Annotated in this window: 98 protein-coding genes, 1 tRNA gene and 1 riboswitch (1 of these 100 running past the window's edge); of the genes, 39 read left to right on the plus strand and 60 right to left on the minus strand. The window is 72.5% G+C overall.

Annotation, left to right across the window (positions count from 1 at the left end; all coding sequences use genetic code 11):
* Positions 1-201, plus strand: a 201-nt coding sequence (locus ACZ4VA_RS23095) for a hypothetical protein (RefSeq protein ID WP_355794799.1), incomplete at its 5' end; no start/stop codon positions are given.
* Between the two features lie 187 nt (positions 202-388).
* Here the strand turns inward: ACZ4VA_RS23095 and ACZ4VA_RS23100 are convergent.
* Positions 389-1396: a stage II sporulation protein M gene (locus ACZ4VA_RS23100; protein WP_355794797.1), complete on the minus strand. Its 1008-nt coding sequence runs from the start codon at positions 1394-1396 to the stop codon at positions 389-391.
* 119 nt (positions 1397-1515) lie between these two features.
* On the opposite strand from ACZ4VA_RS23100, the gene ACZ4VA_RS23105 reads away from it, so the two are divergent.
* Positions 1516-2574: an RDD family protein gene (locus ACZ4VA_RS23105; RefSeq protein WP_452923974.1), complete on the plus strand. Its 1059-nt coding sequence runs from the start codon at positions 1516-1518 to the stop codon at positions 2572-2574.
* 21 nt (positions 2575-2595) lie between these two features.
* Here the strand turns inward: ACZ4VA_RS23105 and ACZ4VA_RS23110 are convergent, their stop codons facing one another.
* A complete protein-coding gene (locus ACZ4VA_RS23110) occupies positions 2596-3210 on the minus strand; it encodes a hypothetical protein (RefSeq protein ID WP_452923976.1) in 615 nt (204 codons plus the stop codon).
* Positions 3211-3344: 134 nt separating this feature from the next.
* Positions 3345-4802: an adenosylhomocysteinase gene (ahcY, locus tag ACZ4VA_RS23115; RefSeq protein WP_355784279.1), complete on the minus strand. Its 1458-nt coding sequence runs from the start codon at positions 4800-4802 to the stop codon at positions 3345-3347.
* A gap of 348 nt (positions 4803-5150) precedes the next feature.
* On the opposite strand from ahcY, the gene ACZ4VA_RS23120 reads away from it, so the two are divergent.
* A complete protein-coding gene (locus ACZ4VA_RS23120) occupies positions 5151-5522 on the plus strand; it encodes a S26 family signal peptidase (protein WP_468082449.1) in 372 nt (123 codons plus the stop codon).
* A gap of 109 nt (positions 5523-5631) precedes the next feature.
* Here ACZ4VA_RS23120 and ACZ4VA_RS23125 read toward each other — a convergent pair whose 3' ends face one another.
* The 6 genes from ACZ4VA_RS23125 to ACZ4VA_RS23150 form a co-directional block, all read right to left on the minus strand.
* On the minus strand, positions 5632-6609 hold the full coding sequence (locus ACZ4VA_RS23125) for a cation diffusion facilitator family transporter (RefSeq protein WP_356239603.1): 978 nt from the start codon (positions 6607-6609) through the stop codon (positions 5632-5634).
* Positions 6610-6726: 117 nt separating this feature from the next.
* Positions 6727-7878, minus strand: coding sequence for a mannose-6-phosphate isomerase, class I (gene manA / locus ACZ4VA_RS23130; protein WP_389390752.1), 1152 nt, complete (start codon positions 7876-7878; stop codon positions 6727-6729).
* An 82-nt stretch (positions 7879-7960) separates the two neighbouring features.
* The gene (locus tag ACZ4VA_RS23135; RefSeq protein WP_355784288.1) at positions 7961-9088 is read right to left on the minus strand and encodes an SIS domain-containing protein; all 1128 of its coding nucleotides are present in this window, start codon (positions 9086-9088) and stop codon (positions 7961-7963) included.
* Between the two features lie 43 nt (positions 9089-9131).
* Positions 9132-9302, minus strand: coding sequence for a Trm112 family protein (locus ACZ4VA_RS23140; RefSeq protein ID WP_121402559.1), 171 nt, complete (start codon positions 9300-9302; stop codon positions 9132-9134).
* Positions 9303-9489: 187 nt separating this feature from the next.
* Positions 9490-10851, minus strand: a complete 1362-nt coding sequence (locus ACZ4VA_RS23145; RefSeq protein ID WP_468082450.1) for a phosphomannomutase/phosphoglucomutase — start codon at positions 10849-10851, stop codon at positions 9490-9492.
* 394 nt (positions 10852-11245) lie between these two features.
* Positions 11246-11620, minus strand: a complete 375-nt coding sequence (locus tag ACZ4VA_RS23150; protein ID WP_356173093.1) for a DUF3499 domain-containing protein — start codon at positions 11618-11620, stop codon at positions 11246-11248.
* A 329-nt stretch (positions 11621-11949) separates the two neighbouring features.
* Between ACZ4VA_RS23150 and ACZ4VA_RS23155 the strand changes: the two genes are divergently transcribed.
* Positions 11950-12399 (plus strand): metallopeptidase family protein, encoded by a 450-nt coding sequence (locus tag ACZ4VA_RS23155; protein ID WP_355790641.1) that lies wholly within the window; start codon positions 11950-11952, stop codon positions 12397-12399.
* 14 nt (positions 12400-12413) lie between these two features.
* Here ACZ4VA_RS23155 and ACZ4VA_RS23160 read toward each other — a convergent pair whose 3' ends face one another.
* From ACZ4VA_RS23160 to ACZ4VA_RS23170, 3 genes are all read right to left on the minus strand, one after another.
* Complete coding sequence (locus ACZ4VA_RS23160) at positions 12414-13916, minus strand: DUF5719 family protein (protein ID WP_356173091.1); 1503 nt, start codon at positions 13914-13916, stop codon at positions 12414-12416.
* Complete coding sequence (locus ACZ4VA_RS23165; RefSeq protein WP_468082451.1) at positions 13913-17596, minus strand: glycosyltransferase; 3684 nt, start codon at positions 17594-17596, stop codon at positions 13913-13915. The genes ACZ4VA_RS23160 and ACZ4VA_RS23165 overlap by 4 nt, the downstream gene beginning before the upstream one ends.
* A gap of 182 nt (positions 17597-17778) precedes the next feature.
* A complete protein-coding gene (locus ACZ4VA_RS23170; RefSeq protein WP_030377564.1) occupies positions 17779-18042 on the minus strand; it encodes a WhiB family transcriptional regulator in 264 nt (87 codons plus the stop codon).
* 682 nt (positions 18043-18724) lie between these two features.
* On the opposite strand from ACZ4VA_RS23170, the gene ACZ4VA_RS23175 reads away from it, so the two are divergent.
* From ACZ4VA_RS23175 to ACZ4VA_RS23190, 4 genes are all read left to right on the plus strand, one after another.
* Positions 18725-19237: a cysteine dioxygenase gene (locus tag ACZ4VA_RS23175; RefSeq protein ID WP_355787147.1), complete on the plus strand. Its 513-nt coding sequence runs from the start codon at positions 18725-18727 to the stop codon at positions 19235-19237.
* A 34-nt stretch (positions 19238-19271) separates the two neighbouring features.
* Positions 19272-20231, plus strand: a complete 960-nt coding sequence (cofD, locus tag ACZ4VA_RS23180) for a 2-phospho-L-lactate transferase (protein ID WP_355787144.1) — start codon at positions 19272-19274, stop codon at positions 20229-20231.
* Positions 20228-21562, plus strand: coding sequence for a coenzyme F420-0:L-glutamate ligase (locus tag ACZ4VA_RS23185; RefSeq protein ID WP_468082452.1), 1335 nt, complete (start codon positions 20228-20230; stop codon positions 21560-21562). Before cofD ends, ACZ4VA_RS23185 begins: the two co-directional genes overlap by 4 nt.
* A 155-nt stretch (positions 21563-21717) precedes the next feature.
* Positions 21718-22719: a DNA-3-methyladenine glycosylase family protein gene (locus tag ACZ4VA_RS23190; RefSeq protein ID WP_468082453.1), complete on the plus strand. Its 1002-nt coding sequence runs from the start codon at positions 21718-21720 to the stop codon at positions 22717-22719.
* Positions 22720-22723: 4 nt separating this feature from the next.
* On the opposite strand, the gene manB is transcribed toward ACZ4VA_RS23190, so the two are convergent.
* The gene (gene manB / locus ACZ4VA_RS23195; RefSeq protein ID WP_355786830.1) at positions 22724-23806 is read right to left on the minus strand and encodes a mannose-1-phosphate guanylyltransferase; all 1083 of its coding nucleotides are present in this window, start codon (positions 23804-23806) and stop codon (positions 22724-22726) included.
* A 118-nt stretch (positions 23807-23924) separates the two neighbouring features.
* Entirely contained in the window at positions 23925-25283 is a 1359-nt protein-coding gene (locus ACZ4VA_RS23200) for a peptidoglycan recognition protein family protein (RefSeq protein WP_468082454.1), read from the minus strand.
* Positions 25284-25411: 128 nt separating this feature from the next.
* On the opposite strand from ACZ4VA_RS23200, the gene ACZ4VA_RS23205 reads away from it, so the two are divergent.
* From ACZ4VA_RS23205 to ACZ4VA_RS23220, 4 genes are all read left to right on the plus strand, one after another.
* Positions 25412-26167 carry a TIGR03089 family protein gene (locus ACZ4VA_RS23205; protein WP_355786824.1) on the plus strand — a complete coding sequence of 252 codons (756 nt, stop codon included), beginning with the start codon at positions 25412-25414 and terminating at the stop codon, positions 26165-26167.
* 459 nt (positions 26168-26626) lie between these two features.
* On the plus strand, positions 26627-27943 hold the full coding sequence (locus ACZ4VA_RS23210; protein WP_468082545.1) for an LCP family protein: 1317 nt from the start codon (positions 26627-26629) through the stop codon (positions 27941-27943).
* Between the two features lie 237 nt (positions 27944-28180).
* Complete coding sequence (locus ACZ4VA_RS23215; RefSeq protein WP_468082455.1) at positions 28181-29923, plus strand: LCP family protein; 1743 nt, start codon at positions 28181-28183, stop codon at positions 29921-29923.
* Positions 29924-30028: 105 nt separating this feature from the next.
* Positions 30029-31765 carry an LCP family protein gene (locus tag ACZ4VA_RS23220; protein WP_388907189.1) on the plus strand — a complete coding sequence of 579 codons (1737 nt, stop codon included), beginning with the start codon at positions 30029-30031 and terminating at the stop codon, positions 31763-31765.
* Between the two features lie 63 nt (positions 31766-31828).
* On the opposite strand, the gene ACZ4VA_RS23225 is transcribed toward ACZ4VA_RS23220, so the two are convergent.
* Entirely contained in the window at positions 31829-32857 is a 1029-nt protein-coding gene (locus ACZ4VA_RS23225) for a glycosyltransferase family 2 protein (protein WP_355786415.1), read from the minus strand.
* Positions 32858-32982: 125 nt separating this feature from the next.
* Here ACZ4VA_RS23225 and ACZ4VA_RS23230 point away from each other — a divergent pair, with 125 nt between their 5' ends.
* Complete coding sequence (locus ACZ4VA_RS23230) at positions 32983-34455, plus strand: LCP family protein (protein ID WP_468082456.1); 1473 nt, start codon at positions 32983-32985, stop codon at positions 34453-34455.
* Positions 34456-34500: 45 nt separating this feature from the next.
* Here the strand turns inward: ACZ4VA_RS23230 and ACZ4VA_RS23235 are convergent, their stop codons facing one another.
* Positions 34501-35061, minus strand: a complete 561-nt coding sequence (locus tag ACZ4VA_RS23235) for an acyl-CoA thioesterase (protein ID WP_355783257.1) — start codon at positions 35059-35061, stop codon at positions 34501-34503.
* A gap of 108 nt (positions 35062-35169) precedes the next feature.
* Here ACZ4VA_RS23235 and ACZ4VA_RS23240 point away from each other — a divergent pair, with 108 nt between their 5' ends.
* A complete protein-coding gene (locus tag ACZ4VA_RS23240) occupies positions 35170-36447 on the plus strand; it encodes an LCP family protein (RefSeq protein WP_389390760.1) in 1278 nt (425 codons plus the stop codon).
* Positions 36448-36520: 73 nt separating this feature from the next.
* On the opposite strand, the gene ACZ4VA_RS23245 is transcribed toward ACZ4VA_RS23240, so the two are convergent.
* Entirely contained in the window at positions 36521-37678 is a 1158-nt protein-coding gene (locus ACZ4VA_RS23245) for an acyl-CoA dehydrogenase (RefSeq protein ID WP_355783263.1), read from the minus strand.
* 185 nt (positions 37679-37863) lie between these two features.
* Here ACZ4VA_RS23245 and ACZ4VA_RS23250 point away from each other — a divergent pair, with 185 nt between their 5' ends.
* Complete coding sequence (locus tag ACZ4VA_RS23250) at positions 37864-39207, plus strand: UDP-glucose dehydrogenase family protein (protein ID WP_355783267.1); 1344 nt, start codon at positions 37864-37866, stop codon at positions 39205-39207.
* 103 nt (positions 39208-39310) lie between these two features.
* Here the strand turns inward: ACZ4VA_RS23250 and ACZ4VA_RS23255 are convergent, their stop codons facing one another.
* Positions 39311-39808, minus strand: coding sequence for a CGNR zinc finger domain-containing protein (locus ACZ4VA_RS23255; RefSeq protein WP_355783266.1), 498 nt, complete (start codon positions 39806-39808; stop codon positions 39311-39313).
* 99 nt (positions 39809-39907) lie between these two features.
* On the opposite strand from ACZ4VA_RS23255, the gene ACZ4VA_RS23260 reads away from it, so the two are divergent.
* Positions 39908-40267, plus strand: a complete 360-nt coding sequence (locus ACZ4VA_RS23260; RefSeq protein WP_355780246.1) for a VOC family protein — start codon at positions 39908-39910, stop codon at positions 40265-40267.
* 33 nt (positions 40268-40300) lie between these two features.
* Here the strand turns inward: ACZ4VA_RS23260 and ACZ4VA_RS23265 are convergent, their stop codons facing one another.
* From ACZ4VA_RS23265 to ACZ4VA_RS23280, 4 genes are all read right to left on the minus strand, one after another.
* Positions 40301-41425: a dipeptidase gene (locus ACZ4VA_RS23265; RefSeq protein WP_356173061.1), complete on the minus strand. Its 1125-nt coding sequence runs from the start codon at positions 41423-41425 to the stop codon at positions 40301-40303.
* Between the two features lie 115 nt (positions 41426-41540).
* Positions 41541-42719: a dipeptidase gene (locus ACZ4VA_RS23270; protein ID WP_388907179.1), complete on the minus strand. Its 1179-nt coding sequence runs from the start codon at positions 42717-42719 to the stop codon at positions 41541-41543.
* Positions 42720-42724: 5 nt separating this feature from the next.
* On the minus strand, positions 42725-43264 hold the full coding sequence (gene purE / locus ACZ4VA_RS23275; RefSeq protein WP_355785588.1) for a 5-(carboxyamino)imidazole ribonucleotide mutase: 540 nt from the start codon (positions 43262-43264) through the stop codon (positions 42725-42727).
* Positions 43261-44400 carry a 5-(carboxyamino)imidazole ribonucleotide synthase gene (locus ACZ4VA_RS23280; protein ID WP_355785585.1) on the minus strand — a complete coding sequence of 380 codons (1140 nt, stop codon included), beginning with the start codon at positions 44398-44400 and terminating at the stop codon, positions 43261-43263. The genes purE and ACZ4VA_RS23280 overlap by 4 nt, the downstream gene beginning before the upstream one ends.
* Before the next feature lie 189 nt (positions 44401-44589).
* Here ACZ4VA_RS23280 and ACZ4VA_RS23285 point away from each other — a divergent pair, with 189 nt between their 5' ends.
* On the plus strand, positions 44590-45129 hold the full coding sequence (locus tag ACZ4VA_RS23285) for a GtrA family protein (RefSeq protein ID WP_355785582.1): 540 nt from the start codon (positions 44590-44592) through the stop codon (positions 45127-45129).
* Between the two features lie 37 nt (positions 45130-45166).
* On the opposite strand, the gene ACZ4VA_RS23290 is transcribed toward ACZ4VA_RS23285, so the two are convergent.
* Complete coding sequence (locus ACZ4VA_RS23290) at positions 45167-46441, minus strand: ATP-binding protein (RefSeq protein ID WP_355785579.1); 1275 nt, start codon at positions 46439-46441, stop codon at positions 45167-45169.
* A gap of 116 nt (positions 46442-46557) precedes the next feature.
* A complete protein-coding gene (locus ACZ4VA_RS23295) occupies positions 46558-47235 on the minus strand; it encodes a response regulator transcription factor (RefSeq protein WP_355785576.1) in 678 nt (225 codons plus the stop codon).
* 575 nt (positions 47236-47810) lie between these two features.
* On the opposite strand from ACZ4VA_RS23295, the gene ACZ4VA_RS23300 reads away from it, so the two are divergent.
* A complete protein-coding gene (locus tag ACZ4VA_RS23300) occupies positions 47811-49307 on the plus strand; it encodes an oligopeptide:H+ symporter (protein WP_355785574.1) in 1497 nt (498 codons plus the stop codon).
* Positions 49308-49471: 164 nt separating this feature from the next.
* On the opposite strand, the gene ACZ4VA_RS23305 is transcribed toward ACZ4VA_RS23300, so the two are convergent.
* The 6 genes from ACZ4VA_RS23305 to ACZ4VA_RS23330 all read right to left on the minus strand — a co-directional run bounded on the left by ACZ4VA_RS23305 (position 49472) and on the right by ACZ4VA_RS23330 (position 55169).
* A complete protein-coding gene (locus tag ACZ4VA_RS23305) occupies positions 49472-50755 on the minus strand; it encodes a hypothetical protein (RefSeq protein ID WP_468082546.1) in 1284 nt (427 codons plus the stop codon).
* Positions 50756-50793: 38 nt separating this feature from the next.
* On the minus strand, positions 50794-51909 hold the full coding sequence (locus ACZ4VA_RS23310; protein ID WP_468082457.1) for a hypothetical protein: 1116 nt from the start codon (positions 51907-51909) through the stop codon (positions 50794-50796).
* Positions 51906-52841: a COG1470 family protein gene (locus tag ACZ4VA_RS23315; RefSeq protein ID WP_468082458.1), complete on the minus strand. Its 936-nt coding sequence runs from the start codon at positions 52839-52841 to the stop codon at positions 51906-51908. The genes ACZ4VA_RS23310 and ACZ4VA_RS23315 overlap by 4 nt, the downstream gene beginning before the upstream one ends.
* Before the next feature lie 102 nt (positions 52842-52943).
* Complete coding sequence (locus ACZ4VA_RS23320; protein WP_388907169.1) at positions 52944-53681, minus strand: LPXTG cell wall anchor domain-containing protein; 738 nt, start codon at positions 53679-53681, stop codon at positions 52944-52946.
* A 349-nt stretch (positions 53682-54030) separates the two neighbouring features.
* Positions 54031-54567 (minus strand): ATP-binding protein, encoded by a 537-nt coding sequence (locus tag ACZ4VA_RS23325; protein WP_356173041.1) that lies wholly within the window; start codon positions 54565-54567, stop codon positions 54031-54033.
* A 233-nt stretch (positions 54568-54800) separates the two neighbouring features.
* Positions 54801-55169: an STAS domain-containing protein gene (locus ACZ4VA_RS23330; RefSeq protein ID WP_355792397.1), complete on the minus strand. Its 369-nt coding sequence runs from the start codon at positions 55167-55169 to the stop codon at positions 54801-54803.
* A 238-nt stretch (positions 55170-55407) separates the two neighbouring features.
* Between ACZ4VA_RS23330 and ACZ4VA_RS23335 the strand changes: the two genes are divergently transcribed.
* On the plus strand, positions 55408-56331 hold the full coding sequence (locus ACZ4VA_RS23335; protein WP_355792394.1) for an RNA polymerase sigma factor SigF: 924 nt from the start codon (positions 55408-55410) through the stop codon (positions 56329-56331).
* Between the two features lie 383 nt (positions 56332-56714).
* On the opposite strand, the gene hutI is transcribed toward ACZ4VA_RS23335, so the two are convergent.
* From hutI to hutU, 4 genes are read right to left on the minus strand one after another with little or no spacing between them, the layout of a single operon-like run.
* The gene (hutI, locus tag ACZ4VA_RS23340) at positions 56715-57890 is read right to left on the minus strand and encodes an imidazolonepropionase (RefSeq protein WP_356173037.1); all 1176 of its coding nucleotides are present in this window, start codon (positions 57888-57890) and stop codon (positions 56715-56717) included.
* A gap of 59 nt (positions 57891-57949) precedes the next feature.
* On the minus strand, positions 57950-59284 hold the full coding sequence (locus ACZ4VA_RS23345; protein ID WP_389390768.1) for a formimidoylglutamate deiminase: 1335 nt from the start codon (positions 59282-59284) through the stop codon (positions 57950-57952).
* Positions 59281-60504, minus strand: coding sequence for an allantoate amidohydrolase (locus ACZ4VA_RS23350; protein ID WP_468082459.1), 1224 nt, complete (start codon positions 60502-60504; stop codon positions 59281-59283). Before ACZ4VA_RS23350 ends, ACZ4VA_RS23345 begins: the two co-directional genes overlap by 4 nt.
* Positions 60501-62165, minus strand: a complete 1665-nt coding sequence (gene hutU, locus ACZ4VA_RS23355) for a urocanate hydratase (RefSeq protein WP_355784139.1) — start codon at positions 62163-62165, stop codon at positions 60501-60503. The genes ACZ4VA_RS23350 and hutU overlap by 4 nt, the downstream gene beginning before the upstream one ends.
* A gap of 146 nt (positions 62166-62311) precedes the next feature.
* On the opposite strand from hutU, the gene ACZ4VA_RS23360 reads away from it, so the two are divergent.
* From ACZ4VA_RS23360 to ACZ4VA_RS23380, 5 genes are all read left to right on the plus strand, one after another.
* Positions 62312-63727: a type III PLP-dependent enzyme domain-containing protein gene (locus ACZ4VA_RS23360; protein ID WP_355784135.1), complete on the plus strand. Its 1416-nt coding sequence runs from the start codon at positions 62312-62314 to the stop codon at positions 63725-63727.
* Between the two features lie 285 nt (positions 63728-64012).
* Positions 64013-64411 carry a hypothetical protein gene (locus ACZ4VA_RS23365; protein ID WP_121402515.1) on the plus strand — a complete coding sequence of 133 codons (399 nt, stop codon included), beginning with the start codon at positions 64013-64015 and terminating at the stop codon, positions 64409-64411.
* A gap of 104 nt (positions 64412-64515) precedes the next feature.
* Positions 64516-65253, plus strand: coding sequence for a transcriptional regulator (locus tag ACZ4VA_RS23370; RefSeq protein WP_355784150.1), 738 nt, complete (start codon positions 64516-64518; stop codon positions 65251-65253).
* Between the two features lie 38 nt (positions 65254-65291).
* Positions 65292-65843 (plus strand): roadblock/LC7 domain-containing protein, encoded by a 552-nt coding sequence (locus tag ACZ4VA_RS23375; protein ID WP_355784132.1) that lies wholly within the window; start codon positions 65292-65294, stop codon positions 65841-65843.
* 16 nt (positions 65844-65859) lie between these two features.
* A complete protein-coding gene (locus tag ACZ4VA_RS23380; protein ID WP_356173021.1) occupies positions 65860-66234 on the plus strand; it encodes a roadblock/LC7 domain-containing protein in 375 nt (124 codons plus the stop codon).
* A 72-nt stretch (positions 66235-66306) separates the two neighbouring features.
* Here the strand turns inward: ACZ4VA_RS23380 and ACZ4VA_RS23385 are convergent, their stop codons facing one another.
* The 3 genes from ACZ4VA_RS23385 to ACZ4VA_RS23395 form a co-directional block, all read right to left on the minus strand.
* Positions 66307-66891 (minus strand): hypothetical protein, encoded by a 585-nt coding sequence (locus ACZ4VA_RS23385; protein ID WP_356173018.1) that lies wholly within the window; start codon positions 66889-66891, stop codon positions 66307-66309.
* A gap of 81 nt (positions 66892-66972) precedes the next feature.
* Positions 66973-67815: a MurR/RpiR family transcriptional regulator gene (locus tag ACZ4VA_RS23390; RefSeq protein ID WP_355792421.1), complete on the minus strand. Its 843-nt coding sequence runs from the start codon at positions 67813-67815 to the stop codon at positions 66973-66975.
* Positions 67812-69341 (minus strand): aromatic amino acid ammonia-lyase, encoded by a 1530-nt coding sequence (locus ACZ4VA_RS23395; RefSeq protein ID WP_355792418.1) that lies wholly within the window; start codon positions 69339-69341, stop codon positions 67812-67814. Before ACZ4VA_RS23395 ends, ACZ4VA_RS23390 begins: the two co-directional genes overlap by 4 nt.
* A 142-nt stretch (positions 69342-69483) precedes the next feature.
* On the opposite strand from ACZ4VA_RS23395, the gene ACZ4VA_RS23400 reads away from it, so the two are divergent.
* The 5 genes from ACZ4VA_RS23400 (at position 69484) to ACZ4VA_RS23420 (ending at position 73396) form a co-directional block, all read left to right on the plus strand.
* Positions 69484-70584: an ABC transporter ATP-binding protein gene (locus ACZ4VA_RS23400; protein ID WP_356173108.1), complete on the plus strand. Its 1101-nt coding sequence runs from the start codon at positions 69484-69486 to the stop codon at positions 70582-70584.
* The gene (locus tag ACZ4VA_RS23405; protein WP_355779611.1) at positions 70581-71222 is read left to right on the plus strand and encodes an ABC transporter permease; all 642 of its coding nucleotides are present in this window, start codon (positions 70581-70583) and stop codon (positions 71220-71222) included. The genes ACZ4VA_RS23400 and ACZ4VA_RS23405 overlap by 4 nt, the downstream gene beginning before the upstream one ends.
* Complete coding sequence (locus tag ACZ4VA_RS23410) at positions 71222-71890, plus strand: ABC transporter permease (RefSeq protein ID WP_355779624.1); 669 nt, start codon at positions 71222-71224, stop codon at positions 71888-71890. The genes ACZ4VA_RS23405 and ACZ4VA_RS23410 overlap by 1 nt, the downstream gene beginning before the upstream one ends.
* 9 nt (positions 71891-71899) lie before the next feature.
* Positions 71900-72832, plus strand: coding sequence for an ABC transporter substrate-binding protein (locus ACZ4VA_RS23415; RefSeq protein ID WP_355779609.1), 933 nt, complete (start codon positions 71900-71902; stop codon positions 72830-72832).
* A 135-nt stretch (positions 72833-72967) separates the two neighbouring features.
* A complete protein-coding gene (locus ACZ4VA_RS23420) occupies positions 72968-73396 on the plus strand; it encodes a hypothetical protein (RefSeq protein ID WP_355779607.1) in 429 nt (142 codons plus the stop codon).
* A gap of 447 nt (positions 73397-73843) precedes the next feature.
* Here ACZ4VA_RS23420 and ACZ4VA_RS23425 read toward each other — a convergent pair whose 3' ends face one another.
* Positions 73844-75238, minus strand: coding sequence for a cystathionine beta-synthase (locus ACZ4VA_RS23425; protein ID WP_355779604.1), 1395 nt, complete (start codon positions 75236-75238; stop codon positions 73844-73846).
* 173 nt (positions 75239-75411) lie between these two features.
* Between ACZ4VA_RS23425 and ACZ4VA_RS23430 the strand changes: the two genes are divergently transcribed.
* The 3 genes from ACZ4VA_RS23430 (at position 75412) to ACZ4VA_RS23440 (ending at position 79442) form a co-directional block, all read left to right on the plus strand.
* Positions 75412-76437 (plus strand): SGNH/GDSL hydrolase family protein, encoded by a 1026-nt coding sequence (locus ACZ4VA_RS23430; RefSeq protein WP_355779601.1) that lies wholly within the window; start codon positions 75412-75414, stop codon positions 76435-76437.
* A 690-nt stretch (positions 76438-77127) separates the two neighbouring features.
* The gene (locus ACZ4VA_RS23435) at positions 77128-78348 is read left to right on the plus strand and encodes an acetyl-CoA C-acetyltransferase (RefSeq protein WP_468082460.1); all 1221 of its coding nucleotides are present in this window, start codon (positions 77128-77130) and stop codon (positions 78346-78348) included.
* 311 nt (positions 78349-78659) lie between these two features.
* Positions 78660-79442 carry a hypothetical protein gene (locus tag ACZ4VA_RS23440; RefSeq protein ID WP_452920832.1) on the plus strand — a complete coding sequence of 261 codons (783 nt, stop codon included), beginning with the start codon at positions 78660-78662 and terminating at the stop codon, positions 79440-79442.
* Positions 79443-79494: 52 nt separating this feature from the next.
* On the opposite strand, the gene ACZ4VA_RS23445 is transcribed toward ACZ4VA_RS23440, so the two are convergent.
* Entirely contained in the window at positions 79495-79806 is a 312-nt protein-coding gene (locus ACZ4VA_RS23445) for a hypothetical protein (protein WP_355779592.1), read from the minus strand.
* A 103-nt stretch (positions 79807-79909) separates the two neighbouring features.
* Here ACZ4VA_RS23445 and ACZ4VA_RS23450 point away from each other — a divergent pair, with 103 nt between their 5' ends.
* Positions 79910-80140 (plus strand): DUF4287 domain-containing protein, encoded by a 231-nt coding sequence (locus ACZ4VA_RS23450; protein WP_355779589.1) that lies wholly within the window; start codon positions 79910-79912, stop codon positions 80138-80140.
* A gap of 108 nt (positions 80141-80248) precedes the next feature.
* Here the strand turns inward: ACZ4VA_RS23450 and ACZ4VA_RS23455 are convergent, their stop codons facing one another.
* The 3 genes from ACZ4VA_RS23455 to ACZ4VA_RS23465 form a co-directional block, all read right to left on the minus strand.
* Positions 80249-81145: a Bax inhibitor-1/YccA family protein gene (locus ACZ4VA_RS23455; protein ID WP_355779586.1), complete on the minus strand. Its 897-nt coding sequence runs from the start codon at positions 81143-81145 to the stop codon at positions 80249-80251.
* A 148-nt stretch (positions 81146-81293) separates the two neighbouring features.
* Positions 81294-82469 (minus strand): 4-hydroxybenzoate 3-monooxygenase, encoded by a 1176-nt coding sequence (locus tag ACZ4VA_RS23460; RefSeq protein WP_356239564.1) that lies wholly within the window; start codon positions 82467-82469, stop codon positions 81294-81296.
* A 198-nt stretch (positions 82470-82667) separates the two neighbouring features.
* Positions 82668-82750: transfer RNA gene (locus ACZ4VA_RS23465), tRNA-Leu, on the minus strand.
* Positions 82751-83142: 392 nt separating this feature from the next.
* Here ACZ4VA_RS23465 and ACZ4VA_RS23470 point away from each other — a divergent pair.
* Both ACZ4VA_RS23470 and ACZ4VA_RS23475 read left to right on the plus strand, forming a co-directional pair.
* Positions 83143-83913 carry an ABC transporter ATP-binding protein gene (locus tag ACZ4VA_RS23470; RefSeq protein WP_468082461.1) on the plus strand — a complete coding sequence of 257 codons (771 nt, stop codon included), beginning with the start codon at positions 83143-83145 and terminating at the stop codon, positions 83911-83913.
* A gap of 113 nt (positions 83914-84026) precedes the next feature.
* Complete coding sequence (locus tag ACZ4VA_RS23475) at positions 84027-86555, plus strand: ABC transporter permease (RefSeq protein ID WP_452920825.1); 2529 nt, start codon at positions 84027-84029, stop codon at positions 86553-86555.
* A 62-nt stretch (positions 86556-86617) separates the two neighbouring features.
* Here the strand turns inward: ACZ4VA_RS23475 and ACZ4VA_RS23480 are convergent, their stop codons facing one another.
* From ACZ4VA_RS23480 to ACZ4VA_RS23520, 9 genes are all read right to left on the minus strand, one after another.
* A complete protein-coding gene (locus ACZ4VA_RS23480; protein ID WP_356164050.1) occupies positions 86618-87913 on the minus strand; it encodes a class I SAM-dependent methyltransferase in 1296 nt (431 codons plus the stop codon).
* Positions 87914-88161: 248 nt separating this feature from the next.
* On the minus strand, positions 88162-89568 hold the full coding sequence (locus ACZ4VA_RS23485) for an NAD(P)/FAD-dependent oxidoreductase (protein WP_356164048.1): 1407 nt from the start codon (positions 89566-89568) through the stop codon (positions 88162-88164).
* A 469-nt stretch (positions 89569-90037) separates the two neighbouring features.
* Positions 90038-90979, minus strand: coding sequence for a Ppx/GppA phosphatase family protein (locus ACZ4VA_RS23490; protein WP_468082462.1), 942 nt, complete (start codon positions 90977-90979; stop codon positions 90038-90040).
* Between the two features lie 413 nt (positions 90980-91392).
* Complete coding sequence (locus tag ACZ4VA_RS23495) at positions 91393-91932, minus strand: DUF501 domain-containing protein (RefSeq protein WP_356164044.1); 540 nt, start codon at positions 91930-91932, stop codon at positions 91393-91395.
* Between the two features lie 26 nt (positions 91933-91958).
* The gene (locus ACZ4VA_RS23500; RefSeq protein WP_355793911.1) at positions 91959-92435 is read right to left on the minus strand and encodes an FtsB family cell division protein; all 477 of its coding nucleotides are present in this window, start codon (positions 92433-92435) and stop codon (positions 91959-91961) included.
* Positions 92436-92532: 97 nt separating this feature from the next.
* Positions 92533-93819 carry a phosphopyruvate hydratase gene (gene eno / locus ACZ4VA_RS23505; protein WP_355793912.1) on the minus strand — a complete coding sequence of 429 codons (1287 nt, stop codon included), beginning with the start codon at positions 93817-93819 and terminating at the stop codon, positions 92533-92535.
* Between the two features lie 365 nt (positions 93820-94184).
* Entirely contained in the window at positions 94185-94874 is a 690-nt protein-coding gene (locus ACZ4VA_RS23510) for a transglycosylase family protein (protein WP_356164041.1), read from the minus strand.
* A gap of 4 nt (positions 94875-94878) precedes the next feature.
* A riboswitch (cyclic di-AMP (ydaO/yuaA leader) is annotated at positions 94879-95049 on the minus strand.
* A gap of 217 nt (positions 95050-95266) precedes the next feature.
* Positions 95267-96247, minus strand: coding sequence for a LysM peptidoglycan-binding domain-containing protein (locus ACZ4VA_RS23515; RefSeq protein WP_389390774.1), 981 nt, complete (start codon positions 96245-96247; stop codon positions 95267-95269).
* A 274-nt stretch (positions 96248-96521) separates the two neighbouring features.
* Complete coding sequence (locus ACZ4VA_RS23520) at positions 96522-97880, minus strand: cytochrome P450 family protein (RefSeq protein WP_356239547.1); 1359 nt, start codon at positions 97878-97880, stop codon at positions 96522-96524.
* Between the two features lie 529 nt (positions 97881-98409).
* On the opposite strand from ACZ4VA_RS23520, the gene ACZ4VA_RS23525 reads away from it, so the two are divergent.
* Positions 98410-99651: a globin domain-containing protein gene (locus tag ACZ4VA_RS23525; protein ID WP_356239545.1), complete on the plus strand. Its 1242-nt coding sequence runs from the start codon at positions 98410-98412 to the stop codon at positions 99649-99651.
* A gap of 61 nt (positions 99652-99712) precedes the next feature.
* On the opposite strand, the gene ACZ4VA_RS23530 is transcribed toward ACZ4VA_RS23525, so the two are convergent.
* From ACZ4VA_RS23530 to ACZ4VA_RS23555, 6 genes are all read right to left on the minus strand, one after another.
* Entirely contained in the window at positions 99713-100714 is a 1002-nt protein-coding gene (locus ACZ4VA_RS23530) for a nucleoside triphosphate pyrophosphohydrolase (RefSeq protein ID WP_356239619.1), read from the minus strand.
* Positions 100715-100895: 181 nt separating this feature from the next.
* On the minus strand, positions 100896-101549 hold the full coding sequence (locus ACZ4VA_RS23535; RefSeq protein WP_355788490.1) for a SurA N-terminal domain-containing protein: 654 nt from the start codon (positions 101547-101549) through the stop codon (positions 100896-100898).
* A 216-nt stretch (positions 101550-101765) separates the two neighbouring features.
* Positions 101766-102593: a glycoside hydrolase domain-containing protein gene (locus ACZ4VA_RS23540; protein ID WP_355788487.1), complete on the minus strand. Its 828-nt coding sequence runs from the start codon at positions 102591-102593 to the stop codon at positions 101766-101768.
* A 204-nt stretch (positions 102594-102797) separates the two neighbouring features.
* On the minus strand, positions 102798-104291 hold the full coding sequence (locus ACZ4VA_RS23545; protein WP_355788496.1) for a protein kinase domain-containing protein: 1494 nt from the start codon (positions 104289-104291) through the stop codon (positions 102798-102800).
* Between the two features lie 38 nt (positions 104292-104329).
* Positions 104330-104932: a hypothetical protein gene (locus ACZ4VA_RS23550; RefSeq protein ID WP_355788484.1), complete on the minus strand. Its 603-nt coding sequence runs from the start codon at positions 104930-104932 to the stop codon at positions 104330-104332.
* Between the two features lie 131 nt (positions 104933-105063).
* Positions 105064-107133 (minus strand): N-6 DNA methylase, encoded by a 2070-nt coding sequence (locus ACZ4VA_RS23555; RefSeq protein ID WP_468082463.1) that lies wholly within the window; start codon positions 107131-107133, stop codon positions 105064-105066.
* Between the two features lie 225 nt (positions 107134-107358).
* Between ACZ4VA_RS23555 and ACZ4VA_RS23560 the strand changes: the two genes are divergently transcribed.
* Positions 107359-108105, plus strand: a complete 747-nt coding sequence (locus ACZ4VA_RS23560; RefSeq protein ID WP_355794231.1) for a hypothetical protein — start codon at positions 107359-107361, stop codon at positions 108103-108105.
* A 481-nt stretch (positions 108106-108586) separates the two neighbouring features.
* Here ACZ4VA_RS23560 and ACZ4VA_RS23565 read toward each other — a convergent pair whose 3' ends face one another.
* Positions 108587-109300: an HNH endonuclease family protein gene (locus ACZ4VA_RS23565; protein WP_355794423.1), complete on the minus strand. Its 714-nt coding sequence runs from the start codon at positions 109298-109300 to the stop codon at positions 108587-108589.
* Between the two features lie 158 nt (positions 109301-109458).
* Here ACZ4VA_RS23565 and ACZ4VA_RS23570 point away from each other — a divergent pair, with 158 nt between their 5' ends.
* The gene (locus ACZ4VA_RS23570) at positions 109459-109638 is read left to right on the plus strand and encodes an antitoxin (RefSeq protein ID WP_355794424.1); all 180 of its coding nucleotides are present in this window, start codon (positions 109459-109461) and stop codon (positions 109636-109638) included.
* A 405-nt stretch (positions 109639-110043) separates the two neighbouring features.
* Here the strand turns inward: ACZ4VA_RS23570 and ACZ4VA_RS23575 are convergent, their stop codons facing one another.
* A complete protein-coding gene (locus ACZ4VA_RS23575; RefSeq protein WP_468082464.1) occupies positions 110044-110976 on the minus strand; it encodes an SCO6745 family protein in 933 nt (310 codons plus the stop codon).
* A 116-nt stretch (positions 110977-111092) separates the two neighbouring features.
* On the opposite strand from ACZ4VA_RS23575, the gene ACZ4VA_RS23580 reads away from it, so the two are divergent.
* Complete coding sequence (locus tag ACZ4VA_RS23580) at positions 111093-111674, plus strand: TetR/AcrR family transcriptional regulator (protein ID WP_355779148.1); 582 nt, start codon at positions 111093-111095, stop codon at positions 111672-111674.
* A 182-nt stretch (positions 111675-111856) separates the two neighbouring features.
* Here the strand turns inward: ACZ4VA_RS23580 and mfd are convergent, their stop codons facing one another.
* A protein-coding gene (gene mfd / locus ACZ4VA_RS23585; protein ID WP_355779145.1) for a transcription-repair coupling factor crosses the window boundary here: on the minus strand, positions 111857-112823 show its 3' end. The gene runs 2564 nt beyond the window's last position; only the last 967 of its 3531 coding nucleotides appear in the window; the start codon falls outside the window, past its right edge; the stop codon is at positions 111857-111859.

Genomic DNA, 112823 nt, shown 5'->3' on the forward strand with positions numbered 1-112823 from the left:
AACGGACGCTTCCTTTGTACTCACCCTCTCGGGCTTTCCTCCGGGCGCTTCCCTTCGGTCTTGCGTTTCCGACTCTATCAGACCGTTTCCGGTTCCGATTTCCTCGGTGCTTTCCAGGTTTCCGCTTTCGCGTTTCCCTTTCCGGCGACTCCGACTTTATCAGAAGTTTTCGGCCGGACTGACCGGCTGCAATTTCTCTGAATCGTCAGAAGTGGCTTCCCCGTAATCGAGTGAATCGATTGTCTCCGGAAGCAGCTAGAAACTAGCGGTTGCCACCGGACGTGTCCAGTTCTAGGCAACTGTTCGAATCTACCTCCCCGTAGGTCCCGTGTCAACAGGTCCCTTGGGGCGAAGAGGAGACTAGCAGCTCAGCGGGGCCGAACGCACATCAGGCGGCGGTCGGCACGGTCGCGCTGCGTTCGGCTTCCTCCACGTCACCCGTTTCGCCCGAGCGGGCCGCGCGTCCGCCCAGGACATAGACGTACGCGAGGAAGGCCAGTTCGGCGACGATGCCGATGCCTATTCGGGCCCAGGTGGGCAGGCCCGAGGGCGTGACGAAGCCTTCGATGGCGCCGGAGACGAACAGGACCAGGGCGAGGCCGATGGCCATGCCCAGGGCGGCGCGGCCCTCTTCGGCGAGGGCGATGCGACGGGACCGGGGGCCCGGGTCGATCAGGGTCCAACCGAGGCGCAGGCCGGTGCCGGCCGCGACGAAGACGGCGGTCAGCTCCAGCAGGCCGTGCGGAAGGATGAGGCCCAGGAAGGTGTCGAAGCGGCCGGCCGACGACATCAGGCCGATGCCGACACCCAGGTTGAGCATGTTCTGGAAGAGGATCCAGATGACGGGGAGCCCCAGGAACACCCCGAGGACCAGGCACATCGCGGCGGCCTGGGCGTTGTTCGTCCAGACCTGGGCGGCGAAGGACGCCGCCGGATGGCTGGAGTAGTAGGTCTCGTACTCTCCACCGGGACGGGTGAGCTGCCGCAGCTCGTCGGGGGCGGCGATCGAGGACTGGACCTCGGGGTGCGTGGCGATCCACCACCCCAGGAGGGCCGCGACCACCGTGGAGAGCAGGGCCGTGGGGACCCACCAGTGCCGGGAGCGGTAGACGGCGGCGGGGAACCCGTGCGTCAGGAAGCGGGTGACGTCGCGCCACGAGGCACGGCGGGTTCCCGTCACGGCACTGCGCGCGCGTGCGACGAGTTGGCTCAGGCGTCCGGTCAGCTGGGGGTCCGGGGCGCTGGACTGGATCAGGGAGAGGTGGGTGGCGGTGCGTTGGTAGAGAGTGACGAGCTCGTCGGCCTCGGCGCCGTTCAGGCGACGGCGGCGGCTCAGCAGGGCTTCGAGGCGGTCCCACTCGGCACGGTGGGTGGACACGAAGACGTCGAGGTCCATCGGTTCTGCTGCTCCTCGTCCTCTCGTACTGCGTGTCAGCTTGTCGTACCGCGGCGCGATGCGCCCTCAGCTTGGCAGACTGGCGGTTCTCGGGGCAGGTCAGGGGAAGGACGGCGCACGTGAGTGATCTGGTGACGGGCGAGGCGGTGGCGCTGGAGCTGCGCCCGGCGAAACTGCCGAGCCGGGCGCTGGCGGTGTTGCTCGACCTGATCGTGGCGATGGTCGTCTACATCCTGGTGTCCATCGTGCTGGTGATCTCCACCGCGAGCCTGGACGAGGCGGCGCAGGTCGCGGTGTCGATCGCGACGTTCCTGCTGGTGCTGGTGGGTGGGCCGATCGCCGTCGAGACGCTCAGCCACGGGCGCTCGCTCGGGAAGCTGGCCTGCGGGCTTCGGGTGGTGCGGGACGACGGCGGGCCGATCCGGTTCCGGCACGCGCTCGTGCGGGGCGCGGTGGGTGTCGTCGAGATCCTGATGACGTTGGGGGTCGTGGCGTGCATCGCGTCGCTCGTCTCGGCGCGGGGCCGGCGGGTCGGTGACGTGTTCGCGGGGACGCTGGTCGTACGGGAGCGGGTGCCCACGGGGCGCGCCTCCTTCGTGCCTCCGCCGCCGCCCTGGCTGGCGGGACGTTTCTCCGGGCTGGACCTGTCCGCCGTTCCGGACGGGCTGTGGCTCGCCGTGCGCCAGTACCTGACGCGGATGCAGCAGCTGGACCCGCAGGTCGGCTGGACCATGGCTCAGCGGCTCGCCGGGGACATCGCGGCGTGCACGGGCACTCCGGCGCCGCAGGGTGTTCCGCCGGCCGCCTATCTGGCGGCGGTGGTGCAGGAGCGGCAGGCCCGTGAGGTGCGCCGTACGTTCGGCCAGGGCGGCGGTCCCGTCGCGGCGGGTCCTGGTTTCGGTCCCGGTCCTGCCTGGCCCGGGGCGTACCCGGCGGCGGTCGGTCCGGCGCCGGTACCGGGCGGCGGTTTCGGCGCGGCCGGCCCGGCGGCGGCGAGCGCGGGACAGCCGTGGCGGCCGGGCCCCGCGCACGAGCAGCCACAGCAGGCCGTGCCCGATCACCGGCAGCCGCCGCAGTCCCCGCCGCGGCCGGTCTCGCCCGTGGCCGAGCAGCCGCGGGACGAGCGGCCCGGCGCGGAGTCCGGGCGGCCCTCGACCAACTTCGCGCCGCCGGCCTGACCAGCTCGTCCCAGGCCCGCGTCAGGAGAAGGACGACGGGGGCGTCTCCAGGTGTTCCAGCTCGATTCCGGGTGCCGCGAGGACCACGTCGCCCGCGATGTGGACGGTGTTCTGCTCGCCGGTGTCCAGGGCTGTGACCTGGTACGCGTCCACGATCAGGGGGCCGTTGTCAGTGGTGTGTGCTTCTCTCGAGATCAAGGCCCAGGACTGGTCGAGGGTGCGGGGGGCGAGGACCGGGTCGGTGAAGGCGACCAGGCGAACGCGGGTGGCGGCGGCATCGGGGGTGAGGCGCAGCAGACGTGCGGTGGCGACGAGGAACGCCGGTGAGGTGCCGGTGAAGGCGTGGGCGCGGACGTTGCCCTCGGTGGCCTCCGTGCCGGTGGGGTCGGTGCGGACCCAGGTGACGCCGTCGAGGGCCGCGCCGCGGACCTGCCAGCTCGCGGCGTGCAGTTCGAGGCGGATGGGCCGGCCCAGGTCGTCGAGGGCGAGGTCGACGGAGCCGGCGTGGTCGCCGGCGGGGGTGGTGAGCTGCGAGACGTAGCGCCAGCCGGAGGGGCCGGGCGCGCAGTGGAAGTGTTCTTCGGCGAGGGGGGTGTGATCGTGCGGATCGTGGAGCGAATAACGGCCGCGGGGCATGGGGGTCCTGGATTCTCCGGGTTCGGTCCGGCAACGGGCAGGCCCCCGGCACCGGGGTGCGGGGGCCTGCCTGGGACCTGCTGCCGGTGGGCGCGTCAGTGCACCACGCGCTCACCGTCTGCTGAGGTGTGCGCTCAGTAGCGGTAGTGGTCCGACTTGAAGGGGCCGTCGACCTCGACGCCGATGTACGCGGCCTGCTCGGGGCGGAGCTTGGTGAGCTTCACGCCGAGCGCGTCGAGGTGGAGGCGGGCGACCTTCTCGTCGAGGTGCTTCGGCAGCACGTAGACGTCGGTCGGGTACTCGTCGGGCTTGGTGAACAGCTCGATCTGGGCCAGCGTCTGGTCCGCGAACGAGTTGGACATGACGAACGACGGGTGGCCGGTCGCGTTGCCCAGGTTCAGCAGGCGGCCCTCGGAGAGGACGATGAGGACCTTGCCGTCGGGGAAGGTCCAGGTGTGGACCTGCGGCTTGACCTCGTCCTTGACGATGCCGGGGATCTGGGCGAGGCCGGCCATGTCGATCTCGTTGTCGAAGTGGCCGATGTTGCCCACGATCGCCTGGTGCTTCATCTTGGCCATGTCGGCGGCCATGATGATGTCCTTGTTGCCCGTGGTGGTGACGAAGATGTCGGCCTGCTCGACGACCTCGTCGAGGGTGGTGACCTGGTAGCCGTCCATCGCCGCCTGGAGAGCGCAGATGGGGTCGATCTCGGTGATGATCACGCGGGCGCCCTGGCCGCGCAGGGACTCCGCGCAGCCCTTGCCCACGTCGCCGTAGCCGCAGACGACGGCCGTCTTGCCGCCGATGAGGACGTCGGTGGCGCGGTTGATGCCGTCGATCAGGGAGTGGCGGCAGCCGTACTTGTTGTCGAACTTCGACTTGGTGACGGCGTCGTTCACGTTGATCGCCGGGAACAGCAGGGTGCCGTCGCGGTGCATCTCGTACAGGCGGTGGACGCCGGTCGTGGTCTCCTCGGTCACGCCGCGGATCTCCGAGGCGAGCTGGGTCCACTTCTGCGAGCCGTCGCTGATGGTGCGGTGCAGCAGTTCGAGGACGGCGCGGTGCTCCTCGGACTCGGCGGTGTCGACCGAGGGGACCTTGCCGTCCTTCTCGTACTCGACGCCCTTGTGGACGAGGAGGGTGGCGTCACCGCCGTCGTCCAGGATCATGTTCGGGCCGCCGCTGGGGGTGTTCGGCCAGGTCAGCGCCTGCTCCGTGCACCACCAGTACTCCTCCAGGGTCTCGCCCTTCCAGGCGAAGACCGGGACGCCCTGCGGGTTCTCGGGCGTGCCGTTCGGGCCGACCGCGATGGCGGCGGCGGCGTGGTCCTGGGTGGAGAAGATGTTGCAGGAGGCCCAGCGGACCTCGGCGCCCAGGGCGACCAGGGTCTCGATGAGGACGGCGGTCTGCACCGTCATGTGCAGGGAGCCGGTGACGCGGGCGCCCGCGAGGGGCTGCGTCTCGGCGTACTCCTTGCGGATGGACATGAGGCCGGGCATCTCGTGCTCGGCCAGGGTGATCTCCTTGCGGCCGAACGCGGCCAGGGAGAGATCGGCGACCTTGAAGTCCTGTCGGCTGTCGACAGTGGTCATAAGGAGCTGCTCCTCGGGATCGGGGCGAGGTGGGTAGGGCTGGTCTGCGCGGCGTCGGGCACACGCCTGCCCGAGCGGGTCACGGGCATGCCTCGGTGCGCGCAGCGCAGTCCGTCGGAGGCCCTCTCTCCCTCGGCCGGCCCTCGCGGGGCCGCCCGACCGCCATCAGCAGCGACGTCTGGCTCAGTCACCAAGCTACACCGGTGGGCCGGGCGACCCCAGTCCGCCTCCGATCACATCGGGCCGATCTCCCGGGGGCGTGGGCCTCTCGGTCGCGCCCGTCGGCGGGCGGTGCGGGCCCGCGGACGGCGTGTCCGGCGGGGATCGCCAGCCTCTGCGGGCGCGGGAGTGCCGTCCGAGGAGCGGATCACCGTCAACGGCGGGCCGCTGGAGGAGCCGTACGTGCGGGAGGGCGTCGCCGACGGGACGCATCGGCCGTACGAGGTGACGGTGCTGCCGGGGCGGTTGTTCCTGCTCGGGGACAACCGGATGAACGCCCGGGACTCGCGTTCCTTCCCGGAGGACCACGGGGGGGGGACGGTGCCCGCCGGTGCCGTACAGGCCCGGGTTCTCGACGGCCGTACGCCGCTCGTCGTGTCGGTGGTGGCGATGGTGGCGGGGCTGGTCCCGGCGCTCACCGGGCTGGGGTTCGGCATCGCCGCGCTCGTGGCCCGGCGGCGGGTGGTCCCGTCGGCGCCGCCGTGGGCCGTGCGGGTCTGAGGGGCCGGACAGGCCGGACAGGCCGGACAGGCCGGACACGGACGGGCCCGCCTGGGGTCAGGCGGGCCCGTCGTCGTGTGCGTGGCCGGGGCGTGTACCGGCCGCCGGGTCAGTGCTCGGTGACCTGCGCCGGTCCGCCGGGCGAGGCCTCGCGGTCCGGGCCCTTGGCGGCCTCGGTCTCGCTGTAGATGTCCGGCTCCAGGTAGATGACGCGGGCGATCGGGACCGCCTCGCGTACGCGGGCCTCGGCGGCGTTGATCGCGGAGGCCACCTCCGCGGCCGTCTCGTCGTGCCGGACCGCGATCTTGGCGGCGACCAGGAGCTCCTCGGGGCCGAGGTGGAGCGTGCGCATGTGGATGATGCCGGTGACGGTCTCGCCGTCGACGACGGACGCCTCGATCTTCTTGACGGCGTCCAGGCCGGCGGACTCGCCGAGCAGCAGGGACTTCGTCTCGACCGCCAGCACGAGCGCGATCAGGATGAGCAGGATGCCGATGCACAGGGTGCCGATGCCGTCCCAGACGCCGTCACCGGTGGCCAGGGCCAGGCCCACGCCGCCGAGCGCGAGGACCAGGCCGACCAGCGCGCCGAAGTCCTCCAGCAGGACGACCGGCAGCTCGGGGGCCTTGGCGTGGCGGATGAACGACTTCCAGGACTCCTTGCCGCGCAGCGGGTTGGACTCCTTGATGGCGGTGCGGAAGGAGAAGCTCTCGGCGATGATCGCGAAGACCAGCACGCCCACCGGCCAGTACCAGTGCTCCAGCTCGTGCGGGTGCTTGATCTTCTCGTAGCCCTCGTAGAGGGCGAACATGCCGCCGACCGAGAACAGGACGATCGAGACGAGGAAGGCGTAGATGTAGCGCTCGCGGCCGTAGCCGAACGGGTGCTGGGGGGTCGCCTCGCGCTGGGCCTTCTTGCCGCCGACCAGGAGCAGGGCCTGGTTGCCGGAGTCGGCGAGCGAGTGCACGGACTCGGCGAGCATCGAGGACGAGCCGCTGAAGAGGAACGCCACGAACTTCGATGCCGCGATCGCTAGGTTGGCGCCGAGTGCCGCCACGATCGCCTTGGTGCCGCCTGACGCGCTCATGTGTCCGGGGTGTCCCTTCGCCCTCTGCCAGTCACCGGGCCTTTGCCCGCCCTTTGCGATGGGCCATTGTTGCAGCCCGCCCGGACTAGTGCCCGTCAGCCCGTCGCACGAACTCGATCAGGCGATGACGGTGGCCCTGAAGACCGTTCCGGGTCCGGACACTTCGGCCTTTTCGCCCGCCGGTACGAACACGGACTCGCCCGGGGAGAGCGTGATCCCGTCCGCCCGTACCGAACCGGCCGTGCACAGCAGGATCTGCGGGGTGGGCCGGGTGAGGTCGTGTGGGGCCGTGCTCTCGGGCAGCACGTACCGGGAGAGGCGGAACTCGTCGATGGGGGTCTCGTAGACCTCCTCGCCGTCCGGGGCGGCCTCCGGGCGCAGCACGCCGGGGTCGCCCGCCTCGAAGCGGACCACGCGCAGGAGTTCGGGGACGTCGACGTGCTTGGGGGTGAGGCCGCAGCGCAGGACGTTGTCCGAGTTTGCCATGATCTCGACGCCGAGTCCTTCGAGGTAGGCGTGCGGGACGCCGGCGCCGAGGAACAGGGCCTCGCCGGGCTGCAGTCGGACGTGGTTGAGGAGCATCGCCGCGATGACGCCGGGGTCGCCCGGGTAGTGGTGGGCGATGGCCGCGTACGGGGCGTAGGAGCCGCCGAGGCGGTCGCAGGCGGCCGCGGCCTCGGTGACGGTGTGGGCCATCTCCTCGCGGTCCGCGGTGAGTACGGCCGTCAGCACCTCGCGCAGGGCGGCCTCTTCGGGGTGGGCGCGCAGCAGGTCGACGTACGGCTTGAGGGAGTCGACGTCCAGGCCGGCCAGCAGCTCGGCGGCCGCTTCGGGGGCGCGGAAGCCGCACAGGCCGTCGAACTCGGTGAGCGCGCAGATGAGTTCGGGCTTGTGGTTGGCGTCCTTGTAGTTGCGGTGGCCCGCGTCGACCGGGATGCCGCGGCTCTCCTCGTCCGCGAAGCCCGCTTTCGCCTGCGCGAGATCGGGGTGCACCTGGAGGGAGAGGGGGGCGCCGGCCGCGAGGAGCTTGAGCAGGAACGGCAGGCGGGGGCCGAACCGGGCGACGGCCGCCGGGCCGAGCTCCCTCTCGGGGTCCGCCTCGACGACCCGGTCGAGGGGGCCGCGTGGGGTGCGCGAGGGAGCGCCGGGGTGGGCGCCCATCCACATCTCCGCCTGCGGCTCCCCGGTCGGCTCGACGCCGAGCAGCCGCGGGATGGCGGTGGTCGAACCCCAGGCGTAGGGGCGGACGGTGTTGTCGAGGCGGTCCATGCTCTGTCTTCTTCTCCGTACGTACGCAGCCCGGCGGGCGCCGGCCGGGGCCTCCCCGGGCGGCGGGAGGCGTGGCTCAAGATCAGGCCCTCGAAGCGAGCGCCAGGTAAACGGCGGCGAAATCCGTGACGGCGATCAGTTCCGCGAGGGTCTCCAGTTCGCTGCCCTCCTCGGGTTCGAGTTCGCTGATGGCCGTGTCGTGGCCGAGGGCGAGTTCCCGGGCGGCGGGGGCGGCGGTGAGGCCGCCGATGGGGCGGTCCCGCAGCAGCACCACGCGTGCGTGCAGGGCCTGTTGCTCCTCGACCCGGTCGCGGAAGAAGTCGTCGGGGTCGGCGCCGGCGGCGAGTGCCCCGGCGAGCAGGACGCTGTGGGAGGCGAGGGCCTCGGGGAGTTCGGCGGTGAGGGCGGGGCGGCCCGCGAGCTCGGCGAGCGCTGCGGTGAAGCGGCGGCCGGCGGGGCCCGCCGAGACGCCTTCCGTCCAGACCACCGGGAGCGCGTCGGCCAGTTCGGCGGCGAGCGTCTTGGCGGGGTTGCCGTACGTGGCGACGGCCGGGCCGCAGCGTTCGGCGACCTGGTCGAGCCGGTCGGCGACCTTCTGGAGGGCCTCGGGCGGCGCGGAGAGCAGGCCGGTGCGGTCCAGGAGGGCGAGCAGCGGGGTGAGCAGCGCCCACAGGACTCCGGGCGCGGAGGCCGTCAGGGGCTCGGTCGGCTCGTAGGGGGCGGTGGCCATCGGGACGAACAGGCCGTGCGTGCCGTCGACCGACTCGGTCAGCGCGGAACGGGGCGGGGCGACGGCGGCGACGGTGCAGCCGCGCCGGTAGGCCTGTTCGGCGAGGAGCGAGAGGCCGGGCTCCGAGCCGTCGGGCGTGGCGATCAGGAGCAGGTCGACGGAGCCGGCCCAGCCGGGGAGTTCCCAGCGCAGCGCGCCCGCGGCGGGCGCGACGCCCACGGGGGTGAGCCGGGTGACGGGGCAGCTCGCTCCGGCGAGGGTGCCGAGGAATTCGGCGACCCCGGTGGCGGCCATGCCGGGTCCGGCGATCAGGACGCCGCGCGGGCGGCCCTCGGGCTTCAGGTCCGGGATGCCCGCCTCGGTGGCGTGCCGGACGGCGGTGCGCACCCGGGCTCCGGCCTCGGCGGCGCCGCGCAGCAGTTCGCGGCGGTCGGCGCGGGCGAGGGCTTCGGGGTCGTCGAGCAGCGTTTCGTCGAGCATGGGGCGACAGCTCCGATCACCGGTGTGGCACCGGTCCGTCGTTTTACGCGGGGCGGCGGGCCTCGTCGACGAGCAGTACGGGGATGCCGTCCCGGACGGGGTAGGCGAGGCCGCAGTCCTGGCCGGTGCAGACCAGTTCGCTCTCCTGCTCCGTGAGCGGGGCGTGGCAGGCCGGGCAGGCGAGGATCTCCAGGAGGCCGGCTTCGAGCGGCATGGGGTGTCCTTCCGAACAGGTGGATGCGGCCTGGTCAGGGTACCGCCGTGGGCAGGGGGGCGCGGGAGTGGGAGACATCTGCCCGGCGCGGGGGCGGCCCCGGCCGTCCGCCCCCGCCCGCCGCGGGTCCCGCGGGGCGGGTGACGCCCCTCCGGAGTGCCGCCCCGCGCCCTGCGGAGCCGGTGGGTCAGGCTCTGATGATCTCCAGGACCTCGTCGCGCACCTTCGCCATCGTCGCCTCGTCGCGGGCCTCCGCGTTCAGACGCAGCAGCGGTTCGGTGTTGGAGGGGCGGACGTTGAACCACCAGTCGCCGGCGGTGACGGTCAGGCCGTCCAGCTCGTCGAGGGTGACGCCCTCGCGGCCCTCGTACGCCGTCCGGATCGCGGTGAGGCGGGCCGTCTGGTCGTCCACCGTGGAGTTGATCTCGCCGGACCCGGCATAGCGGTCGTACTGGGCGACGAGGGCCGAGAGCGGGCCGTCCTGGCCGCCGAGCGCGGCGAGGACGTGCAGCGCGGCCAGCATGCCCGTGTCCGCGTTCCAGAAGTCGCGGAAGTAGTAGTGCGCGGAGTGCTCGCCGCCGAAGATCGCGCCGGTCCTGGCCATCTGCTCCTTGATGAAGGAGTGGCCGACGCGGGTGCGGACCGGCTCGCCGCCGTTCTCCCGGACGACCTCCGGCACCGACCAGGAGGTGATCAGGTTGTGGATGACCGTCCCGCCGGGGTGCTTGGCCAGCTCGCGGGAGGCGACGAGGGCGGTGATCGCGGACGGTGAGACGGGGTCGCCGTTCTCGTCCACCACGAAGCAGCGGTCGGCGTCGCCGTCGAAGGCGAGGCCGAGGTCGGCGCCCTCCTCGCGCACCCGCTTCTGCAGGTCGACGATGTTCTTCGGGTCGAGCGGGTTGGCCTCGTGGTTCGGGAACGTGCCGTCCAGCTCGAAGTACATCGGGACGAGGTCCAGGGGCAGTCCGGCGAAGACGGTGGGCACGGTGTGCCCGCCCATGCCGTTCCCCGCGTCGACGACGACCTTCAGGGGGCGGACGGAGGTCAGGTCGACCAGGCCGCGCAGGTACGCCGCGTAGTCCTCCAGTGTGTCGCGCCGGGTGATCGTCCCCGGAGCGGCCTCGGAGACGGGGGCACCCGAGTCGGCCCAGGACTCCACGAGTTCGCGGATGTCGCCGAGGCCGGTGTCCTGGCCGACGGGGGCCGCGCCCGCCCGGCACATCTTGATGCCGTTGTACCGGGCCGGGTTGTGCGACGCGGTGAACATGGCGCCGGGCAGGCCGAGGGCGCCCGAGGCGTAGTAGAGCTGGTCGGTGGAGCACAGGCCGATCTCGGTGACGTCGACGCCGAGCGCGGCGGCACCGCGGGCGAAGGCGCGCGCGAGACCGGGCGACGAGGGCCGCATGTCGTGGCCGGTCACGATCGCGTCCGCGCCGGTCACGTGCGCGAAGGCCGCCCCGAACAGCTCGGCCAGCGGCTCGTCCCACTGGTCCGGGACCACCCCGCGGACGTCGTACGCCTTCACGATCTGCGACAGATCAGCAGCCACGGCCAACCCTCCTGGATGCGAGCAGTGGCCCCCAAACTACCTGTACGGACCGGCCGTCCGGCGGGAAGGACCCGGCGGCGCGGGCACACTCGCCGGCCTGCGGTTCAGGGGGTAGCCGGCCGGGGGCCGCCGAGCCGTGCCGCACCACGGGCCGACGGTACGGAGGGGTTCATGACGTAGGCGTGCGCCGCCACGGACGTCGCGGCGAGGACGGCGAACCGCAACTCGTGGACGGTGGCGGCCCGTTCGGCGGCTTTCGCGCGCGTGCGCTCCGAGCACGGCCGCGGCGCACAGCCCGGCGAGCACGACGGATGCGTGCGGTCACGGAGGGTGACGAGTCGTGCCGAAGCTGTGAGAAACGGACTCAAGATCGTGAAGGGCGGGCGGCTCGGCCTCAGTTGTCGGGCGAGCGCAGCACCCGCAGATGGCCGCGGCGCGCGACCTCCATGGGGTCGGCCGTGCGGGCACCACCGCCGGCCTCCGCCGTGCGCTGCTGCGGACGGGCCGCCTCGCGCACCGCGTTGGCGAGCGCTTCGAGGTCGTCGCCGCTCGGACGGGAGGGGGCCGACCCGTCGGACAGCCGCACGACCTCCCAGCCGCGGGGCGCGGTGAGGCGGGCGGAGTGCTCGGCGCACAGGTCGTAGCAGTGGGGTTCGGCGTAGGTGGCGAGCGGGCCGAGGACCGCGGTCGAGTCGGCGTAGACGTACGTCAGCGTCGCGACGGCGGGACGGCCGCAAGCGGTGCGCGAACAGCGACGTACAGGGCTCACGACGTTGGACGGTACCGCACTCTTGAGCGGGCCGCGACGACTCTCCCCCAGGTCACCCCACCGTGTCGGGTTGTGAGACCGCTCACTTCGATCTCCGAACACCCCTGCCTGACCTGGGAGTACACCGTCCGGCAGCCAACGCGTCCGACGCGGAACCGGTCACCACCCGGTGCAAACCACGTCAATTGCCATGAGGCCGACGGTCGCGGAGAGATACGGAATCGAGCCCGATCTTGGCTGGAATGGTCATCCGGCGACATGCCGTGCCTTCCCCGGACAGCGCGTGGAGCCCGGCGCGCGGCTCCCGCGGGGACTACGCTTCGTCGGTGATGGACAACCCCGTACCGCCCCGCGCCGCCGCACCCGGGCCCCGCCGCCGCGACCGCCACGGCAGGGGCATGCGCGGCCCCGTCGCGCCCCCGCAGGTGCCGCTCGCCGCGAGCCGCGCCGAGGTGTTCGCGGACCTGGTGCAGGACTCCGTGGAGCGTCTGGAGCGGCGCTGGCCGCAGCTCGCCGAGATCGACTTCATGGTCCTGGAGGTGCCCCGCCTCGGGGCCGCCGGCGAGAGCTGGAACGACGAGGCGGTCCCCCTGGGCGGCACGATCCCGGCCCGGGAGGGCCACCACGCGCGTGTGGTCGTCTACCGGCGTCCGGTGGAGATCCGCACCAAGGGCCGCGACGAGCGCGCGGCCCTGGTCCACGAGGTGGTCGTGGAGCAGGTGGCGGAGATCCTCGGCCTGACCCCGGAGACGGTGGACCCCCGCTACGGCGAGGACTGAACCGGCCCCGCGGATCACCGCTTCTGCAGCACCGACAGGTCCTGCTCGGCGTGCGGCACGGCCACCGTCCCGCGGTCGTCCGGCAGGGTCTGCACGGTGAACGCCGGCACCCCCTCGACCGGGGAGGCCAGCATCCGGGAGGCGTAGACCGAGCCCCCGGAGAGCGGCTCCACCGTCAGCGCGTACGTGCCCTTGAGGCCGCTCGGGACGGGCGCGGCCACGTTCTGCGTGGTGCCGCCCTTGATCGTGAACGTCTTCGTCACCGCCTCGCCGCCCTCGCTGCCCGCCGACGCCGTGACCCTGACCTTGGCGGAACCGCCCGGGGCGGTCACGGCGAGCGTGCTGCCCTTGGCGCGGTTGTCGGCGACCGTCGCGCGGCTGCCGACCGGGGCGGTGGCCGGGATGAAGGCCGTCTCCCGCTTGTCGCCCTTGCCGCGCACCACGCGCAGGGCCGCGACCACCGGCACCGAGGAGTCGCTCGGCGACAGCACCAGGGAGCCGGCCTCCCCGCGGGTGAGGTCACCGAGGTCGACGGCGGCGGTCATGCCGGCCTTCACGTGCAGGGTCTCGTGCCCGGCCGGGGTGATCGGGCCGGACGGCGAGGCCAGCCGCACCTTGAGGTCGGCGTCGGTGTCACCGGGGGTGAAGGCGACCAGCCGCACCGACGTGGCGTCCTCGGGGATGCCGGGCAGGACGAGACCGGCCGCCGGGTCCGCGGCGGCGGGCAGCCAGTCGCCGCCGAGCTTGTCGTCGAGGGACTGGACGGCGGCGGCGACTCGGCCGCTGCGGACCGTCACGTGCACGGTCAGGTCGGTCTGCGGCTTGCCGGTGAGCGTGGACAGCAGGATCGGCTCGCTGGAGTGGGGCTGGACCGTGATGCCCTCGCCCACCGTGGACTTGAGGGCGCCGTCCTTGCCGTAGAGCTCGATGTCGGCGACCGCCGCCGAGTCGTCGGGGTTGGTCAGGTGCACGTAGTCGGTGCGGTCGTCGGCGGTGGAGGCGCCCGGGAACCAGAACTCGGTGTCCGGAGCCGTGCAGTTGGCGCCGAGCAGTCCGCGTCCGGTGCCCGCGGCCACCTCGGTGGTCTGCTGGACGGTCCACCCCGGGGCGAACCTGCCCCCGGCGGTGCCCATCAGGGCGGGCGCGTCGGCCCCGGACTCCTCGCCGGTGACCGGCTTGCCGGGCTCCTTCGGCGACAGGACCGGCTCGTCGTCCTGCTTCTTCTTCTCCTTGCCGCCCTTGGCGCCGTCCGCCGACTCCCCCGCCGCGGACCGCAGTTCGGCCCGGCCGCCGCTGCCGGTGCCCTTGGAGACGGGCGTGTAGGACGTGTACGCGGTCTCGGCGAGGTCGGAGGTGCTGGGCTGCGGGCAGAGCAGGCTGGTGCGCTCGACGGGCAGCCGGGCCGCCGACCGCGCGGTGTCGCCGCCCGCGGCGCCGGGCGCGGTGAGCGCGGCGAAGCCGGTGACGGCGGCGAGGGCGGTGGTCCCCGCGATCAGGGACACGGTGGTGCGCTTCACTGCTGGCTCCCGTCGGGGCGCTCACTGTCGGTGCCGTGCGGCGGCTGCGGCGGCCGCGGGGGCTGTGCCGGGTCGTACGCCGGGTCGTAGCCCTGGTGGTACGTCTGCTCGTAACCCGTCGTGCTCCCGTAGGCGTACGGGTCGTACTGGCCGCCCTGGTAGGGGTCGGCCTGGTACGGCTGCTCGTACGTGTCCGCCGGGTACTGCTGCGGGTTGCCCTGGTACTGCTCGGCGCCGTAGCTGCCGTAGTCGGCGCCCGCGTAGCTCGCCGCGTCCCACTCGTCGTACGGCTGCTGCTGCTGCGGGATGCCGGCCGGGACCTCCTGCGGCGCCCGGTCGGGGGCCGGGGCGGCGGGGTCGCCCTCGCCGGGGTGCTCCGCGTCGGCCTCGGCCTGCGCGCGCAGTCGGCGGGCGCGGCGGCCCTCGCCGGTCACCTCCTGGGCGGGGACGGCGAGTTCCTCCTCGGGGAGGTCGTCGTCGACGTCGCGGCGGCGGCCGGGCAGGGCCATCACCACGAGGACGACGGCGAGCGCGCCCTGCGTCCACAGCCACGCGGTGTGTCCCACGGGTGTGTCGAAGGTGACGTCGAGTCGGCCGCCGGAGGTGGGCAGTTGGAAGCCCTGGGCCCAGCCGTCGACCGTGGTGCGGGTGAGCGGCTTACCGTCCAGGGTGGCGGTCCAGCCCTCGTCGGCCGCGTCGGCGAGGCGCAGGACGCGGCCCGCCGGGCCGGCGGGCACGCTCGTGTGCACGTCGACGGGGCCGGCGGCGACGGCCTGCGGTTCACCGGACTTCGGCACCACGGCGACGCGCGAGACCTGACGGTCCACCCGCCACAGGGCGCCGCCGTCCTGCTGGCTGAGCCTGCTCAGGCCGGGCGTCGCGTCCAGGACGCGGCTGACCTCGCGGGGCGCGCCCTTGCGGACGAGGACGTAGCGCACGGCGAAGCCGCCGAGCTGGTCCGCCTGGTCGGCGCCGGAGCCGGCCACCAGGTTGGCGACGACCTTGCCGAGCTTCGCGTTCTCGCCGCCCGCGGCGGCCAGTTCGGCGTCGCCGAGGCGGGCACCGGAGCCGCGCACGAGCGTGTAGCCCACGCGCGCGGCGGTGTCGCTGTCGAGGACGAGGGTGCGGGCCTGGTCGCGGGTGCCGCTCTCCTCGGCGACGAACGCCGGCACCTGCACCGGGTCGCGCCGCTCCAGGGGCCCGTCGGCACCGCGGATCATCCAGCCGGCGCCGACGAGCAGCGGGCCGGCGGCGGCGGTGAACGCGATGAGCGCGGCCACCGGCTGACGCCAGCCGAAGCTCTGTTCGGCCACGCGGGCGCGTGCCCCGTCGGCGCCGACCACGGCGGCGCCGAGGAGGGCGATGCCGTAGACGAGGGTGGCGGGTCCGGCCCACGCCGAGCTGTTCGACAGCACGGCGAAGACGAGGGCGACCAGGGCGACGGCCCAGGCGGTGCGGGCGGCCCGCTGCCGCTCGGAGCGCATCAGGGCGGCCAGGGCGGCCAGCACGATGCCGATGAGGATCAGCCCGCCGACGGTGCCGGGGCCGCCCGGGCTAGCGCCGAGCAGGTCGAGCGCGGAGGCCGCGCCCTCGCCGTACTCCAGGCCCGCCTCCGTGAAGAAGCCGAACGGGAGCAGCGTCAGTGACCAGGGGGCGAGGACCAGCAGCGGCGTACCGAGCTGGGCCAGGAAGCGCGGACCGTAGGCGGTGATGTCCCGGCGGCGCACCGCGAGGAGGGCGAGGCCGAGGACCAGCGCGATGGGCCACACGATCGGGGTGAACGCGGTCGCGAGGGTGAGCAGCAGTGCGTACGCCCAGGTCGCCCGCCAGCTGCCGCGCGCGCCGGAGGCGTGGGCGAGGCCGGCGGCGGCGATGCCCGCCCGCGCGATGAGCGGCAGCAGCATCGCGAGGACCGCGGTGCCGATGCGGCCGCCGGCGAGCGCGCCGGTGGCGGCGGGCAGGAAGGCGTACGCGACGGAGGCCCAGGCGCGCAGCAGCCGTGACTCGACCAGGGGCCGCGAGGCGAAGTACGCGGCGAAGCCGGCCAGCGGCACGGAGCAGACGAGGAGCACGGTGACCGCGAGCCCGGTGGAACCGAGCAGCACGCTCGCGAGCATGGCGACGAGGGCCAGATAGGGCGGCGCGGACTGCGTGCCGCCGGTGCCCACCGCGTGCCAGGCGTCCAGATAGCGCGACCAGAGCCCGGAGGAGTCGGCGGGCGCGGGCAGCAGCGCGCCGCCCGCCAGCGCGCCCCCGCCGAACAGTTCGCGGCAGGCGATGAGCGAGACGAAGAGCAGGACGACGAAGAGCATCGGGCCGGGCTTGCGCGCGGCCCGCTTGAGCCGGGCGAACTGTTCGACCTCCAGGAACTCGGCGTCGTCGCCGCCGGGTCCGGACTCGACCGCGCCGCCGTGCCGTCCGGCGCCGGTGGTGACCTCGGGGTCGGAACGGCCGACGAGACTGCCCGCCGCCTGCTCGACGGTGGCCCGGACGGTGGCGCCGGGCGGCGGGAACAGCGCCCGCAGCTCGCCCTTGTCGACCTGCGGGGTGCCGCGTCTGCGGCGGCCGGCGATGATCCGCTCCGGGCGCAGCAGTGTGCCCAGGAGGCCGCGGATCTCGTCGACGGCCTGTCCGGGGGCCTTGCCGACCAGGTACGCGACCGTGCGCACCAGGGTGCCGAGGACCAGCCGGAAGAGGATCCAGGGCAGCTGCGCGGTGCGGGCGTTGACGAGGAGGGTGTAGGCGGCGCCGGCCTTGTCGACCTTGTGCGGGGAGGCGGAGGTGCGGCCCACGCAGTCGACGGTGCGGCGCTCGCGGGAGGCGGCCTCGGCGTGGCGGACGACCGCCTCGGGGGCGACGAGGACGCGGTGTCCGGCGGCCTGGGCGCGCCAGCACAGGTCGACGTCGTCCCGCATGAGGGGCAGCCGGCGGTCGAATCCGCCGAGCTCCTCGAAGACGTCACGCCGGATCAGCATGCCGGCGGTGGACACGGACAGGACGGGCCGTACGTGGTCGTGCTGGCCCTGGTCCTGCTCACGGCGGTCCAGGCCGGTCCAGCGGCGGCCGGAGTGGGCGATGGTGACGCCGACCTCCAGGAGCTGCCGCCGGTCGTACCAGCCGCGGAGCTTGGGGCCGACGACGGCCACGTCCCTGCCGAGCTCCAGCTCGTTCTCCACGACGCGCAGGAGGTGGGCCAGGGCGTCCGGCTCGGGGGCGCTGTCGTCGTGCAGCAGCCAGAGCCACTGCAGGGGTTCGCCGTGCGGCAGTTCGGGCAGGTCGTAGGCGTCGTCGCGCCAGGTGCGGGTGACGGGGTCCCAGCCGCTCGGGCGCTTCAGGTAGGGCAGGTCGTCCGGGGTGAGCACGCCGGCGGTCCGGGAGACCTCCTCGACGGCCTGGCCGAAGCCGGTGCGCCGGGCGAGGTGCAGGACCCGGTCGGCGCCGAGCGCGTCGGTGAGGAGCTGGGCGGAGTCGTCCGCGCTGCCGGTGTCGGCCGCCACCGCGCTCTGCACGGGGCGCTCCTGGCCGAGCAGCCCGGCGAGGGCCTCGGGCAGCCAGCGGGCGCCGTCGTGGGAGACGAGCACCGCGGTCACCACGTGACGCGGGAACTCGGGCGGGCGAGCCGCGTCGAACGGCGCGGCGGCAGTGTCGTAGTGGCCTGCCGTATGACTGTGCACGGACATCGAGGTACGGGCCCCGGTTCGGTGGACTGCGGTGGACGCCTGTGTCCGGCGGGGACAGCGGGACGTCTCGGACGAGGGCCCACACTAACGGCTGAGCAGCACAGCGGCCCGCCGCCTGTGGACAACCCACCTGCGACGGGCCGGACGTTACGTATCCGTACGGGAGACTCGGTGTCTTTCGGTCAGACCGCGGCCTTCTTCAGCCGCCGTCGCTCCCGTTCGGACAGGCCGCCCCAGATCCCGAATCTCTCATCGTTGGCCAGCGCGTACTCGAGGCATTCGGAGCGGACCTCACAGGCGAGGCAGACCTTCTTGGCCTCTCGGGTGGAGCCGCCCTTCTCGGGAAAGAAGGACTCGGGGTCGGTCTGGGCGCACAGCGCGCGCTCCTGCCAGCCGAGTTCCTCGTCCGCGTCGTCGACCAGCAGTTGCTCCACCAGCTCGGTCATGTGCGCCCCTCGTCCGTCTTCGCGTCCCCGTGATGCTGCCGTTACCGATTTCGGCTGAACGACACGAGTGAAATTACAAGTGTGCCGATCCGGGCCAGTCAAGCCGAGATCTGCTATTGGGCCCCTTATTCACTCTGCGGAACCAAGGCTATGCGGAAAGTGTTCAAATCGGCATAAACCCTGACACCGAGCGGGACCCGTACCGGACCTCGACCCCCGTGAAGGAGAGGACGTCCAGGAGTTCGATCTCGTTCCGGCACGAACACCGAAGCGAACATGATCACAGTTGGATCACGAGAACGCGGCGAGGTTTGTGCTCCCGGTTGTGCGCCATGTGTCCGGAGATCCGGGTGAACAAACCTTTCGCCTTTCGGTTGGACCGGATGAGGTGAAACATCTCCCACATGGCGGACACGAAGTTGACAGTCGAGGTGTGAGCCGATCTCCTAGTGGGCATGCTCGCGAACTTGGCACTCACCTCGACCCGGACCGCCGGGTCGCTCGGTGCTGCCCGCGCTCGTTGTAGCTGTTGCTGTCCCGGCTGTTGAGCCCACCGCGCTCCGGCCGCCTCGCCTCGTCGAGGTGACTGTCCGCCCCCACCCGGGCACCCCCGCCGTCCGCGATCCGGACGGAAACCGTCTGCGACACCCCAGCACTCTCCCGCCGAGGAACCACCGCACCCATGAACAGCGACAGCGACCTCCAGATCGCCGGCGACATCCTCGAAGTCCCGCACCTGCTCCAGCCGCCGCGCGAGCACCCCGTCACCGTGGCCGAGTTCGCCGGACTCGCCCGGACCATCGCCGGCGACCGCTCCCAGTGGGAGCACCTCGTCCGCTACGACGCCACCACCCGCTGGTACCACCGGCTGCGCACCGGCCCCGGGTACGAGGTGTGGCTCCTGTCCTGGGTGCCGGGCCAGGGCAGCGGACTGCACGACCACGGCCGCTCCTCCGGCGTACTCACGGTCCTGGAGGGCGCCCTCACCGAGCGCACCGAGCGCGGCACGCGCGCGTTGGGCGCGGGCGCGCAGCGGGTCTTCGCCCCCGGCTACGTCCACGAGGTGGTCAACGACACGCTGGAGCCGGCCATAAGCCTGCACATCTACTACCCGGGGCTCACCGAGATGCCGATGCACGGCGTCCAGTGCGCCGCGGGCGCCGCGCACGACGCGGAGGATGTGGTGACCGCCTGACGGATTGTCGGCCGCGCCTGCCAGACTGAACCCCATGCGCATTGTGGTTCTGGCAGGCGGCATCGGTGGTGCCCGGTTCCTGCGCGGTCTGAAGCGGGCCGCCCCGGACGCGGACATCACGGTCATCGGCAACACCGGGGACGACATCCACCTCTTCGGGCTGAAGGTCTGCCCGGACCTCGACACGGTGATGTACACGCTCGGCGGCGGCATCAACGAGGAGCAGGGCTGGGGGCGTGCCGACGAGACCTTCCACCTCAAGGAGGAGCTCGCCGCGTACGGGGTCGGTCCCGAGTGGTTCGGGCTCGGCGACCGCGACTTCGCGACGCACATCGTGCGGACCCAGATGATGGGCGCGGGCTACTCGCTCAGCGCCGTCACCGAGGCTCTGTGCGACCGCTGGCAGCCGGGCGTGCGCCTGATCCCCATGTCCGACGACCGCGTGGAGACCCACGTCGCCGTCGAGGTCGACGGCGAGCGCAAGGCCATCCACTTCCAGGAGTACTGGGTGCGGCTGCGGGCCTCCGTGGAGGCGCAGGCCGTGGTGCCGGTCGGCGCGGAGCAGGCGAAGCCCGCGCCCGGGGTGCTGGAGGCCATCGCCGAGGCCGACGTGGTGCTCTTCCCGCCGTCCAACCCCGTGGTGTCCATCGGCACGATCCTCGCCGTGCCCGGCATCCGCGAGGCGATCGCCGACGCGGGCGTGCCCGTGGTCGGCCTCTCCCCCATCGTCGGGGACGCGCCCGTGCGGGGCATGGCCGACAAGGTGCTCGCCGCGGTGGGCGTCGAGTCGACGGCCGCGGCGGTCGCCGAGCACTACGGGTCGGGCCTGCTCGACGGCTGGCTCGTCGACACGGTGGACGCCTCGGCCGTGGAGCGGGTGGAGTCGGCGGGCATCCGCTGCCGGGCCGTACCGCTGCTGATGTCCGACCTGGAGGCCACCGAGCAGATGGCCCGCGAGGCGCTGACGCTGGCGGAGGAGGTGCGGGGCGCTTGAGCGGCCTGTCCACGGGCGGTACGGCGGACGGCACGGCTCCCGGTTACCGGGTGTGGGCCGTGCCCGGGCTCCCGGAGATCCAGCGGGGCGACGACCTCGCCAAGCTCATCGCGGCGGCCGAGCCCTCGCTCGCCGACGGTGACGTGCTCCTCGTCACCTCGAAGATCGTCTCCAAGGCCGAGGGCAGGACGGTCGAGGCGGCCGACCGCGAGGCCGCCATCGACGCCGAGACGGTCCGCGTCGTGGCGCGCCGCGGCGCCCTGCGCATCGTCGAGAACCGGCAGGGGCTTGTGATGGCCGCCGCCGGGGTCGACGCCTCGAACACACCGTCCGGCACCGTGCTGCTGCTGCCCGAGGACGCCGACGCCTCCGCGCGCGCCCTGCGCGACGGACTGCGGGACGCCCTCGGGGTCGACGTCGGCGTCGTCGTCACCGACACCTTCGGGCGGCCCTGGCGCACCGGACTCACCGACGTCGCCATCGGAGCCGCGGGCGTCCGGGTGCTGGACGACCTGCGCGGGGGCACGGACGCGTACGGCAACCCGCTGAGCGCGACCGTCGTCGCCACCGCCGACGAGCTGGCCGCGGCCGGTGACCTGGTCAAGGGCAAGGCCGCCGGGCTCCCCGTCGCCGTGGTGCGCGGGCTGGCGCACGTGGTGGCGGAGGACGACGGCGCGGGGACCCGGGCCCTGGTGCGCGGCGCCCGCGACGACATGTTCCGGCTCGGCACCTCCGAGGCCGTACGGGAGGCGGTGACGCAGCGGCGGACCGTGCGGGCCTTCACCGACGAACCCGTGGACCCCGGTGCCGTCCGGCGCGCGGTGGCCGCGGCGGTGACCGCGCCCGCGCCGCACCACACCACCCCCTGGCGGTTCGTGCTGCTGGAGTCCGAGGAGTCCCGCACGCGCCTGCTGGACGCCATGCGGGACGCGTGGATCGCGGACCTGCGGCGGGACGGCAAGTCGGAGGAGTCCGTCGCCAAGCGGGTGCGGCGCGGCGACGTGCTGCGCCGGGCCCCGTACCTGGTCGTGCCGTGCCTGGTCATGGACGGCTCCCACACCTACGGCGATCCGCGGCGGGACGGCGCCGAGCGCGAGATGTTCGTCGTCGCGGCCGGCGCGGGCGTGCAGAACTTCCTCGTCGCGCTCGCCGGGGAGCGGCTGGGCTCCGCGTGGGTGTCCTCGACCATGTTCTGCCGCGATGTCGTCCGGGAGGTGCTGGAGCTGCCCGAGGGCTGGGACCCGATGGGCGCCGTGGCCGTCGGGCACCCGGCCGAGGAGCCGAAGCCGCGCCCCGCGCGGGACGCCGCCGCGTTCGTCGAGGTCCGCTGAGCCGGGCGCGGCAGGGGCGGCCCGGGGTGCGCCGGGCGGACGGGCCTGCGTGCGCCGCGAGCGCCCTACGGGGCGGGCCGGGCGGAGTCGTCCCGTCCGGGTCCGCGGAGCGCCTACCCTCGTAGGGCACACCGAGCACCCCTAGGACCTCACCCGTGGCCGGACGTTTCACCCCCGGACCGACGCGCACCACCGTGCGCGGCGGCCATGTCGCCGTGCCCGGCGGTGTACCGCACCCCGCGGCCGCGCCCGGCCGCCGCCGGACCTGGACACCGCCGGAACCAATCAACCTCGGGCTGGTGCTCGGCCCGCTGCGCCGGGGACCCGGCGACCCGACCTTCCGTACGACACCCGACGGCTCCGTGTGGCGGGCCACCCTGACGCCCGCCGGCCCCGGGACCCTGCGCGTGGCGCTGCGGGCCGGGGTCGCCGAGGCGGAGGCATGGGGGCCGGGAGCCGAGTGGCTGCTGGAGCAGCTCCCCGAGCTGCTCGGCGCGGCGGACGACCCGGCCGCCTTCCAACCGCGCCACCGGCTGGTCGCGCTGGCCCGGCACCGCCGCCCCGGACTGCGGCTGACCCGCACCGGCCTGGTGCTGGAGTCGCTGATCCCGTCGATCCTGGAGCAGAAGGTCACCACGGACGAGGCGTACCGGGCGTGGCGGCTGCTCGTCCGGAGGTTCGGCGAGCCGGCGCCGGGCCCCGCGGCCGGGCGGATGCACGTCATGCCGGCGCCGCGCACCTGGGCGCTGATCCCCTCCTGGGAGTGGCACCGGGCCGGCGTCGACGACAAGCGGGCGTCGACGATCCTGCGCGCGGTGTGGGTGGCGCGGCGGCTGGAGGAGGCCGTGGGCTTCGACCCGGTGAAGGCGCAGGCCAGGCTGGAGCTGATCCCCGGGATCGGGCCGTGGACCTCCGCGGAGGTGGTGCAGCGCAGCCACGGTGCGGCGGACTCGGTGACGGTCGGGGACCTGCACCTGCCCCGGATCGTGGGGTACGCGCTGGCCGGCGACCGGGACGCGGACGACGAGGTCATGCTGTCGCTGCTGGAGCCGTACGCGGGCCAGCGGCACCGTGCGGCCCGGTTCATCCTGCTGTCGGGCCGCACGCCGCCGCGAAGGGTGCCGAAGATGCCCGTGTGGGACATCGGCCGGCTGTAGGCGGCTACTGGTCCGAGGAGAAGCGGACCGCGCCCGCCGGGATGCGGGCGTCGCACCACACCCGGACGCCCTCGCGCAGTTCGTTGTCGGCGCCGATCGTCGCGCCGTCGCCGACGACCGTGCCGGTCAGGACGGAGCGCGTGCCGATGCGGGACCGCGCGCCGATCAGGGAGTCCGTGATGACCGCCCCCGGCTCGACCACTGCGCCCTCCAGGACCGTGCTGCCGGTGATGCGGGCGCCCTCACCGACGAACGCGCCCTCGCCGACCACCGTGCCGCCGGTCAGCTTGGCGTCCTCGGCGACGGACGCGGTGGGCAGGACCAGGCGGTCGCCGCAGCGGCCGGGCACCGCCGGGGAGGGGGCGCGGCCGAGGACGAGGTCCGCGGAGCCGCGCACGAACGCCTGCGGAGTACCCAGGTCCAGCCAGTAGGTCGAGTCCACCATGCCCTGGAGGTGGGCGCCGGTGGCCAGCAGCTCCGGGAAGGTCTCGCGCTCGACCGAGACCGGGCGGCCCGCCGGGATGGTGTCGATGACCGAGCGGCGGAAGACGTACGCCCCCGCGTTGATCTGGTCGGTGACGATCTCCTCGGGGGTCTGCGGCTTCTCCAGGAAGGCCGTCACCCGGCCGGTCGCGTCCGTGGGCACCAGGCCGTACGCCCGCGGGTCCTCCACCCGGGTCAGGTGCAGGGAGACGTCCGCGCCCGAGGTCTCGTGGGTGCGGACCAGGGCCGGGATGTCCAGGCCGGTAAGGATGTCGCCGTTGAAGATCAGGACCGGGTCGTCGGGGCCGGAGTGCAGGCGCGAGGCCACGTTGCGGATGGCTCCGCCGGTGCCGAGGGGCTCCTCCTCGGTGACGTACTCGAGGTGGAGGCCGAGCGCCGAGCCGTCGCCGAAGCAGGGCTCGAAGACCTCGGCCAGGTACGAGGTCGCCAGGACGACGTGCTCCACGCCCGCCGCCCTCGCCCGCGCCAGCTGGTGCGTCAGGAAGGGGACCCCGGCCGCCGGGACCATCGGCTTGGGGGTGTGCACCGTGAGCGGACGCAGCCGGGTGCCTCTGCCGCCGACCAGGAGGATCGCTTCTGTCACCTGTCGTCTCTGCTTCCTGCCGGGACCGGCCGAACTGTCTTTCGGCCGGCCAGTGTATGCAGACCGTCCGACGGCCCGTCCGACGGCCGCCGCCCTCGCCTTACGGGGTCTCCGCCCCTCATCGGCCCTGGTAGCGGGCCGCCGTGGAGCGGGCCGTGCCGAGCTTGGTGTAGAGACGGCGTCCCGGACATTCGGTGGCGAACCCGTCGCGATGGCCGGAGATCACGTTCAGTCGTACGTTCTTACCTTTTCGGTAGAGATTGCCACCGCCGGACTTCAGGTATGTCTTGCCGCGCGGATTGGCCCCGAACAGGCCCAGCTTCCAGGCCGTGAGCTTCGCGACGGCCTTCACCGCGGCGCCGGAGGGCTTCGCGGAGCCGAAGCTGCCGAGGACGGCGATCCCCATGCTGTTGCTGTTGAACCCGAGCGTGTGCGCGCCCATGACGGGCTTCGCCACGCCCCCGGCGCGGCCTTCGTAGATGTTTCCGCACTTGTCGACGAGGAAGTTGTAGCCGATGTCGCGCCAGCCACTGCTCCTGACGTGGTAGCGGTAGATGCTGCGGATGACCGAAGGGGCCTGTGAGCAGCTGTAGTTGTTGCCCGAGGCGGTGTGGTGCACGAAGGCCGCCTTGACCTTCTTCGTGTACACGAAGCCCCGCTCGCGCAGGTTCTCGTCGGCACCCCAGCCGCGGCGCGTGACGATGCGCGGGCGCGGGCCGATGTACGGCTGTACGCGCCGCTCGTCCCGCCCGTCGCCCAGGGCGCTCCGCTCACCGGTCCGTACGGCCCGGACCTCTCCGCGTCCGAGCCGCCCGTGGCCGACCTGCCCGGCCAGGAACTCGGCGACGGTCTGCCGCCTGGACAGCTCCGGGAACTGGGTGGCGGAGGCGCGGGGCGCGTCCACCGGTGCGCGCGTCGGGGGTGCCGCGCCGGGGTCGACCAGTTCGAGGTGCAGTCCCCGGGGGAACGGCGACTCGTCGGAGCCGGGGCTGCGGTCGTCGGCCTCGGCCTGCACCCGCACCTCGACGCCGTTCGAGTTGCCCACCCACAGTGGCGCCGTGGCCCCGCGCACCCGTCCCGAGGCGCGCTCCGCGGTGTCGGGGTCCGCCGCGTGCTCGTGGTTGTGCGTCTCGACGTCCTGCCAGCCGGACCAGCGGCCGCTGCCGGCGGCCCGGGTGCGGACCTGGACCCGGCCGAACAGCTCGGTGTCCGGGTCGTCCCAGATGACACCGACCAGCGAGAACGGCCGTACGTCCCGTCGCAGCAGCCCCTGTTGGGGCACGGCGGCCCCGGCCGCGCGGTCGGCGGGGAGCGGGGCGAGGGGGAGGGACTGGGTGCTGCCGGGCAGGGCCGCCCCCGCCGGGACGGCGGCCGGGGCCGCCGGTGGAGCGGACGAGGCCGAGGCGGGCAGGGCCCCCGGAAGGGCCAGGGCGGCCGCGCACGTGACACCGATCGAGGAAGCAAGAAATCCACGCATGCGAATGATCGTGGACATAGCCATACATATCTGTCCATCGGGGAATTGACGGGCCGTCGGGCCCACTCGTCCGATCCGGCGACCCGTCGGCCGCGACCCGCCCGCCGCCCCCGCGTACCCTGGCCCGCGTGACCGCCACCGACCGCACCCCTGCCGACCTGCTGCGATCCGCGCTCGCCGCGGACCCCGCGCGACCCCTGGTGACCTTCTACGACGACGCCACGGGTGAACGCGTCGAACTCTCCGTCGCCACCTTCGCCAATTGGGTGGCCAAGACCGCCAATCTGCTCCAGGGCGAGCTGTCCGCCGAGCCCGGTGAGCGGGTCGCGCTGCTGCTGCCCGCGCACTGGCAGACGGCGGTGTGGCTGCTCGCCTGCTCCTCGGTCGGCGTGATCGCGGACGTCGGCGGTGACGCGGGCGCGGCGGATCACGTCGTCGCCGGGCCGGGCCGGTTCGAGGAGGGGCTCGCCTGCTCCGGGGAGCGCGTCGCCCTCTCGCTCGCCCCGCTGGGCCGCCGCTTCCCGACCCCGCCGGCCGGGTACGCCGACTACGCCGTCGAGGTGCCGAGCCAGGGTGACCGGTTCCAGCCGTACGCCCCGGTGGACCCGGAGGAGGCCGCGCTGATCGTCGCCGGGGCCGAGTACACCGGGGCGGAGGTCGTCGAGCGGGCGCTCGGGGACGCTCCTGGGCTCGATCTCACGGGGCCGGGGTCCCGGATGCTGTCGGCGTTGCCGTACGACACCTGGGAGGGGCTGAGTGCCGGGTTGTACGCCCCCCTCGCGACCGGGGGGTCCGTGGTGCTGTGCCGGAATCTCGACCGGCTGGGGGCGGATGCGTTGGTGCGGCGGATCGAGAGTGAGCACGTGACGGCTACCGCGCGGTAGCCCTCCGGGCGGGGGCGAGGGGGTGGGTGGCCCTTGCCGGCGCCGGGTTGCTCGCGTTGTTCCTCGCGCCCCTGAGCGCCGCGGGGGCTTGGCTGGTCCGGCTGGCTTTCGCCGCGTTGTGGTTGCTCGCGCCGTTCCTCGCGCCCCTGAGCGCCGTGGGGGCTTGGCCGTTCGGCTTGCTCCCGGTCTCGTTGTGGTTGCTCGCGCCGTTCCCCGCGCCCCTCAGCCGCCGCGGGGGCTTGGCGGTCCGGCTGGCCTTCGCCGCGTTGTGGTTGCTCGCGCCGTTCCCCGCGCCCCTGCGGGGGCGTGGTCGCTCGTTCGGCTTAGTGTCCGTGGGCTTTTGGGGGTTGCTCGGGCCATGGTCGTAGGAGCACGGGACGCTCGTACGCCAGGCCAGGAGGGGTGGATCCAGACGTGACCGACACCGCGGGCCCGCCCTCCGGACGTCCGGGCGACGACGTGCCGGCGCCCGCGGTCGTGCTGGGGCCGGGTGCGGGGGCGTCGCCCACCGGGGCGGGAATCGCGCGTCGCCGCACGCGGTGGCTGCGCTACACCGCGATCGGTGTCGCCGTCGTGCTGGCGTGCGCGGCGGGGGCGGGCTGGGCCGTGTACGAGAAGCTGGACTCGAACATCACCGCGGACAACGACGCGGCCGCCGAACTCGCCCGGTACGAGAAGGAGCGGCCCACCTCGCTCGTGCGCGACGCGCAGAACATCCTGCTGATCGGATCGGACTCGCGCTCCGGCGACGGCAACCGCAAGTACGGGCGGGACTCGGGCACCGAGCGGTCCGACACGACGATCCTGCTGCACCTGGCGGCCGACCGGCACAACGCGACGGCCGTCTCGCTGCCCCGCGACCTGATGGTGGACGTGCCCGGCTGCCGCCGCCCGGACGGCAGCCGCACGGAACCGGTCTTCGCGATGTTCAACTACGCCTTCCAGACCGGCGGTTCGGCGTGCACGGTCCGCACAGTCGAGAAGCTGACCAACGTGCGGGTCGACCATCACGTGGTCGTCGACTTCAGCGGCTTCAAGGAGATGGTCGACGCGGTCGACGGCGTCCGGGTGTGTCTGAAGGAGCCGATCGACGACAAGGCCGCCAAGCTGCGGCTGCCCGCGGGCCGGGTGACGCTCAACGGCGAGCAGGCACTCGGCTACGTCCGCGCCCGCAAGAGCATCGGCGACGGCAGCGACACCGACCGGATGGACCGCCAGCAGCGCTTCCTCGGCGCGCTCGTCAACAAGGTGCAGAGCAACGACGTGCTGCTCAACCCGACGAAGCTGTACCCGCTGCTCGACGCGGCGACCTCGTCCCTGACCACGGACCCCGCCCTGGCGAGCCTGCGCGGGCTGTACCAGCTGGTGCGGGGCATGCGCGACATCCCCACCGAGCGGGTGCGGTTCCTGACGGTGCCCCGGACGTCGTACGCCTACAACGCCAACCGGGACCAGCTGGTCGAGCCCGCCGCGGACCGGCTCTTCGCGCGGCTGCGGTCGGACGCCCCGGTGGAGGTCTCGAAAGAACTTCCGGAGGACTCCGCCGCGGCCGGCCGCGGATCCGACCCGCGGCCCGAGGAGAACTCGTACGAGGGGGGTGACGAAGAGTCGTACGACTCCTCGCCCGATTCCGACGACAGACCCCCGCGCGACTACGCAGAGAAATCACGCGATGACGGCAAGTCCGGTGCAATGCGCCCCGACAGCCCAGCTGGGAGCCCCGAACCGGCACCCACTTTCCGCGGCCACACGGCGGCCGACGACGGCTGTGAGTAAAGCACTCGCCAAGCCGGGGAACGTCAGTCCCAAGAAATAGGACGGATTGCCCAGTTGTAGGGAAGTGGAATTTGTCACCGCCGTCGCTCCACGCTGAACTGGGCGGATAGTGTGAGCGATCCGGTGCACCCGGCCGCGAGGTCTTCCCTCAGGGTCGCGCACTGCTTGACCGAGACCCGAGCGCCTTCTTGAGGGGGGTAAGGCGCCGCGTGGCCCCGACGGAGGATTCAGACAACCGTGGACGCGCAAGGCCGTGGGCGGGCGGACGACATCGACCCCGCAGACCAGTGGGTACTCAACCCGGACACCGGCGAATACGAACTGCGACTGAGTCCTTCCGCAGCGCAACCGGCAGTCCCTCGACCTCGCAGGACCGCCACCGGTGGCGGGACCCGCACGCGCAGCGCGCCGGACCGGGAGACGAGCGACACCCTCGCCCCCGACACGCTGCCCGGACCACGCCGCCGCCGTGGCGCGCCCGCCGAGCCGCCGCCGCCCCCGGGCCGGCGCCGCTCGCGGTCGGCGAAGAAGCCCAAGCAGTCGAAAGCGAAGAAGATACTGCTGTGGACCGGTGGTTCCATGGCCTTCGTCCTCGTCGGTGTCACTGCCGCGGGTTACCTGTACCTCAAACATCTCGAAGGAAACGTCAACACGACGGATGTCGGCAACGCGGGCAGCGAGGGCTTCAGCAAGGACGAGGCCTTCGACATCCTGATCATCGGCACCGACAAGCGCACCGGTAAGGGCAACGGCGGCTACGGCGACAAGAACAGCGTCGGCCACGCGGACACCAACATCCTGCTGCACGTCGCCAAGGACCGCTCGAACGCGACGGCCGTGAGCATCCCGCGCGACCTGATCACCGACATCCCGGACTGCCCGACGATCCAGCCCGACGGCTCCGAGAAGGTCATCGAGGGCACGCGGAGCGTCCGCTTCAACACCAGTCTCGGGCAGTTCGAACGCAACGCCGGCTGCACGATGCTGACGGTGAAGGAGCTCACCGGCATCAAGCCCGACCACTTCATGATGGCCGACTTCAACGCGGTCAAGACGCTGACCTCCGCGGTCGGCGGCGTCGACGTCTGCGTGGCCCACGCGGTGAACGACAAGGAATCGCACCTCAAGCTGCCCAAGGGCGAGTCGACGGTCGAAGGCGAGCAGGCGCTGGCCTTCGTGCGCACCCGGCACAGCTTCGGCAACCAGGGCGACCTCGACCGCATCAAGGTGCAGCAGCAGTTCCTCGGTTCGCTGATGCGCAAGATGTCCTCCAGCGACACCCTGACCAACCCCAAGAAGCTCTACAAGCTGGCGGAGGCCGCCACCAAGGCGCTGACCGTCGACACCGGCATCGGCAAGGTCAGCACGCTCAAGGACGTGGCGATGGAGCTGAAGAAGGTGCCGCCGAAGAACATCACCTTCACCACGCTGCCGGTGCTCGACAACCCCGCCGAGAGGGTCAAGGCGACGGTCGTCGTCAACGAGTCCAAGGCGAAGCCGCTCTTCGAGGCCATCAAGAACGACGTGTCGCTCACCGACGTGAAGCAGAAGGAGAAGAAGGAGAAGGCCGCCGTGGCCGCCCGCCTCAAGGGTCCCCGCTCCGACGCCTCCGAGATCCGGGTCGACATCTACAACGGCGGTGCCAAGGCCGGTTCCGCACAGGAAACCCTCAGCTGGCTGCAGAATGATGAGGGTGTACTGAAGTCCAGCCAGCTCGGAAACGCCGACGAAACGCTGAGCAAGACCACCCTGGAGTACGCTCCCGACCAGGCGGATCAGGCGCGCAAGCTGGCCGACCTCATGGGTCTGCCGGCTTCCGCGATGAAGCCCGGCAAGAGCGAGAAGAACGCCCAGGGGCTGCCCGCGATCGTGCTGACCCTCGGTGAGGACTTCAAGGGCGCCGGTGTGCCGCTGACGAGCTCGTCGGTGGACCTGGACGTCGACAAGTCCACGGCGGACAAGCAAGTGTGCGCCAGTTGATGACCTGACGGGTCCGTCACGCGTCCAACCTTCGGGGGCGCTCGTGCGTCCAACCGGACGCGGGACCGACCCGTTCGTCAGGTTCAGGGTGGGGAGGCAGGGGAGATGGCGCAGAGCGGTGTGCGTGGGGAGGGGGCACGGTCACGTGTCCGGCACGCGGGAGAACTGGGCTGGGACGACAGTCTGTACGACGAGAACGGCGATCCGGTTCAACCGGTCGGGGAGACCGGCAAAGAAGCCCGGGGCGCCTCCGGTTCCGCGGCATCGCGCGAGGACGACGACGCCCCTACCCCCGAGACGCAGGGGCGCGGCGGCCGGCACGGCGGCGGGGATAAGCGGCCGGGCGGCGAGGGCCGCAGGCCGCGTCGCAGACGCCGGGCCCTGCGCTGGTCGGCGACGGTCCTGTCGGTCCTGATACTCGGCACCGCGGGTGCCGGTTATCTCTACTACCAGCACCTGAACGACAACATCCAGAAGGACGACCTGAACATCGGCGACGCGAAGGACAGGGCCGCCGCGCCCAAGCCGAACGCCGCCGGGCAGACCCCGCTGAACATCCTGCTGATCGGTTCGGACGCGCGGGACACCAAGGAGAACCAGAAACTCGGCGGCGCCAAGGAGACGTTCGGCGGCGTCCCGCTCGCGGACGTCCAGATGCTGCTGCACCTCTCGGCGGACCGGACCAACATGTCGGTGGTCAGCATGCCGCGCGACACCCTGGTGCAGATACCCAAGTGCACGGACCCCGACGACCAGCACGTGTACCAGGCGACCGTCGGGCGGACGATGACCAACCAGTCGCTCGGGCGCGGAGGTCCGGGCTGCACGGTGGCCACCTGGGAGAAGCTGACGAAGATCCACATCGACCACTTCATGAAGATCGACTTCGCGGGTGTGGTGGCGATGGCGGACGCGATCGGCGGCGTCCCGGTCTGCGTGGACGCCAACATCCACTCCAAGGACAGCCAGGGCCACGGCTCCGGGCTGAAGCTGGAGAAGGGCACCACCTCGATCAAGGGCAAGCAGGCCCTGCAGTGGCTGCGCACCCGGTACGGCTTCGAGGACGGCAGCGACCTGGCCCGCGCCAGGGCGCAGCACCAGTACATGAACTCGATGGTCCGCGAGCTGCGCGAGAACGCCACCATCAGCAACCCCAACAAGCTGCGCAAGCTCGCCGAGACGGCGACGAAGGCCCTGACCGTCGACGACGGCCTCGGCAGCGTGAAGAAGCTCTACGACCTCGGCAACGAGCTGAAGAAGGTCTCGCCGGAGCGCATCACGATGACGACGATGCCCAACCGGTACGTCGGCGCGCGGGTCGAGCCCACCGACGACGCGACGAAGCTGTTCCGCCTGGTGCGCGAGGACATCGCGCTCGACGGCAAGAACAAGAAGTCCGCGGACAGGACGTCCTCGGACCCGGCCTCCGAGGACGACCGGATCGGCGTGACGGTGCAGAACGGCACCCGCACCTCGGCTCTGGCTCCGGTCCCCGGACGCGCCAGCGCCGTGAGCCAACTGCTCGTCGGCAAGGGCTTCCTGCGTACGACGGCGGACACCACCACGGCGAGCGCCGAGGACGAGACGGTGATCCGCTACCCGAGCGCCGACCTGGAGGGCGACGCCCAGCGGGTCGCCAAGGCCCTGAAGATCCCGCTCAGCGCGGTCGAGGAGTCCTCGGAGGTCTCGGGTGTCACGCTCGTGGTCGGCGCGGACTGGCGCGAGGGCACGGCGTACAAGGCCAAGGCGAGGGACGACAAGACCCCGAAGACGGCGGACGCCCTGAACGGCGCGGACGCCGGGGCCTGTATGCACGTGAACCCGAACTTCACCTGGTCCTGAAACGGGTCGGGCCCTTCCCCGGAGGTGACGCCGGGGAAGGGCCCGATCGGTGGACGAGGGGCGTCAGTTGGGGCCCAGCACCGCCGGACGGCGCGAGGCGATGACCTTCCGCGCCAGCGCCTTCGGGCTGGTGAGGAAGCCCCAGCCCCAGGACATGTGCATCGTCGCGAGGGCGACCGGGATCTGCAGGCGCGCCTTCAGCGGCAGGCCCTTGCCCGCGGGCAACGAGCCGAGCGCGATCGCCGCGAGATAGCCGCCGGGGACCAGCAACCCCCACGGTGTCACCGCGAGGCCGACCACCACTCCCGCGGCGATCGCGCACACCGCGGTCGGCGGCGCGAGGTAGCGCAGGTTGATGGAGCCCTCGTGGTAGCGGGCGACGACATGGCGCCAGCGCCCGTAGTCCTTGTACTGCTTGGCGAGGGCCCGCACGGAGGGCCGCGGGCGGTACGACACCCTGAGCTCGGGCGAGAACCAGATGAGGCCGCCCGCCTCGCGGATCCGGAAGTTCAGCTCCCAGTCCTGGGCCCGTATGAACTCCTCGTTGTACCCGCCCTGGCGCTCCAGGGCCTCGCGCCGGAAGACGCCGAGGTAGACCGTCTCGGCGGAGCCGGCCTCACCGCCGGTGTGGAACGCCGCGTTGCCCACGCCGATCTTCGACGTCATCGCGGCGGCGACGGCGTGCTCCCAGTCGTTCTCCCCCTCGGCGTGCATGATCCCGCCGACGTTCTGCGCGCCCGTCTCCGCCAGCAGGCGGACCGCGGTCGCGATGTAGTTCGGCGACAGGATGCCGTGCCCGTCGACGCGCACGACGACGGGGTGCCTGGACGCCTTGATCGCGGCGTTCAGCGCGGCTGGGGTGCGCCCTGTCGGGTTCGGCACCGTGTGGACGCGCGGGTCTTCGCGTACGAGCTCGGCGGCGATCTCGTCCGTGCGGTCCGATGACGGACCGAGGGCGATGACCACCTCCATCTCGCCGTCGTACTCCTGCGCCAGGATCGCTTGGACAGCCCCGCGCAGATGCCGCTCCTCGTTGAGGACGGGCATGATCACAGAAACGGCGGGGGGCCGCACGTCAGACTTCTCGCTCATCGGACGTCACGTTACCGCGAACGGGGGACACCGGTGCGCGCCGCAGGGGTCGGGACCCGGGCCGCAGATCGTATCGGCCTACGGTGCTCACGGATTCCCACGCCCGGCCCTCGCGGAGGCCCCCCTTGCCCACGCAGCCCACGCCGCCCCGTCCGCCCGCCGCACCCGGGCCCCGGCCGCCCGAGCCGTCCCGCTCCCGGCGGCCCCCCACGGCACGCAAGAAGCCCTGCTGGGCCATGCGGACGGTGACCACGCTCTCCGTGGTCGTCCTCGCGTCCGCCGGCATCGGGCACGCGGTGGTCACCAACCTCGACGCGGACATCGCCCGGGTCGACCCCTTCAAGGACATGAAGAACCGTCCGGAGGGCGGCAACGGCATGAACGTGCTGCTCGTCGGCACCGACGGCCGGGACCGGATCACCCCGGAGGAGAAGGAGAAGTACCGGCTGGGCGGCGCGCCCTGCCACTGCACGGACACGATCATGATCGTGCACATCTCGGAGGACCGGGAGCGGGCCAGCATCGTCAGCCTGCCGCGCGACTCCTACGCCGAGACGCCCGCGCACACCGACCAGATCACCGGCAAACGGCACGAGCCGCATCCGGTCAAGCTGAACGCCGCCTACGCCGAGGGCGGCCCGCAGCTGACCGTGCGCACGGTCGAGAACATGACCCACGTCAAGATCGACCACTATCTGGAGGTCGACTTCACCAGCTTCATGAAGACGGTGGACGTGCTCGGCGGGGTGGAGATCTGCACCGTGCAGCCGCTCAAGGACTCCTACACCGGGCTCGACCTGCCGGCCGGCTCGCACGCCCTGAGCGGCGGCCAGGCACTTCAGTACGTCCGCTCCCGGCATGTCGACAGCGCCTCCGACCTCGGCCGGATGCAGCGCCAGCAGCGCTTCCTCGCGGCGATGATCGAGAAGGCCACCTCGTCCGGGGTGCTGCTGAACCCGATGAAGTTCCGCGACATCACGCACGCCGTGCTCGGCTCGGTGCGCGCGGACAAGGCGTTCGGCACGGACGAGCTGCTGGACCTCGGGCGGGCGATGCGGAACTTCTCGCCCTCCTCCTCGGAGTTCACCACCGTGCCGATCGGTGAGATGGCCTACGCCGTGAAGGGCATCGGCTCCACGCTGAAGTGGGACCGGGCCAAGGCGGCGAAGCTCTTCAGGGCGCTGCGCGAGGACGAGCCGCTGGCCCGGCACAAGGCCCGCGGCAAGGCGCTGCGGGTCGACGTGGCCCCGCAGCAGATCCGGGTGCAGGTGGAGAACGGGACGCCGACGGAGGGCCTCGGCAAGCGCGTCGACAGCGCGCTCGCCCGGACCGGTTTCCTCACCACCCGGCTGCCGTCGAACGCGGCCGACCGGAGGGTCCGGCGCACCGTGGTCGCCTACGACCCGCGCTGGGACCGCTCGGCGAGGTCCCTGGCCGCCGCCCTGCCCGGCTCCGAGCTGCGGGCGGTCAAGGGGCAGGGGCCGACCCTGAAGGTGATCACGGGGGCGGACTACAAGGGCGTGCAGCGGGTCAAGGCCGCGGACCCCTACCAGGGCGAGTTCGGCGTGGTGACCGGCGACCAGGTGGTGTGCCCGTAGCCGGGGAGCCCGGGGTGCGGGCGCCGGCCCGGCGGCCGCACGGGGTCAGTCGTCCAGGCCCTCGGCGGCGCGCTTCTCCCGCAGCTCCATGATCGCGCGGCGCCGGGCGAGCCGGTGCGTGCGGCGGATCTGCGCCTCCTGGTAACGGCGCTCGTCGCGCTCCGTCTCCGGCAGCACCGGCGGTACCCGGCGCGGCTTGCCGTCGGCGTCGACGGCCGCGAAGACGAGGTAGGCGGAGCCGACCTGGGTGGCCGGGGCGGACTCGTTCCAGCGCTCGGCCAGGACCCGGACGCCGACCTCCATGGAGGTCCGGCCGGTCCAGTTCACCTGGGCCTTCACATGGACGAGGTCGCCCACGCGGACCGGCTCCAGGAACGCCATCTCGTCCATGGAGGCGGTGACGGCGGGTCCGCCCGAGTGCCGTCCGGCCACCGCGCCCGCCGCGTCGTCGACCAGTTTCATGATCACGCCGCCGTGCACCGTGCCCAGCAGGTTGGTGTCGGCGTGGGTCATGATGTGGCTGAGCGTCGTCCGGGACGCCGAGGTCGGTTTGCCGGGAATGTCGTCCGGGGCTGCTGATTCCACGGCGGGGGCCTGGTCTGTCATGGCCTCCACCTTATGCCGGGCCGATATGTGTCAGCTTCGCAACAGCACTGGCCCTATTTTCCTTCGAACCTTGTAAGGCACGTGGTACGGCACTGCACACTGGGCGGCATGAACGATTGGCCCGACGGGTGGTCCGACGACAACCGCAGCAACCGGTACGGCGGCGGCAGCGCGAGCGCCCAGCCCGAGAGCGCACGTGTGATGCGCCAGGTACGGCGTCCGGCGACCCCCGGGTCCGGCCGGTCCGCGCCGCCGTACGGCGGGGTGCCGCAGCAGCCGACGTACGTCGACGGCCAGGGCTACGACGAGGGGCCGGGCCATGACGGCTACAACACCGGCCAGGTCTACGGGGCGCCGGACGGCGGCGGTCCCGGCGGGCCGGGCGGCCGGGGTCCGCGCTCCGCGCCGGACTGGCGCAGGCGGATCAAGTGGACCGCGCTGACCCTGGTCACGCTGCTGGTCGTGGTCTCCGTCGGCACGTACTTCTGGGCCGACTCCAAGCTCCACCGCGACGTCGACCTCTCCAAGGTGATCGACCGGCCGGAGGCGGGCGAGGGGACGAACTACCTCATCGTCGGCTCCGACAGCCGCGCCGGGATGTCCAGCGAGGAGAAGAAGAAGCTGCACACCGGGTCCGCCGAGGGCAAGCGCACGGACTCGATGATGATCCTGCACACCGGCGGCAACGGCTCCACGCTGATCTCCCTCCCCCGCGACTCCGACGTCGAGATCCCCACCTTCAAGGGCTCCGAGTCGGGCAAGACGTACCAGGGCACGGGTCGGCACGTGAAGCTGAACGCGGCGTACGCGGAGGACGGGCCCGAACTCCTGGTCCGCACGGTCGAGTTCAACACCGGCCTGCACATCGACCACTACGTGGAGATCGGCTTCGCGGGCTTCGCGAACATCGTCGACTCGGTCGGCGGCGTGGAGATCGAGATCCCCAAGGGCGGCATGAAGGACACCAAGTCCGGTGCCGACTTCGAGGCGGGCAAGCAGACCCTGGACGGGCAGCAGGCACTCGCCTTCGTGCGCACCCGGTACGCGCTCGCGGGCAGCGACCTGGACCGTACGAAGAACCAGCAGAAGTTCCTCTCGGCGCTGGCCAACCAGGTCGCGACGCCGGGCACGATCCTGAACCCGTTCAAGCTGTACCCGACGATGAGCGCCGGCCTGGACACCCTGATCGTGGACAAGGACATGGGCCTGTTCGACCTGGGCGACATGTTCTGGGCGATGAAGAGCGTCAGCGGCGGCGAGGGCACCTCGATGAACATGCCGATCTCGGGTTCCACCGGCGGCAACCTCGTCTGGGACAAGGCCAAGGTGAAGACCCTGGTGAACGAGCTGAAGAACGACGAGAAGGTGACGGTGTCGGGCAACTGAGCCCCGCCGCACCGCACGAAGAGGGCCCCGCCGGTCGCACCGGCGGGGCCCTCTTCGTGCGCGGGAGGAGCGGTTACGGCAGGTTGCGGGCCATGACGATCCGCTGGACCTGGTTCGTGCCCTCGTATATCTGCGTGATCTTCGCGTCGCGCATCATGCGCTCGACCGGGTAGTCGCGGGTGTAGCCGTAGCCGCCGAGCAGCTGGACGGCGTCCGTGGTGACCTCCATGGCCACGTCGGAGGCGAAGCACTTGGCGGCGGCGCCCTGGAAGGTGAGGTCCTTGTCGCCGCGCTCGGACTTGGCGGCGGCCGCGTAGGTGAGCTGGCGGGCGGCCTCGATCTTCATGGCCATGTCGGCGAGCATGAACTGGATGCCCTGGAAGTCGGCGATCGGCTTGCCGAACTGCTTGCGCTCCTGGACGTAGCCCTTCGCGTAGTCCAGGGCGCCCTGCGCGATGCCCAGCGCCTGCGCCGCGATGGTGATGCGGGTGTGGTCCAGGGTCTTCATGGCGGTGGCGAAGCCGGTGCCCTCGGCGCCGATCATGCGGTCCGCGGGGATGCGCACGTTGTCGAGGTAGACCTCGCGGGTCGGGGAGCCCTTGATGCCGAGCTTCCGCTCCGGGGCGCCGAAGGAGACGCCCTCGTCCGACTTCTCGACCACGAAGGCGCTGATGCCCTTGGAGCGCTTCGTGGGGTCGGTCACCGCCATGACCGTGTAGAACTCGCTCACGCCGGCGTTGGTGATCCAGCGCTTCACGCCGTTGAGGATCCAGTGGTCGCCGTCGCGGACCGCCTTCGTCTTCATGCCCGCGGCGTCCGAACCGGCGTCCGGCTCGGAGAGGCAGTACGAGAACATCCCCTCGCCCTTGGCGAGCGGGGTCATGTACCGCTTCTTCAGGTCCTCGGAGCCGGAGAGGATCACCGGGAGCGAGCCCAGCTTGTTCACCGCCGGGATCAGGGAGGAGCTGGCGCACACCCGCGCCACCTCCTCGATCACGATGACCGTGGCCAGCGCGTCGGCGCCGGCGCCGCCGTACTCCTCGGGCACGTGCACCGCGTGCAGGTCGTTCGCGGTCAGGGCGTCCAGCGCCTCCTGCGGGAAACGGGCTTCCTCGTCCACCGCGGCGGCGTACGGCGCGATCTTCGCCTCGGCCAGCGCACGGATCGCGTCCCGGAGCATGTCGTGCTCCTCGGACGGGCGGTACAGGTCGAAATCAGCCGATCCGGCCAAGGTCTCTCACGCTCCAAGGACGCTAATTACCGTTAAGTAACCCAAATTTTAGAGGTCCGCCCACCCGAGTGATACGTGAGCTTGGCGACAGGGGGAAGTTGCCCGGTGAGGGGCCCCGTCACGCCCCGACTATGCTCGGGCCCGCACTGCAGAACGAAGTCCGCCTGGAAGCACGGGAGCACCGCATGGCCCTCAAGATCACCGTGATCGGCACCGGCTATCTCGGCGCCACGCACGCCGCGGCCATGGCGGAACTCGGCTACGAGGTCCTCGGTCTCGACGTGGTGCCCGAGAAGATCGAGATGCTCCAGCGGGGCGAGGTCCCGATGTACGAGCCCGGTCTGGAGGAGCTGCTCCGCAAGCACGTCGCGGGCATCGAGGGATCCAGCGGCCGGCTGCGCTTCACGATGGACTGGGCCGAGGTCGGCGCGTTCGGCGACGTGCACTTCGTCTGCGTGAACACCCCGCAGAAGCACGGCGAGTACGCCTGCGACATGTCGTACGTCGACGCCGCGTTCGAGTCGCTCGCCCCGCATCTGCGCGGCCCCTCGCTGGTCGTCGGCAAGTCGACCGTGCCCGTCGGCTCGGCGGACCGGCTCGCGGCCCGGCTGGCGGAGCTGGCGCCGGCCGGCGGGGACGCCGAACTGGCCTGGAACCCGGAGTTCCTTCGCGAGGGCTTCGCCGTGCAGGACACGCTGCACCCCGACCGCATCGTCGTCGGCGTCCGCAGCGAGCGCGCCGAGAAGCTGCTGCGCGAGGTCTACACGACGCCCGTGGCCGAGGGCTCGCCGTTCGTGGTGACCGACTTCCCGACCGCGGAGCTGGTGAAGACCTCCGCGAACTCCTTCCTCGCCACCAAGATCTCGTTCATCAACGCCATGGCCGAGGTCTGCGAGGCGGCCGGCGGTGACGTCGCCAAGCTGGCCGAGGCCATCGGGCACGACGACCGGATCGGCAGGAAGTTCCTGCGCGCCGGGATCGGCTTCGGCGGCGGCTGTCTGCCCAAGGACATCCGCGCCTTCATGGCCCGCGCCGGCGAGCTGGGCGCCGACCAGGCGCTGACCTTCCTGCGCGAGATCGACTCCATCAACATGCGCCAGCGCGGCCAGATGGTGGAGCTGGCGCGCGAGGCGCTCGGCGGGGGTTCCTTCCTGGGCAAGCGGGTCGCCGTGCTCGGCGCGACCTTCAAGCCGGACTCCGACGACGTACGGGACTCCCCCGCGCTGAACGTCGCCGGGCAGATCCACCTCCAGGGCGGCCAGGTCACCGTCTACGACCCGAAGGGCATGGCGAACGCCCGCCGGATCTTCCCGACGCTCGGCTACGCCGACTCGGCCCTCGAAGCGGTGCGCGGCGCCGACGTGGTCCTGCACCTGACGGAGTGGCGCGAGTTCCGCGAGCTGGACCCGGCCGTGCTGGGCGAGGCGGTCACCGCCCGGCTGGTCCTGGACGGCCGCAACGCCCTCGACCCGGAGCTGTGGCGCCGGGCCGGCTGGACGTACCGCGCGATGGGCCGGCCCACGGCGTAGCGCCCGCACTCGGGAGAACGCCGGTCCGGCCGAGGCTCAGTCGGCCGGACCGGCGTCCTCGCACATTCTCCCCCGCCGCGCCCCGGGGCGTGGCCACAAGCCGCTACTTCGCGCGGTAGCGGCGCATCTTCGCGCGGGCCCCGCAGACGGCCATGGAGCACCAGCGGCCCCGCCCCGCCGGGCTGCGGTCGTAGTACGCCCAGTGGCAGTCCGGTGCCTCGCAGGCCTTGAGGCGGAGCCAGGTGCCCTCCACGAGCGCCTGTGCGACCGCCGCCGCCACCCGGGAGGCCAGCGGCGCCGGGTCGGCCGCGGTGAGCGAGGCGGCGCCGTCGCCGTCCACCGTGACCACCAGGGGCGCCTCCGCGAGCAGCCGGCCGAGCGGGGTCACCTCGCGGTGCGGCGGATGCCCGGCGTGGGCCAGGCACACCGCGCGCAGCGACTCGCGCAGTTCGCGCGCCGCCGGCCCGTCCGCCTCCGTGAGACCGAAGGGCGCCCGTCCCTCCTCCGTGTCCAGCCGGTCGGCGCCCGAGTCGATGTCCAGGGTGTTCACCAGCGCCTGGACCAGGGCCAGGCCGCCGGGTGCGGGCGCACGGTCATTCATGCTTGCGACGTTACCTCCTATGCGGGAGCATGCAGTAACCGTTACTGGTTACCCGCCTCTACAGGTAACCGCATTCCGCAGGTGACACAGGAGGAAGTCATGGCTCTGGCCGAACTGGGCGCCGTCGTCCTGGACTGTCCCGACCCCCGCGCCCTGGCCGGGTTCTACGCCGAGGTGCTCGGCGGCACGGTCGAGGGCGACGGGGAGTGGGTGGACCTGAAGGTGCCGGGCGGCCGGACGCTGGCGTTCCAGGCCGCGCCCGGATTCGTACCGCCGAAGTGGCCCGCCGCCGAGCACTCCCAGCAGTTCCACCTGGACCTGATGGTCCCCGACCTGGACGCGGCCGAGAAGGGCGTGCTGGCACTCGGCGCCAAGCCGCTGGACACCGAGGACCGCTCCCGCACCTTCCGGGTGTACGCCGATCCCGCGGGGCATCCGTTCTGCCTCTGCGCCTGCTGACCGGCCGGCCGTGGCGGGGGCGCTCCGCCCGCCTCAGCTGTCCAGTTCGGAGATCTTCGCCGTGGACGGCTCGCGCCGGGACTGCGCGGCGCGGGCCGTGAAGTCGGCGTTGCGCAGCACCCGTTGGACGTTGCCCCAGGTGAGCAGGGCGATGTCGGACTCGGGCCAGCCGCGGTCCAGCAGCTCCGCCACCAGGCGCGGGTAGCAGGAGGTGTCGGCGAGGCCGCGTGGGTGCGCCGCCCCCGTGTCGTACGTCCCCGAGAGGCCGACGCACTCGGGTCCCGCGAGCGCGCGCACGTGGTCGAGGTGGTCGGCCACGTCCGCCACCGAGGGGCCTGTCTGCTCGGCCGTCAGCGGTACCAGGCACAGTCCGTGGGCCGCCCCCAGCTCGGTCAGCACGTCGTCGGGCAGGTTGGCCGGGTGGGGGCGCAGCGAGCGGGCCGCGGACCGGACGAAGACCACCGGCGCCTTGGAGACCGCGAAGGCGCGGCGGACCGTGGCGTCGGAGGCGCCGGAGAGGTCCGGGAGCACGCCCAGGCGGTTCATCTCGCGGACCACCTCCTCGCCGAAGCGGGTCAGGCCCGTCCCGCTCGCCCAGCTGGTGCCCGTGAGCGTCAGGAAGCGCAGCCCGAGGCCGCGCAGCGCCCGCAGGATGCCCAGGGAGTCGCCGAGCGCGGGGGCGCCCGCGGGGCCGAGCAGCACGGCGATGCGGCCGCAGTATCGGGCGTCGGTGATCTGGCCCGCGCTGTACGCGAGGCGCAGGCCCTCGGGGTGCGCCTGCACCACCGTCTTCACCAGGTCGATCTGGTCGAGGGTCGCGCCGACGGCCCGGTCGCCGGCCAGCCCCTCGGGCAGGTGCAGCGACCAGAACAGCGCGCCCACGTGCCCCGCCCGCAGCCGCGGCACATCCGTGTCCAGGGCGCTCTCGCCCAGCTCCAGGTCGTACCAGGGCAGGTGGCGCAGCGCCCAGGGCAGACCCGTGTAGCCGTCGGCGACGGGGTGCTCGGCGAGCAGGGTGTGGGCCCGCTCCAGCACGTCGGGGGAGACGGCGGGCTCCTCCTCGGCGTGCCGTTGCGGCGCGGTCGCGGGCAGCGCGACGGGCCGGTCGAGTCCGCCCACCTCGGCGGTGCTGTGCAGGTCGTCCTGGAGGTCTGCCATGGCCGGCTCCGTACGTCAGCGTGATCGCAGTACGGTCACCGTCGCACGGAGGCCCCCGGGCTTCTCGGTGGATGGGGCGTTCGGGGGTACGGGCCCCCGAACGCCACGGGACCGCTCAGCAGTCCAGCTGCTCCAGGGTGGCGTTCGACGGGCCGCGGCTCGCCCGCAGGTCGCGGGACACGTCCTCGGCCGCGCCCAGCACCCGTACCGCGTTCTGCCAGGTCAGCTTGGCGAGGTCGGCGCGGGACCAGCCGCGGTCCAGCAGCTCCGCCACGAGGTTCGGGTAGCCGGAGACGTCGTCCAGGCCCTGGGGCGTGAACGCCGTGCCGTCGTAGTCGCCGCCGATGCCGAGGTGGTCGACGCCGGCGACCTCGCGCATGTGGTCCAGGTGGTCGGCGACCGCGGAGACAGTGGCGACGGGGCGCGGGTTCGTCTCCTCGAAGGCGCGGTGGACCTGCATGGCCTCGGCGGTGGTGTCGAGGTGGTGGAAGCCGTGCGCGCGCATGTTCTCGTCCGCCGCGGCCGTCCAGTCGACGGCCGCCTGGAGGACGAACTTCGGCACGAACGTCACCATCGCCACTCCCCCGTTGGCGGGCAGCCGCTCCAGGACGTCGTCCGGGATGTTGCGCGGGTGGTCGCACACCGCGCGGGCGGAGGAGTGGGAGAAGATCACCGGCGCGACGCTGGTGTCGAGCGCGTCGCGCATCGTCGTCGCCGCCACGTGCGAGAGGTCCACGAGCATGCCCTCGCGGTTCATCTCCCGGACCACCTCGCGGCCGAACGCGGACAGACCGCCGACGCGCGGCACGTCCGTCGCCGAGTCGGCCCAGGCGATGTTGTCATTGTGCGTGAGGGTCATGTACCGCACGCCCAGCGCGTACAACTGCCGCAGCGCGCCGAGGGAGTTGTCGATGGAGTGCCCGCCCTCGGCCCCCATCAGGGAGGCGATACGGCCCTCCTCGCGCGCCGCCTCCAGGTCCGCGGCGGTCAGCGCGGCCCGCAGGTCGGCCGGGTGACGGTCGATCAGCTGCCGTACGCAGTCGATCTGTTCGAGGGTCGCCGTCAGCGCGCCCGGCAGGTCCGAGCGCACGTACACCGACCAGTACTGGGCGCCGACCCCGCCCGCGCGCAGCCGCGCCAGGTCGGTGTGCAGGTGGGCGCTCTGGTCGGCGGCGATGTCGCGGGCGCCGAGGTCGTAGCGGACCTGCTCGCGCAGGGCCCACGGGAGGTCGTTGTGCCCGTCGACCACGGGGAAGTCGGCGAGCAGTTCGCGGGCGAGGTCCAGGGAGGACATCCGCGTCACTTCCCGAACCCGAAGCCGCCGCCCGCGCCTTCGACCTTGGTGCGCAGCCGCTTGCCCTTCTCGGTGGCCTGGTCGTTCAGCTCCTGCTGGAACTCCCGCATCCGGGCGAGCAGTTCCTCGTCGTGCGCGGCGAGGATGCGGGCGGCCAGCAGGCCGGCGTTGCGCGCGCCCCCGACGGAGACGGTCGCGACGGGGACGCCGGCGGGCATCTGCACGATGGACAGCAGCGAGTCCATGCCGTCGAGGTACTTGAGCGGCACCGGGACCCCGATGACGGGCAGCGGGGTGACCGAGGCCAGCATGCCGGGCAGGTGGGCGGCGCCGCCCGCGCCCGCGATGATCGCCTTGAGGCCGCGCTCCGCGGCGTGCTCGCCGTACGTGATCATCTCGCGCGGCATGCGGTGCGCGGAGACGACGTCCACCTCGTAGGGGATCTCGAACTCGTCGAGGGCCTTCGCGGCGGCCTCCATGACGGGCCAGTCGGAGTCGGACCCCATGACGATGCCGACCACGGGCGACTGCGGGGACGTGCTCATTCGGTGATCGTGCCTCTCAGATAGCCGGCTGCGTGCCGGGCGCGATCGAGGACGTCGTCCAGGTCGTCGCCGTAGGTGTTGACGTGGCCCACCTTGCGGCCGGGCTTCACGTCCTTGCCGTACATGTGGATCTTGAGCTTGGGGTCCCGGGCCATGCAGTGCAGGTACGCGGAGTACATGTCGGGGTAGTCGCCGCCCAGGACGTTGACCATGACGGTCCACGGGGCGCGCGGGCGCGGGTCGCCGAGCGGCAGGTCGAGCACGGCGCGGACGTGGTTGGCGAACTGGGAGGTGATCGCGCCGTCCTGGGTCCAGTGGCCCGAGTTGTGCGGGCGCATCGCCAGTTCGTTGACCAGGATGCGGCCGTCGCGGGTCTCGAACAGCTCCACCGCGAGGTGCCCGACGACGCCGAGCCGCTGCGCGATGCGCAGGGCCAGCTCCTCGGCCTCCAGGGCGAGGGCCTCCGGGATGCCGGGGGCGGGCGCGATCACCGTGTCGCAGACGCCGTCGACCTGCTGGGACTCCACGACGGGGTAGGCGACCGCCTGGCCGTGCGGCGAGCGCACCACGTTGGCCGCGAGCTCGCGCACGAAGTCGACCTTCTCCTCGGCGAGGACCGGGACGCCGGCACGGAAGGGCGCGGCGGCCTCCTCGGCGGAGCGCACGAACCAGACCCCCTTGCCGTCGTAGCCGCCGCGGACCGTCTTGAGGATCACGGGGAACCCGTCGCCCTCGGCGGCGAACCGGGCGACGTCCTCGACGTCGCTCACGATCCGGTGCCGGGGGCAGGGCACGCCGATCTCGGTGAGCTTCGCGCGCATCACGCCCTTGTCCTGGGCGTGCACGAGTGCGTCGGGGCCCGGGCGGACGGGGATGCCGTCCGCCTCCAGGGCCCGCAGATGCTCGGTGGGTACGTGTTCGTGATCGAAGGTGATCACGTCGCAGCCCCGCGCGAAGTCACGCAGCGTGTCGAGGTCGCGGTAGTCGCCGACGACGACATCACCCACCACCTGCGCCGCTGAGTCCTGCGGGGTGTCACTGAGGAGCTTGAACCTGATGCCGAGCGGGATGCCCGCCTCGTGTGTCATACGAGCGAGCTGACCCCCGCCGACCATGCCGACTACCGGGAACGTCACGCTCCAAGAGTATCGGCCACGCCGGAGCGGCCGGATCTGGTCCCTCCCCGACCCCCCTCCGAAGGGGTGCGAGGGCCGGTCTTTGCCCGCGTGTCCGCCCGTACACGGGCGCCGCCGGGGGCCGCTGGTTAGCATGGCTGGGTCGACGTATCCGAGGTACGCATCCGAACGACGGGGGCTGGCGACACGATGGGCAGTGGTTCCACGGACCTGCGAGCGCCCCGCAGCGCGGTGCGCGAGCGGTTCGACCGGCTCCTACGCGAGGTCGCCAAGTTCGGGGCCGTGGGCGCCCTGGGCACCGTGGTCAACTTCGGCGTCTCGAATCTGCTGTGGCACACCACCGACCTCCAGGCCGTCCGGGCGAACGTGATCGCCACGGTCGTCGCCATCGCCTGCAACTACGTGGGTTTCCGCTACTTCACCTACCGTGACCGCGACAAGAGCGCCCGGACGAAGGAGCTCACGCTCTTCCTGGCGTTCAGCATGGTGGGCCTGGTCATCGAGAACGGCGTGCTCTACGCGGCGATCTACGGCTTCGGCTGGGACAGCCCGGTGCAGCGCAACGTCTTCAAGGTCCTCGGCATCGGCATCGCGACGATGTTCCGGTTCTGGTCGTACCGCACGATGGTGTTCCGCTCGCTCCCGGTGAGCGAGCCGGTGCCGGGCGCGGAATCGATTCTCGGGTCCCGGCCGGAACAGGCCGGACGGCCCGCCCAGCGCGTGCCCTGATCCCGCCGGGCGGGCGTTCGTCGCACGAGCCCGCCCGTCAGCGGACCGTCGGCTCCTGCTCCCCCTCCGCGGGCCGCTTCAGCGGCGTACGGGACAGGAACAGGCCGAAGACCGGGGGCTGGGCCTGGAGCATCTCCAGCCGGCCGCCGTCGGCCTCCGCGAGGTCGCGGGCGACGGCCAGGCCGATGCCCGTGGAGTTGCGGCCGCTGATCGTGCGCTCGAAGATGCGGGCGCCCAGGTCGGCGGGGACGCCCGGACCCTCGTCGGTGATCTCCACGACGGCCTGGTTGCCGGTGACGCGGGTGCGCAGGGCGACGGTGCCGCCGCCGTGCATGAGGGAGTTCTCGATGAGGGCGGCGAGGACCTGCGCGACCGCGCCCGGGGTGCCGACCGCCCGCAGGTGCCGCTTGCCGGAGCTGACGATGGCGCGGCCCGCGCTGCGGTAGGCGGGACGCCACTCGGCGAGCTGCTGGAGGATGACCTCGTCGAGGTCGAAGGAGACGGCGGAGCCGGTGCGCGGGTCGCGCGCGTTGGTCAGCAGCCGCTCCACGACGTCGGTGAGCCGCTCGACCTGGGTCAGCGCGATGGTCGCCTCCTCCTTCACCGTGTCCGGGTCGTCGGTGAGGGTGATCTCCTCCAGCCGCATGGACAGGGCCGTCAGCGGCGTACGGAGCTGGTGGGAGGCGTCGGCGGCCAGTCTGCGCTCGGCCGTCAGCATGCGGGCGATGCGCTCGGCGGAGGAGTCCAGGACGTCGGCGACGCGGTCCAGCTCCGGGACGCCGTAGCGCTTGTGGCGGGGGCGGGGGTCGCCCGAGCCGAGCCGTTCCGCCGTCTCCGCGAGGTCGGTGAGCGGGGAGGCGAGGCGGTTGGCCTGCCGTACCGCGAGCAGGACGGCGGCGATCACGGCGAGCAGCGCGACCGCGGCGATGATCATGAGGGTCCGGCCGACCTCGCGGGTGACCGAGGAACGCGGCTCCTCGACCGTGACCGTCTCGCCCTCCTCGCCGGTGGCCTTGGCGTGGATGACGTCGCCGGTGAGCGGTTCGCCGATCTCGATGGGCGCCTGCCCGGGGACGCGGATCACGGCGTAGCGGCCCTCGGCGACCTGGTCCCTGAGGATGTCGCCGCTGATCCGCTCGTCGCCGAGGATGCGGCTGTCCACGATGCTGGCGAGGCGCAGTGCCTCGGAGTCCACCCGTTCCTGGGCGCTGTTGCTGATGGTCCGGGTCTCGACGATGACGAGGGACACACCGAAGACGGCGATCACCACGAGTACGACGGCGAGCGTGGACTGGATGAGTCGTCGGCGCATGACCTGTCACCTGGGGAGCGGAGGGGCTGGGGCCGGCCCGTGCGGACAAGGGTCCCGTGGGGCCTGTCGGGCGGATCGGGCCGACCCGGGCGACAGGCCTAGGTCGCGGACACGGCCTAGCTCTTCTCGAAGCGGAAGCCCACGCCCCGCACCGTCGCGATGTAGCGGGGGTTCGCCGCGTCGTCCCCCAGCTTCTTGCGGAGCCAGGAGATGTGCATGTCGAGGGTCTTGGTGGAGGACCACCAGGTGGTGTCCCAGACCTCGCGCATCAGCTGGTCGCGGGTGACGACCCGGCCCGCGTCCCGGACGAGGACCCGCAGGAGGTCGAACTCCTTGGCGGTGAGCTGGAGTTCCTCGTCACCCATCCACGCGCGGTGCGACTCGACGTCGATCCGCACGCCGTGGGTGGCGGGCGGCTGCTGGGGCTCGGCGGCGCCGCGCCGGAGCAGGGCCCGGACCCGGGCCAGCAGCTCGGCCAGCCGGAACGGCTTGGTGACGTAGTCGTCGGCGCCCGCGTCCAGGCCGACGACGGTGTCCACCTCGTCGGCGCGCGCGGTCAGGATGAGGATCGGGATGGTCTGGCCCTCGGCGCGCAGCCGCCTGGCCACCTCCAGGCCGTCCATGCCGGGCAGTCCGAGGTCCAGCACGACCAGGTCGACGCCGCCCTGGATGCCGGCGTCGAGCGCGGTGGGTCCGTCCTCGCGCACCTCCACCTCGTAACCCTCGCGGCGCAGGGCGCGGGCCAGCGGCTCCGAGATGGACGCGTCGTCCTCGGCGAGCAGTACACGGGTCATGGGCTGATGGTAGTCCGCCCCGGACGGGAGCCGGGGGGTGATCCGCAGGCGTGATTCTTACCTTCGTCCGGCGGGGCCGCGGCCCGTCTCCGGAGGCCGGTCCGCCGCGCGCTGTGACGCAAGTCGCCTGCGGCTGTGGGATGCGATCCTGGTGAAGACCTTCGAATAAACGTCTGCGGTTCCTTTCTTACCTGTGATCCATGTCTCAAGTCCTTCCATATGCCGCATTCACATGTCGTATGGTGACCAGACGCCTGTAGCACCACACGGGGACCTTTGGCGGGAGTTCGATGCTGAAGGTCTCTTTTGTGTGCGGGCTGGTGTTCGCCAGCCTTGAAAGGAATGACCTGTGGCCGGGCCCCGAGCGCATCGACGCGCGAAGGGGCGTGGATCCCGGTGGTCGTCGTCCACCGCTTCGTGACCCGGAGCGGACTCCCCTGGGCGTGGGGGCGGACGGTCGAGTCCCGCCGGTGCCGGCCGCCCCCCACCGGGCGCGCTCCCGCCCCCTGGTACCCGGCCGCGTCCGGGCCCGGGGGACCCCCCGTGCGGCACGCCCCGACCAGCAAGGAACGACCATGGCGTCCAGCCTGACGAAGGACTCGGTCACTCCGGGCACCCCCGGTTCCGAGAAGTCCTTCTTCGGCCACCCCCGCGGACTGGCCACTCTCTTCATGACCGAGATGTGGGAGCGTTTCTCCTACTACGGCATGAGGGCACTGCTCCCGCTGTACCTCGTCGCTCCCGGCGGCCTGCACCTCAGCGCGGCGACCGCGACCGCGATCTACTCGGTCTACCTGTCGCTGGTGTACCTGCTCGCCCTGCCGGGCGGCTGGTTCGCCGACCGTGTCCTCGGACCGCGCAAGACCGTCGCCGTCGCCGGCGCGGTCATCATGCTCGGCCACCTCACCCTGGCCCTGCCGAACTCCGGCACCTTCTACGCGGGCCTCGGTCTGGTCGCGATCGGCTCCGGCCTGCTCAAGGCCAACATCTCCACGATGGTCGGCCACCTCTACGACGGCCCGGACGACCCGCGCCGCGACGGTGGCTTCACCCTCTTCTACGTGGGCATCAACCTCGGCGCCTTCGCCGCGCCGCTGATCATCGGCACCATCGGTGAGAACGTCAACTGGCACCTGGGCTTCGCGCTCGCCGCGCTCGGCATGGCGCTGGGCCTGATCCAGTTCCTGCTCGGCAGCCGCCACCTGAGCGCGCGGTCCGACGTCGTCCCGACGCCGCTGTCCGCCGAGGAGAAGGCCGCAACGCTCCGCAAGTCCGCGATGTGGGCGGGCGTCGCCGTGGTGTTCTACGCGATCGTCGGCTTCTCCGGCCACTACACGCTGAACTGGCTGCTGGTCCCGATCACGGTCGCCGGTCTGCTGATCCCGGTCATGGTCATCGCGCGCATCAAGCGCGACAAGGAGCTGGACCGCGTCGAGCAGTCGAAGATGTCGGCGTACATCTGGTTCTTCGTCGCCGCCGCCGTGTTCTGGATGATCTACGACCAGGGCGGTTCGACGCTGTCGCTGTTCGCCGACACCTCCGCGGACAACAGCGTCTTCGGCTGGGAGTTCCCGGTCTCCTGGTACCAGTCGGTCAACCCGGTCATGATCATGGCCCTCGCGCCGGTGTTCGCCTGGCTGTGGCTGGCGCTGAACCGGCGCGGCAAGGAGCCGAGCACCGCGGTGAAGTTCGCCTCGGGCCTGATCCTCATCGGCGCGTCCTTCTTCCTCTTCCTGGCTCCCCTGACGATCGCCGAGGGCGGTCACAAGGCGGCCGCGCTGTGGCTGGTCGCGATCTACTTCGTGCAGACCGTCGGTGAGCTGACGGTCTCCCCCGTCGGCCTCTCGCTGACGACGAAGATGGCGCCCGCGAAGTACGCCTCGCAGATGATGGGCGTCTGGTTCCTGGCCGTCACCGCCGGTGACGCCACGACCGGTCTGCTCTCCATCGCCGGGGTCGACCTGAACAAGATGGGCATCGTGACCCTGGAGGCCACGCTCGCCGCGGTCGCCGGATTCGCGGTGTGGATGTACCGCAAGAAGGTCAAGGAGCTGATGGGCGACGTCCGCTGACGCGCCCGCGGCCCGTGCGCTGACGCACGGCGACGGAGGGCCGCCGCACCGATCAGGTGCGGCGGCCCTCCGTCGTGTGCGGGCCCTTCGTCGTGTGCGGGGCCCTTAGCCGTGTGCGGGGCCCCTCGCCGTGCACGGGCGAGTTTTCGCGGGTGCCGGGCCGGTCAGTGCGGCCGGCGGTGGGGCATGAACGTGAAGACCGCCCCGCCGAGCAGGAACACCGTCCCCGCGACCAGCCCGAGGGCCTTCAGGGCGCCGTGGGCCTCGGCGCCCGTCTCCGCGAGGCCGCCGCCGGACGCCGCAGCGCCGTTCGCGGTGCCGCCGCCCGCCGTACCGCCCGCCGCCGAGCCGCCGCCCGAGGCGCCGCTCGCCTGCTCCGTGGTGTCGAGGGTCAGGGAGACGGCCGTCTGCACCGGGGTGCAGGTGGTCGTCGTACCGAGGGCCCGCACGGTCAGCACGCCCGGCGAGAGGGTCGACTTCCCGCTCGCGCCCGGCTTGTAGGTGCCCGTCAGGTCGGGGACCTCGATCGGGTCGCCCGCCTTGATCGCCGAGGCGTTGGCCGGGCCCTCGACGTGCACCGTGCCCTTGTCCGCGCCGCCCAGGACGACCTCCATCGACGGCTTCACCGAGCCGGCGGGGATGTCGGCCGGGCTGTCCATCACGGACTTCCCGAACCGGACGGTGAGTCCGAAGCTCCCGCCGTCCTTCTTCGCGTCGATCCGCACGGGCGACGTCGCGTCCTTGTCGCCGATGGGGGTCTTGCAGGCGTAGGGGACGGACACCTCCTTGCCGGGGAAGTCGGTCTGCCCGCCGCCTCCGGTGGAGCCGCCCGTGCCACTGCCGCCCGTGCCCCCGGGACCGGTGGCACTGGCCGACGGCGTGCCCGTGGGCGGGGTCGCCGTGGGCTGTCCGCCCGTCGTGCCGCCCGGACTCCCACCGCCCGCCGTCACCTTGATGGTCGCCGCGGACTTCACGGTCTCCTTCGGCGTGCACTTCGTGTCGGTCGACAGCGGCTTGCTGACGTTGATGGTGTACGCGTCGGGTGTGAGCGTCACCTCGCCCGCGGTGGTCAGCTTCAGCCTTCCCGTCATCTGGGACAGCTTCATGTCGCTGTTCTTGGGGATCGCCGGGTTGGTGCGCGGCCCCTCCATCGCGACGGCCGCCGTCTGCGCGCCCGCCGCCTTGAGGGTGCCCGTCGGCTTGACCGTGTCCTTGTCGAGGTCGAGGACGTCCGGGTTCCTGGACGCGGCCTGGACGAACGTCCAGGTGACCGTCACCTCGTCGCCGACCTTCGCCTCGGCCGGGGCGGTGATCTCCGCCTTCGTCGTGCCCTGGACCGGGGGCAGCCCCGAGAGGGCGGGCGGCACGCACTCGGTCGCGTACGCCACCTCGGCGGCCTGGGCCGGGGCCGCGGCGACTCCCAGCAGCATGCCCGCGCCGCCGAGCATCAGCGCGACTCCGGCCGCGCCGGCTCTCCGTCTCCTGCTCACGTGTTCCCTCTCCTCGTCGGGGTCGTCGGACCGTTCTCGTGCGGTGCGGAGAGCTGAGGGGCCGCCGGGGTCCCCGGATCGGTGTCCGGCGTGAACCACGGCAGCGCCGGGGGCGCCGGGGCCGCCGGGGCCGCCGGGGATCCAGATGCCGGTTTCGCGGACCGTGACCCGGACCGGCCCGGCCCCGGTGCGCGCGGGGCCCGTTCGGGCAGGCGCAGTCCGCGGTGCCGGCCGCCGCGCCCGGAGGTCCGGCGGGGCCGCACCCGGTCCACGACCGCCATGCCGGCGCGGAAGACGGCCGCCGGCACGACGACGCACACCAGGATCCAGAAGAGGGTCACTCCCCAAGGCCGGCCGACGCCCAACGGCTGCTCCGCCAGCACCCGGCCGCCGTACTTCAGCGAGACCGTGTAGTCGCCGTGCGCCCCGGCGGGCAGCTCCACCGGCAGGGAGACGCGCGCCTTGCGGCCCGGCGCGATCGTGCCGCGCCACTGCTGTTCCTCCCACCGCGGCGCGAACACGCCGTGCGCGGTGCCGACCTGGAAGACGGGGTTCCTGACCGGGGTCGTCCCGGTGTTGCCGACGGTGAACACCAGCCGGCGCGAGGGCGGTGAGCCGAACCAGGTCAGCAGCGTGCCGGAGCCGTCGAGTCGGGTGTCCGTCAGCACGGAGAGCCGACCGCCCGCCGCCTCCTCCGGCAGCGGCTCGACCGAGTGGCCGGCGACCACGAGGACGGCGTCCGCCGCGGCCTTCGGGCCCGTGACGGTGGCGACGTGCACCACGCACGGGCACGGCCTCGGCGGTTCGACGACCGGGAGCCCGCGCTCGAAGCGGCCCCCGGCGTCGGTGGTGACGGCCCGGCCGTCCGCGTTGGCACAGGAGTTGGTGCCGCCGACCACTCCCCGCGACGGCACGGACTGGCCGCAGATCAGGATCATCAGCAGCCGCTTCGCACCCCAGTCGCTGCCCGAGACGGTGATCGAACCCCCCGCGCCCGCCTGGGACTTGGAGAGTCCGACGGACGGCCGGTCCGCCGCGACCGCGACCGGCCCGGACAGTGGGACCCATACGAACGCGAGGACGGCCAACAGCGCCGGAATGCGCACCTTCACGTCACCGCTCCCGTCAACTCGGCTTCCCTGCGGGCGTCTTGGGGCGCGCCGTCCGCCGTACGAGTGCGCCGCCGCCGTACGGCGACCAGGGCGGCGACGACCGCGAGGGCGCCCGCGGCCGCGCCCACCGCACGCCAGGGCACGAAGCGCGCGGACGCGGACGCCGTGCCGCGCGCGCCACCCCGCGCCGTCACCGTCAGCCGCACCTCGACGGCGTCGAGCGCCGGAGTCCCCGTCCACGGCTCGCTGAGGGTGATCCGGCGACCGGGCGGCAGCTCGACGGGCAGGGTGCGCGGCGGACGGTCGAGGAGGGCGCCGAGGAGTCCGTCGGCGTGCACGGCGAGCCGCGGAGTGAGCACGGTGGTACCGCGGTTGACGACTTCGTACGAGATCCGGCCGGGGCGCACCGCGACGTGCTCGACGGTCAGCGCGGACAGCGCGGGACCGCCGACCCGCAGCCGGATCCGGACCGCCGAGGACCGGCCGCCGCCGGTGGCGCGGATCGTACCGGTCCGGTCGCCGGGCGCCGCGTCCGCCGGGACGCTCACCGTGAAGGGCACCTCGGCGCGGGTGTGCGCGGGGACCCGCACCGACACCGCGCCGACCGGGACCCGCCGCCCGCCGCGCGTCCCCGCGAAGCCGATCCAGGCACCGGCGTCCCGCGCCCGCTCGCCCCCGGTGCCGCCCGTGCCGTCGGTGGTCGCCCCGCGCAGCCGCACGGTGACCGGCCCGCCGCCCGGGTTCCGCACGGAGACGGCGTCCTGGAGGACCGTGCCGGGCTCGCCCTCCGCGTAGACGTACGGCCGCCCCTGCGGCGTGCTCGCGGACGGCACGACGGACCAGCCGTCCCCGGCCACGGCGCCGGGCGCGGCGGCCGCGAGCAGCAGACCGGCGAGACACAGCACACGCACGGCGCTGGGGGCGTACGGCATCGGCGGCTCCCGTGGGCAGGGGCGGCGCGGCGGGGTCCCCCGGGCTCCGGGGGCCCTCGCCGGGGTGGGATGGGGCGTCCGGCGGGTCCGCTCGCGGCGGGCTCAGCGGCGCGCCGTCTGCTGCCTGCGGGTCAGCCACAGCGTGCCCGCGGCGCCCGCGAGCAGCACCGTGCCGCCGAGGGTGCCGAGGGCGACCGCGGAGTCCCCGGGGCCGGTCTGCGGGAGCCCGGCGTCGGAGCCGGAGCCCGTCCGCGCCTGGTCGGCGGGCGCTCCGCCGCCGCCCGCCGCCGTGACGTCGAGGGTCAGCGAGGGCTTCGGGTTGTTCGAGGGGGTGCACGTCGTGGTGGTGCCGAGCGCCTTGATGGTGAGCACGCCCGCGGTGAAGGTGACCTTGCCGCTCTTCTTCGGGGTGTACGTGCCCGACAGATCAGTGATCTTGATCGGCGTGTCGGCGGGGATGGCTGCCGGGTTGGCGGGGCCGGTCACTGCGACGGTGCCGCTGTCGGCGCCGCCCACCTTGATGACGGCACTGGGGTTCATGGCGCCCTTGCCCAGCTCCACGGGGCTGGAGGAGACGCCCTTCTGGAAGGACATGGTGAGCTTGTAGCCGGCGCCGCTCTTGACGCTCTTGATGTCGATGGGCGAGACGGCGCTCTTGTCGCCGATCGGCGTCTTGCACTGGTAGTCGACGTCCACCACGTCGGCCAGGGCGGCGGGGGCGGCCATCAGCACCGCCGAGCCGGCCAGGGCCGCGGTGAACGCGAGCGCGGCGGTCCGTTTCTGGTACGTCCGGTAGGACACCTCGAGTCCCCTCGTCGCCGGAGTTTTCTGACGGCACATCAGATCGGGCGCTCAAAGTACGCCCGGGGTCTCACGGAGGGAAGACAAAGTGCGCCCCGGATCCGGAGGAGATGCGGTGCGCGGAGGTGAGGAGCGGAGGGGGCTGCGAACCGGGGGTAACCCGAGGTGGGGATCGAAGGTGGCGCGGAGGCGGGGTGGCGGGGTGCGGTGGGGGCGCGTTCGCGCGGGCGGGCCTGCGGTGTCCTCACGCAGGTGGCCGCGGCTGCGTGGTCACGGGAACGCGGTCGTGCGGCCGGGCCAGGCGGCCGGACGGCGCGCGCGGGCCTGCCGCGCGCGGGGGTGCGGTCACGGGGGCCGGCTCACCTGGACGGGGGTCGGCCCGGCGGGCTCACGCGGGTGCGCCGAGCTCCGCCCAGACCGTCTTGCCGGCGACGCCGGGGGCGCGTACGACTCCCCAGTCCAGACAGAGCCGCTGCACGATGAACATGCCGTGGCCGCCGGGACGGCCGGCGCGGTGCGGGGTGCGCGGGGCGGGCTGGCCCGTGCCGCGGTCGGAGACCTCGATGCGCAGCACCTTGTTGTCGCACGAGATGAGGAGCTGGTCCGGCCCCTCGGCGTGCAGACAGGCGTTGGTGACCAGCTCGGAGACCACCAGCAGGACGTCCTCGGCGGCGGCGCGCTGGTCGGCGCCGTCGGCCGGCAGCCAGCCCCAGGCGTAGAGCGCCTGACGGGCGAAGTCCCGCGCCAGGGGCACGACTCCGCTCTCGCCCTCGAAGTCCAGTCTGCGGACCCTACGGGCGGCGGCGGGCACGGTCGCGCCCTGCTCGGGGGGCGCGGTCGCACCCGGTTCGGAGGCCCCGGAAGCGCCGCCGGTACCCGACTCCGGGCCGCGGTCGCCCGGCGGACAAGGCCGGGTGGTGCTCATCAGCGCTTCACCTCACCGATTCACCAGTTCGTGATTCAAGACTCAGTACGTTTGGATCTGCGGCGCAGTCGCCGGTTGAGCTGCCGACATGTGCGGGTGCCGACTTGTTCAGGATGTCTCCTGCCCGACCGAACCGTCCGAACACCCACTTGTTCGACACGGAACGTGTGACTCGGACAACGCGCCGGTCACACGGGGCCCCCGGCACGTGATCCGTCCGCCGGGTGGTCGGCCTACTCGGCCAGTGCCGCGTCCAGCGTCTCGTGGACGGTGAAGACGGCCTCCGCCCCGGTGATCTCGAAGACCCTCGCCACCACCGGCAGCATTCCCGCGAGATGGACCCCACCCCCAGCAGCCTCGGCCTTCAGCCGCGCACCGAGCAGCACGTTGAGCCCGGTGGAATCACAGAACTCGAGGCGTGAGCAGTCCACGACCAGCCGGGCGAAGCCCTTGGCCAGACATTCCTCGAGTGGCTCACGCAACAGATCGGCGGTGTGGTGATCCAACTCACCCGCCGGGGTCACGACGGCACTCGTGCCCTCTTCTCGCACTTCGACAAGAAGCCGGCCCGACTGTGCGCTGCCGACCGTCCCGCGGTCCATGCCGTCTCTCTCCCGACCGTCGTTGCTGTTGCCCGATGCTCACGAACCCTACGCCCTCCCTGCGCACCTTGGCACCCGAACAACCCCGCCAAAAAGGACATTTCACAAGGAAGCGCACTTGCGGTGGCGTCGCGAAACCGGGTAGGGCTAGTAGGGACACCTAATCGACACGGCCGGCTTTGGAGGCGCCGCACACCGCAGTGCACGTACAGGCATCGGCGGCCATATGCCGAGAACGATGGAGGACATCATGTCACCCCGGCTCGACGAATCGCATACCCAGAAGGCGACGTCGACACTCCCTCCGGACAGTCTGACGGGCGGGTCTCTCGCCGCCTCACCGCGCGAGGCCGACGGGCTCGCCGGCCTTCCGGAGATCCCTCCGTACGCAGAGGTGGGGCCGGTTGACGCACGGGCCCTGTCCAAGACTCTCTTCGAGCGGCTGGAGTCCCTCGAGGAAGGCACGTACGAGTACTCGTACGTCCGCAACACCCTGGTCGAACTCAACCTCGCACTGGTCAAGTTCGCCGCCTCCCGCTTCCGCTCCCGCAGTGAGCCGATGGAGGACATCATCCAGGTCGGCACCATCGGCCTGATCAAGGCGATCGACCGCTTCGAACTGAGTCGTGGCGTCGAGTTCCCGACTTTCGCGATGCCAACCATCGTCGGTGAGATCAAGCGGTTCTTCCGCGACACCAGCTGGTCGGTGCGCGTGCCGCGCAGGCTCCAGGAGCTCCGTCTCGACCTGGCCAAGGCGGGCGACGAACTCGCCCAGCAGCTCGACCGCGCCCCCACGGTGGGCGAGCTGGCGGAACGCCTCGGCATCACCAAGGACGAGGTCGTCGAGGGCATGGCCGCCTCGAACGCGTACACGGCCAGTTCGCTGGACGCCCAGCCCGAGGAGGACGACTCCGAGGGCGCGCTCGCGGACCGCATCGGCTACGAGGACCACGGGCTCGAAGGCATCGAGTACGTCGAGTCCCTGAAGCCGCTGATCGCGGAACTCCCCTCCCGGGACCGCAAGATCCTGTCCCTGCGCTTCGTCGCCGGCCTGACGCAGTCGGAGATCGGCGAGGAGCTCGGCATCTCCCAGATGCACGTCTCCCGGCTGCTGTCGCGGACCCTGGTCCGCCTGCGGAAGGGACTGACGGTCGAGGAGTGACCGCCCGAAGTCGTCGGCCGCGCCCGGATCCCCGCGAGGGGACCGGGCGCGGTTTCGTCTGTCCCTTGCTCCGGTCTCCGCCGGTCGTGGTGCCGGCGCTCGTGAGACACCTCACGCCGGGTGCGACGGACGGGGCGGGTGAGACACCTCACGCCGGGCGTGGCGCAGGGTGCGCGTGAGACACCTCACGCCGGGCACGACCGTCCATGCGACCCGGCACGCGTCGGGAAGTGCCCTCGTAGCCGGAAGGCGTGAGGTGCCCTCACGAGGCCCCGGGGCGGGCTTGGACGGGTCTGGCGGCCCCGTGGGCCCCCGAAGCCGCGGAGGCGCCTCCGGGACGCCTCCGGACGGCGCCGCGGCGCTGGCCTCGGCCGCCCCTTGCCTCAGACCTCGCGGACTCCGCGCCGCCACACCTGCGACACCAGCGGGACCCCGGGCCGGTAGGCCAGGTGGACGTGGCTCGGCGCGTCGAGCAGGGCCAGGTCGGCGTACGCGCCCGGGGTGAGGCGGCCGATGTCGTCCCGGCGCAGGGCCGCGGCGCCGCCGGCCGTGGCCGACCAGAGGGCCTCGTCCGGGGTCATCCCCATGTCCCGTACGGCCAGGGCGATGCAGAAGGGGACCGAGGACGTGAAGGACGAGCCCGGGTTGCAGTCGGTGGAGAGGGCGACCGTCGCGCCCGCGTCCAGGAGGCGGCGGGCGTCCGGCCACGCGGCGCGGGTGGAGAACTCGGCGCCGGGCAGCAGGGTGGCCACGGTCGCGCTGCCGGCCAGGGCGTCGATGTCGGCGTCCGTGAGGTGCGTGCAGTGGTCCGCGGACGCGGCGTCGAGCTCCACCGCGAGCTGGACCCCGGGGCCGTACGTCAGCTGGTTGGCGTGGACGCGGGGGTGCAGGCCCTTCGCCCGGCCCGCCGTGAGGATGGCGCGGGCCTGGTCGCCGTCGAAGGCGCCCTTCTCGCAGAAGACGTCGATCCAGCGGGCGTGCGGCGCGCAGGCGTCGAGCATCTCGCCGGTGACGAGGGCGACGTAGGCGGCGGGGTCGTCCGCGTAGTCGGGCGAGACGATGTGCGCGCCCAGGTAGGTCACCTCGTCGGTGTGGCGGGAGGCGATCCGCAGGGCCCGGGACTCGTCCTCGACGGTGAGGCCGTAGCCGGACTTGGTCTCGAAGGTCGTGGTGCCCTGGCGGAGCGCCTCGCGCAGATGGCGGACGAGGTTGCGCTCCAGGTCCTCGTCGCTCGCGGCCCGGGTCGCGGCGACCGTCGTGCGGATGCCGCCGGCGCTGTAGGCGCGGCCGGACATGCGGGCGTTGAACTCCTCGGTGCGGTCGCCCGCGAAGACGAGATGCGAGTGGGAGTCCACGAAGCCCGGGATCACCGCCCGTCCCCCGGCGTCGACCCGGTTGTCAGTGGCGGGTGCTTGTCTTGACTCACCGATCCACGCGACGCGGTCGCCGTCGATGACGACGGCCGCGTCGTGGATCAGACCGAGGGGGGATCCGTCACCGAGGGAGGGGTCGTTGGTGACAAGACGGGCGATGTCGGTGATGACGGTCGTGCTGCTCATGGCGTCCTCGTGGGCCTTGTCGGCGGTGTGGGCGGCGGTGGCTGCGGTGTCGGCCGGGGTCAGGCGCGCAGCGCCTCGACGGCGTCCGCGAGCGCTGACGGCACGTCGGGTACGAGGGTGTGCGCCCCGTCGCGCACGACGTGCCGGCCGGCCACGACCGTGTGGCGCACGTCGGCCGCCGTCCCGGCGAATACGGCGGTCTCGGCGCCGAGCCGCGGCAGCGGTCCGGCCGTCCTGACGGTGTCGAGCGCGATCGTCGTGAAGTCGGCGAGCGCGCCGGCCTCCAGGCTGCCCGCCTCGTCCCAGCCGAGGGCCGCGTGGCCGTCCGCCGAGGCGGCCCGCAGCAGCGCGGCGGCCGTCCAGTGGCCGCGGGTGCGGGTGCGCAGCCGCTCGTTCAGCTCCATGGCGCGGGCCTCTTCGAGCAGGTCGATCACGGCGTGGCTGTCGGAGCCGAGCGACAGCGGCGAGCCCGCCTGCTGGAGGGCGACGGCCGGGCCGATGCCGTCGGCCAGGTCCCGTTCGGTCGTCGGGCACATGCAGGTGCCGGTCCCCGAGCCGCCGAGCAGGGCGATGTCCTCGTCCGTGAGGTGCGTGCTGTGGACGCCGGTCGTGCGGGGCCCGAGGACCCCGTGGTCGGCGAGCAGCCGGGTGGGCGTGCGGCCGTGGGCCTCCCGGCAGGCGTCGTTCTCCGCCGTCTGCTCGGACAGGTGGACGTGGAGGGGGGCCCGGCGCTCCTCGGCCCAGCGGGCCACCGTCGCCAGCTGCTCCGCGGGCACCGCCCGTACGGAGTGCACGGCGGCACCGATCCGTGCGTGGTCCCGGTCCTTGAGAACTGCACAGCGTTGCGCCCAGGCCTCGGCCGTGCCGTCGGAGAAGCGCAGCTGGTGGCGGTTGGGAGGCTGCCCGAAGCCGGCCGAGAGGTAGGCGGTGTCGAGGAGGGTGATGCGGATGCCGGCCTCGGCGGCGGCGGCGATCAGCGCCTCGCCCATGGCGTTGGGGTCGGCGTAGGGGGTGCCGCCGGGGGCGTGGTGCACGTAGTGGAACTCGCCGACGGCCGTGATCCCGGCGAGCGCCATCTCGGCGTACACGGCGCGGGCGAGCGCGTGGTAGGTGTCCGGGGTCAGCCGGTCGGCGACGGAGTACATGACCTCGCGCCAGGTCCAGAAGGTGCCGGAGCCGACCTGGACGGTGCCGCGCAGGGCCCGGTGGAAGGCGTGCGAGTGGGCGTTCGCGAGGCCGGGCAGGGTGAGGCCGCGCAGGATCTCGGCGCCGGGCGGCGGGGTGGCGGTCTCCGTGCGCAGGGCGGTGATCCGCCCGTCGGCGACCTCGACGGTGACGCCCGGCTCGACGTGGGTGTCGAGCCAGGCGTGCTCCAGCCAGTACGTCTGCGTCACCTGCGGGCCAGCCCTTCGAGTACGTCGGCGAGTGCGGTCACCCCGGCCTCGCAGTCGTCCTCGGCGGCGTACTCGGCCGGGGAGTGCGAGACACCGGTGGGGTTGCGCACGAACAGCATGGCGGTCGGGATCCTCCCGGAGAGGATTCCCGCGTCGTGTCCCGCGCCGGTCCCGAGGACGGGGACCGCGAGGTGCGCGTCGCGGTCCCGGCCCAGGATGCGGGCGAGCTCGTCGCGCAGGGCGTGCTCGAACTCGACGACGGGCGTGAAGGACTCGCGGACGACGTCGAGGTCGACGCCGTGGGCGTCCGCGTACTCGCGGGCTGCCTTCTCGACGCCGGTGACGACGGTGTCGAGGGCCGTCTGGTCGGCGGCGCGGGAGTCGAGCCAGCCGCGGACCAGGGACGGGATGGCGTTCACCCCGTTCGGCTCCACGGCGATCTTGCCGAACGTGGCGACGGCGCCCGCGAGTTCGGCCTCGCGGCGGGCCGCGAGCACCGTCTGCGCGTAGGGCAGCATCGGGTCCCGGCGGTCCGTCAGCCGGGTGGTGCCCGCGTGGTTGGCCTCGCCCCGGAAGTCGAAGCGCCAGCGGCCGTGCGGCCAGATGGCGCTGGCGATGCCCACCCGGTCGCCGCTCAGGTCGAGGGCGCGGCCCTGCTCGACGTGCAGTTCGACGAAGGCGCCGATGCGGGCGAGCCGCTCGGGGTCCGGGCCGATGGCGTCCGGGTCGTACCCGGCCCGCTCCATGGCCTGCGGCAGGGTGACGCCGTCCGCGTCGGTGAGGCGGTGCGCCTGCTCGACGGTGAGCTCGCCCGCGGTGAGGCGGGAGCCGACGCAGGCGAGGCCGAAGCGGGCGCCCTCCTCGTCGCCGAAGTTGACGACGGCGACGGGCCTCGCGAACTCCGTTCCCCTCCTGCGGAGTTCGTCCAGCGCTGCGAAGGACGAGACGACCCCGAGGGGGCCGTCGAAGGCGCCGCCGTCTGGCACCGAGTCCAGGTGCGAGCCCGTGACGACGGCGTCCCCGGCGGCGGGGTCACCGAGCCAGGCCCACTGGTTGCCGTTGCGGTCCAGCTCGTAGGTGAGGCCGCGGGCCTCGGCCTGGGCGCGGAACCAGGCGCGGCAGTCGGCGTCGGCACCGGTCCAGGCGAACCTGTGGTACCCGCCGGAGGCGGAGCTGCGGCCGACCGGCAGCAGCTCCGCCCACATGCTGTGGAAGGTCACGCCTGGTCACCCTCACGCATCGGGACCCGCACACCGCGCTCGTCGGCGGCGGTCTCGGCGATGTCGTAGCCGGCGTCGACGTGCCGGATGACGCCCATGCCGGGGTCGTTGGTGAGCACGCGCCGCAGCTTCTCGCCTGCGAGCTTCGTGCCGTCGGCGACGGAGACCTGGCCGGCGTGGATGGAGCGGCCCATGCCGACGCCGCCGCCGTGGTGGATGGAGACCCAGGAGGCGCCCGAGGCGACGTTGACCATGGCGTTCAGCAGCGGCCAGTCGGCGATCGCGTCGGAGCCGTCGAGCATGGCCTCGGTCTCGCGGTACGGGGAGGCGACGGAGCCGGAGTCGAGGTGGTCGCGGCCGATGGCCAGCGGTGCGGCCAGCTCGCCGGAGGCCACCATGTCGTTGAAGCGCTCGCCCGCCTTGTCGCGCTCGCCGTAGCCGAGCCAGCAGATGCGGGCGGGCAGGCCCTGGAAGTGGACGCGCTCGCCGGCCATCTTGATCCAGCGGTGCAGCGACTCGTTCTCCGGGAAGAGCTCCAGCATCGCCTTGTCGGTCTTGGCGATGTCGGACGCCTCACCGGACAGGGCCGCCCAGCGGAAGGGGCCCTTGCCCTCGCAGAACAGCGGGCGGATGTAGGCGGGGACGAAGCCGGGGAAGGCGAACGCCCGGTCGTAGCCGGCCAGCCGGGCCTCGCCGCGGATGGAGTTGCCGTAGTCGAAGACCTCGGCGCCGGCGTCCATGAAGCCGACCATGGCCTCGACGTGCCGGGCCATCGACTCGCGGGCGCGGGTGGTGAAGCCGGCCGGGTCCTTCGCCGCCGCGGCGGCCATGTCGTCGAAGTCGACGCCGGAGGGCAGGTAGGACAGCGGGTCGTGGGCCGAGGTCTGGTCGGTGACGATGTCGACGGGGGCGCCCTCGGCGAGCATGCGGGGCAGCAGGTCGGCCGCGTTGCCGAGCAGGCCGATGGAGAGCGGGCGGCGGGCGTCGCGGGCCTCGGTGGCGAGCTGGAGGGCGTGCTCCAGGGAGTCGGCCTTCACGTCGAGGTAGCGGTGCTCGATGCGGCGCTCGATGGCGCGCGGGTCGCAGTCGATGCAGATCGCGACGCCGTCGTTCATCGTGACGGCGAGCGGCTGGGCGCCGCCCATGCCGCCGAGCCCGGCGGTCAGGGTGATGGTGCCCGCGAGGGTGCCGCCGAACTTCTTGGCCGCGACGGCCGCGAAGGTCTCGTAGGTGCCCTGGAGGATGCCCTGGGTGCCGATGTAGATCCACGAGCCGGCCGTCATCTGGCCGTACATGGTCAGGCCGAGCTGTTCGAGGCGGCGGAACTCCTCCCAGTTGGCCCAGTCGCCGACCAGGTTGGAGTTGGCGATGAGGACGCGCGGGGCCCACTCGTGGGTCTGCATGACGCCGACGGGGCGGCCGGACTGGACGAGCATGGTCTCGTCCTGCTTGAGGGTCCGCAGGGTGCGCACCATGGCGTCGAAGGAGCGCCAGTCGCGGGCGGCCTTGCCGGTGCCGCCGTAGACGACGAGCTTGTCGGGGTGCTCGGCGACCTCGGGGTCGAGGTTGTTCTGCAGCATGCGCAGGGCGGCTTCCTGCTGCCATCCCAGGGCGCTCAGTTCCGTACCGCGCGGCGCTCGGACGGGGCGGGGTCCTGACATGGTCTGCCTCCTGGGATGGACTGCCGCACGCGGGCCGCGGCATGCCGGTTGTTGCAGTGGTTATTCACATCCTGGACTCATGAATAGAGCTAGTCAATACGTTGGTACGTCAGCGCGGGCGCGCCGTCGGTGTTTGGCTGGGACGCATGGGCGCGCACAAGGAGACGACGGGGGATCCGATGGGCGACGGGGTGAACCGTGCCGTGCCGGCGCCGGCCGGGTCGGGTGAGCGGGACGAGGACCGGGTGGCCCGGCGCGACGAGGCCGTCCGGGCCGCCGTGGAACAGGGCCTGGTCGGCCCCGGCGCCCCGCTGGTGTGCCTGCTCGACGTCGCCGGTATCCGGGCGTCCGCGGCGGCCCTGCGGGCGGCCTTCGACGCCGTGACCGCGTCCGGCACCCCGGTGCTGCACGCCTTCGCGGTGAAGGCGGCCCCGCTGGTGCCGGTGCTGCGGCTGCTGCGCGAGGCGGGCATCGGGGCCGAGGTCGCGAGCGCCGGGGAGCTGGCGCTCGCCCGCGCCGCCGGGGTGGCGCCCGCCCGCACCGTCCTGGACTCCCCCGCCAAGACCCGCGCCGAACTGCGCGAGGCCCTGGCCCTCGGCATCGCCGTCAACGCCGACAACCCGCAGGAGCTGGAGCGCCTCGACGGCCTGGTGCGCTCCGCCGTCACCCGCTCGCCCGTCGGCATCAGGGTGAACCCGCAGGTCGGCGGCGGTTCCATCGAGGCGTTGTCGACGGCGACGCCGACGTCCAAGTTCGGCGTGGCGCTGCGGGACGAGGGGGCCCGGGCGTGGCTCGTCCAGGCGTACGCGGACCGGCCCTGGCTGACGCGACTGCACACGCACTCCGGGTCGCAGGGCGTGCCGCTCTCGCTGATGGCCCGGGGCGTGGCGGAGACGTACGCGCTCGCCGAGGAGATCAACGAGCGGATCGGGCGGCGGCAGATCGACACCCTGGACATCGGCGGCGGCCTGCCGGTGAACTTCGGCTCGGACGTCACCACCCCGACGTACGCGCAGTACGCGCGGCTGCTCGCCGAGGTCGTCCCGGGACTGTTCGACGGGCGCTACGGGCTGGTCACCGAGTTCGGGCGGTCGCTGCTGGCCAAGCACGGGACGGTGCTCACGCGGGTCGAGTACGCCAAGCGGGCCGGCGGCCGGCCCATCGCGGTCACCCACGCCGGAGTGCAGATCGCGGCCCGCACGGTCTACGCGCCCGCCTCCTGGCCGCTGCGGATCGCCGCCTACGACGCGAAGGGGCGCCCCAAGCCGGGCCCCGGCGTGGTGCAGGACATCGCGGGGCCCGCCTGCTTCGCCGGTGACCTGCTCGCCGAGGGCCGCTCGCTGCCGCTGCTCGAAGCGGGCGACCACGCGGCAGTGCTGGACACGGGGGCGTACTGCTTCGCCCACCACTACGCGTACAACTCGCTGGCCCGCCCGGGCGTCCACGGCTTCGCGCCGGACGGCGGCGGGGTGCGCTTCGCGGTCGTACGGGAACCGCAGACGCTCCCGGAGATCGTGGCGGAGTCGGGCGGCGCGCACGCCTCGTCGCTCACCGCGCTCTAGGGCCTGTCCGGCGGATCATGCCGCAGACGCGGCGGGACCGCTGCGCCGGCGCCGACGGGACCCTTCTCGGGCGGCCAACGACCCGAGCGGATCGCGTCCGCGCAGCTCGGGCCACCCTCCTCGCCAGGGTCCGTCCATGGTCAACTTGGCGCCGGTTGAGGTCAGTTGACCCACCTTAGCCAGTCCGCGCATGTTCCACTGGAAAATGCCGGAACCCTCACCCCCCGCGCACACGTTGCGTAGCCTCTGCGTCACTCAGCCGAACCCGAGGCGGGAGGGGATACGGTGCCCGGAATCGACGAGTGCCTGTTGGAAGCCATGCGTCTGCCCGGTGCGCGAGGTGCCGCGGTGGTCGACTGGACCAGCGGTCTGGCGCTGGGCACCGTCGGCGACGCACCGGGCGGTGACCACGAGACGACCGCCGCCGAGGCCGCCGAACTGGCCCGGCTCGCCGCGGAGCACCACGCGTTCGCCCCGGCGGACGGCTCCGACTGGTCCGAGGCGGAGCCGCCCGTCGAGGACCTGATCATCAGCAACCGCGACAGCTACCACGTCCTGCGGTTCGTCAGGACGACGTTCGACAGCAGCGTCTTCCTGCACCTGTGGCTGGGCCGCGAGGACGGCAACCTCGCCCTCGCCCGCATCAGGCTCGGCGAGATGGCCGGACGGCTGGTGCTCGGATGACCACGGTCAGAACACCGCCCGCGCCTCCGCTCCCCGTGCGGGACGCCCTGGAGGAGCCCGGCGGCCGGGACCGGCACACCGGTCCGGCCGGCGGCCTCTCCCCCATGCTCAGCCGGCTGGCCGAGGAGCGGGCGACCGGAGTGCTCATGCGCGAGCGCGGCACGCTCTACCTCTGCGAGGGGCAGGTCGTGCACGCCGAGAGCCCGGCGACCCCGGGGCTCGACGTCCTGCTCACCGTCCCCGGCACACTGCACGCCGACGTGTGGCGGCAGGCGGTCGCCGAGGCCGGGGCGCGCCGCCGGGTGGGGCGGTTCCTGGTCGACAGCGGCCGGATAGCCGAGGGCGCGCTGGAGCTGTGCCACCTCGGGGCGCTGTACGACGCCGCGTACTTCGTGCTCGGCCCGAGCAGCGCCCCGGCCCGCTTCCGGTACGGGGCGGCGCACTGGCTCGGTCCGCTGCGCCCGGTCCCGGTGGCCGCCCTGGAGCGCGAGACGCTGCGCCGCCGTGCGCTGCTGCACCGCATCTGGCGTGACCCGGCGACGGACACCGCGCCGCTCGTCCGCTCCCGGGGCGCCGGCCCCTCGCTCACCCCGCGCCAGCGCGCCGTCCTCGGCCACGTGGACGGCGTACGCACCGCGGCGGACATATCGCTCGCCCTGGGACGCCCCGCGTTCCACACCCTGGTCGACCTGCGCCGGCTGGCGGCCGGCGGAATCGTGGCGACGGCGCCCGTCCCGGAGCGGGCCCCCTCGCCCGCCGTGGCGGCCGTGCTCGACCAGACGTCGGACGACCCGGACGTCGCCCTGCTGCGCCGGCTCAGAGACGCCCTGGAGGCCCTGTGATCCGCGCGCTCCGACAGCGTGCCGAAAGGAGACTGCTCATGGCCGCGGAGGCCGAAGTCCTCGACGAAATCCACCGGTTGAGGGCGCGAGTACCCCAGGTGACCGGCGCGCTCGCGGCCAGCGTGGACGGCCTCGTGCTCGCCCACGACACCCCGGGAGTGGAACCGGAGGGCGTGGCCGCGCTCACCGCGGCGTCCCTGGGCGTCGCCCTGCGCATGACCGACGCCACCGGCCAGGGCGACTTCCGCGAACTGCTCGTACGCGGCGTGTACGGCTACGTGGCGACGTACGCGGCCGGCCCCTCGGCCGTGCTGACGCTGCTGGCCCAGGACCGGGTCAACGTCGGCCGGCTGCACCTTGAGGGGCGCCGCTCCGGGACCCGGATCGGCGAGCTCGTGGACGCCGCGACCGCCCGCGGCGAGCCGGCCGGACCGGCCCGGATCGCCGCGAAGCCCACGACCCGGACGGTCGGCTCGCGCACCCGCGCGCCGCGCGCCCCGGCGAACGGCCGCACCGATCCGGCACCCGCGGAACCGAGCCTGCCCGTCCGGACACCTACCACCAAATCCCCTACCACCAGCGAAAGTTGAAAGGACCCACAGCACCATGGCCAACACGGAGACCGCACTGAAAGAGGCACTCGCCTCCATCGAAGGCGCGACCGGCGTCGCGCTCGTCGACTACACCAGCGGCATGGCGCTCGGCACGATCGGCGGCAGCAAGGGGTTCGACCTCAACGTCGCCGCGGCCGGCAACACCGACGTCGTCCGCGCCAAGCTCCGCACCATGGAGCACCTCGGCCTCAAGGGCGAGATCGAGGACATCCTGATCACCCTGAGCGACCAGTACCACCTGATCCGGCTGATGCAGGGGCGCGGCGGCAACGGGCTGTTCCTCTACCTCGTCCTCGACTCCAAGCGGTCCAACCTGGCGATGGCCCGCCATCAGCTGAAGCGGATCGAAGCCGAACTGGAGGTCTAGAGCAGCCCCCACCTGCCGCCGGCCGGGGGCGCCGCACGGCGCCCCCGGAGGCCGGCGGGGTGGACGCGCGAACTACACCAGGGCGTCGACGCGGCGGCGCGCCCCGCCCGGGGCCGCGTCGCCCGCGGCGATGCCCGTGCTGCGGAAGGACTTGACCGCTCTGCCCGCGGGGGCGCCGGCGCGCTTGCCGAGCCAGTCGACGCGCACCCACAGCAGGGCCTCGCCGTCCCGCTCGCGGCGGCCGATCCAGGCGGCCTTCAACCACAGCCCCACGCCCGTACCGGCCAGCAGCAGACCGCCCGCGGCCGGCACCGCGAAGGCGCTGCCGAGCGCGGCGAGGAAGCCGAGCAGCAGCCACCAGCGGTGACCCCGGCGCCAGTTGCGCACGGACACCGCGCGGTCCTGGAGCACGTCCTGCTTGGCGGCGCGGGCGGCGGAGCGGGACAGCTCCGCGTACCGCCCGCGGCGCGCGTACGCCACCACGGCCGCCGCGACGATGAAGCACACCGCCCCGGCCATGACCCCGATCCGACGGCCGGTCACCCCGGGCGGCACCACACCGATGCCCGCCGCGCACACTCCCGTCCACCACAGCGGTGCCGCCCCGGCCCTCACGACGACCGCCACCCGAGCCAGTCCCTGCCCTCCGCGTGCCACGTTCCGCCTCCCGTCTCGGCCTGTTGGGAGGTGCAGATTAGCGAGAGAACGTGAGACGAGTCTGAGAAACGCGGCGCCCGCTCACTCCACGAACAGGCCCCGGGCGGCGGCCCGCGCGTCGAACTCCTCCAGCCGGGCCTGCGCGTCCGGCAGTCCGTCGCACATCGCCTCCAGCAGCACCCGGCCGAGGAGCATCGGGGCGCAGGCGGTGTCGAAGGCGAGGCCCGTGCCGACGGCGGCAGGCAGCAGCAGGTCCGACACCTTGGCGACCGGCGCGAACGCCGAGTCCGCGACGGTGACGACGGTCAGCCCCGCCGACTTGGCGTAGGCGAGGGAGTCCACCACCTCGCGCGGATGCCGGGGCAGCGCGAAGCACAGCAGGGTGGTGGCGCCGGCGTGCACGGCGGCGTCGATCCGGTCGTGCAGCATGGTGCCGCCCTCGTGCAGCAGCCGGACGTCCGGGTGCACCTTGGCGGCGAAGTACGCGAAGCCGTACGCCTGGGAGGCGGCGGCCCGCAGCCCGAGGACGGGCAGCGGCCTGGACGCGGCGAGCAGCCGGCCCGCGCGCTCCACCGGACGCGGGTCGGCCAGCACCTCGGCGAGGTGGCGCAGATTCTCGATCTCGGCCTCGACGGCCTGCTGGTACTCGTTGTAGGAGGCCGTGTCGGTGACCGGCTCGGCGGGGGCGACCTCGCGCAGGTGCCGGCGCAGCGCCGGGTAGCCGTCGAAGCCGAGCGCGACCGCGAAGCGGGTGACGGACGGCTGGCTGACCCCGGCGAGTTCGGCGAGTTCGACGCTCGACAGGAACGGCACGTCGGCGGCGCGCCGCACCATGCTGTGCGCGATGCGCCGCTGCGTCGGTGTGAGCCGGCGCCCCTCGAAGAGCGCCTGAAGCCGCGCGGCAGGGCTGTCGGTCACGCTCATGACGTGCTCCCCCTCCAGATGTCCGTGAACCGGTCGAGCAGTGCGGCCGCCGCCGCCACGTCGTCCGTGAGCGGCCGGTCGGCCTGGTCCGGGTCGAGCACCGACTCGGCGAGTTCCAGCGCCCGGCCGGCCGGCAGCTCCGGGTCGGGCCGCAGACCGCGCTGGCGCAACGCCCGTACGGCGGCCACGACTTCGCAGCCGACGACGAGACGGTACGCGCCGCACGCCCGCAGGGTCTGGCGTGCCGCGAGCGAGGCGAAGCTCGCCTGCTCCTCGACGCCCCGGGAGAGTACAGCGTGGCCGAGCGAGGCGGGGGCGGAGAAGGCCCGCAGGTCACCGAGGGCCGCCCCGGCCGCGTACTCCAGGATCATCACGCCGGAGGACGCGGGCTCGTGGTCGGCGAGGAAGGGGCGCAGCCGGGTGTAGGCGGGCTCGTTCAGGGTCGACAGCCGGGAGGACGACAGCCGGGCGACCTGCGTGACGGCCAGCCGGAAGTGGTCGAGGGCGAGGGCGAGCTGTGCCTGGTAGAAGCCGCCGTGATGGTAGGCGGCCATGTCCTCGGCGCAGATGAGGGGGTTCTCGGCGGCGGCGTTGATCTCGACGGTGAGGACCTGTTCGAGGGCGTCGGCCGCGTCGTGGGCGGGGCCGTGGATCTGCGGCACGCACCGGAAGCCGTACGGGTCCTGGATGCGGCCGAGCGGCGGGGTGGGCCGGTCGGCGGCGCCGATCAGCTCGCGCATGCGGCGGGCCACCTCGGTGGAGCCGCGGTGCGGCCGGGCGCTGTGCACGGGGGCCGCGTACGCCTCGTGCGATCCGTCGACGGCGACCAGCGACAGGGCGGCGGCGACCTGCGTGGCGGCGATGAGTCCGCGCAGCTCGTGCAGGGCGAGGGCGGCCTGGCCGAGGGTGAGGGCGTTGCTGCTGATGAGCGCGAGCGCGTCGTTGTTGTCCAGCGGCTGGGGTGCGGGGGCGCCCGGTCCGCGCCAGGGGTGCTCCCCGGCGAGGGCGAGTCCCAGCTGGGCCAGGGCCGCGATGTCGCCGGTGCCCACGGACCCGAACTCGTTCACCGCCGGGTACGCGCCGCTCTCCAGCGCCTCGCACAGGGCGGTGACGACGGTGGGCCGCAGGCCCGCGCCGCCCGCGAGCAGTTGGTTGGCGCGCACGGCGAGCATGGCCCGCACCTGACGCGCCGGCAGCTCCTCGCCGATGGCGCCGGCGTGGCTGCGCAGCAGGCGCAGGCCGTGTCCGGCGGCGGCCTCGGTGGGCACGTCCTCGTTCCGGTTGGCGCCCACGCCGGTGGAGCGCCCGTAGACGCGGCCGGTCGCGGCGATGCGCCGGGCGGCGTCCCAGGACTCCTCGACGCGCTTCATCGCCTCGGTGCCGGGGGCGGGGCTCGCGGTCCCGTCGGCGAGGCGGACGACGTCGCCGACGCCGAGACCGCGCCCGTCCAGGACGACCGGGCCGACCGGGCCGGGCCGGGCGGGCGCCGCCACCGCCGTCGACGTGTCCACGATCCGAGACGACATCACGTGCGAACTCCCCTCAACCCGGACATCAGGTCTTGCCGGTCGGCCATAAGTAACCGGCGATTAACGCCGGGGCATTGACAAGCTATTCAGACACCGAGAACTCTGCATGACGATATACAGGCCGGGCAAGGGACACCTCATGATCCAGTTCGACACGGTCCACAAGCGCTTCCCGAACGGCACCACAGCAGTCCACGACCTCTCCCTGGAGATGCCGGAAGGCGGCGTGACCGTCCTCGTCGGATCTTCCGGTTGCGGCAAGACGACCACCCTGCGGATGATCAACCGGATGGTCGAGCCGACCTCCGGGACCATCCGGGTCGGCGGCAAGGACGTCCTGCGACAGGACGCGGCCGAACTGCGCCGCTCCATCGGATACGTCATCCAGCAGTCGGGGCTCTTCCCGCACCGCACGGTGCTCGACAACATCGCCACCGTGCCCCTCCTCCTCGGCTGGGGCCGGCGCAGGTCACGGGCCAGGGCGGCCGAGCTGCTGGAGACCGTCGGCCTCGACGCCGGCGCGGGCAAGCGGTACCCGCACCAGCTCTCCGGCGGCCAGCAGCAGCGCGTCGGCGTGGCCCGGGCGCTCGCCGCCGACCCGCCCGTGCTGCTCATGGACGAGCCCTTCGGCGCGGTCGACCCGGTGGTGCGCACCCAGCTCCAGGACGAGCTGCTGCGCCTGCAGAAGGAGCTGAACAAGACCATCGTCTTCGTCACGCACGACATCGACGAGGCGGTCCGGCTCGGCGACCGGATAGCGGTCTTCCGCACCGGCGGGCACCTCGTCCAGTGCGCGGCCCCCGCGGAACTGCTGGCCCGCCCCGCCGACGACTTCGTCGCCGGGTTCCTGGGCGCCGAGCGCGGCCTCAAGCTCCTCTCGCTCACCCCGCTCGCGGGCGTCCCCCGGGCCCCCGCCCCCGAGGGCGGCCCCTGGGAACTCGTCCTGGACGGCGCCCGCAGGCCCCTGCACTGGCGCGACGGGGACACCGAACTCCCGCTGCGGCCGCTGCGCGACACCGACTCGCTGCTCGCGGCCCTCGACGAGTCGATCGCCTCGCCGACCGGTCTGGTCGCCCGCGTCGACAGCGACGGCGTGCTGACCGGCGTCACCTCGCGCGAGGAGATCCACGAGCACGCGGGCCTGGCGCACAGCGCCGCGACCACGGCCACGACGACCGGTGCCGCCGGCGGCGCGGGCCCGGCCGGCTCCCCCGACGACACCGCGGGCGTGGCGATATGACCATCGACTGGTCGTGGATCTCCGACCACGCCGACGACCTCACCACCCTCACGCTGTCCCACCTCCAGGCGGCCCTGTCCGCCGTCCTCCTCGGCCTGCTGATCTCCCTGCCGCTGGCCGTGCTCGCCCACCGGGTGCGCCCGCTGCGCGGCTTCCTGCTCGGGCTGTCGAACGTCCTCTTCACGATCCCCTCGATCGCGGTGTTCGTGCTGCTCCTGCCGGTGTCCGGCCTCACCCGCACCACCACGGTCATCGGGCTGACGATCTACACCCTGGTCGTCCTCCTGCGGAACACCGTCGAGGGCCTGGACTCCGTACCGGCGCGGACCAAGGAGGCCGCGAAGGCGATGGGCACCCGCCCGCTGCGCACGCTCCTCACCGTCGAGCTGCCCCTCGCCCTGCCGGTGATCATGGCGGGCGTGCGGATCGCCACCGTCATGTCGATCTCGCTGGTCTCGGTCGCCACGTACATCGGCGACGGCGGCCTCGGCCAGCTCTTCACCGACGGCTTCCAGCGCAACTTCCCGACGCCGGTGATCGTCGGTGTCGTCCTGACGCTCCTGCTGGCCCTGGCGGCGGACGCGCTGCTGGTCGCCGTGCAGTACGTACTCACCCCGTGGACGAGGCGGCGAGCCTGATGTACGAACTCTTCAAGAACCTCGGCGGCTGGCTGACCAGCGGCGACCAGTGGTCCGGCACGGACGGCATCGCCCACCGCCTCGCCGAGCACCTCCAGTACTCCCTGCTCGCCACCCTCGTCGCGGCCGCGATCGCCCTGCCGGTCGGGCTGCTCATCGGGCACACCGGCCGGGGCGCGTTCCTCGCCATCAACCTCGCGTCGTTCGGGCGCGCGCTGCCCACCGTCGGCCTGGTGGTCCTGGTCTTCCTGGCCAGCGGCCTGTCGATGTGGCCGGTCTACATCGCGCTGGTCGCCCTCGCGGTCCCGTCGATCGTGACGAACACCTATGCCGGGATGACCGCCGTCGACCCTGACGTGAAGGACGCGGCACGCGGGCAGGGCATGCGCTGGCACCAGGTGCTCCTCCAGGTCGAACTGCCCCTCGCCCTCCCCCTGATCATGACCGGCCTGCGGCTCGCGCTGATCCAGGTGGTCGCCACGGCCACCATCGCGGCGTACGTGTCCTTCGGGGGCCTCGGCCGCTACGTCTTCGACGGGCTCGCCCAGCGCGACCTCGTCCAGGTGCTCGGGGGCGCGGTGCTGGTCGCCGTCGTCGCCGTCGTCCTGGACCTGGCCCTGAGCGGCCTGCAGCGCTTCCTCTTCCGCCACCGCACCCGCACCGCATAGGGGACCCCCGTGAATCGTCGTACCCTCCTCGGCGGCCTGCTCGCCGCCGCCTCCGTCCCCGCCCTCGCCGCGTGCAGCAGCGGCATCACCTCGCTCGACGGCGAGGGGTCCGCCGCCGGCGGTGGCGGCTCCAGCAAGGACGGCCTCACCATCGGCACCGCCAACTTCACCGAGAACCAGGTCCTCGGATACCTCTACGCGGCCGTCCTGGACGCGGCGGGCGTGAAGACGAAGGTCCGCCCGAACCTGGGCACCCGGGAGATCCTCATCCCGGCGCTGCGGGGCGGTGACATCGACCTGCTGCCCGAGTACCAGGGCGCCCTGCTGCACTACCTCGACCCCAAGTCGAAGGCCACCGAGGAGGGCGAGATGCAGAACGCCCTCGCCGTCGCCCTGCCCAGGGGGCTGCAGATCCTCCCGTACGGCAGGGCCGAGGACTCCGACGCGTTCGTGGTCACCCGGCAGACGGCGCGGAAGTACGGGCTCACCTCCCTCGCCGACCTCCGCGAGCAGAACGGGAAGCTCGTCATCGGCGCCTCCGCCGAGGTGAAGAAGCGCCAGGTCGGCGTGGTCGGCCTCAAGGACGTGTACGGCGTCGAGTTCAAGGAGTTCAAGTCGCTGGACTCCTCGGGGCCGCTGGTCAAGGGCGCCCTGAAGAAGGGCGACGTGGACGTGGCGAACCTCTTCACCACCGACACCGACATCCAGGCCAACGACTGGGTCGTCCTCACCGACCCGAAGAACCTCGTCCCCGGCCAGCACGTCGTGCCCCTCATCGCCGACCGCAAGGCCGACTCCACGGTCCGCAAGGCCCTCGCCCGGCTGGGCAACGTGCTCACCACCGCCCAGCTCACCGAGCTCAACCGCCAGGTCGACAAGGACAAGAAGGACCCGCAGGACGTGGCGGACGCGTACGCCCGCCGGCACGGACTGGCGAAGTGACGGCCGGCTCCCCCGCGGGGCGCCGCCTCACCCCCCGGGGTCTCCGGGCGCCCGGTGCGGCGGGGGTGCGGCACAGTCCCGAAAGGGGGGCTAACCCCAGTGCGGTCATGGTCTCCGCTCCCTAGCGTGGAGGCCATGACCGGTATGGATGCCAGCGACACCGACCTCAAGAAGGAACTCGACGCCACCCTGCGGGCACGCAGGGAGCTGGGCGAGGAGTACGAGCCCGCGCTGGTCGACTCGTTCCTCGAGAAGGTCGAGCAGCGCCTCGACGGCACGGTGGAGCGCCGGGTGCGCCGCCACCTCGCGGAGCAGCAGATGGTGGTGGCCAGGGAGGCCCGCTCGCCCGGGTCCTCGGACTCCTGGGGCGAGCGCTTCGGCTTCGGGATCGTCTCGCTCGTCCTGGCGATCCCGCTGTCCGCCATCGGCGGCGGCGTCGCGCACCTGCCGGGCCTGATGGTCGCCTGGGCGGGCATCGTGGGAGTCAACGCGGTGCAGGCCCTGCGCCACACGCTGCCGCTGCGCCGGGACCGCGACAAGCCGTCCTCGGACTGGGAGGACTGAGCCCGGCGCCGCCGCCCGCGAAGACGGGTCCGGCAGACGCGACCGGGAGAAGGCCCGGGAAAAGGATTGTGCGCGGGGACCGCCGCACCCCCGTTGCCGGGGGGCGGGACGACGGCGGTCCCCGCGAGGGACGCGGGCCGGGTCAGGGCCGGGCTTGCGCGTCCTTGACGTCTTGGAGGTCCGGGAGCCGCTCCGGAGGTCCTTGACGCCGTTCGGTTGCCGGCCCGGGCGGGGAGCCTCCCCAGAGCTGAACGCCTGGGAGGTACCGCCCTCGCCCTGCCGACATCCACCAATGTGCCGGACGCGTGTTAAGCGGGTGCTGCGCGGACGTGACGCGCTCGTACCACTTCCGCGAAGTTCCCCGCCGCCGTCACCGGAAGATCCCCTCCGATCGGGGCACTTCAGGCGATCTCCTGCGCTCCGCGCACGGGTCTACGCGCGGAACCTCTACTGCTTGGTGCCGCCCTTGGCGAGGAACGACAGCAGGTCCTGCCGGCTGACGACCCCGGTCGGCTTGCCCTCGACCAGCACGATCGCCGCGTCCGCCGCGCCGAGCACCGACATCAGGTCCCCGACCGGCTCGCCCGAGCCGACCTGCGGCAGCGGCGCCGACATGTGCTTCTCCAGCGGGTCCTCCAGCGAGGCCCGCTTGGTGAACAGGGCGTCCAGCAGCTCCCGCTCGACCACGGAGCCCACGACCTCGGCCGCCATGACGTCCGGGTGGCCGGCGCCGGGCTTGACGATCGGCATCTGCGAGACGCCGTACTCGCGCAGCACCTCGATGGCCTCGCCGACGGTCTCGTCGGGGTGCATGTGCACCAGCGAGGGGATGGTGCCGCCGGCCTTGTCGCTCAGCACGTCGGCGACGCGGGCGCTCGGCCCGGAGTCCTCCAGGAAGCCGTAGTCGGCCATCCACTCGTCGTTGAAGATCTTGCTCAGGTAGCCGCGGCCGCTGTCGGGCAGCAGCACCACCACGACGTCGTCCGGACCGAGCCGCTCCGCGACCCGCAGCGCGGCGACGACGGCCATCCCGCAGGAGCCGCCGACCAGCAGCCCCTCCTCCTTGGCCAGGCGCCGGGTCATCTGGAACGAGTCCTTGTCGGACACGGCGACGATCTCGTCGGCGACGGTCCGGTCGTACGCGCTCGGCCAGAAGTCCTCGCCGACGCCCTCGACGAGGTACGGCCGCCCGGACCCGCCGGAGTACACGGATCCCTCGGGGTCGGCGCCCACGACCTTGACCCGGCCGTCACTGGCGTCCTTCAGGTACCGGCCGGTGCCCGAGATGGTCCCGCCGGTGCCGACGCCGGTCACGAAGTGCGTGATCTTCCCCTCCGTCTGCTCCCACAGCTCGGGGCCGGTGGAGTGATAGTGCGAGAGGGGGTTGTGCGGGTTGGAGTACTGGTCCGGCTTCCAGGCGCCCGGCGTCTCACGGACCAGCCGGTCGGAGACGTTGTAGTACGAGTCCGGGTGCTCGGGGTCCACGGCGGTGGGGCAGACGACGACCTCGGCCCCGTAGGCCCGCAGCACGTTGATCTTGTCGGTGCTGACCTTGTCGGGGCAGACGAAGATGCACTTGTAGCCCTTCTGCTGCGCCACGATGGCGAGGCCGACACCGGTGTTCCCGCTGGTCGGCTCGACGATGGTGCCGCCGGGCTTGAGTGCGCCGCTCTCCTCCGCGGCCTCGATCATGCGCAGCGCGATGCGGTCCTTCACGGACCCGCCGGGGTTGAAGTACTCAACCTTCGCGAGGACCGTCGCCTGAATGCCCGCGGTCACGTTGTTGAGCCTCACCAGCGGGGTGTTGCCGACGAGACTGATCATCGAGTCGTGGAATTGCACCGTTGTCTCCGGAGCTGTGTATCTGAGGGATGGTCCCGTCAGCCTAAGGCCCCACGTGGGACGGAGGGCCGACAGTTGCCTCCAGAAGGTGCCACGACCGCCCCCCGAGATTGGCCGACCTGCTCTACGGGGCAAGCAGTGGGTGTACGGCTACGAGGAGGTGGCGGCTACGCATGTCGAGCTTGTCGAGGGCAAGGGTGGCCCGGCGCATCGCGGCGGGTGCGGCGTACGGCGGCGGCGGGATCGGTCTGGTGGGCGCGGCCGCGGTCGGCGTCCTGCTGGCCGAGGTGCAGCTGGCGAAGCGCCATGTGGGCAACGGGAGCGCGCACGCGCCCCGCGCGGACGGCCTGTACGGACACGCGTACGCCGGTTTCGACGATCCGCCGCTGCGGCTGACCATACTCGGCGACTCCACGGCCGCCGGCCAGGGCGTGCACCGCGCCCGGCAGACCCCGGGAGCCCTGCTGGCCGCCGGTCTCGCGGCGGTGGCCGAGCGTCCGGTCGAGCTCACCAACGTCGCGCTGCCCGGCGCCCAGTCCGACGACCTCGACCGCCAGGTGGCGCTCACCCTCGCCGACCCGGCCCGGGTGCCCGACGTCTGCGTGATCATGATCGGCGCGAACGACGTCACGCACCGGATGCCGCCGACCCGCTCGGTCCGTCACCTGTCCTCCGCGGTACGGCGGCTGCGCACCGCGGGCGCCGAGGTCGTCGTCGGCACCTGTCCCGACCTCGGCACCATCGAGCCGGTCCAGCAGCCGCTGCGCTGGCTGGCCCGGCGTGCCTCCCGCCAGCTGGCGGCGGCGCAGACGATCGGAACGGTCGAGCAGGGCGGGCGCACGGTGTCGCTGGGCGACCTGCTGGGCCCCGAGTTCGAGGAGAACCCGCGGGAGCTGTTCGGCCCCGACAACTACCACCCCTCGGCGGAGGGGTACGCGACGGCCGCGATGGCGGTCCTGCCCACGGTCTGCGCCGCGCTCGGCCTGTGGCCGGCCGACGAGGAGCGTCCGGACGTCTCGCGCCGCGAGGGCTTCCTGCCGGTGGCACGGGCCGCCGCGGAGGCCGCGTCCGAGCCGGGCACGGAGGTCACGGCCGCGATGCCGACGGGGCCGCGCGGCCCCTGGGCCCTCCTCAAACGCCGCCGCCGCCGGCGCCTCCCCACCACAGACCCAGCCACGACCCCGGCCCCGTACAACTGACGGCACCGTCCCCACTCCGTCAGAGAATCGCGCTACCGCGCTCGTCCTCAATCGCCGGACGGGCTGGAACTCCTCCCCATGGACAGGAGCTCCGGCCCATCCGGCACACGGGAGGCAGATCTCAGCCCCTCCGGCGTCTGAGGAGCGGGGCCCGGGGCGGAGCCCCGTGGCGGGAGAGGGCGAGACCCGAGCCCGCCGGGCCGGCCCTGCACCGACATTCCGGCCCGGCGGACAGGAGCTCCGGCCCCTCCGGCAGGAATCCAGCCCCTCCGGCGTCTGAGGAGCGGGGTCCGGGGCGGAGCCCCGTGGCGGGAGACGGGGACCCGAACCCGGCGGCCGGCGGCCGGCGGCCGGCGGCCGGCGGCCGGCGAGGACATTCCAGCCCCGCGAACAGGAGCCCCAGCCCCTACGGCACACGGGAGGCAGATCTCAGCCCCTCCGGCGTCTGAGGAGCGGGGTCCGGGGCGGAGCCCCGTGGCGGTGCGGACAACGACCGAGCAAAGGACGGCCCCGGCGAACGACACCCCCCGAAGGCGCCCCCGCCAGAAAAAAGCAAGCGCTTGGAAAGTGCGGCCCGAGTCACACCCCCACACCCGTGACCGCGCGGGTACGTACGGGTAACTTCCCAACCAGTCCCGCAAGCCCGCTCGCCCAGGCGCTCCGCGCCGCCCCCCTTCCCATGGAGCCGTGATGCCCGAAGCCGTGATCGTCTCAGCCGCCCGCTCCCCGATCGGCCGCGCCTTCAAGGGCTCCCTGAAGGACCTGCGCCCCGACGACCTGACCGCCACGATCATCCAGGCGGCCCTCGCGAAGGTCCCCGAGCTGGACCCGAGGGACATCGACGACCTGATGCTGGGCTGCGGCCTGCCCGGCGGCGAGCAGGGCCACAACCTCGGCCGCATCGTCGCCGTGCAGATGGGCATGGACCACCTGCCGGGCTGCACCATCACCCGCTACTGCTCCTCCTCGCTGCAGACCTCCCGCATGGCCCTGCACGCCATCAAGGCCGGCGAGGGCGACGTCTTCGTCTCGGCCGGCGTCGAGATGGTCTCCCGCAGCGTCAAGGGCAACAGCGACAGCCTCCCCGACACCCACAACCCCCTCTTCGCCGACGCCGAGGCCCGTACCGCCGCGGTCGCGCAGAGCGAGGGCGCCTCCTGGCACGACCCGCGCGAGGACGGCCTGCTGCCGGACGCGTACATCGCGATGGGCCAGACCGCCGAGAACCTGGCCCGCATCAAGGGCGTCACCCGCCAGGACATGGACGAGTTCGGCGTCCGCTCGCAGAACCTGGCCGAGGAAGCCATCAAGAACGGCTTCTGGGAGCGGGAGATCACCCCGGTCACCACCCCGGACGGCACGGTCGTCAGCAAGGACGACGGCCCCCGCGCCGGCGTCACCCTGGACGGCGTCCAGGGCCTCAAGCCGGTGTTCCGCCCCGACGGCCTGGTCACCGCCGGCAACTGCTGCCCGCTGAACGACGGCGCCGCGGCCCTCGTCATCATGAGCGACACCAAGGCCCGCGAACTGGGCCTGACCCCGCTCGCCCGCATCGTGTCCACCGGCGTCACCGGCCTCTCCCCCGAGATCATGGGCCTCGGCCCGGTCGAGGCGTCGAAGCAGGCCCTCAAGCGCGCGGGGCTGACCGTCGGCGACATCGACCTGTTCGAGATCAACGAGGCGTTCGCCGCCCAGGTGATCCCGTCCTACCGCGACCTGGAGATCCCGCTGGAGAAGCTGAACGTGAACGGCGGCGCCATCGCCGTCGGCCACCCCTTCGGCATGACGGGCGCCCGCATCACCGGCACGCTCATCAACAGCCTCCAGTTCCACGACAAGCAGTTCGGCCTGGAGACGATGTGCGTCGGCGGCGGCCAGGGCATGGCGATGGTCATCGAGCGCCTCAGCTGACCACCGCGCCGAAAAGCGGTCACGTACTTCCTTGTGCGTGACCGCAGTTGGACGCACCGTGACCGAACCGGCCCAGAGCCCCGGAAACTTCGGGACTCTGGGCCGATTTGTGATCCAATCTCCCCCAGGATGTGACCTATCTCCCTCCGGAGGGGCCTTTTCCCAGGTCAGAGCCGTTTCACGAGTAAACACCGGGCCCAAAGTCCTGCCCCTTTCGTGACGTTACGCACTGACAGCTGGTTAGTCCGCCCTTCAAGCTGATGTAGGAAGTCGGGGGTCGACTTTGAACCGGGAGTACGTCAGTGAGCACCATGCCTCTAGCTCTGCTGCTCACCACGGCCGCAACAGCCGCCGTGGGCGTCGCCGTCCTGCGTGCCGTGCACGGGCTGCGTCGACAGGTGCGGGCCCTGCACACCGAGCTCGCCGAGAGCCGCGCCGAGGCCCTGCGCGGCCGCGTGCCCGTGGCCCGCTCCGGCGCCGACACCGAGGAGATACGCACCGCGGTCGCCGAGGCACTCGCCGAGGAGCGGGAGCGGGAGCTGGCCGAGGCGCGGGCGTTCTGGGCCGCCCAGGAGTCGCGTGACGCCTCCGACGGGCCCACGCTGCTGGGTCTGCCGGACAGCGAGCTGTTCCTGCCGCGCCAGTCGGACTTCGCCGGCCTGGAACACCTGGAGCCGGTGACCGAGCCCGGCCTGGAGGTCGACGAATTTGCCGGGGAGTCCCCGGAGCTGGCCGCGGCCCGCCGCCGCCACCCCTCGCATCCGGACTTCGTGCCGGTCCAGTCACCCGTGGTGAACGACCACGAGCGCACGGTGGCCTGCCTGGAGGACCTCGCGGAGTCCCGTACCGAGCTGGCCGACGTCCGCCCGGGCCCGCTGGGCACCCTCGACGTCTACGTCTTCGCGGACGGTACGACCCTGTGCATGACCCCGGGCCACCGGGAGACCGCTGAGCGGCTGGCCGCGGCCCTGCGCGCGGGCCGTACCCCGGTCCTGCTGGGCGGCTCGGGCGTCTCGGGCGCCTACACCCTCACGTTCGCGTGCGGCGAGGAGAACGTCTACATCCTCGCGGACCGCGTCATCGCGTCCCTGTAGCCCGCCTCCGCGGCGGGCACCGCCCGACCCACGCGTCGGAGCCGATCGCCGGTCAGACTCCGGCGCGTTTCTGTGCCTCCTGGACGAGCGTCAGCGCCTCCGCCAGATCCGCCTCGTCCTTCAGTGCGAGTGCCAGGTCGTGTCCGGCCACGGTGATCTGGTCGGCGGCGGCGAACATGCCCACGTCGGGCATCTCCCGCGGTGTGGTCGAGGGGTCCTCCAGACGCTGGGCCCGCCGGGACAACTCCCTGGCCACCCCCAGTGCCTCGGCCGCCGCACCCCGTTGCAGGCGGCTCTGCGGGGCGGCCCGCAACCGGTCGGCGAAGTGGTCCACGGCTCGGGTCAGCGGCGTCGTATCAAGCACGCCGCGAGACTACGCGCCGCGGCGGGACTGTTGCCAACGCCCGAACGCTCAGGCACGGTGTCGTGAAGGACCGGCTTACATCCCATTGCGTCCGGAGGCGCCGATGTCCCAAGTCTTCTCCGAGGAGACCCATCGCAACCTGCTCGCCCGAATCCCGCACTGCACCGGTCGTGAAGTCTCCGACTGGCTTCGCACCGTCGACGAAGGCCCCGCCCTCTTCCGCTTCGAGGAGAAGGTCAGCTGGCTCCGCGCGGAACACGATCTCGCGTACGGCCACGCCAAGGCGATCATCCACGAGTACGACCTGAGGAGGGCCGCGCGCAAACTCCTCTGAGCGCGCACCACCGGCAACGGCACCGCAGACGACGAAGGGCCCGCGAACCGTGGTTCGCGGGCCCTTCGGTCCCGCCGGCGGACCGGCTGGACCCTGGAAGCCGTACCGCTAGTCGCTGCTGCTGAAGATGGCGACCAGCCGCAGCATCTCGAGGTAGATCCACACGAGGGTCAGGGTCAGGCCGAACGCGGCCAGCCACGCCTCCTCGCGGGGAGCGCCGTACGCGATGCCGTCCTCGATCTGCTTGAAGTCGAGGGTCAGGAAGAACGCGCCCAGGATGATCGCGATGATGCCGACGATCGCGCCGAGCGGGCCCATGCTGCGCAGTCCGCCGTCCTCGGCGACGCCGAAGGCGACCAGCAGCAGGTTGACCGCGAGGACGAGCACGAAGGCGATGGCGATGGCCATGCCGATGCGCGCGTACCGCGCCGTGACCCGGATCCAGCCCGCCCGGTAGATGAGAAGGGTGGCGCCGGAGACGGCCATGGTGCCGAGCACCGCCTGGAAGGGCGCGCCCGACCACCGGCTGTTGAACATCTCGCTGATGACCCCGAGGAAGACACCCTCGAAGGCCGCGTAGCCGATGATCAGCGCGGGCGAGGCCTTGCGCTTGAAGGACTGGACGATCGCCAGGACGAAGGCGACGATCGCGGCGCCGACCGCCAGGCCGTAGCTGGTGCTGGAGACCGGCAGCAGCGTCCAGGCCAGGATGGCGCCGACGGCTGCCGTGCCGAGCGTCATGGCCGAGCGCATGACGACGTCGTCCATCGTCATCCGGCCGGTGGTGACCGGTGCCTGCGGGGCGCCGTGCTGAAGGTCCTGCTGCGCGTAGGGGTTCTGCGCGTAGGGGTTGCCGCCCTGCTGGGCGTACGGGTTGCCCTGCGCGTACGGGTTGCCCTGCGTGCCGACAGGTGCTCCCCCGGCCTGCGGCGCGGTGTTGAAGCCCGCGTAGCCGTTGTCGCGGCTGAACCCCCGTCGCGAGAAGACCGGGTTGCTGCTCCTCATTTCACTCCTCCATGGCCACCGAGTGGGCCTTGGCTCAAGAGTAATAGGTAGGCAAAGGAAAGAACCTACTGCTTGGGGAGGATCTTTCCCTCGTCGTGGTGCGCAACACGCTACGCGGCCGGGGGATTCCCGGCACGTGAGGGGCCTCTCAGCCGAGGGGGAAGCCGGTGTACGCCTCGGCCAGGTCCGTCTCGGCGGCCCGGGACCCGGCGATCCGCCGCAGCCGGGCGAGCTGGACGCGGTCGTCGAAGGGGGTGGCGTCGGGGGCGCGGTGCAGCAGGGTCGTCATGTCGTACGAGAACCGCTCGGCCTGCCAGACGCGGCGCAGGCAGGTCTCGGAGTACGCGTCGAGCAGGTCCGCCGATCCGGTGTCCCGCTCGTGGACCAGGGCGCGGGCGAAGGTGACGACGTCGCCGACCGCGAGGTTCAGCCCCTTCGCGCCGGTGGGCGGCACGATGTGCGCCGCGTCGCCGGCCAGGAAGAGCCGCCCGTACCGCATGGGCTCGTGGACGAAGCTGCGCATCGGGGTCACCGACTTCGCCGTGACCGGGCCCCGGTCGAGCCGCCAGTCGTCACCGGTCTCCAGACGCCGCTCCAGCTCGTCCCAGACGTCCTCGTCGGACCAGGCCCCGGCGTCGGTGCCCTCCGGTACCTGGAGGTAGAGGCGCGAGACGGCCGGCGAGCGCATGCTGAGCAGGGCGAAGCCCCGGTCGTGGCGGGCGTAGACGAGCTCGTCGTGCGAGGGGGGCACGTCGGCGAGGATGCCGAGCCAGGCGTAGGGGTAGGTCCGCTCGAAGACGCGGGAGAGCGCGGCGGGGACCGCCTTGCGGGCGACGCCCCAGAAGCCGTCGCAGCCCACGACGTAGTCGCAGTGCAGGACGTCCTCGCGTCCCCCGTGGCGGAAGCGCACGCGCGGGTGCCCGCCGTCCGCGTCCTCGACGGCCAGCGCCTCGGCGCCGAAGAGCAGCGGTCCGCCCTCCTTGAGCTGGAGCGCGATGAGGTCCTTGCAGACCTCGGTCTGCGCGTACACCGTCACGGCGCTGCCGCCGGTGAGGGCGGGGAGGTCGACGCGGCGCCGGGTGCGGTCGAAGCGCAGCTCGATGCCGTCGTGCCGCAGTCCCTCGCGGTCCATGCGCTCCCCGGCGCCGGCCGCGCGCAGCACGTCGGCCGTGCCCTGCTCCAGGATCCCGGCGCGCTGGCGCTGTTCGACGTAGGCCCGGTCGCGGCTCTCCAGGACGACCGACTCGACGCCCGCCTCGTGCAGCAGTCGCGCCAGCAGCAGCCCGGCCGGTCCGGCCCCGATGATTCCGACGGTGGTCCGCATCGGCACGCCCCTTTGCGCTCGGTCTGTTCGCGTAGTGAAGATTATTTCACCAGCTGCTCAGCCGAGTCTCCGGCGTGCCGGGTCGGCTGTCAACGAGCGGCGCGGGAAGCGCCCCGGGAGAGGCCGTGCGGTCTACGGCGTCTCGGAACACGCTCTTGGCCCCATAGCGGGTGATTTCGTCCGCGTGTAAGTCGGAGGTGCCCGGAACCGGACTTGAACCGGTACGCCCGCGAGGGGCAGCGAGGTTTAAGCTCGCCGTGTCTGCATTCCACCATCCGGGCAGGCCATGGGCTCCGCATCGAGGTTCCGAGCCTATCGGGACGCGTCCCCCTAACTACGGGAGGGCGGCCCGATGTTGTCTTATTTTATTGGCGTCTGAGGGTGCATCAGCACTGGGTACGGGCCATCCGCACTTGCCAATAGCCTTTCGGGCGGCGCAGGGCCGCGTATACGGAATGACGGAATTTCACCGCCCGGGTGACGGTGTCCGCACGGTGCGCGCCTGATGACCCCTCAGGGAAGAGCGTCATACCCAGGTATGACACAGCCGCCCATGGTCCGACCGGAGTCGCGCTCGAACACCGGGACAGCGGCTGACTACACGGCGCCGGGCCGCCGTGAGGATGGACGACGTCTCCCCGAAACACCGTCGTCCCGTCAGGAGCACCCTCCCGTGACCACCACCCCCCTCGCCGCCCCGGCCACCGCGGTGGCCGCCCGCGCCACGGAACTGTCCAAGGTCTACGGACAGGGCGAGACCCAGGTGGTCGCGCTCGACCGGGTCACCGTCGACTTCCGGCAGGCCGAGTTCACGGCGATCATGGGCCCCTCCGGGTCCGGCAAGTCCACGCTCATGCACTGCGTGGCCGGGCTGGACACCTTCAGCTCCGGTTCCGTGCGCATCGGCGAGACCGAGCTCGGCTCGCTCAAGGACAAGCAGCTCACCAGGCTGCGCCGCGACAAGATCGGCTTCATCTTCCAGGCGTTCAACCTGCTACCGACCCTGACCGCCCTGGAGAACATCACGCTCCCCATGGACATCGCGGGCCGCAAGCCGGACAAGCAGTGGCTGGACACCGTGATCGGGATGGTGGGTCTCGCCGACCGCCTCGGCCACCGGCCCTCCGAGCTCTCCGGCGGCCAGCAGCAGCGCGTCGCCGTCGCCCGCGCCATGGCCTCCCAGCCGGACATCATCTTCGGCGACGAGCCGACCGGAAACCTCGACTCCCGGGCGGGCGCCGAGGTGCTGGGCTTCCTGCGCAACTCCGTACGCGAGCTGGGCCAGACCGTCGTCATGGTCACCCACGACCCGGTGGCCGCCGCGTACGCGGACCGGGTGGTCTTCCTCGCCGACGGGCGGATCGTCGACGAGATGATCCACCCCTCCGCGGACGGCGTCCTGGACCGCATGAAGCAGTTCGACGCCAAGGGCCGCACGAGCTGACCCGCCCGGCGCGGGTCACCGCCGCCGCCACCGGTCGTCGCCCGCCGCCGCGACGCCCGGATCCGCCCGCGCGGCCGACCAGAGCTTCTCCTCACCCTGGACTGAGAAAACCCATGTTCCGTACCGCCCTGCGCAACGTGTTCGCGCACAAGGCCAGACTGCTGATGACCGTGCTCGCCGTCATGCTCGGCGTCGCGTTCGTCTCCGGCACCCTGGTCTTCACCAACACCATCTCGGACGCCTACCAGAACAGCTCGGCCAAGGGCTTCGGCCACGTCGACGTCGCCGTCCGGCCGGAGGGACGGCAGAGCGAGGGCGACCGCATCGGCAAGGAGCCGAAGCTCACCCAGGCGCTGCTGGAGAAGACGGCCCGGGTGCCCGGCGCCGAGACCGCCGTCGGCGTCGTGAACGGCTTCACCGCGCTCGCCGGCAAGGACGGCGAACTGGTCGGCGACGGCTTCCAGTCGCAGGGCGGCAACTACTGGGGCAGGAAGGACCCGCGGTACCCGCTGGCGAGCGGCCGGGCTCCGCACGGCGAGGACGAGGTCGCCATCGACGCCGAGACCGCGCGCCGCACCGGGTACCGCGTCGGCGACACCGTGCGGCTCTCCGTGGACGGACCGGTCCTGAAGCCCACCGTCACCGGCGTCTTCACCACCGACGACGGCAACGTCGCGGCGGGTGGCAGCCTCGCCCTGTTCGACACCGCCACCGCGCAGCGGCTCTTCGGCGAACCCGGCACCTTCGACGAGATCGACGTGACGGCCGCACCCGGCACCAGCCAGACCGCGCTGCGCAGCGCGCTCGACGAGGTCGTGCCGAAGGACGTCGCCTCCACCACCACCGGCAAGCGGCTCGCCGACGACCAGGCCACCCGGATCTCGTCCCAGATGAGCGGGATGAAGACGGGCCTGCTGGTGTTCGCCGGCATCGCCCTGTTCGTCGGCACGTTCATCATCGCCAACACCTTCACCATGCTGGTCGCCCAGCGCACCAAGGAACTGGCCCTGCTGCGGGCGGTCGGCGCCTCCCGCCGGCAGATCACCCGCTCGGTGCTGCTGGAGGCGTTCCTGGTCGGCGCCGTCGCGGCCGTCACCGGGCTCGCCGCGGGCGTCGGCATCGGAGCCGGGATGCGCTCCCTGATGGGCACGCTCGGCGCCAGCGTCCCCGACGGCCCGCTGGTCGTCACGCCGGGCACGGTCCTCACGGCGCTCGCCGTCGGCATCCTGATCACCATGCTCGCCGCGTGGCTGCCGGGCCGCCGGGCGGCGAGGATCCCGCCGGTCGCCGCGATGAGCAGCGTGCACGCCAAGGCGACCACCAAGTCCCTCGTCCTGCGCAACACCCTCGGCGCCCTCTTCTCGGCGGCGGGCGTCGCGGTGGTCCTGTACGCCACGACCATGGACGGCTCCGACGGCCAGGCCCCGATGGGTCTCGGCGCGGTCCTGCTGATCATCGGCGTCTTCGTCCTGACACCGCTGCTGTCCCGACCGCTGATCGCCGCGGCGGCGCCCGTGCTGCGCGTGTTCGGGGTGTCCGGCAAGCTGGCCCGGCAGAACTCCCTGCGCAACCCGCGCCGCACCGCCGCCACCGCGTCGGCGCTGATGATCGGCCTGACCCTGATCACCGGCATGACGGTGATGGCGGGCAGTCTGCAGAAGTCGATCGACAGGATGGCGGGCTCCGCGATCCGGGCGGACTACGTGGTGTCGATGGCGAACGGCAACAGCCTCTCGCCGGACGTGGAGAAGAAGCTCGCCGCGACCGACGGCGTCACCGCCACCAGCCCGCTGCGCAACGCGCTCTCGCGCGTCGACGGCAGGACCGAGAACCTGACCGGAGTCGACGGCCGGTCCATCGCGGACCTCACCGACCTCCCCGTCGAGGACGGCACCTTCGAGGTCGGCGGCACCCGGGTCGTCGTCGACGACAGCACCGCCGAGTCCCATCACTGGACGGCCGGCTCGCACTTCACGGTCTCCTACGAGGACGGGGCGCGCCAACGGCTCACCGTCGCCGGGGTCTACACGGGCAACGACCTCTTCCAGGGCGTGATGGTGGACACCGCCACGCTCGCGGCGCACCAGGACGACCCGACGGACATGCAGGTCATGCTGAAGACGTCCGGCGGGGCCTCGGGCGCGGCGAAGGACCGGCTGGAGGCGGCGCTCGGGGACAACCCGGCCGTCCTGGTGCAGGACAAGAAGGACATCTCCGAGGACATCGCGCAGATGTTCACGCTGATGCTGAACATGCTCTACGGGCTGCTCGCCATGGCGGTGATCGTCGCGGTCCTCGGGGTCGTCAACACCCTGGCCATGTCGGTCTTCGAGCGCTCGCAGGAGATCGGGATGCTGCGCGCGATCGGCCTCGACCGCAAGGGCGTCAAGCGGATGGTGCGGCTGGAGTCGCTGGTCATCTCGCTGTTCGGCGGTGTGCTGGGCATCGGTCTGGGCGTCTTCTTCGGCTGGGCGGCCGGTGAACTGCTGGGCACCAGGATGGCGACGTACGAACTGGTGCTGCCCTGGGTCCGGATGGGCGTGTTCCTGTTGCTGGCCGCCGTGGTCGGCGTCCTGGCCGCGCTGTGGCCGGCGCGCCGGGCGGCCCGGCTGAACATGCTGACGGCCATCAAGTCCGAGTAGCCGTAGGGCGGTCGGGCCCCGTCCGTTCCCGGACGGGGCCCGACCGCCGTACGCCGCCTCCGCTACGGCCGGGTCTTCCAGGTGCGGGCCCGCAGCGGCATGCCGGAGGTGCCGGGCTCGGGGGTGCGGACCGCCAGGACCTGGTTGACGCCGATGCGGTTGCGCTCGAAGGCGAGGGCGCTGGCCGCCATGTAGAGCCGCCAGACGCGGGCCCGCCCCGGGCTGGTGAGCCGCACCGCCCGCACCCACTGCGCCTCCAGGTTGGCGACCCACCGGCGCAGGGTGAGGGCGTAGTGCTCGCGCAGGGACTCGACGTCGCGGACCTCGAACCCGGCCCGCTCCAGCTGCGTCACGGTGGTGCCGACGGGGGCGAGCTCGCCGTCCGGGAAGACGTAGGCGTCGATGAACCGGTCGACGCTGTACGCCGACTCGTCCGTCTGCGGGCGGCGGGCGATCTGGTGGTTCAGCAGCCGTCCGCCCGGCTTGAGCAGGGCGTGCAGCACCCGGGCGTACTCCAGGTAGCGCTCGCTCCCGACGTGCTCGGCCATGCCGATGGAGGAGACGGCGTCGTACGGGCCGTCGGTGACGTCCCGGTAGTCCTGCACCCGGATCTCGACCCGGTCGGTCAGCCCTTCCTCCGCGACGCGCTTGCGGGCGTAAGCGGCCTGCTCCTGCGACAGCGTGACGCCGACGACGCTCACCCCGTACTCCCGGGCGGCGTGGACGGCCATCGAGCCCCAGCCGCAGCCGACGTCCAGGAGCCGCATGCCCGGCCGCAGGTCCAGCTTGCGGCAGACCAGGTCGAGCTTGTCGCGCTGGGCGCCCTCCAGGGTGCCGTCGTCCTCCCAGTAGGCGCAGGAGTACACCATGGACGGGCCGAGGACGATCTCGTAGAAGTCGTTGCCCACGTCGTAGTGGTGGCTGATGGCGCGCTTGTCGGTGCGTCTGGTGTGCAGGTGGCGGCGCCCGCGGACCTCCTCGGGAGGCGGCGCGGGCGGTCCGGCGGGGCCACCCATCCGCAGCAGGCCCCGGACGGCCGCGCGCGCGTCGGGGTCGCGCAGCGCCCCGCCGAGTCCCCTGGCCCCCTCACCGCGCTCCCACACGAGTCCGGCCATCACCTCCAGGACCGCGTAGAGGTCTCCCTCCACCGTGAGGTCCCCGGCGACCCAGGCCCGCGCGAGCCCGAGCTCCCCCGGTTTCCAGATCAGCCGGCGCAGCGCGCGGCGGTTCCTGATCACGAGGACGGGCCCGCCGGGCGGCCCCGCCTCCGAACCGTCCCAGGCGCGGATGCGAACCGGGAGCGGGGCTCCCAGCAACTGCTCGAAAAGGCTGTTCAGCCGCAGCGCGGCGTCGGGCATGGCCACACCTCCGTGACAACGGATCCCGGAACGTCCAACACCACGTAAACACCAACCGTCCCCGCTCGCAGTCCCTCACCCGCGTCACGGATCGGCAAAACAGATGTACGCACCATGCTTTGGGGCCGGGGCCGCGCGAACGGCGGGCGCTCGAGGGGCCTTTCGCCCCACCGCGCCTGGGAACGCCGAAGGGGCCTCCCGCACCACGGATGGCGGGAGGCCCCTTCGGGACGTTCAGCGACCGGAGGTCAGGAGGCCTTGGCCTTCTCCTCGGTCTTCGCCGGCGGAAGCTGGGCCTCCGCGGCCTGCGCGACGGCGGGTGCCGGCTTGGCGGCCTCGTAGAACTCCTCGCGCGGAGTCTCGATGGCGCCGAGCGAGACGACCTCGCGCTTGAGGAACATCGCGAGCGTCCAGTCCGCGAAGACGCGGATCTTGCGGTTCCAGGTCGGCATCGCCAGACCGTGGTAGCCGCGGTGCATGTACCACGCGAGACGGCCCTTGAGCTTGATCTTCATCTTGCCCATGACGATCATCGCGACGCCCTTGTGGAGGCCGAGACCCGCGACCGCGCCCTTGTTGGAGTGCGCGTACGTCTTCTGCGGGAAGCCCCGCATACCGGAGATCACGTTGTCGCCGAGGACCTTCGCCTGACGCAGCGCGTGCTGGGCGTTCGGCGGGCACCAGGCGTTCTCCACGCCGGCCTTGCGGGCCGCGACGTCCGGCACCTGGGCGTTGTCGCCCGCGGCCCAGATGTAGTCCGTGCCCTGCACCTGGAGGGTGGGCTGGGTGTCCACGTGGCCGCGCGGGCCGAGCGGCAGACCGAAGCGGGAGAGGACCGGGTTCGGCTTGACGCCGGCCGTCCACACGATGGTGCTGGAGTCGACCTCCAGGCCGTTCTTCAGGACCACGTGACCGTCGACGCAGGAGTCCATCGAGGTCGAGAGGTAGACCTCGACCCCGCGGCTCTCCAGGTGCTCCTTGCCGTACGCGCCGAGCTTGGGGCCGACCTCGGGGAGGATCTTGTCCGCGGCGTCGACGAGGATGAAGCGCATGTCCTCGCGGGACACGTTGTTGTAGTACTTGGCCGCGTCACGGGCCATGTCCTCGACCTCGCCGATGGTCTCGGCGCCCGCGAAGCCACCGCCCACGAAGACGAAGGTCAACGCCTTGCGGCGGACGTCCTCGTCGGTCGTGGAGTCGGCCTTGTCGAGCTGCTCGAGGACGTGGTTGCGCAGGCCGATGGCCTCCTCGATGCCCTTCATGCCGATGCCCTGCTCGGCGAGGCCGGGGATCGGGAAGGTGCGGGAGACCGCGCCCATCGCGATGACGAGGTAGTCGAAGGGCAGCTCGTACGCCTCGCCGACGAGGGGCGCGACCGTGGCGACCTTGCGGTCCTGGTCGATGGTGGTGACCCGGCCGGTGAGGACTTCCGCCTTCGGCAGGACGCGTCGCAGCGGGACGACGACGTGCCGAGGGGAGATGCTGCCGGCGGCGGCTTCGGGGAGGAAGGGCTGGTAGGTCATGTACGACCGGGGGTCGACGACCGTGACGGTCGCCTCTCCGTAGCGCATCTTCTTGAGAATGCGCCGAGCTGCGTACAGGCCTACGTACCCACCGCCTACTACGAGGATCCTGGGACGCTCCGTGGTGCTCATGCCATCGAGTATCCACCCGCCTCTGGGGGGTCGCTCGTGCGCCCCTTCACAAGCATGGGTGAGGCCTCTGCTACACTGCGCGGCTCACGTGACCCAGGTCATGCCGGATCGAGGGAACCACTGTCCACCGTTGACCGTTGTCAACACCGCGTGAGCTGCCACTCCGGGCCTTCGGACCCTCTGGACCAGCCCCTCGCCTCACATGCCGGCAACACCCCTGAAACGCTCCCGTGAGCACCCCTACCGGGCTGGTGAGCCCCCCGGAAGGGCCCATCGGGCCGAATCCGCGCCCATCGGGACCGATTCTCTTGTGAAGAACTTCACGAACTTTCCCGACGGCACGTCACGGCGGGGGTTCCCGGAGCCCTCTCGGCACGCTCATACGTTATCCGACCTGCTCAAGAGAGGCTACCGGCGAGTAGTAAAGACTCCCTCACCGGCGACCCCACCGCACTGCGAGGACACCGCCTCAGGCGACGGACCAGGCGATGCCGTCGAGGATGTCGTGCTCGCTCACCACGACCTCGTCCGCGCCCACGCGCTCCATGATCGCGAGCAGCACCAGCGCGCCCGCCCCGATGACGTCGACCCGTCCCGGGTGCACCGAGGGGATCGCCGCGCGCTCGGCGTGCGTCGAGGACAGCAGCCGCTCCGTGATCTCCCGGACGCGGTCGCGGGAGATCCGGGAGTGGTGGATCGCCGCCGAGTCGTACTCGGGGAGGTCCTGCGCGATCGCCGAGACGGTGGTGACCGAACCGGCCAGGCCCACCAGGGTGCGCGCCTCGTCCAGCGGGACCGTCCGCGCGGCCAGGTAGAGCGCGGCCTCGATGTCCGCCCGGATCGCGTCGATCTGAGCGGGCGTCGGCGGATCGGTGACGGTGCCGTCGTGCACGAGGTGCCGCTCGGTCATCCGTACGCAGCCGATGTCCACGGAACGGGCGGCGCGTACGTGGTCCTCGCCGACGACCAGCTCCGTGGACCCGCCGCCGATGTCCACCACCAGGTACGGCTTCGCCAGGTCGTCGCGCCCGGTCAGCTCCTTTGTCGCCCCGGTGAAGGAGAACTCGGCCTCCTGGTCACCGGTGATGACCTCCGGCTCCACCCCGAGGATGTCCAGGACCCCCCGGACGAACTCGTCGCGGTTCTCGGCGTCGCGCGAGGCGGACGTCGCCACGAAGCGCAGGTGTTCCGCGCCGTGCTCCTTGATGACGGCCGCGTACTCGCGGCAGGCCGCGAAGGTCCGCTCCAGCGCCTCGGGGGCGAGGCGCCCCGTCCGGTCGACACCCTGGCCGAGCCGGACGATGGTCATCCGCCGGTCCAGGTCAACGAGTTCACCCGTCGCCGGGTCCGCGTCGGCGACGAGCAGACGGATCGAGTTGGTACCGCAGTCGATGGCGGCGACCCTGGTCATGCGTTCGGTCTCCTGTCGTCATGGGTTCCCCCGGGGCCCGGATCTCACCACGAGGAGAGAGGGCTTTGATCTCACCGCGGGGGAGAGAGCGCCTTGCTCTCGCCGTGCGGGAGAGAGCGCTTTGATCTCGCCGTGCGGGAGAGATTTCAGCCCGTCCGGCGTTTGAGGACGAGGCCGTCCAGGCCGAACCCGCTTCCCCCGGGTGACCGGCTTCTCGCCGCGAGGGAGAGATTCTCAGCCCGTCCGGCGTGTGGGGACAAGTCCGTCCGGTCAGAAGCGGGTTCCCCCGGGCGGCCCGGATCTCGCCGCGAGGGAGAGATTCTCAGCCCGTCCGGCGTTTGAGGACGAGGCCGTCCAGGCCGATGCGGGGGTCCGGGGGCGGCAGCCCCCGGCAACGGCGTCCACAGGGACGGTCACCCCTCGGGAGAGTCGGCCCCGGCGACGGGGACCACGCACGTTCCCTTGCGCCACCACTCCGGCAGCATGGCGATCGCCTCGTCCCCGAGCGGGTTCACCCCGGGCCCCGCGGCCAGCGAGTGCGCCACGAGCACGTGCAGGCACTTCACCCGGTCCGGCATGCCGCCCGCGCTGGGGAAGCCCTCCAGGACCTCCATGGCGTCCCGGCGGGCGATGTAGTCCTCGTGCGCCGCACGATAGGCCGCCGCCAGCTCGGGATCGGTGGCCAGACGGTCCGTCATCTCCTTCATGACGCCGTTCGCCTCCAGCGTCCCGATCGCGGAGGCGGCCCGCGGGCACGTCAGGTAGTACGTGGTCGGGAACGGCGTGCCGTCGGGCAGGCGGGGCGCCGTCTCCACCACGTCGGGCTGCCCGCAGGGACAGCGGTGCGCGATCGCGCGCAGCCCGCGCGGCGGGCGACCGAGCTGCTGCTTGAAGGCCTCGACGTCCGCGTCGGTGGGCTCGGTGCGCGGGGTGGGCGGCGGGGGCGTTTCCATGCCGTGTGTCTTGTCTTTCTGGTCAGTTACCGGGCGGCGCGGTCGGACTTGTCCACGCCGTCCCAGACGTTGGCGTACCAGGGACGGGCAGCCGCCCCCTGGTCGGTGCGGGACTTCTTCACCGCGTCCGGGTCGATCACGATGTAGCCGGTCTCGCCCGGCATCACGTAGTGCAGCCGCTGCCGGATCTGCTGCTCGGCGTACGCGTCGTCCTTCCAGCGGGCCTTGAGGTCACGCAGCTCCTCGACCCGCTGCCGGGCCTCGTCCTGCTGCCGCTCCAGCTCGGCGACCTCGGCGCGCTGGGACACGTACTGCCTTATCGGGTACGCGAGCGCCACGACGAGGGAGCACAGGACCAGCGCCAGCAGAGCCGCACGGCCCGTCAGACGGGAGCGGTGGGCCTGCCGCCTGGTCTGGGAGCGGTAGACCCTGGCCGCCGTCTGCTCACCGAGCAGCCGCAGCCTGGTCGTGGTGGAGAACCGGTCCCGGTCCTTCACGGCCATGAATCCCGCCTCCCCGGCACAAGCCCGTCACGTGCGTACGTCCCCGCACACGGTACGGGACCGAGTACGGGGACGTACGTACGACGCTTCCTACGGGTCAGCCCTTGAAGCGCGGGAACGCCGAGCGGCCGGCGTAGACCGCGGCGTCGTCGAGAATCTCCTCGATGCGCAGGAGCTGGTTGTACTTGGCGACGCGGTCCGAGCGGGCCGGTGCGCCGGTCTTGATCTGACCGCAGTTCACGGCGACGGCGAGGTCGGCGATGGTGACGTCCTCGGTCTCGCCGGAGCGGTGGGACATCATGCACTTGAAGCCGTTGCGCTGGGCCAGCTCGACGGCGTCCAGGGTCTCGGTCAGCGAGCCGATCTGGTTGACCTTGACGAGCAGGGCGTTGGCGGAGCCCTCCTCGATGCCGCGGGCCAGGCGCTCCGGGTTGGTGACGAAGAGGTCGTCGCCGACGATCTGGACCTTGTCGCCCAGCTTGTCGGTGATGACCTTCCAGCCGGCCCAGTCGTCCTCGTACAGCGGGTCCTCGATGGAGACCAGCGGGTACGCGGAGACGAGCTCCTCGTAGTACTCGGTCATCTCGGCGGCCGAGCGGGACTTGCCCTCGAACTCGTACCTGCCGTCCTTGTAGAACTCGGACGCGGCGACGTCGAGCGCGAGAGCGATCTGCTCACCGGGGATGTAACCGGCCTGCTTGATGGCCTCGACGATGAGGTCGAGGGCGGCGCGGTTGGACTCCAGGTTCGGGGCGAAGCCGCCCTCGTCGCCGAGGCCGGTGGACAGACCCTTGGTCTTCAGCACCTTCTTGAGGGTGTGGTAGACCTCGGCGCCCCAGCGCAGCGCCTCGGAGAAGGACTCCGCGCCGATCGGCGCGATCATGAACTCCTGGATGTCGACGTTCGAGTCGGCGTGCGAGCCGCCGTTCAGGATGTTCATCATCGGCACGGGCAGCAGGTGCGCGTTCGGGCCGCCGAGGTAGCGGAACAGCGGCAGGTCGCTGGCCTCGGAGGCGGCGTGCGCGACGGCGAGGGAGACGCCGAGGATGGCGTTGGCGCCGAGCGAGCCCTTGTTGTCGGTGGCGTCCAGGTCGAACATCGCCTGGTCGATCAGGCGCTGCTCGGTGGCGTCGTAGCCGACGAGCTCCGGGCCGATCTGCTCGATGACCGCGAGGACGGCCTTCTCGACGCCCTTGCCCTGGTAGCGGTTGGGGTCACCGTCGCGCAGCTCGATGGCCTCGAAGGCTCCGGTGGAGGCGCCGGACGGAACGGCGGCACGACCCGTGCTGCCGTCGTCGAGGCCGACCTCGACCTCGACGGTGGGGTTCCCTCGCGAGTCGAGGATTTCCCGGGCTACGACGACGTCGATGGACGGCACGAGCATCTCCTTCTGGGATGTGACGCGGTTACGCGGAGCCCCTTGGCCCGCTGACTGCACGGAGCCGCGGTCGGCTCCGCGACATGAGCCTAACCGGCTCCGGGCGATCGGCCAGCCGGTCGACCACCCCATGGACAGAACCGAGAGTAAATTGTTTCCGAACGGAACAAAAACCTGTCCCGTACAGGCATCCGCGACGGAGCGGCGCGTCCGGCGCGGGCATGAAAAAGCCCCGCTCCGGTGCGTACGGGGGAACACGCACCGGAGCGGGGAGCCCGTGGGGACGGGGGCGGCCCTCACGGGGTCTCCATGGCGGAGCCCCCGCATGAGGGAGGGCCGTGACCGGGCCGTGCGCCCGGCGTCAGCCGGTGTCAGCTGAGGTGGAGCTGCTGACCGGGGAAGATGAAGTCGGCGTCGTCGACGATGTCCTTGTTCAGCTTGAACAGCTTCTGCCAGCCGCCCTTGACGTGCTTCTCCGCGGCGATGGAGCTCAGGGTGTCGCCCTTGACTACCTTGTACTCGCCGTCACCCTTCTCGACCTTCTTGCCGGTCGGGGTCTCGACGGTCTTCTTGGCGGTCTCCCGCTCCGAGGAACGCGAGGCGCGCTGGTCCTGGGACTGGGGCGCCTGCTGCTGCGGCTGGGCCGTGCTCTGCGAGCCGGTGTCGGCCGCGGCGCCGCCGCCGGTGGAGGCGCCGGACAGGCCGACGCCGCAGGTCGGCCAGGCACCCTTGCCCTGCGCCGCCAGCACCTTCTCGGCGACGGCGATCTGCTGGGACTTGGAGGCCTGGTCGGCGGTGGAGGCGTAGGCCGAGCCGCCGTAGGCGGACCAGGTGGAGGCGGAGAACTGCAGGCCGCCGTAGTAACCGTTGCCGGTGTTGATCGACCAGTTGCCGCCGGACTCGCACTGGGCGACGGCGTCCCACTCGGAGGTGGTGGCGGCGGAGGCGCTGCCGGCCGCCATCAGCGGGGCGGCGATGGCGACACCGGTGACACCGGCGAGCGCGGCGACACGGGTGGCCTTGGACGGGCGACGGTGCTTGGCCTTGTTGTTACGCAGCATGAAGTGATCCCCTCACCGACGCCTGCGAGGTGAGCTGTCGGGTTCGGGCGGGTGAGTGCCCGGTCGTGCGCACATGGCGCACGGCTTCACCCCAAGCCGTTCCCGGGTGTCTCACAACTCCCGGGCCCGGCACTTACCTTGGGTCCCCCGCTCCTGCCTACGGCGCTTGACGCGACGACTGTTCCCGGGCGGCCGCTGGCAGGATTCGGCGTTGCGACCGTCGGGGCCCGCTGTGGCGAGCGATCACGACCGTAGACACGCGACGGCCGGAATTTCAAAGACGATCAGGGCTTCTGAGACCCATCTCTCACTCTCACCAAACCGGACATTGCGGTGTGAACCATGACGTGAACTACCGCTGTTTTGTACCCGATTCGCCGCCTGACGACCGCTTAGTCTCCCGCGACCTCAAGGCTCTGACCGGGGAGGATGAGGTCCGGGTCGGAGCCGACCGTCTTCTCGTTCTCCGTGTACAGCTCGTTCCATCCGCCGTTGACCGCAAGGGAGTCGGCGATGCTCGTGAGACTGTCGCCGAGACGGACGGTGTACGAGCCCTCGGAGGTGTCGTCGGAGGCGCCCGAGTCGCGCGCGGCGTGGCGCCCCGCGGAGTCCTTCTGACGCCCGGCGTCCACTCCGGTGTCCGAGGTGCGCTCGGCGCTGGCGCCGCGGTGCTTGCCGGTGCCGGTGCCCTCGCTCGCGGGGGTGCTCGGAGTGGTGGAGGAGCCGCCGGTACGACCCGACTTGTCCGAGTCGTCAGCCTTTGCCTTGCCCTTGTCCGCGGTACCGGAGTCCCGCGACTCGCTCTCCTCCGGCGTCGGGGACGCGTCGGACTTCGCCGCCTTGCCGGACCCCGACGGGGAAGGCTTGGCGCTCGTGCCGCCGGTCGACAGACCGCCCGAACCGGACGAGTTACCCTTCGCGGACGAATCGGACGGGGAGGCGTCGGGGGACGAGGACGCGTCGTCGGCGACCCCCGTGTCGACCTCGACGGAACCCGAGTTCTTGCTGAGGCCGGAGAGCGGGCCGCAGGTGGGCCAGGCCGCCAGGCCCTGTCCGTCGAGCAGTTTCTCGGCGACGGCTATCTGCTGCGAGCGGCTCGCCTCGTCGGGGCTCGGCGCGTAGTCGAGGCCGCCGTACTTGTCCCAGTTCTCCTGGGTCATCTGGAGGCCGCCGTAGAACCCGTTGCCGTTGTCGGCACTCCAGGAGCCGCCGCTCTCGCACTCCGCGACCCGGTCCCACGTGGTGCCGTCGGCTGCGCTCGCGCCGGTGGCGCCGAGCAACGGGATGGCGATTGCCGATCCGGTGACGCCGGCCGCGACGATGATTGCCGGAGCCTGGCGGGGGCGACGGTGACGACCGTTCCCGGAGAGCATGCGGTGGGCCTTTCGGAGACAGCGGTGACAGACGCGACGGAAGATCCATCGCGTTGATGCGTGAACGTATCGGCACTCGAACGCTTGTCACAAGTCGATGCAGCGCAGATCACGTGAAGATCACAGTTTTGACGGTGTGTCATGTTTGACCGGGCACCACGCTCGCGCCGCCGAAGTGCGAACTCCCGCCGCATGTCCCGGTTGTGGCACTTCGCCCCTGTCGGTGCCGGCCGCGAAACGGATCGCGTGCCCTCCGGCCGGGCCGCCGCCACCGCTACCGGGGCGGCGTGAACTCCACCGGCAGCGTGCGCAGTCCGCGCATGATGAGCCCGCCGCGCCAGCGCAGATCCGCCGGGTCCGCGGCCAGCCGCAGGTCCGGCAGGCGGGTCAGCAGCGTGGCCAGGGCGGTCTGCCCCTCCAGCCGGGCGAGCGGCGCACCGAGGCAGTAGTGGATGCCGTGCCCGTATCCGAGGTGCTGGTTGTCACGGCGGGAGAGGTCCAGCGCGTCCGGCTGCTCGAACCGCTCCGGGTCGCGGTCGGCGGCCGCGAGGACGACGAGGACGGGGTCGCCCGCGGCGATGTCCTGGCCGCCGATCCGGACGGCCTCTGTCGCGAAGCGCCAGGTGGCGAGCTCCACGGGCCCGTCGAAGCGGAGGAGTTCCTCGACGCCGGTCTCCAGCAGCGCGCTCTCCCCGGCGGCGAGCGAGTCCTGGAGCCGCCGCCGCTGCTCGGGGTGGGTGAGCAGCGCGTAGGTCCCGTTGCCGATCAGGTTCACGGTCGTCTCGAAGCCGGCGAACAGCAGGATGAAGGCCATCGCCGCCGCCTCGTTCTCCGTGAGGTGCTCGCCGTGGTCGGAGGCCCGGATCAGCCCGGAGATCAGGTCCTCGCCGGGTCCCGGCACGTCGGGGAGCGCCTCGCGCTTGCGGTGGATCAGCTCGGCGAGGTAGCCGCGCATCTTCTTGACCGACCGGGCGACACCGCCGCGGGGCCCGCCGCCGTGCCGGATCATCATCCCGGCCCAGTCCCGGAAGTCGTCCTGGTCCTCGCGCGGGACGCCGAGCAGGTCGCAGATGGCGTAGATGGGGAGCGGGAAGGCGAAGTCGTGGATGAGGTCGGCCTCGCCCCGCTCGGCGAACCGGTCGATGAGCTGGTCGGTGAGTTCCTGGACGCGGGGCGCGAACTCGGCCACCCGCCGGGGCGTGAACGCCTTGCTGACCAGACGGCGCAGACGGGTGTGGTCCGGCGGGTCGATGTTCAGCAGATGCGTCATCAGCTCGGCCTTGCGCTCGCCCGGGATGCCGGTCTTGCCCTTGGCGTGCGCGGGTTCGTCGTGGTGCGCCGGGTTCTTGCTGAGCCGTCCGTCCGCGAGGGCCTGCCGGGCGTCCCCGTACCGGGTGACCAGCCAGGCCTCCACCCCGCTGGGCAGCCGCGTCCGGTGCACGGGAGCGTGCTCACGCAGCCAGGCGTACGCCGGATACGGATCGGTGGCGAACTCCCAGCTGAAGAGCTCGGGGACGGGAGCACCGGCGCCGGGGGCGGCGGGGACATCGGCGCCGGGGGCGGCGTCGGTGGTGGGGGTGTTCGCGGCGGGGGTGCTGCTCGGGTGGGCGGGCTGTACGGGGTCTTCGGTCACGCGTCGACGGTATCCGGCACCTCGCGGAGGGGGACGGGGAGCGTTCGGGGGCGGGGCGCCGTGCGGTGCGGAGGGCTGGGGGGGGGCGTTGGGAGCGCCGGGCCATGCGGGGCCCGGGACCGGAGGGCGTTGGGAGCGCCGAGCCGTGCGGGCGGAGGGCTGGGGGCGTTGGGAGCGCCGAGCCGTGCGGGCGGAGGGCTGGGGGCGTTGGGAGCGCCGAGCCGCGTGGGGCGGAGGCCCGGCGGACGTTCGGGAGTGCCGCGCCGACCGGGGTGGTACCACCGTCCCGGCCGGGCGGGCGTGCGATCCGGCCATCCGGCGGGCCGGGTCGAACACCCGCCGCGCGGTCGTCCGTACGGCCGGACGGACAGATCCCGCGGGTTCCCGTCCCCTTGTGGGCCGCCGCCGGACACCCTCGGACAAGCGTGTTCAGCGACGCGCTCGCCGGGGCCCGGGCACTTCACCCCGGACTGTCCACAAATGGCCCGCGACTTGACTTCGCGGTTCGAGACGTCCCTACATTCCGCCCGTGGACCCCGAAATACTCAGATCCAGCTTCGCGGTCGTCGAACGACGGGCCGAGTTCGCGGTCAAGTACTTCTACTCGCACCTGTTCCGGCACCACCCGGACATCCGCGAGCTCTTCCCGCTGGACTTCCCGGACGACATGCAGCGGCAGCGGGACCGGCTCTTCGGTGCCCTCACCCAGGTCGTGGGCCGGCTGGAGGACCCGACGCTTGCGGGGTACCTCGGGGAACTGGGACGGGACCACCGCAAGTACCTGGCGGAGCCTGCGCACTACACGGCCGTCGGGACGAGCCTGATCGCCGCCTTCGCCGCCGTGGCGGGATCGGCGTGGAACGCGGAGGTCGAGAAGGCGTGGGGCGAGGCGTACGCGACGATCGCGGACGCGATGCTCCAGGGCGCCTGGGAGGCCGAGAACGGCGACGAACCCCCCTGGTGGGACGCCGAGATCGTCGCGCGAAGGCGGTACGGGGAGGACGTCGTCGTCCTGACGCTGCGCCCCGCCCGTCCCCTCACCCACCTCCCCGGCCAGTACGTCAGCGTCAACGTCCCCTACTTACCGGGCATATGGCGTCCTTACTCGGTGGGCAACGCGCCCCGGCCCGACCACACGCTCGACCTCCACGTCAGCCGGGTGGAGGGAGGGGTCCTGTCCACCGCCCTGGTACGGCAGACCCGCGAGGGCGACGTGCTCCGGCTGGGCGCGCCGGGCGGCGGGCTGACGCTGCGGCCCCCGGAGGACCGGCCCGTCACCTTCGTCGCCGCCGGGACCGGCTGGGCGCCCGTCAAGGCCCTCCTGGAGCAACTGGTCCAGCTCGAACGGCTCGCGGGTCTGGACGACGCGCCCTACGACTCCCGCCTCTTCGTCGTCGCGCGCGACCTCGCCCACGTCTACGATCGCGCCTCCATCGAGGAGTTGCGGGCGCGTCTCCCCCGGCTGGCCGTCACCTTCATCACGCCCGCACCGGGCCGACCCAAGACGCAGGCCACCGAGCGGCTCCTGACGGCGTTCGGAAACCGCGCCAACTGGGCCCAGCACGACGTGTATCTCGCCGGACCGCCCCAGCTCGTCGAGGAGATCGGCGACGCCCTCCCCGCCCTCGGTACCGCGCCCGAGCGGATCTTCCACGACCTGCTTCCGACCGTGCGGGAGTTCGACCCCCGGCCGTCGGGTCCCGCCGAGTGGTTCCTGGACCGGACCCGGCCGAGCTGGCACAACCCGTCGAGCCGCGAACCCGGCGACTGACCGGACCCGCACCGGGCCAGACACCGACACCGACACCCCCCGCGAAACCCGGGGCGAACCGTCAGCCTTCGTCCGTGCCCCGTCTTGATTCCTCCGTCGCCCTGATCGCGTCCCGGTAGGCGCGGGCCGCCGCGCGCAGTGCCGTCTCCGGGTCGACGCCGGCCTCCTCGGCGCGTGCCGCCGCGGCCAGCAGTTCGTAGCCCACGCCCTCGCCCCGGGGCAGCGGGACCTCGAGGCCGGCCGTGCGGACGCGGGAGGCGAGCTTCGCGGCCAGCGCGAGTCCGGGCTGGCCGAGGGGGATGCCCTCCGTGACCGAGGTCCGGCGCTTCTCCTCCGCCTTGGTGCGCAGCCAGTGCTCCTTGACCTCCTCGGGGGTCGAGGCGGACGCGTCCCCGAAGACATGGGGGTGGCGGTGGATGAGCTTGGTGACGATGCCGCCCGCCACGTCGTCGATCGAGAAGGGCTCGGAGCCGTCCTCGGGGCTGCCCTCCTCGGCGATCCGCGCGTGGAAGACGACCTGGAGCAGGACATCGCCGAGCTCTTCCCGCAGCTCGTCCCGGTCGCCCTCCTCGATGGCCTCGACCAGCTCGTACGCCTCCTCGATGCCGTACTTCGCGAGGCCCTCGTGGGTCTGGCGGGACGACCAGGGGCACTCGGCGCGGATGCGGTCCATGACCTGGACGAGGTCCAGGAGCCGGGCGCCCGGCAGGTCGTACGAGGCGGGGAGCAGCTCCAGGTCCGGCATCTGTATGCGTCCGGAGCCGGCGAGACGCGCGAGTCCGTCGGTCAGGCGCGGTTCGCCCTCACCGGTGGCGACGACGACCACCGTGCGCCCGCCCGCACAGAGGTCGAGCAGCTCCTCGGCGGTCGGGGATGCCTCGTCGACCGGGACGCCCGCCTCGCGCAGGTACGGCAGCTGGGGATGTGCGCCGTCCGCGCACAGGACGCGGTCGGCCGTGTGCAGGGCCTGCCAGGCGGGCCAGGACAGCAGTCCGGGGGCGACGCGGTGGCTGGTGGTGAGCAGGACGACGCGGCCGGGGGCGGGGGCGCCGGCGTCGGGCACGGAGGTGTCGCGGCCGGGCGCGGCGCCGGTCTCGGAGCCGCTCGCGTTCGGGTCGCCGTCGAGGCTGGTTGCGTTCACCCTTCGAACGTAACCCACCCCGCCGACGCCCCCGGCGGTTGTCCACAGGCGGTGGCCTTCGGCCGGTGGGCTGAACCGTTTGTCCACAGCCCACCGGTCGCGGTCAGGCGGGCTTCTGAGCCGCCGCGGTGATCTCCCGCAGCCACGGGGTCTTCGCGTCGACGCGGCTGCTCTTCTCTACGTCCCAGGTGCCGTAGCGCGGGTTCAGGTCGACGTGGAGCTTCTTGGAGGCGTCGGACATGGCCTTCCAGAACGTGGCCTTGCCCGCCTCGGTGTTCATGTCGGCGCCGAGCGCGGCGGCGAGCTTCTGCGCCTCGATCTCGGTGCGGAGGCTGTCGTCGAGACGCTGGGGAGCCACGCCGTACTGCTGGAGCCAGGCCGTCTCCAGCGCCTTGGCACCGCCCGCCTGCCGTTCCAGACCGGCGCGCATCTGCTGGGTGTCCTTGCGGGTGACGCTCACGCCCGCGTCCTCGGCGGCGCGCGCCAGGACCCGGTCCAGGACCAGGCTGTGCAGGGTGTCGCGGGTCAGGCTGCCGGTCTTGGCGATGGCCTGCTCGTACTGGGCGTCGTCCTTGGTGGCGTCCCGCTGTGCCACGCGTACCTCGTTCACCCGGCTCTCCAGCTGGCCGACCGTGATCCGCTGGCCGCCCACGACGGCGGCGGCGCCGGGGTGGGCGTCGCTGCCGCAGGCGGTGAGCAGGGGGGCCGCGGCGATGATCGCGGCGGAGAGGACGAGCGCGGTGCGACGGCGGTGCAAGGAAGCCTCCCGAGGAGATTGTGCGACGGTGCACAAGGTCTTGCGGTGATCGATGTTAGGCAGTGGCTCAGCTCTCGGCCACCCATTCGACCAACGATTCGCGAGGACTTCGGGCACCCTCGCGCCCGCGTGTCCGCCGCCGGAACCACCGGGCCGGCCCGCGGACCCCCGGCCCGGGGCGCCGCCGGGTGCGCTGCCGGCGGGCGCGGCGGGGCGTCAGCCCGTGATCGCCACCGGTGCGTCCCAGGCGTCGCGGTCCACGGTGATCGTGTAACCGCCGCGCGACTCCTTGCTGTTGACCATGTACTGGTGGGCGCGGCTGTGGTTCGTCCAGCGGTCGGCGGCGAACGGCCAGTCGGCGGTCGTGGTGTTCTGCTTGTCCCACAGCGCGTACCAGAGGTTGCCCGGCAGGTCCGTGCGGTCGCTCGCGTCGGCGATCGCCTTGGCGCTGGAGCTCCGGAAGCCGTAGAACCCGGTGCGGTACGTCTTGGCGTGCAGGGTCTTGTCGAAGGCGCGGACGTACGTCAGCACGGCGTCGTCGCACGCCGTGTTCGTGACGTCGTAGGCCTCCATGTCCAGGTAGATCGGGCTGCCCGCCTTCATGCCGAGGGCGGACGCCTTGGTGACCGCGTCGGCGGCGTCGGTGGCGCCGAGCGAGGCCGCGGTGGCGGCGGTGATCTTCTCGGGGCTGGAGCCCGTCTGGCACGGCGGCTGCGCCCCGACGTACAGGGGGATGAGCTTCCAGCCGGTGGTGCTGACGGACTTCACCCAGGAGGCGGTCAGGTTGGGCTGCGCGCATCCGCGGTTCTTGCCGCCGACGTAGACGGCGGCCGCGCCGTAGAAGCCCGTGTGCCAGGCCTTCATCGCGTTCAGCGACGGCGCGGCGCAGGTGTCGAACGCGCGGCCCGTGTACGTCCGCTGGGCGGGCCAGACGGTGGTCGCCGTGGAGGTCTGCGCGGCGATCCCGGCGCCGGCGACCACGGCCGCTCCCGCCGCCCCCCAGGCCACGTATCTGCGCCTCTTCGACTGCCGATGGCTGGACATGTGGACCCACCCCATGGTTCGTGTGCTCGGTGTGCGCGGCACGCAAGCGTGCGGCACGGATGCGGGCACGCGCGCGTGGCGCACGAAAACGGATCGAAACGTAGCCCACGTCGCATCCGTGTTCGGGAAACTGCGGACCTTGATCGACACAACATTCGGCCAAGGCCGCGCAAAACCCGCGCGTGCCGGCGTCCGGCGGCCCGGTCAGCCCCGGACCTGCCCCAGCCACTGCAGGGTGCGGCGGACCTCCGCCGCGACCGGATGCCCGGGGCCCTTCAGCCGCTCGACGTCGTGCAGCAGCCGGGCGAGGGTGTCGTGGGCGGCGGGCCGGTCGCCGAGGGCGAGCAGCAGGTGGCCGATGCGGCGGCGGACCTCCAGGGACAGCTCGGGGTCGCCGGCCACGTACTGGTTCTCGTAATACGGCAGCAGGGCGCGGTACTCCGCGAGCGCGGCGGCGGGTTCGCCGAGCTGCTCCAGGCACTGGGCGGCCTCGTAGCGGAAGCGCAGCGACTGCGTGTCGGCCTGTCCGGCCTCGGCGGCCCGCTCGTCGGCGAGGCGGCGCAGCTCGGGCAGGGCGCGCCGGTACTGGCCGTCGTCCATGAGGGTGGCGGCGTACTGCTTGCGCAGGGTGCGCACGACGGGCGAGTGCTCGCCGTGCTGGGCGGCGGCGGCCGGGAGGATCGCACCGAGGATGTCGACGGCCTGGGTGATGCGGCCCTCGCCGAGCAATCGCTTGACCTCGTCGACGGCGCCCGCCACGTCGGGCTTCTCGACCCCGGTCGAGGCGACGGCCGCCGCGGACGGCTGCGGCGCCGGGATGCGGGCGCGGTCCGGCCAGGGCGCGTGCGGGCGCAGGAAGGGGCGCGTGGGGTCGAGCGGCGCGCCCGAGGGCATGCCGCGCGCGGGCAGCAGCGGCAGCAGCTGCTCGTACGTCTCCTGCGCGGAACCGGGGCGGTGCTGCGGGTCCTTGGCGAGCAGCCGCAGCACCAGGTGCTCCAGGGCCTCCGGGACCTCGGGCCGCATCCGGCGCACGGGGAGCGGCGGCTCGTAGAGGTGGCGGTGCAGCACGCCGAGCGCGGTGGAGCCCGAGAACGGCACGTCCCCGCTGAGGAGTTCGTGCAGCAGCACACCGAGCGCGTACAGGTCGGTGTACGGTCCGACCGCCCCGCCCATCGCCTGCTCGGGCGCCATGTAGGCGGGGCTGCCGATGGGCGAACCGGTGTGCGTGAGGCGGGTGGTGTCGGTGTCCATGACGGACGCGACGCCGAGGTCGAGGACGGTGACCGTGCCGTCCTGCTTGACCATCACGTTCCGCGGTTTCAGGTCGCGGTGGACGATCGGCACGGCGTGCACGGCGGAGAGCACGGCGCACAGCTGCGCCGCGACGGCGACCGCCCACTGCCAGGGGTAGGGGTCGTGCTCGGCGAGATGGTCGGAGAGGTCGGCTCCGTCGACGTACTGCATGACGAGGAAGAGTTCCTCGCCCTCGCTACCCGCGTCGTGGACGGTGACCAGGCCCGGGTGGTCGACCTGCGCGGTGACACGGCACTCGCGCACGAAGCGGCGGCGCAGTTCGTCGGCCTCCTGGCCCGCGACCTTGTCGGGGCGCAGCAGCTTCACGGCGACACGCCGGTCCAGGCGGCGGTCGTACGCCGTCCAGACCTGGCCCATGCCGCCCTGCCCGATGAGCGTGGACAGCTCGTAGCGGTCGGCGACCACGCGCCCGGTCGTCACGCTCACCGGCCGTCCTCGTGGCCGCCGTCGTGCTTGCGCAGGTAGTCGCTGAGCTCGTCGAGCTCGGCGCGCACCTGGTCGATCCGGGCGGGAGCCGGCCGCGTGGGCGGGACGGGCGTGGCGGGGGCGGGGGTCTCCGGTACGGGGGTGTGCGCGAAGGGCGTGTGCGGCACGGGGGTCGCGGGGTGCGCGACCGGGTACGGCGCGGGCTGGGGATAGCCGTAGTGCGCGGCGTGCTGCTGCTGCGGATAGCCGGCCGCGGGCAGGCGGTGGTAGTGGCGGATGTCCGCGAACAGGAAGTAAGCGGTGCAGGCGACGGCGTTGAGCAGCAGGATGATCATGCCGACGTTGCCGTTCGGGCTGCTGAAGTCGTCGGTGTGGTCGGTGCTGAGGAACGCGAAGCTGATGCCGAGGACCACGAGCGAACCCACGAAGATCCACCAGTCCGCGGCCCGGCGGGTGACGATGGCGACCCGCAACGGCGAGACCCACGCGAGGAATCCGATGGTCAGCAGCGGCACCGCCGCGAAGATCACGCGCAGCACGACCAGCGCCCCGGTCGAGGGTCGCTTCGGCGGAGGCGGCGCGTAGCCGTGGCCGTGCATGGCTGCTCCCGGAGGCCTGGTGGGATGGAAGGGTGAGCTGGAAGTCCGAGCGTATAGGCCGACAAGCGTCACCGGTCCCGGGTTGTACCGAACCGTTGTCGTGCTGATCACGTCGTCCCCGGCGCGGCGGCTCAGCCGGGCGCGACCGTACCGTCCGTCAGGCCGTCGTACATGCCCCGTACGAGCTGCTCACCGAGGCGGCCGGCGAGTCTGAGGGCGTCCTCGAACTCGGCGAGCGCGCGGAACCGCTCGCCGTAGCGGCGCTGTTGGTCGAGCGGGAGCCGGGGCAGCTGGAGGCGGCGCACGTCGAGCCGGGTCGCGGTGGACGCGTAGCTGCTGGCCTGCCGGTTGTTGGCAGTGCCGCGCAGGAAGCCGGCCAGGAACCACGGGTCGAGCGCGGTCAGGTCGGGGCGCAGCAGGGTGAGGTTGCGGCCGAGGGCGGCTCCCGCGGTCCGCTCGTCGACGACGCGCGCGACGGACCCGCCGCCGAGCACGGGCACGACGACATCGCCCGCCGCGACCAGGACGGCTTCCTCCTCGCCCTCGGGCAGGGTGCCGGAGGGCGCGGTGCCGGCGAGGACGTCGTGGTCGGTGAGCACGGGCACGCGCGCGGGGGCGCTGCTGCCGCCGGTGCGCAGCAACAGGGCTCCGCCGCGCGCCAGTTCACCGACGGTGGTGAGCGGCCAGCGGGCCGGGCCGCCCTCCCCGGCGGCCTGCGGGGCGAGGTCGGCGGTCAGCCGCAGGGTCTCCCCGAGGCGTTCGCGCACGGTCGCGAGCTGCTCGGCGCCGCCGGCCTCGGCGGGCGGCGGCAGATGGCGGGCGGGGGCGAGGTCCACGTCGTCGTCGAGGAGGTCGATGACGGGGACGGAACGGCTCAGGCCGGGGCGCTCGGGGGCGGTCCCGGTGCGCTCGTAGGGCCGCCAGGCGTCCAGGACGGCGGTGCGCACGGCCTGCCAGTCGAGGCCGGCCCGGCCGCCGCCGGTCTCCCGGATCCGCTCGGCCGGGGAGCCCCCGGTCTCGGCGGGTGCGGCGGTGTCGGCGAGCAGCAGTTCGGGCTGCGCGGGCGCCTTCCCGGGCCGGCGCAGCACCCACAGGTGCAGCGGGATGTTGTACGGCGGCGCCGCACCGGCGGGCAGGGCGATCACGGCGCGCAGGGCGCCGCGGCGCAGCAGGTCCGCGCGGATCCGGCGGCCGGAGCGGCGGGAGGCGGCGGCGGGCGGCATGAGCAGGACGGCGGTGCCGCCCTCCCGGAGCCGGGCCAGCGCGTGCTGCACCCAGGCCAGTTCGGACTCGGTGCGGGCCGGGAAGCCGTACTCCCAGCGGGCGTCGTAGGCCAGTTCGTCGTGGCCCCAGTTGCGTTCGTTGAACGGCGGGTGGCACAGCACCACGTCGGCGCGCAGCTTCTCGTGGGCGTCCGCGCGCAGGGTGTCGCCGGCGGCGCAACGGACGGCGGCCCGCGTGTGCAGGGCCAGGCGCAGCGCGGTCAGCGCGGCCAGTTCGGGCGCGCTGTCCTGCCCGTACAGCTCCTGGTCCGGTACGGCTTCCACCGCGCGCAGCAGGGCGCCGGTGCCGCAGGCCGGGTCCAGCACGGTCCGCGCGGGACCGGCGAGTTCGGCCATCAGCGCGGCGAGGCCGCCGGGGGTGAGGGTGTACTGCCGCGGGTTGGCGTCCAGGTGCCGGCCGAGCAGGAACTCGTACGTCTGCCGCGCGCCGAGTTCCGCGGCGAGTTCGGCGGCGCCGCGCAACAGGGGCGCGGACGGCAGGAGTTCGGCGGCGGAGGGCGTGGACACGGCGCGCCCGCGCGGGGTGCCGAAGCGCGGGGTCAGCACCTGTTCGAGGGCGGCGGGCAGAAGTCCGGCGAGACGCTCGTCGGAGGTCGCGCTCAGCTCCAGCCACACGGTGGGCCGGTCGTGGATGAGCAGGAGACCGCAGCCCGCGTGCACGAGGGCGGTCGCCGGTCCCTCGGGGTGGCCCGCGAGGTGCTGCCACACGCGCTCGCGCAGCGGGACCTCGGCGAGTTTGCCCTGGTTGCGCAGCCATTCCTCGACCTCGGGCAGCGCGAAGGAGGGGCTGGTCTCGGTGCCGCCGACAGGCTTGGGGAAGTCGGCGTGGCGGCGGCGCCAGTTGCTGACGGCCGCGCGGCCGACCCCGGCGAGCCGCGCGATCCCGGCGGCGGTCACCTCTGTCCCGTTCTCCTGCACCCGCCCGGCTCCCCTCGTCCTGTGGTGTGGCGTCGAGCATACCGACGTACGCAAGATCTACCGATTCACGGCCGTGTACACAAGAGGTTCTGTGAACCGTGTTGACTCGGTTCACATGGTCTGCTGTGATTGGCCCATCGAACGGCGCCGCCGTCGCAGCGCTCAGCGCCTCGCGTCGCGTCGGCCCCGCACGCCCACACCCGCCTCTCACCTCGAGGAATTCCCATGCGTCGTACCGCACTTGCCGCTCTCTGCCTCGCCGCCGCCACCACCCTGAGCCTGACCGGCTGCCAGTCTGGCGAGGACAAGGCGGACAACAAGCCGAAGGGTCCCTTCGCCGGGCTGACCGGCGGCGAGATCGCCGACCGGGCCGTGAAGGCCACCAGGGGCGCCGAGTCGCTGCGCATGAAGGGCGACGTCCCCGACGAGGAGAGCGGCGGCACCATCCGGCTCGACATGGCCATGGACACCAAGGGCGAGTGCGCCGGCACCATCGGCCTCGGGGACAAGGGCCAGGCCGAGCTCATCAAGACCGGCGACACGCTCTACATGAAGTACGACGAGGCCTTCCTGCGCGAGCAGGGCAAGGGCGACTCCAAGGAGGAGACCGACGGCGTCGTGGAGATGCTCGCGGGCCGCTGGACCAAGATGTCCGCCACCAGCGCCGACGCCAAGGAGATGGCGAGCTTCTGCGACCTCGACACGGTGCTCGCCGAGGCCGGGGACGTGAACTCCGACGCCACCCGCGGCAAGACCTCGTCGGTCGACGGCACCCCGGCGATCGTCCTGCACGAGAAGGACGGCAAGGACCGCTACACCCTCTACGTGGCGACCGAGGGCAAGCCGTACATCCTGCGGGTCATCAGCAAGTCCGCCAAGGACCCGGGCACCCTGACCTTCAGCGACTACGACAAGCCGGTCCCGGCCGACGCCCCCAAGGGCAAGGTCATGGACCTGGACAAGCTCAGCTAGGGTCCAGCCCGCCGGGAGCCGCCCACCGGGAGCTCTTCAGGAAACGCCGCCGGAAGCCGCCCCGGGGGGTCACACCGGTCCGCTGGAGTGGTCACACCGGCCCGCCGGACCGGGGCCGCGCACGACCGCCCGGACTACGGCGGCCCACACCGGACAGCGCCGGCCCGCCGGACCGAGGGCCGCGCACGATGGCGTCGGACAGCGCCGGCCCGCCGGACCGGGGGCCGCGCACGATCGCGTCGGACAGCGCCGGCCCGCCGGACCGGGGGCCGCGCACGATCGCGTCGGACAGCGCCGCCCCGCACCGGACGGCGCCGGGGACCGCGCCGGGGACGCTCAAGGACCGCACGGGACGGTGCCGGCCTGCACCGGACAGCGCCGGCCCGCACCAAAGGGCGCCGGGGTCCGCACCGCAGGGATGCGCCTCGGGGACCGCACCGGGGGGATGCGCCAAGGATCGCCCGGGGTCCGTCGGGGACGGTCAGCCCGCGTGGAAGCGTTCCGGGGCCCTGGTCGGGTTCCCGCCCTCCGGGAGTTTCTGGCCGGGGCAGCCCGAGAGCACCCGCTTCATCGCGGACTTCTCGGCGCCGGTGACCCAGAGGTCGTACTTCCTCTTCACGGCCACCTGGGCGGCGACATAGGTGCAGCGGTAGCGCTTGTTGGGCGGAAGCCACGTCGCCGTGTCGCCGTCACCCTTGCTGCGGTTCGTGCTTGCGTCCACGGCGAGGAGGTTCAACGGGTCGTTGGCCAGCGCGATGCGCTTGCTGGCCTCCCACTTCTGGGCGCCCTTCTGCCAGGCGTCGGACAGGGCGACGATGTGGTCTATGTCCACCTGGCTGCGACCGCGCGCGAACGCCACGTCCTTGCCGGTGTAGGGGTCCGGGTCCAGCCTCCCCGACGCGACCTTGCACGCGCCGTCGCTGAACTTCACGTCCTCCAGGTCCCGTTTGAGGATGTCGTCCCGGGTGTCGCAGCGGTTGGAGTCCGTGTCGGCCCACGCGGTGCCGAACCGGTCCCGGTCGAAACCGGTCTTCGGCGCACGCCCCTTGACGGTCAGCGAGTCCACGGCGGTGAGCGCGGCACCGCCGGCCGCCGTGTCCTCGGGTCCCGCGACGCCCGTCGTCTGCTCCGCGCAGCCGCTGACGGCCAACAGCACCAGAACAGCGGCGGCCACCCCACCCCTCGGACGCACCACGACACCCCTCCCCTTGCCCTGTTGAGCCGCCCGCACGGGCGGCCCTCGCTGATCTCCACCGTAGCGGCCGGGAGGCGCGGACCATACCGGGCCTCAACGGGCAATCGTCGTACGCCGGGCGTATCGTCAGAGTGAGTCACCTCTGGAAGGAGCTCTGGATGGGCATCTTCGACAGGTTCAAGAGCCACGCGCGGGACAAGGGTCCGAACATGTCCGACGCCGCCGAGCGCGAGATCAACAAGCGGACGGGCGACAAGTACACGGAACAGGTCGACAAGGCGCAGCAACAGGCCGAGGACCGCATGGGAATGCGCCGCGACGACCCCGACCGGCCGTAGGCCGTGGCCCGGAGGGCCGTGGCCCGAGAGTCCGCCCGCAGCCCGAGAGCTGTAGACCGAGAGTAGCGGGCGGAGAGTTGTGGACCGAGAGTCCGTCCGTCGCCCGTAACTCCGCCCGCGCAGACAGCGACTCGGCCGTGTCTCGACCCCCGACTCCCTCGGCTCTGACGCTTCGGCCTCGGAGGGGGAGGTCAGCCGTCCGGGAGGTTCGTCTCCCCGGGCGGCTTCGTCTTGCGCGGGGCATGTGCGCCGGGGCGCGGGGTACTCCGTGGCGCGGGTGGCGCGCCACGTGTCAACAACTCCCCCCATTTGGACGCCGTATTGGACCTCACTCAGCCCAACAGACCTCACCCATCCCCACCTTCGACTCCGACGGCGCCATCGCCACCCCGGCTCGACGCCCCGTCAGACCCTGCCTATCCCCAACGTCGTCTCCGACGGCAGGAGTCCCGAGCCGAGGACCGCTACCCAGAACTCGCCGAGGAGTTCGGCAAGGCGGGCGGTGGCATCGGGGCCGAGGAACCGCCACGGCGCGGCGGCCAGTTCGTCCGTGTGCCGCTCGACCCGGCGGCGCAGCTCCCGGCCAGCCTCCGTGGCGGTGCCGTCCTCGGCCAGGAGGCCGCGGGACACGAGCCGCCGGTGCGCCGCGGCCCACTCCTCGTCGCTCCAGCCGCGGCTCTCGAACCGCTCCCGGGAGGCCGCGCCTATCGCCGCGAACGACACGAGCGACTCGACCGGGTCCAGTCCGGCGACGAGCAGCGCCGCCAGGTGCCCGTCCCCGCGATGCTCGCGCAGGATCGTCGCCGCGTGCCACAGCTGGAGGTGCGGCGCCTCGGGCCAGGCCAAACCGGCGTTGGCGGCGGCCAGCGGTCGGCCCGCGGTGTTCGCGGCCTCGGCGGCACGGCGGGCCAGGGCGGCGGCCTCGGCCAGCTCGGGACTGGCCGCACGGTCGCCGAATATCGCCTCGTAGGCCCGGCCGACGGCCCGCTCCCGCGCCGCCAGCACGTCCCCCGGACTCACCCGGTCCCACACGGCGTCCATGTACCGGGCGACCATGCGGGGGCTGAAGCTGTAGAAGGCGGACGCGACCTGCCCGGCGCCGACCGCTCCCAACGGGGCGGCGCGGAAGGGGAAGTAGCTCGGCCAGCGCTCGTCCGTGCCGAGGCCGAGCGCGGCGGCCTCCTCGAAGGCCTCCGGCGCGTAATAGAGGACGGCGTGCAGCGGCTCCAGCAGATGCCACAGCTGCCGGACCCGGCTCGGCTCCACCCCGCTCTCCGGCAGCGACTCCCCCGCCACTGGTCCGCCCACCGCATGTGCCTCGCTGACGCTCTTCGACATGGCCCCACTCCCCGTCGCGAATCCCCGTCGGCCCACTCGGCCACAACTTGACACTGACAAGATTGCCCGAGCCCCACCGAACTTGTCAATGCCTAGATCCCGCGTACGCTGCTGCCATGACCAGTCGTGAGTCCGAGGACCGCCCCCGCTACCACCACGGCGATCTGAGGCGCGCGATCCTGAGCGCCGCCCTCGACGTCATCGCGGCCGACGGCCCGTCCGCGCTGAGCCTGCGGGACCTCGCGCGCAGGGCCGGCGTCTCACACGCCGCGCCCGCCCACCACTTCAGGGACCGCACGGGCCTGCTCACCGCGCTCGCGGCCGAGGGCTTCGCCCTGCTGGCGGACGCGCTCGCGGAGGCCGCCGACCTGCGGGACGCCGGGGTCCGCTACGTACGCTTCGCCCGCGAGCATCCGGCGCACTTCCAGGTGATGTTCACGCCCGGTCTGCTGCGCGAGGGCGATCTGGAGCTGACGACGGCGCGGGCGCTGGCCGGGGAGCGGCTGCGTGCCGCCGTCGCCGCCGTACCGTCCGAGGGCAGGGGCACCGACGCCCGCCTCGCCGGAGTCGCCGCCTGGTCCCTGGCGCACGGCTTCGCCACGCTGCTCCTCGGGCACAACCTGGACGGTCCGGTCGGCGACCAGGACCCCGAGGAGGTCTTCCGCGCCCTGACGGGCCTGCTGTTCCGACCCGGCTGACGAGCCTGCCGTTCCGATTCGGCTGACGCGAGAGCCCCGCCCCCTCGGAAGGGGACGGGGCGTCGGGACTCCCCCTTGGAGCCGGGCTCCCCTCGGACGGGGACGGGTGTCGGCCCTCCCCCTTGGGGGACGGGGCACCGGAACTCGCCGAACGCTCCGGTACAGGAGAGTCGTAGGCCCGCCTACGACCCCAGCACCGTCGTGAGGAACTCGCCGGTCCAGCCGAGCAGGTCGCGGCCGACGAGCGGTTTGCCGCCCACCTTCGCCGTCTTGGGGCGGGGGACGAGGAGCTGGTGCGCGGTCGGCTTGATGACCGTGCCCGGGTACAGGCGCTTGAGGCGCAGCTCCTGCGACTCGCGCAACTCCGCCGGGGCGAAGCGGATGTTGGTGCCCTGCAACACGATCTCGCCGACCCCGCAGGCGCGCGCGAGCATCCGCAGGCCCGCGACCAGCAGCAGGTTCTCCACCGGCTCCGGCAACTTGCCGTAGCGGTCGACCAGTTCCTCGCGGACCGCCTTGATGTCCTCCTCCGTGTTGGCGGAGGCGATCGCGCGGTACGCCTGCAGCCGGAGCCGCTCGCCGGGCGCGTAGTCGTGCGGGACGTGCGCGTCGACCGGCAGCTCGATCTTGACCTCCAGCGGCGGTTCCTCCTCCACGCCCCCTTCGAGGGAGGCGCGGTAGTCCGCCACCGCCTCGCCCACCATGCGGACGTACAGGTCGAAGCCGACGCCCGCGATGTGGCCGGACTGCTCGCCGCCGAGCAGGTTTCCGGCGCCGCGGATCTCCAGGTCCTTCATCGCCACGTACATGCCGGCGCCCATCTCGGTGTGCTGGGCGATCGTGGCGAGACGCTCGTGCGCGGTCTCGGTGAGCGGCTTCTCCGGCGGGTACAGGAAGTACGCGTAACCGCGCTCGCGGCCACGGCCCACCCGGCCGCGCAGCTGGTGCAGCTGCGAGAGGCCGAAGTTGTCGCCGCGCTCCACGATCAGCGTGTTCGCGTTCGAGATGTCGATGCCGGACTCGACGATCGTCGTCGACACCAGCACGTCGAACTTCTTCTCCCAGAAGTCGACGACGACCTGCTCCAGGGCCTGCTCGCCCATCTGTCCGTGCGCCGTCGCGATCCGCGCCTCGGGGACGATCTCCCGC

This window comes from Streptomyces sp. NPDC028308 (assembly GCF_055565855.1).

Excerpts from the sequence above, each read along its gene's own strand:
- ACZ4VA_RS23100 (WP_355794797.1), bottom strand. The coding sequence starts at position 1,396 with ATGGACCTCGACGTCTTCGTGTCCACCCACCGTGCCGAGTGGGACCGC.
- ACZ4VA_RS23110 (WP_452923976.1), bottom strand. The coding sequence starts at position 3,210 with ATGCCCCGCGGCCGTTATTCGCTCCACGATCCGCACGATCACACCCCC.
- ahcY (WP_355784279.1), bottom strand. The coding sequence starts at position 4,802 with ATGACCACTGTCGACAGCCGACAGGACTTCAAGGTCGCCGATCTCTCC.
- ACZ4VA_RS23125 (WP_356239603.1), bottom strand. The coding sequence starts at position 6,609 with ATGAGCGCGTCAGGCGGCACCAAGGCGATCGTGGCGGCACTCGGCGCC.
- manA (WP_389390752.1), bottom strand. The coding sequence starts at position 7,878 with ATGGACCGCCTCGACAACACCGTCCGCCCCTACGCCTGGGGTTCGACC.
- ACZ4VA_RS23135 (WP_355784288.1), bottom strand. The coding sequence starts at position 9,088 with ATGCTCGACGAAACGCTGCTCGACGACCCCGAAGCCCTCGCCCGCGCC.
- ACZ4VA_RS23140 (WP_121402559.1), bottom strand. The coding sequence starts at position 9,302 with ATGCCGCTCGAAGCCGGCCTCCTGGAGATCCTCGCCTGCCCGGCCTGC.
- ACZ4VA_RS23155 (WP_355790641.1), top strand. The coding sequence starts at position 11,950 with ATGGACAACCCCGTACCGCCCCGCGCCGCCGCACCCGGGCCCCGCCGC.
- ACZ4VA_RS23165 (WP_468082451.1), bottom strand. The coding sequence starts at position 17,596 with ATGTCCGTGCACAGTCATACGGCAGGCCACTACGACACTGCCGCCGCG.
- ACZ4VA_RS23170 (WP_030377564.1), bottom strand. The coding sequence starts at position 18,042 with ATGACCGAGCTGGTGGAGCAACTGCTGGTCGACGACGCGGACGAGGAA.
- ACZ4VA_RS23175 (WP_355787147.1), top strand. The coding sequence starts at position 18,725 with ATGAACAGCGACAGCGACCTCCAGATCGCCGGCGACATCCTCGAAGTC.
- cofD (WP_355787144.1), top strand. The coding sequence starts at position 19,272 with ATGCGCATTGTGGTTCTGGCAGGCGGCATCGGTGGTGCCCGGTTCCTG.
- ACZ4VA_RS23200 (WP_468082454.1), bottom strand. The coding sequence starts at position 25,283 with ATGCGTGGATTTCTTGCTTCCTCGATCGGTGTCACGTGCGCGGCCGCC.
- ACZ4VA_RS23220 (WP_388907189.1), top strand. The coding sequence starts at position 30,029 with ATGGCGCAGAGCGGTGTGCGTGGGGAGGGGGCACGGTCACGTGTCCGG.
- ACZ4VA_RS23225 (WP_355786415.1), bottom strand. The coding sequence starts at position 32,857 with ATGAGCGAGAAGTCTGACGTGCGGCCCCCCGCCGTTTCTGTGATCATG.
- ACZ4VA_RS23235 (WP_355783257.1), bottom strand. The coding sequence starts at position 35,061 with ATGACAGACCAGGCCCCCGCCGTGGAATCAGCAGCCCCGGACGACATT.
- ACZ4VA_RS23240 (WP_389390760.1), top strand. The coding sequence starts at position 35,170 with ATGAACGATTGGCCCGACGGGTGGTCCGACGACAACCGCAGCAACCGG.
- ACZ4VA_RS23250 (WP_355783267.1), top strand. The coding sequence starts at position 37,864 with ATGGCCCTCAAGATCACCGTGATCGGCACCGGCTATCTCGGCGCCACG.
- ACZ4VA_RS23255 (WP_355783266.1), bottom strand. The coding sequence starts at position 39,808 with ATGAATGACCGTGCGCCCGCACCCGGCGGCCTGGCCCTGGTCCAGGCG.
- ACZ4VA_RS23260 (WP_355780246.1), top strand. The coding sequence starts at position 39,908 with ATGGCTCTGGCCGAACTGGGCGCCGTCGTCCTGGACTGTCCCGACCCC.
- ACZ4VA_RS23265 (WP_356173061.1), bottom strand. The coding sequence starts at position 41,425 with ATGGCAGACCTCCAGGACGACCTGCACAGCACCGCCGAGGTGGGCGGA.
- ACZ4VA_RS23270 (WP_388907179.1), bottom strand. The coding sequence starts at position 42,719 with ATGTCCTCCCTGGACCTCGCCCGCGAACTGCTCGCCGACTTCCCCGTG.
- purE (WP_355785588.1), bottom strand. The coding sequence starts at position 43,264 with ATGAGCACGTCCCCGCAGTCGCCCGTGGTCGGCATCGTCATGGGGTCC.
- ACZ4VA_RS23285 (WP_355785582.1), top strand. The coding sequence starts at position 44,590 with ATGGGCAGTGGTTCCACGGACCTGCGAGCGCCCCGCAGCGCGGTGCGC.
- ACZ4VA_RS23290 (WP_355785579.1), bottom strand. The coding sequence starts at position 46,441 with ATGCGCCGACGACTCATCCAGTCCACGCTCGCCGTCGTACTCGTGGTG.
- ACZ4VA_RS23295 (WP_355785576.1), bottom strand. The coding sequence starts at position 47,235 with ATGACCCGTGTACTGCTCGCCGAGGACGACGCGTCCATCTCGGAGCCG.
- ACZ4VA_RS23300 (WP_355785574.1), top strand. The coding sequence starts at position 47,811 with ATGGCGTCCAGCCTGACGAAGGACTCGGTCACTCCGGGCACCCCCGGT.
- ACZ4VA_RS23305 (WP_468082546.1), bottom strand. The coding sequence starts at position 50,755 with ATGCTCGGCGGCGCGGGCATGCTGCTGGGAGTCGCCGCGGCCCCGGCC.
- ACZ4VA_RS23315 (WP_468082458.1), bottom strand. The coding sequence starts at position 52,841 with ATGCCGTACGCCCCCAGCGCCGTGCGTGTGCTGTGTCTCGCCGGTCTG.
- ACZ4VA_RS23320 (WP_388907169.1), bottom strand. The coding sequence starts at position 53,681 with ATGTGCCGTCAGAAAACTCCGGCGACGAGGGGACTCGAGGTGTCCTAC.
- ACZ4VA_RS23325 (WP_356173041.1), bottom strand. The coding sequence starts at position 54,567 with ATGAGCACCACCCGGCCTTGTCCGCCGGGCGACCGCGGCCCGGAGTCG.
- ACZ4VA_RS23330 (WP_355792397.1), bottom strand. The coding sequence starts at position 55,169 with ATGGACCGCGGGACGGTCGGCAGCGCACAGTCGGGCCGGCTTCTTGTC.
- ACZ4VA_RS23335 (WP_355792394.1), top strand. The coding sequence starts at position 55,408 with ATGGAGGACATCATGTCACCCCGGCTCGACGAATCGCATACCCAGAAG.
- hutI (WP_356173037.1), bottom strand. The coding sequence starts at position 57,890 with ATGAGCAGCACGACCGTCATCACCGACATCGCCCGTCTTGTCACCAAC.
- hutU (WP_355784139.1), bottom strand. The coding sequence starts at position 62,165 with ATGTCAGGACCCCGCCCCGTCCGAGCGCCGCGCGGTACGGAACTGAGC.
- ACZ4VA_RS23360 (WP_355784135.1), top strand. The coding sequence starts at position 62,312 with ATGGGCGCGCACAAGGAGACGACGGGGGATCCGATGGGCGACGGGGTG.
- ACZ4VA_RS23370 (WP_355784150.1), top strand. The coding sequence starts at position 64,516 with ATGCTCAGCCGGCTGGCCGAGGAGCGGGCGACCGGAGTGCTCATGCGC.
- ACZ4VA_RS23375 (WP_355784132.1), top strand. The coding sequence starts at position 65,292 with ATGGCCGCGGAGGCCGAAGTCCTCGACGAAATCCACCGGTTGAGGGCG.
- ACZ4VA_RS23380 (WP_356173021.1), top strand. The coding sequence starts at position 65,860 with ATGGCCAACACGGAGACCGCACTGAAAGAGGCACTCGCCTCCATCGAA.
- ACZ4VA_RS23390 (WP_355792421.1), bottom strand. The coding sequence starts at position 67,815 with ATGAGCGTGACCGACAGCCCTGCCGCGCGGCTTCAGGCGCTCTTCGAG.
- ACZ4VA_RS23395 (WP_355792418.1), bottom strand. The coding sequence starts at position 69,341 with ATGTCGTCTCGGATCGTGGACACGTCGACGGCGGTGGCGGCGCCCGCC.
- ACZ4VA_RS23400 (WP_356173108.1), top strand. The coding sequence starts at position 69,484 with ATGATCCAGTTCGACACGGTCCACAAGCGCTTCCCGAACGGCACCACA.
- ACZ4VA_RS23405 (WP_355779611.1), top strand. The coding sequence starts at position 70,581 with ATGACCATCGACTGGTCGTGGATCTCCGACCACGCCGACGACCTCACC.
- ACZ4VA_RS23410 (WP_355779624.1), top strand. The coding sequence starts at position 71,222 with ATGTACGAACTCTTCAAGAACCTCGGCGGCTGGCTGACCAGCGGCGAC.
- ACZ4VA_RS23420 (WP_355779607.1), top strand. The coding sequence starts at position 72,968 with ATGACCGGTATGGATGCCAGCGACACCGACCTCAAGAAGGAACTCGAC.
- ACZ4VA_RS23430 (WP_355779601.1), top strand. The coding sequence starts at position 75,412 with ATGTCGAGCTTGTCGAGGGCAAGGGTGGCCCGGCGCATCGCGGCGGGT.
- ACZ4VA_RS23435 (WP_468082460.1), top strand. The coding sequence starts at position 77,128 with ATGCCCGAAGCCGTGATCGTCTCAGCCGCCCGCTCCCCGATCGGCCGC.
- ACZ4VA_RS23440 (WP_452920832.1), top strand. The coding sequence starts at position 78,660 with ATGCCTCTAGCTCTGCTGCTCACCACGGCCGCAACAGCCGCCGTGGGC.
- ACZ4VA_RS23450 (WP_355779589.1), top strand. The coding sequence starts at position 79,910 with ATGTCCCAAGTCTTCTCCGAGGAGACCCATCGCAACCTGCTCGCCCGA.
- ACZ4VA_RS23455 (WP_355779586.1), bottom strand. The coding sequence starts at position 81,145 with ATGAGGAGCAGCAACCCGGTCTTCTCGCGACGGGGGTTCAGCCGCGAC.
- ACZ4VA_RS23460 (WP_356239564.1), bottom strand. The coding sequence starts at position 82,469 with ATGCGGACCACCGTCGGAATCATCGGGGCCGGACCGGCCGGGCTGCTG.
- ACZ4VA_RS23475 (WP_452920825.1), top strand. The coding sequence starts at position 84,027 with ATGTTCCGTACCGCCCTGCGCAACGTGTTCGCGCACAAGGCCAGACTG.
- ACZ4VA_RS23480 (WP_356164050.1), bottom strand. The coding sequence starts at position 87,913 with ATGCCCGACGCCGCGCTGCGGCTGAACAGCCTTTTCGAGCAGTTGCTG.
- ACZ4VA_RS23485 (WP_356164048.1), bottom strand. The coding sequence starts at position 89,568 with ATGAGCACCACGGAGCGTCCCAGGATCCTCGTAGTAGGCGGTGGGTAC.
- ACZ4VA_RS23490 (WP_468082462.1), bottom strand. The coding sequence starts at position 90,979 with ATGACCAGGGTCGCCGCCATCGACTGCGGTACCAACTCGATCCGTCTG.
- ACZ4VA_RS23495 (WP_356164044.1), bottom strand. The coding sequence starts at position 91,932 with ATGGAAACGCCCCCGCCGCCCACCCCGCGCACCGAGCCCACCGACGCG.
- ACZ4VA_RS23500 (WP_355793911.1), bottom strand. The coding sequence starts at position 92,435 with ATGGCCGTGAAGGACCGGGACCGGTTCTCCACCACGACCAGGCTGCGG.
- eno (WP_355793912.1), bottom strand. The coding sequence starts at position 93,819 with ATGCTCGTGCCGTCCATCGACGTCGTCGTAGCCCGGGAAATCCTCGAC.
- ACZ4VA_RS23510 (WP_356164041.1), bottom strand. The coding sequence starts at position 94,874 with ATGCTGCGTAACAACAAGGCCAAGCACCGTCGCCCGTCCAAGGCCACC.
- ACZ4VA_RS23515 (WP_389390774.1), bottom strand. The coding sequence starts at position 96,247 with ATGCTCTCCGGGAACGGTCGTCACCGTCGCCCCCGCCAGGCTCCGGCA.
- ACZ4VA_RS23540 (WP_355788487.1), bottom strand. The coding sequence starts at position 102,593 with ATGTCCAGCCATCGGCAGTCGAAGAGGCGCAGATACGTGGCCTGGGGG.
- ACZ4VA_RS23550 (WP_355788484.1), bottom strand. The coding sequence starts at position 104,932 with ATGCACGGCCACGGCTACGCGCCGCCTCCGCCGAAGCGACCCTCGACC.
- ACZ4VA_RS23560 (WP_355794231.1), top strand. The coding sequence starts at position 107,359 with ATGCGTCGTACCGCACTTGCCGCTCTCTGCCTCGCCGCCGCCACCACC.
- ACZ4VA_RS23570 (WP_355794424.1), top strand. The coding sequence starts at position 109,459 with ATGGGCATCTTCGACAGGTTCAAGAGCCACGCGCGGGACAAGGGTCCG.
- ACZ4VA_RS23575 (WP_468082464.1), bottom strand. The coding sequence starts at position 110,976 with ATGTCGAAGAGCGTCAGCGAGGCACATGCGGTGGGCGGACCAGTGGCG.
- ACZ4VA_RS23580 (WP_355779148.1), top strand. The coding sequence starts at position 111,093 with ATGACCAGTCGTGAGTCCGAGGACCGCCCCCGCTACCACCACGGCGAT.